Annotated in this window: 107 protein-coding genes, 1 tRNA gene and 1 pseudogene (2 of these 109 cut by a window edge); 42 read left to right on the top strand and 67 right to left on the bottom strand. The window is 64.8% G+C overall.

Annotated features, from left to right (window positions below; translation table 11 throughout):
- On the bottom strand, positions 1-108 hold the 5' end (the start) of the coding sequence (locus tag ACF07D_RS05700) for an MFS transporter (RefSeq protein WP_391504357.1). Its footprint begins 1,101 nt before the window's first position; only the first 108 of its 1,209 coding nucleotides appear in the window; the start codon lies at positions 106-108; the stop codon falls past the left edge of the window.
- A gap of 156 nt (positions 109-264) precedes the next feature.
- On the opposite strand from ACF07D_RS05700, the gene ACF07D_RS05705 reads away from it, so the two are divergent.
- Positions 265-1,314, top strand: a complete 1,050-nt coding sequence (locus tag ACF07D_RS05705; RefSeq protein ID WP_391504230.1) for a lipoate--protein ligase family protein — start codon at positions 265-267, stop codon at positions 1,312-1,314.
- Positions 1,315-1,343: 29 nt separating this feature from the next.
- Positions 1,344-1,700: a VOC family protein gene (locus ACF07D_RS05710; RefSeq protein ID WP_119282707.1), complete on the top strand. Its 357-nt coding sequence runs from the start codon at positions 1,344-1,346 to the stop codon at positions 1,698-1,700.
- Positions 1,701-1,929: 229 nt separating this feature from the next.
- Here ACF07D_RS05710 and ACF07D_RS05715 read toward each other — a convergent pair whose 3' ends face one another.
- Entirely contained in the window at positions 1,930-3,132 is a 1,203-nt protein-coding gene (locus tag ACF07D_RS05715; protein WP_391504231.1) for a cobalamin-independent methionine synthase II family protein, read from the bottom strand.
- Positions 3,133-3,210: 78 nt separating this feature from the next.
- Positions 3,211-4,185 carry a quinone oxidoreductase family protein gene (locus ACF07D_RS05720; protein ID WP_391504232.1) on the bottom strand — a complete coding sequence of 325 codons (975 nt, stop codon included), beginning with the start codon at positions 4,183-4,185 and terminating at the stop codon, positions 3,211-3,213.
- Between the two features lie 90 nt (positions 4,186-4,275).
- Here ACF07D_RS05720 and ACF07D_RS05725 point away from each other — a divergent pair, with 90 nt between their 5' ends.
- Entirely contained in the window at positions 4,276-5,562 is a 1,287-nt protein-coding gene (locus ACF07D_RS05725; protein WP_391504233.1) for an MFS transporter, read from the top strand.
- Here ACF07D_RS05725 and ACF07D_RS05730 read toward each other — a convergent pair.
- Positions 5,552-5,881, bottom strand: coding sequence for a hypothetical protein (locus tag ACF07D_RS05730; protein WP_391504234.1), 330 nt, complete (start codon positions 5,879-5,881; stop codon positions 5,552-5,554). The genes ACF07D_RS05725 and ACF07D_RS05730 overlap by 11 nt on opposite strands.
- 60 nt (positions 5,882-5,941) lie before the next feature.
- On the opposite strand from ACF07D_RS05730, the gene ACF07D_RS05735 reads away from it, so the two are divergent.
- Entirely contained in the window at positions 5,942-7,153 is a 1,212-nt protein-coding gene (locus ACF07D_RS05735; RefSeq protein WP_391504235.1) for an MFS transporter, read from the top strand.
- A 71-nt stretch (positions 7,154-7,224) separates the two neighbouring features.
- On the opposite strand, the gene ACF07D_RS05740 is transcribed toward ACF07D_RS05735, so the two are convergent.
- Entirely contained in the window at positions 7,225-8,394 is a 1,170-nt protein-coding gene (locus ACF07D_RS05740; RefSeq protein WP_119282701.1) for an acetyl-CoA C-acyltransferase, read from the bottom strand.
- A gap of 241 nt (positions 8,395-8,635) precedes the next feature.
- Here ACF07D_RS05740 and ACF07D_RS05745 point away from each other — a divergent pair, with 241 nt between their 5' ends.
- Complete coding sequence (locus ACF07D_RS05745; RefSeq protein WP_391504236.1) at positions 8,636-9,856, top strand: D-alanyl-D-alanine carboxypeptidase family protein; 1,221 nt, start codon at positions 8,636-8,638, stop codon at positions 9,854-9,856.
- Here the strand turns inward: ACF07D_RS05745 and ACF07D_RS05750 are convergent.
- From ACF07D_RS05750 to ACF07D_RS05775, 6 genes are all read right to left on the bottom strand, one after another.
- Positions 9,849-10,910: an FUSC family protein gene (locus tag ACF07D_RS05750; RefSeq protein WP_391504237.1), complete on the bottom strand. Its 1,062-nt coding sequence runs from the start codon at positions 10,908-10,910 to the stop codon at positions 9,849-9,851. The two genes, ACF07D_RS05745 and ACF07D_RS05750, sit on opposite strands and share 8 nt — an antisense overlap.
- Positions 10,911-11,082: 172 nt before the next feature.
- On the bottom strand, positions 11,083-12,333 hold the full coding sequence (locus ACF07D_RS05755) for a M20 family metallo-hydrolase (protein ID WP_391504238.1): 1,251 nt from the start codon (positions 12,331-12,333) through the stop codon (positions 11,083-11,085).
- Between the two features lie 20 nt (positions 12,334-12,353).
- Entirely contained in the window at positions 12,354-14,048 is a 1,695-nt protein-coding gene (locus ACF07D_RS05760; RefSeq protein ID WP_391504239.1) for a thiamine pyrophosphate-dependent enzyme, read from the bottom strand.
- 76 nt (positions 14,049-14,124) lie between these two features.
- Entirely contained in the window at positions 14,125-14,769 is a 645-nt protein-coding gene (locus tag ACF07D_RS05765; RefSeq protein WP_391504240.1) for an RraA family protein, read from the bottom strand.
- A gap of 3 nt (positions 14,770-14,772) precedes the next feature.
- The gene (locus ACF07D_RS05770) at positions 14,773-15,153 is read right to left on the bottom strand and encodes a RidA family protein (RefSeq protein ID WP_119282695.1); all 381 of its coding nucleotides are present in this window, start codon (positions 15,151-15,153) and stop codon (positions 14,773-14,775) included.
- A complete protein-coding gene (locus ACF07D_RS05775) occupies positions 15,150-16,502 on the bottom strand; it encodes an MFS transporter (protein ID WP_255808487.1) in 1,353 nt (450 codons plus the stop codon). The genes ACF07D_RS05770 and ACF07D_RS05775 overlap by 4 nt, the downstream gene beginning before the upstream one ends.
- Positions 16,503-16,682: 180 nt before the next feature.
- Here ACF07D_RS05775 and ACF07D_RS05780 point away from each other — a divergent pair, with 180 nt between their 5' ends.
- Both ACF07D_RS05780 and ACF07D_RS05785 read left to right on the top strand, forming a co-directional pair.
- Positions 16,683-17,879 carry a helix-turn-helix domain-containing protein gene (locus tag ACF07D_RS05780; protein ID WP_391504241.1) on the top strand — a complete coding sequence of 399 codons (1,197 nt, stop codon included), beginning with the start codon at positions 16,683-16,685 and terminating at the stop codon, positions 17,877-17,879.
- A gap of 62 nt (positions 17,880-17,941) precedes the next feature.
- Positions 17,942-18,397, top strand: coding sequence for a zf-TFIIB domain-containing protein (locus tag ACF07D_RS05785; RefSeq protein WP_391504242.1), 456 nt, complete (start codon positions 17,942-17,944; stop codon positions 18,395-18,397).
- A 217-nt stretch (positions 18,398-18,614) separates the two neighbouring features.
- Here ACF07D_RS05785 and ACF07D_RS05790 read toward each other — a convergent pair whose 3' ends face one another.
- On the bottom strand, positions 18,615-19,496 hold the full coding sequence (locus tag ACF07D_RS05790) for an SDR family oxidoreductase (RefSeq protein WP_391504243.1): 882 nt from the start codon (positions 19,494-19,496) through the stop codon (positions 18,615-18,617).
- Between the two features lie 212 nt (positions 19,497-19,708).
- On the opposite strand from ACF07D_RS05790, the gene ACF07D_RS05795 reads away from it, so the two are divergent.
- On the top strand, positions 19,709-19,978 hold the full coding sequence (locus ACF07D_RS05795; RefSeq protein ID WP_391504244.1) for a GlsB/YeaQ/YmgE family stress response membrane protein: 270 nt from the start codon (positions 19,709-19,711) through the stop codon (positions 19,976-19,978).
- 2 nt (positions 19,979-19,980) lie between these two features.
- On the top strand, positions 19,981-20,238 hold the full coding sequence (locus ACF07D_RS05800) for a hypothetical protein (protein WP_391504245.1): 258 nt from the start codon (positions 19,981-19,983) through the stop codon (positions 20,236-20,238).
- 120 nt (positions 20,239-20,358) lie between these two features.
- Here ACF07D_RS05800 and ACF07D_RS05805 read toward each other — a convergent pair whose 3' ends face one another.
- Positions 20,359-22,080 carry an AMP-binding protein gene (locus tag ACF07D_RS05805; RefSeq protein WP_391504246.1) on the bottom strand — a complete coding sequence of 574 codons (1,722 nt, stop codon included), beginning with the start codon at positions 22,078-22,080 and terminating at the stop codon, positions 20,359-20,361.
- Between the two features lie 75 nt (positions 22,081-22,155).
- On the opposite strand from ACF07D_RS05805, the gene ACF07D_RS05810 reads away from it, so the two are divergent.
- The gene (locus ACF07D_RS05810; RefSeq protein WP_391504247.1) at positions 22,156-24,723 is read left to right on the top strand and encodes an InlB B-repeat-containing protein; all 2,568 of its coding nucleotides are present in this window, start codon (positions 22,156-22,158) and stop codon (positions 24,721-24,723) included.
- A gap of 72 nt (positions 24,724-24,795) precedes the next feature.
- Here ACF07D_RS05810 and ACF07D_RS05815 read toward each other — a convergent pair whose 3' ends face one another.
- Positions 24,796-25,197, bottom strand: a complete 402-nt coding sequence (locus tag ACF07D_RS05815; RefSeq protein WP_391504358.1) for an IclR family transcriptional regulator C-terminal domain-containing protein — start codon at positions 25,195-25,197, stop codon at positions 24,796-24,798.
- Positions 25,198-25,401: 204 nt separating this feature from the next.
- Positions 25,402-25,566: pseudogene (locus tag ACF07D_RS05820) on the bottom strand (helix-turn-helix domain-containing protein); the annotation flags it as partial.
- Between the two features lie 112 nt (positions 25,567-25,678).
- Here ACF07D_RS05820 and ACF07D_RS05825 point away from each other — a divergent pair.
- A complete protein-coding gene (locus tag ACF07D_RS05825) occupies positions 25,679-26,356 on the top strand; it encodes an SDR family NAD(P)-dependent oxidoreductase (RefSeq protein ID WP_391504248.1) in 678 nt (225 codons plus the stop codon).
- Positions 26,357-26,411: 55 nt separating this feature from the next.
- Here the strand turns inward: ACF07D_RS05825 and ACF07D_RS05830 are convergent, their stop codons facing one another.
- The 11 genes from ACF07D_RS05830 to ACF07D_RS05880 all read right to left on the bottom strand — a co-directional run bounded on the left by ACF07D_RS05830 (position 26,412) and on the right by ACF07D_RS05880 (position 36,879).
- Positions 26,412-27,632: a mandelate racemase/muconate lactonizing enzyme family protein gene (locus ACF07D_RS05830; RefSeq protein ID WP_391504249.1), complete on the bottom strand. Its 1,221-nt coding sequence runs from the start codon at positions 27,630-27,632 to the stop codon at positions 26,412-26,414.
- A 119-nt stretch (positions 27,633-27,751) separates the two neighbouring features.
- Complete coding sequence (locus tag ACF07D_RS05835; RefSeq protein WP_391504250.1) at positions 27,752-28,537, bottom strand: hypothetical protein; 786 nt, start codon at positions 28,535-28,537, stop codon at positions 27,752-27,754.
- A gap of 65 nt (positions 28,538-28,602) precedes the next feature.
- Complete coding sequence (locus ACF07D_RS05840) at positions 28,603-29,454, bottom strand: SMP-30/gluconolactonase/LRE family protein (RefSeq protein ID WP_391504251.1); 852 nt, start codon at positions 29,452-29,454, stop codon at positions 28,603-28,605.
- Positions 29,451-30,233, bottom strand: coding sequence for an SDR family NAD(P)-dependent oxidoreductase (locus ACF07D_RS05845; protein WP_391504252.1), 783 nt, complete (start codon positions 30,231-30,233; stop codon positions 29,451-29,453). The genes ACF07D_RS05840 and ACF07D_RS05845 overlap by 4 nt, the downstream gene beginning before the upstream one ends.
- Complete coding sequence (locus tag ACF07D_RS05850; RefSeq protein WP_391504253.1) at positions 30,226-30,927, bottom strand: GntR family transcriptional regulator; 702 nt, start codon at positions 30,925-30,927, stop codon at positions 30,226-30,228. The genes ACF07D_RS05845 and ACF07D_RS05850 overlap by 8 nt, the downstream gene beginning before the upstream one ends.
- Positions 30,927-31,643: a PIG-L deacetylase family protein gene (locus ACF07D_RS05855; protein WP_119282866.1), complete on the bottom strand. Its 717-nt coding sequence runs from the start codon at positions 31,641-31,643 to the stop codon at positions 30,927-30,929. The genes ACF07D_RS05850 and ACF07D_RS05855 overlap by 1 nt, the downstream gene beginning before the upstream one ends.
- A gap of 25 nt (positions 31,644-31,668) precedes the next feature.
- Positions 31,669-32,463, bottom strand: coding sequence for an ABC transporter ATP-binding protein (locus tag ACF07D_RS05860; RefSeq protein WP_119282681.1), 795 nt, complete (start codon positions 32,461-32,463; stop codon positions 31,669-31,671).
- Positions 32,456-33,412, bottom strand: a complete 957-nt coding sequence (locus ACF07D_RS05865; protein WP_119282680.1) for an ABC transporter ATP-binding protein — start codon at positions 33,410-33,412, stop codon at positions 32,456-32,458. Before ACF07D_RS05865 ends, ACF07D_RS05860 begins: the two co-directional genes overlap by 8 nt.
- Entirely contained in the window at positions 33,409-34,359 is a 951-nt protein-coding gene (locus ACF07D_RS05870) for an ABC transporter permease (RefSeq protein ID WP_119282679.1), read from the bottom strand. Before ACF07D_RS05870 ends, ACF07D_RS05865 begins: the two co-directional genes overlap by 4 nt.
- Positions 34,356-35,282 carry an ABC transporter permease gene (locus tag ACF07D_RS05875; RefSeq protein WP_391504254.1) on the bottom strand — a complete coding sequence of 309 codons (927 nt, stop codon included), beginning with the start codon at positions 35,280-35,282 and terminating at the stop codon, positions 34,356-34,358. The genes ACF07D_RS05870 and ACF07D_RS05875 overlap by 4 nt, the downstream gene beginning before the upstream one ends.
- A gap of 55 nt (positions 35,283-35,337) precedes the next feature.
- Positions 35,338-36,879 carry an ABC transporter substrate-binding protein gene (locus tag ACF07D_RS05880; RefSeq protein ID WP_391504255.1) on the bottom strand — a complete coding sequence of 514 codons (1,542 nt, stop codon included), beginning with the start codon at positions 36,877-36,879 and terminating at the stop codon, positions 35,338-35,340.
- A 185-nt stretch (positions 36,880-37,064) separates the two neighbouring features.
- Between ACF07D_RS05880 and ACF07D_RS05885 the strand changes: the two genes are divergently transcribed.
- Positions 37,065-38,201 (top strand): mandelate racemase/muconate lactonizing enzyme family protein, encoded by a 1,137-nt coding sequence (locus tag ACF07D_RS05885; protein WP_391504256.1) that lies wholly within the window; start codon positions 37,065-37,067, stop codon positions 38,199-38,201.
- 45 nt (positions 38,202-38,246) lie between these two features.
- On the opposite strand, the gene ACF07D_RS05890 is transcribed toward ACF07D_RS05885, so the two are convergent.
- Both ACF07D_RS05890 and ACF07D_RS05895 read right to left on the bottom strand, forming a co-directional pair.
- Positions 38,247-39,206 (bottom strand): alpha/beta hydrolase, encoded by a 960-nt coding sequence (locus ACF07D_RS05890; protein WP_391504257.1) that lies wholly within the window; start codon positions 39,204-39,206, stop codon positions 38,247-38,249.
- A gap of 44 nt (positions 39,207-39,250) precedes the next feature.
- Positions 39,251-42,097 carry an FAD-binding and (Fe-S)-binding domain-containing protein gene (locus ACF07D_RS05895; RefSeq protein WP_391504258.1) on the bottom strand — a complete coding sequence of 949 codons (2,847 nt, stop codon included), beginning with the start codon at positions 42,095-42,097 and terminating at the stop codon, positions 39,251-39,253.
- Positions 42,098-42,232: 135 nt separating this feature from the next.
- Here ACF07D_RS05895 and ACF07D_RS05900 point away from each other — a divergent pair, with 135 nt between their 5' ends.
- The gene (locus tag ACF07D_RS05900; RefSeq protein ID WP_391504259.1) at positions 42,233-42,916 is read left to right on the top strand and encodes a GntR family transcriptional regulator; all 684 of its coding nucleotides are present in this window, start codon (positions 42,233-42,235) and stop codon (positions 42,914-42,916) included.
- Positions 42,917-42,989: 73 nt separating this feature from the next.
- Here the strand turns inward: ACF07D_RS05900 and ACF07D_RS05905 are convergent, their stop codons facing one another.
- From ACF07D_RS05905 to rpmB, 18 genes are all read right to left on the bottom strand, one after another.
- Positions 42,990-43,766: an isocitrate lyase/phosphoenolpyruvate mutase family protein gene (locus tag ACF07D_RS05905; RefSeq protein ID WP_255808497.1), complete on the bottom strand. Its 777-nt coding sequence runs from the start codon at positions 43,764-43,766 to the stop codon at positions 42,990-42,992.
- A gap of 127 nt (positions 43,767-43,893) precedes the next feature.
- Positions 43,894-44,862 (bottom strand): class 1b ribonucleoside-diphosphate reductase subunit beta, encoded by a 969-nt coding sequence (gene nrdF / locus ACF07D_RS05910; RefSeq protein ID WP_119282672.1) that lies wholly within the window; start codon positions 44,860-44,862, stop codon positions 43,894-43,896.
- Positions 44,863-45,079: 217 nt separating this feature from the next.
- Complete coding sequence (locus ACF07D_RS05915) at positions 45,080-46,621, bottom strand: tail fiber protein (RefSeq protein WP_391504260.1); 1,542 nt, start codon at positions 46,619-46,621, stop codon at positions 45,080-45,082.
- Positions 46,622-46,878: 257 nt separating this feature from the next.
- Positions 46,879-49,020, bottom strand: a complete 2,142-nt coding sequence (nrdE, locus tag ACF07D_RS05920) for a class 1b ribonucleoside-diphosphate reductase subunit alpha (protein ID WP_391504359.1) — start codon at positions 49,018-49,020, stop codon at positions 46,879-46,881.
- Positions 49,020-49,421, bottom strand: coding sequence for a class Ib ribonucleoside-diphosphate reductase assembly flavoprotein NrdI (gene nrdI / locus ACF07D_RS05925; protein WP_119282669.1), 402 nt, complete (start codon positions 49,419-49,421; stop codon positions 49,020-49,022). The genes nrdE and nrdI overlap by 1 nt, the downstream gene beginning before the upstream one ends.
- 20 nt (positions 49,422-49,441) lie before the next feature.
- On the bottom strand, positions 49,442-49,675 hold the full coding sequence (nrdH, locus tag ACF07D_RS05930; protein ID WP_119282668.1) for a glutaredoxin-like protein NrdH: 234 nt from the start codon (positions 49,673-49,675) through the stop codon (positions 49,442-49,444).
- Positions 49,676-50,059: 384 nt separating this feature from the next.
- The gene (locus ACF07D_RS05935) at positions 50,060-50,473 is read right to left on the bottom strand and encodes a hypothetical protein (protein ID WP_391504261.1); all 414 of its coding nucleotides are present in this window, start codon (positions 50,471-50,473) and stop codon (positions 50,060-50,062) included.
- Between the two features lie 55 nt (positions 50,474-50,528).
- On the bottom strand, positions 50,529-50,987 hold the full coding sequence (rlmH, locus tag ACF07D_RS05940) for a 23S rRNA (pseudouridine(1915)-N(3))-methyltransferase RlmH (RefSeq protein WP_391504262.1): 459 nt from the start codon (positions 50,985-50,987) through the stop codon (positions 50,529-50,531).
- Positions 50,984-52,213 carry a pyridoxal phosphate-dependent aminotransferase gene (locus tag ACF07D_RS05945; RefSeq protein ID WP_391504263.1) on the bottom strand — a complete coding sequence of 410 codons (1,230 nt, stop codon included), beginning with the start codon at positions 52,211-52,213 and terminating at the stop codon, positions 50,984-50,986. The genes rlmH and ACF07D_RS05945 overlap by 4 nt, the downstream gene beginning before the upstream one ends.
- Positions 52,214-52,242: 29 nt before the next feature.
- Positions 52,243-53,103 carry a hypothetical protein gene (locus ACF07D_RS05950; protein WP_391504264.1) on the bottom strand — a complete coding sequence of 287 codons (861 nt, stop codon included), beginning with the start codon at positions 53,101-53,103 and terminating at the stop codon, positions 52,243-52,245.
- Positions 53,100-53,798 (bottom strand): response regulator, encoded by a 699-nt coding sequence (locus ACF07D_RS05955; RefSeq protein ID WP_391504265.1) that lies wholly within the window; start codon positions 53,796-53,798, stop codon positions 53,100-53,102. Before ACF07D_RS05955 ends, ACF07D_RS05950 begins: the two co-directional genes overlap by 4 nt.
- Positions 53,786-55,120, bottom strand: coding sequence for a sensor histidine kinase (locus ACF07D_RS05960; RefSeq protein WP_391504266.1), 1,335 nt, complete (start codon positions 55,118-55,120; stop codon positions 53,786-53,788). The genes ACF07D_RS05955 and ACF07D_RS05960 overlap by 13 nt, the downstream gene beginning before the upstream one ends.
- A gap of 141 nt (positions 55,121-55,261) precedes the next feature.
- On the bottom strand, positions 55,262-57,130 hold the full coding sequence (locus tag ACF07D_RS05965; protein ID WP_391504360.1) for an ABC transporter ATP-binding protein: 1,869 nt from the start codon (positions 57,128-57,130) through the stop codon (positions 55,262-55,264).
- Between the two features lie 115 nt (positions 57,131-57,245).
- Positions 57,246-58,742: a DHA2 family efflux MFS transporter permease subunit gene (locus ACF07D_RS05970; protein WP_391504267.1), complete on the bottom strand. Its 1,497-nt coding sequence runs from the start codon at positions 58,740-58,742 to the stop codon at positions 57,246-57,248.
- A gap of 77 nt (positions 58,743-58,819) precedes the next feature.
- Entirely contained in the window at positions 58,820-59,098 is a 279-nt protein-coding gene (locus tag ACF07D_RS05975; protein ID WP_042544305.1) for an HU family DNA-binding protein, read from the bottom strand.
- A 272-nt stretch (positions 59,099-59,370) separates the two neighbouring features.
- Entirely contained in the window at positions 59,371-59,676 is a 306-nt protein-coding gene (gene rpsN, locus ACF07D_RS05980; RefSeq protein ID WP_042544304.1) for a 30S ribosomal protein S14, read from the bottom strand.
- Between the two features lie 2 nt (positions 59,677-59,678).
- The gene (rpmG, locus tag ACF07D_RS05985; RefSeq protein ID WP_119282662.1) at positions 59,679-59,846 is read right to left on the bottom strand and encodes a 50S ribosomal protein L33; all 168 of its coding nucleotides are present in this window, start codon (positions 59,844-59,846) and stop codon (positions 59,679-59,681) included.
- Positions 59,846-60,082 carry a 50S ribosomal protein L28 gene (gene rpmB / locus ACF07D_RS05990; protein ID WP_119282661.1) on the bottom strand — a complete coding sequence of 79 codons (237 nt, stop codon included), beginning with the start codon at positions 60,080-60,082 and terminating at the stop codon, positions 59,846-59,848. The genes rpmG and rpmB overlap by 1 nt, the downstream gene beginning before the upstream one ends.
- A 205-nt stretch (positions 60,083-60,287) precedes the next feature.
- Between rpmB and ACF07D_RS05995 the strand changes: the two genes are divergently transcribed.
- Entirely contained in the window at positions 60,288-61,229 is a 942-nt protein-coding gene (locus tag ACF07D_RS05995; RefSeq protein ID WP_391504268.1) for a rhodanese-related sulfurtransferase, read from the top strand.
- Between the two features lie 84 nt (positions 61,230-61,313).
- Here the strand turns inward: ACF07D_RS05995 and ACF07D_RS06000 are convergent, their stop codons facing one another.
- Positions 61,314-62,444 carry an ABC transporter permease gene (locus tag ACF07D_RS06000; protein WP_391504269.1) on the bottom strand — a complete coding sequence of 377 codons (1,131 nt, stop codon included), beginning with the start codon at positions 62,442-62,444 and terminating at the stop codon, positions 61,314-61,316.
- The gene (locus ACF07D_RS06005; protein WP_391504270.1) at positions 62,441-63,340 is read right to left on the bottom strand and encodes an ABC transporter ATP-binding protein; all 900 of its coding nucleotides are present in this window, start codon (positions 63,338-63,340) and stop codon (positions 62,441-62,443) included. The genes ACF07D_RS06000 and ACF07D_RS06005 overlap by 4 nt, the downstream gene beginning before the upstream one ends.
- Before the next feature lie 143 nt (positions 63,341-63,483).
- Between ACF07D_RS06005 and ACF07D_RS06010 the strand changes: the two genes are divergently transcribed.
- Both ACF07D_RS06010 and ACF07D_RS06015 read left to right on the top strand, forming a co-directional pair.
- Positions 63,484-64,794, top strand: coding sequence for a sensor histidine kinase (locus tag ACF07D_RS06010; protein ID WP_391504271.1), 1,311 nt, complete (start codon positions 63,484-63,486; stop codon positions 64,792-64,794).
- The gene (locus tag ACF07D_RS06015; RefSeq protein ID WP_391504272.1) at positions 64,791-65,501 is read left to right on the top strand and encodes a response regulator; all 711 of its coding nucleotides are present in this window, start codon (positions 64,791-64,793) and stop codon (positions 65,499-65,501) included. The genes ACF07D_RS06010 and ACF07D_RS06015 overlap by 4 nt, the downstream gene beginning before the upstream one ends.
- A 73-nt stretch (positions 65,502-65,574) precedes the next feature.
- Here the strand turns inward: ACF07D_RS06015 and ACF07D_RS06020 are convergent, their stop codons facing one another.
- A complete protein-coding gene (locus ACF07D_RS06020) occupies positions 65,575-66,630 on the bottom strand; it encodes a biliverdin-producing heme oxygenase (RefSeq protein WP_391504361.1) in 1,056 nt (351 codons plus the stop codon).
- A 175-nt stretch (positions 66,631-66,805) separates the two neighbouring features.
- Here ACF07D_RS06020 and ACF07D_RS06025 point away from each other — a divergent pair, with 175 nt between their 5' ends.
- The 3 genes from ACF07D_RS06025 (at position 66,806) to ACF07D_RS06035 (ending at position 68,940) form a co-directional block, all read left to right on the top strand.
- A complete protein-coding gene (locus ACF07D_RS06025; RefSeq protein WP_391504273.1) occupies positions 66,806-68,029 on the top strand; it encodes a serine hydrolase domain-containing protein in 1,224 nt (407 codons plus the stop codon).
- A gap of 93 nt (positions 68,030-68,122) precedes the next feature.
- Positions 68,123-68,196: transfer RNA gene (locus ACF07D_RS06030), tRNA-Gly, on the top strand.
- A 228-nt stretch (positions 68,197-68,424) separates the two neighbouring features.
- A complete protein-coding gene (locus ACF07D_RS06035) occupies positions 68,425-68,940 on the top strand; it encodes a methylated-DNA--[protein]-cysteine S-methyltransferase (protein WP_255808522.1) in 516 nt (171 codons plus the stop codon).
- On the opposite strand, the gene ACF07D_RS06040 is transcribed toward ACF07D_RS06035, so the two are convergent.
- Positions 68,937-69,605, bottom strand: coding sequence for a TrmH family RNA methyltransferase (locus ACF07D_RS06040; protein ID WP_255808523.1), 669 nt, complete (start codon positions 69,603-69,605; stop codon positions 68,937-68,939). The two genes, ACF07D_RS06035 and ACF07D_RS06040, sit on opposite strands and share 4 nt — an antisense overlap.
- A 60-nt stretch (positions 69,606-69,665) precedes the next feature.
- The gene (locus ACF07D_RS06045; RefSeq protein ID WP_255808526.1) at positions 69,666-70,835 is read right to left on the bottom strand and encodes a MalY/PatB family protein; all 1,170 of its coding nucleotides are present in this window, start codon (positions 70,833-70,835) and stop codon (positions 69,666-69,668) included.
- A gap of 429 nt (positions 70,836-71,264) precedes the next feature.
- Between ACF07D_RS06045 and ACF07D_RS06050 the strand changes: the two genes are divergently transcribed.
- The gene (locus ACF07D_RS06050; protein WP_119282655.1) at positions 71,265-71,933 is read left to right on the top strand and encodes a winged helix-turn-helix domain-containing protein; all 669 of its coding nucleotides are present in this window, start codon (positions 71,265-71,267) and stop codon (positions 71,931-71,933) included.
- Positions 71,934-72,037: 104 nt separating this feature from the next.
- Positions 72,038-72,736 (top strand): DUF4870 domain-containing protein, encoded by a 699-nt coding sequence (locus ACF07D_RS06055; RefSeq protein WP_391504274.1) that lies wholly within the window; start codon positions 72,038-72,040, stop codon positions 72,734-72,736.
- A gap of 59 nt (positions 72,737-72,795) precedes the next feature.
- Here the strand turns inward: ACF07D_RS06055 and ACF07D_RS06060 are convergent, their stop codons facing one another.
- From ACF07D_RS06060 to ACF07D_RS06070, 3 genes are all read right to left on the bottom strand, one after another.
- A complete protein-coding gene (locus tag ACF07D_RS06060; protein ID WP_391504275.1) occupies positions 72,796-73,164 on the bottom strand; it encodes a TIGR02611 family protein in 369 nt (122 codons plus the stop codon).
- Between the two features lie 106 nt (positions 73,165-73,270).
- Entirely contained in the window at positions 73,271-73,981 is a 711-nt protein-coding gene (locus ACF07D_RS06065; protein ID WP_119282653.1) for a hypothetical protein, read from the bottom strand.
- Positions 73,971-74,801: a FadR/GntR family transcriptional regulator gene (locus ACF07D_RS06070; RefSeq protein WP_391504276.1), complete on the bottom strand. Its 831-nt coding sequence runs from the start codon at positions 74,799-74,801 to the stop codon at positions 73,971-73,973. Before ACF07D_RS06070 ends, ACF07D_RS06065 begins: the two co-directional genes overlap by 11 nt.
- 155 nt (positions 74,802-74,956) lie before the next feature.
- Here ACF07D_RS06070 and ACF07D_RS06075 point away from each other — a divergent pair, with 155 nt between their 5' ends.
- From ACF07D_RS06075 to ACF07D_RS06100, 6 genes are all read left to right on the top strand, one after another.
- The gene (locus tag ACF07D_RS06075) at positions 74,957-76,042 is read left to right on the top strand and encodes an ABC transporter ATP-binding protein (protein ID WP_391504277.1); all 1,086 of its coding nucleotides are present in this window, start codon (positions 74,957-74,959) and stop codon (positions 76,040-76,042) included.
- A gap of 83 nt (positions 76,043-76,125) precedes the next feature.
- Positions 76,126-77,307 (top strand): ABC transporter substrate-binding protein, encoded by a 1,182-nt coding sequence (locus ACF07D_RS06080; protein WP_391504278.1) that lies wholly within the window; start codon positions 76,126-76,128, stop codon positions 77,305-77,307.
- A gap of 73 nt (positions 77,308-77,380) precedes the next feature.
- Entirely contained in the window at positions 77,381-78,265 is an 885-nt protein-coding gene (locus ACF07D_RS06085) for an ABC transporter permease (protein ID WP_119282649.1), read from the top strand.
- A gap of 17 nt (positions 78,266-78,282) precedes the next feature.
- Positions 78,283-79,086, top strand: a complete 804-nt coding sequence (locus ACF07D_RS06090; RefSeq protein WP_391504279.1) for an ABC transporter permease — start codon at positions 78,283-78,285, stop codon at positions 79,084-79,086.
- 146 nt (positions 79,087-79,232) lie between these two features.
- The gene (locus ACF07D_RS06095; protein WP_391504280.1) at positions 79,233-80,954 is read left to right on the top strand and encodes a DHA2 family efflux MFS transporter permease subunit; all 1,722 of its coding nucleotides are present in this window, start codon (positions 79,233-79,235) and stop codon (positions 80,952-80,954) included.
- A gap of 8 nt (positions 80,955-80,962) precedes the next feature.
- Positions 80,963-81,475 (top strand): MarR family winged helix-turn-helix transcriptional regulator, encoded by a 513-nt coding sequence (locus ACF07D_RS06100; protein WP_119282646.1) that lies wholly within the window; start codon positions 80,963-80,965, stop codon positions 81,473-81,475.
- A gap of 250 nt (positions 81,476-81,725) precedes the next feature.
- On the opposite strand, the gene phnE is transcribed toward ACF07D_RS06100, so the two are convergent.
- The 4 genes from phnE to ACF07D_RS06120 are packed head-to-tail and all read right to left on the bottom strand — an operon-like array spanning position 81,726 to position 85,416.
- A complete protein-coding gene (gene phnE, locus ACF07D_RS06105; RefSeq protein ID WP_391504281.1) occupies positions 81,726-82,544 on the bottom strand; it encodes a phosphonate ABC transporter, permease protein PhnE in 819 nt (272 codons plus the stop codon).
- A gap of 8 nt (positions 82,545-82,552) precedes the next feature.
- On the bottom strand, positions 82,553-83,341 hold the full coding sequence (locus ACF07D_RS06110) for a phosphonate ABC transporter ATP-binding protein (protein WP_391504282.1): 789 nt from the start codon (positions 83,339-83,341) through the stop codon (positions 82,553-82,555).
- A 5-nt stretch (positions 83,342-83,346) separates the two neighbouring features.
- Positions 83,347-84,267: a phosphate/phosphite/phosphonate ABC transporter substrate-binding protein gene (locus ACF07D_RS06115; protein WP_119282643.1), complete on the bottom strand. Its 921-nt coding sequence runs from the start codon at positions 84,265-84,267 to the stop codon at positions 83,347-83,349.
- A gap of 39 nt (positions 84,268-84,306) precedes the next feature.
- The gene (locus ACF07D_RS06120; RefSeq protein ID WP_391504283.1) at positions 84,307-85,416 is read right to left on the bottom strand and encodes a TIGR03364 family FAD-dependent oxidoreductase; all 1,110 of its coding nucleotides are present in this window, start codon (positions 85,414-85,416) and stop codon (positions 84,307-84,309) included.
- A gap of 164 nt (positions 85,417-85,580) precedes the next feature.
- On the opposite strand from ACF07D_RS06120, the gene ACF07D_RS06125 reads away from it, so the two are divergent.
- Together ACF07D_RS06125 and ACF07D_RS06130 are read left to right on the top strand one after the other, a co-directional pair.
- Entirely contained in the window at positions 85,581-86,357 is a 777-nt protein-coding gene (locus tag ACF07D_RS06125) for a GntR family transcriptional regulator (RefSeq protein ID WP_119282641.1), read from the top strand.
- Complete coding sequence (locus ACF07D_RS06130; protein ID WP_391504284.1) at positions 86,354-87,070, top strand: phosphonatase-like hydrolase; 717 nt, start codon at positions 86,354-86,356, stop codon at positions 87,068-87,070. The genes ACF07D_RS06125 and ACF07D_RS06130 overlap by 4 nt, the downstream gene beginning before the upstream one ends.
- A 125-nt stretch (positions 87,071-87,195) precedes the next feature.
- On the opposite strand, the gene ACF07D_RS06135 is transcribed toward ACF07D_RS06130, so the two are convergent.
- Both ACF07D_RS06135 and ACF07D_RS06140 read right to left on the bottom strand, forming a co-directional pair.
- On the bottom strand, positions 87,196-87,888 hold the full coding sequence (locus ACF07D_RS06135; RefSeq protein WP_119282853.1) for an endonuclease/exonuclease/phosphatase family protein: 693 nt from the start codon (positions 87,886-87,888) through the stop codon (positions 87,196-87,198).
- Positions 87,889-87,912: 24 nt separating this feature from the next.
- Positions 87,913-88,848 carry a LysR family transcriptional regulator gene (locus tag ACF07D_RS06140; RefSeq protein WP_119282632.1) on the bottom strand — a complete coding sequence of 312 codons (936 nt, stop codon included), beginning with the start codon at positions 88,846-88,848 and terminating at the stop codon, positions 87,913-87,915.
- A gap of 138 nt (positions 88,849-88,986) precedes the next feature.
- Here ACF07D_RS06140 and ACF07D_RS06145 point away from each other — a divergent pair, with 138 nt between their 5' ends.
- From ACF07D_RS06145 to ACF07D_RS06160, 4 genes are all read left to right on the top strand, one after another.
- The gene (locus ACF07D_RS06145) at positions 88,987-92,559 is read left to right on the top strand and encodes a bifunctional proline dehydrogenase/L-glutamate gamma-semialdehyde dehydrogenase (protein WP_119282852.1); all 3,573 of its coding nucleotides are present in this window, start codon (positions 88,987-88,989) and stop codon (positions 92,557-92,559) included.
- 157 nt (positions 92,560-92,716) lie between these two features.
- Positions 92,717-94,222 (top strand): sodium/proline symporter PutP, encoded by a 1,506-nt coding sequence (putP, locus tag ACF07D_RS06150; protein ID WP_119282631.1) that lies wholly within the window; start codon positions 92,717-92,719, stop codon positions 94,220-94,222.
- A gap of 60 nt (positions 94,223-94,282) precedes the next feature.
- A complete protein-coding gene (locus tag ACF07D_RS06155) occupies positions 94,283-95,320 on the top strand; it encodes a proline racemase family protein (protein WP_119282630.1) in 1,038 nt (345 codons plus the stop codon).
- 126 nt (positions 95,321-95,446) lie between these two features.
- Positions 95,447-96,148, top strand: a complete 702-nt coding sequence (locus ACF07D_RS06160; protein WP_391504362.1) for a GntR family transcriptional regulator — start codon at positions 95,447-95,449, stop codon at positions 96,146-96,148.
- Here ACF07D_RS06160 and ACF07D_RS06165 read toward each other — a convergent pair.
- The 7 genes from ACF07D_RS06165 to ACF07D_RS06195 form a co-directional block, all read right to left on the bottom strand.
- The gene (locus tag ACF07D_RS06165) at positions 96,145-97,329 is read right to left on the bottom strand and encodes an amidohydrolase family protein (RefSeq protein WP_119282629.1); all 1,185 of its coding nucleotides are present in this window, start codon (positions 97,327-97,329) and stop codon (positions 96,145-96,147) included. The genes ACF07D_RS06160 and ACF07D_RS06165 overlap by 4 nt on opposite strands.
- Positions 97,330-97,426: 97 nt before the next feature.
- Positions 97,427-99,133, bottom strand: a complete 1,707-nt coding sequence (locus ACF07D_RS06170) for a hydantoinase B/oxoprolinase family protein (protein ID WP_391504285.1) — start codon at positions 99,131-99,133, stop codon at positions 97,427-97,429.
- A gap of 1 nt (position 99,134) precedes the next feature.
- Complete coding sequence (locus ACF07D_RS06175) at positions 99,135-101,174, bottom strand: hydantoinase/oxoprolinase family protein (protein WP_391504286.1); 2,040 nt, start codon at positions 101,172-101,174, stop codon at positions 99,135-99,137.
- A gap of 34 nt (positions 101,175-101,208) precedes the next feature.
- Entirely contained in the window at positions 101,209-102,192 is a 984-nt protein-coding gene (locus tag ACF07D_RS06180; RefSeq protein ID WP_119282626.1) for an ABC transporter permease, read from the bottom strand.
- The gene (locus ACF07D_RS06185; RefSeq protein WP_391504287.1) at positions 102,189-103,718 is read right to left on the bottom strand and encodes a sugar ABC transporter ATP-binding protein; all 1,530 of its coding nucleotides are present in this window, start codon (positions 103,716-103,718) and stop codon (positions 102,189-102,191) included. The genes ACF07D_RS06180 and ACF07D_RS06185 overlap by 4 nt, the downstream gene beginning before the upstream one ends.
- A 6-nt stretch (positions 103,719-103,724) precedes the next feature.
- On the bottom strand, positions 103,725-104,753 hold the full coding sequence (locus tag ACF07D_RS06190; RefSeq protein ID WP_391504288.1) for a sugar ABC transporter substrate-binding protein: 1,029 nt from the start codon (positions 104,751-104,753) through the stop codon (positions 103,725-103,727).
- A 46-nt stretch (positions 104,754-104,799) separates the two neighbouring features.
- Positions 104,800-105,123, bottom strand: a complete 324-nt coding sequence (locus ACF07D_RS06195) for a hypothetical protein (protein WP_162921124.1) — start codon at positions 105,121-105,123, stop codon at positions 104,800-104,802.
- A 124-nt stretch (positions 105,124-105,247) separates the two neighbouring features.
- Here ACF07D_RS06195 and ACF07D_RS06200 point away from each other — a divergent pair, with 124 nt between their 5' ends.
- From ACF07D_RS06200 to ACF07D_RS06240, 9 genes are all read left to right on the top strand, one after another.
- Positions 105,248-106,522 carry a hypothetical protein gene (locus tag ACF07D_RS06200; protein WP_391504289.1) on the top strand — a complete coding sequence of 425 codons (1,275 nt, stop codon included), beginning with the start codon at positions 105,248-105,250 and terminating at the stop codon, positions 106,520-106,522.
- Complete coding sequence (locus ACF07D_RS06205; RefSeq protein WP_119282622.1) at positions 106,519-107,604, top strand: DUF917 domain-containing protein; 1,086 nt, start codon at positions 106,519-106,521, stop codon at positions 107,602-107,604. The genes ACF07D_RS06200 and ACF07D_RS06205 overlap by 4 nt, the downstream gene beginning before the upstream one ends.
- The gene (locus tag ACF07D_RS06210) at positions 107,601-109,091 is read left to right on the top strand and encodes a PucR family transcriptional regulator (protein ID WP_391504290.1); all 1,491 of its coding nucleotides are present in this window, start codon (positions 107,601-107,603) and stop codon (positions 109,089-109,091) included. The genes ACF07D_RS06205 and ACF07D_RS06210 overlap by 4 nt, the downstream gene beginning before the upstream one ends.
- Before the next feature lie 147 nt (positions 109,092-109,238).
- Positions 109,239-110,144, top strand: a complete 906-nt coding sequence (locus ACF07D_RS06215) for a dihydrodipicolinate synthase family protein (RefSeq protein WP_119282620.1) — start codon at positions 109,239-109,241, stop codon at positions 110,142-110,144.
- 143 nt (positions 110,145-110,287) lie between these two features.
- Complete coding sequence (locus ACF07D_RS06220) at positions 110,288-111,295, top strand: proline racemase family protein (RefSeq protein WP_391504291.1); 1,008 nt, start codon at positions 110,288-110,290, stop codon at positions 111,293-111,295.
- A 5-nt stretch (positions 111,296-111,300) separates the two neighbouring features.
- Entirely contained in the window at positions 111,301-112,272 is a 972-nt protein-coding gene (locus tag ACF07D_RS06225; RefSeq protein ID WP_391504363.1) for an ornithine cyclodeaminase family protein, read from the top strand.
- 18 nt (positions 112,273-112,290) lie between these two features.
- The gene (locus ACF07D_RS06230) at positions 112,291-113,001 is read left to right on the top strand and encodes a GntR family transcriptional regulator (protein WP_391504292.1); all 711 of its coding nucleotides are present in this window, start codon (positions 112,291-112,293) and stop codon (positions 112,999-113,001) included.
- The gene (locus ACF07D_RS06235) at positions 112,998-114,179 is read left to right on the top strand and encodes an NAD(P)/FAD-dependent oxidoreductase (RefSeq protein ID WP_391504293.1); all 1,182 of its coding nucleotides are present in this window, start codon (positions 112,998-113,000) and stop codon (positions 114,177-114,179) included. The genes ACF07D_RS06230 and ACF07D_RS06235 overlap by 4 nt, the downstream gene beginning before the upstream one ends.
- Positions 114,176-114,205, top strand: the start of a protein-coding gene (locus ACF07D_RS06240) for a (2Fe-2S)-binding protein (RefSeq protein ID WP_119282615.1). It continues 306 nt past the right edge of the window; only the first 30 of its 336 coding nucleotides appear in the window; its start codon is at positions 114,176-114,178; the stop codon falls past the right edge of the window. Before ACF07D_RS06235 ends, ACF07D_RS06240 begins: the two co-directional genes overlap by 4 nt.

Genomic DNA, 114,205 nt, shown 5'->3' on the forward strand with positions numbered 1-114,205 from the left:
GAGACCGGAGGTCGCAAGGTCAGCCCCGGCGCGGGTCGCCATCGTGGGAATGAGCGGGATCAGCGCGCCTTGCCCGAGCGCGAACAGCAGTGTCGGCCCGTAGATCATTGGGGCGAGCCGCAGCAGAAACTTCGCGATCGGTTCAGCCACGACGGTTCCTGTTCATTCTCTTCACCTTACTCCTGCGTAACCCGCACGCCGCGCCAGCATAGCCCTCGCGAGCGCCGAGGAGTACCCTTGGTTGTACGGCACAAGGAGGGTGACATGCACGGAGAGTACAAGGTTCCCGGGGGCAAGCTCGTTGTCGTCGACTTCGAAGTCGACGAGGGCAAGATCGTTGATTTCAGGCTCTCCGGGGACTTCTTCCTCGAGCCCGACGAGGCCCTCCTTGACATCAACGCCGCGGTCGAGGGGATGAACCCGAACTCAACGATCGAGGATTTCGCGAACGCGATCAGGCAGGCGCTCCCGAGCGAGGTTCACCTGCTCGGGTTCACCCCAGACTCGGTCGGAGTCGCCATCCGCCGCGGCGTCACCGGCGCCGCTCACTGGCGCGACTACGACTGGCAGATCGTGCGCGAACCGGCGGTCACTCCCATGCTCAATGCAGCCCTCGATGAGGTACTCACAGCTGCCGTCGGCGAAGGCCTTCGCGGCCCGACGCTACGCATCTGGGAGTGGAACGAACCCGCAGTCATCATCGGCTCCTTCCAGTCGGTGAAAAACGAGGTCGACGAGGAGGCCGCTGCCGAGCACAACGCGACGCTCGTGCGACGTATCTCGGGCGGTGGGGCCATGTACATGGAGCCCGAGGCGAGCATCACGTATGCGCTCTACATTCCCGGCGAGCTTGTGCGCGGGATGTCGTTCGCCGACTCCTACGCGTACCTCGACGACTGGGTGCTCGAGGCACTGAAATCGCTCGGCATCGACGCCGTTTACAAGCCACTCAATGACATCACGAGCCCGCTTGGCAAGATCGGTGGGGCCGCACAGAAGCGGCTTGGCTCGGGGGCGATCCTGCACCACGTGACGATGGCGTATGACATGGATCCAACGGCGATGACGTCTGTTCTTAGGATCGGACGCGAGAAGCTCTCTGACAAGGGCACCGCGAGCGCGCAGAAGCGAGTCGACCCACTGAAGAGCCAGACCGGCAAGACCCGCGAGGAGATCGTCGAGCGCATGATTGAGGTCTTCCAGCGTCGCCACGGCGGCGTGATGGGCGAGGTCACTGAGGGCGAGTGGGACGCAGCTGAGCGGCTCGTCGAGCAGAAGTTCTCAACCGAGGAGTGGCTGCGGCGCGTGCCGTAGCCTCCACCACACCACAAGGAGCAGCGCACATGATCCGACTCGGCATGGTCACCGTTGATACCGAAGACCCCCGACCACTCGCGGCATGGTGGGCTGAGCGTCTCGGTGGCGAGATCGTGCACGATGCAGACGGCTGGTTTTGCATGGTGCGCGCCCCAGAGGCTGCAGTCGCGCTCGGCTTCCAGAAGGTCGAGGATCCGACCCCGGGCAAGAACCGCATGCACCTTGACTTCGACCGCACCCCTGACGTCGACCGCGATGTGATGGTCGCCGAGTGGGTCGCCGCAGGTGCGACCCATCTCGGGCGCCGCGGCGAGTCAGACTTCTCGTGGGACACGTTCGCCGACCCCGACGGCAACGAGTTCTGCATCGGCGACCCCCACTAGCGGGCTCCGAGCTCCGGGCTCCGGGCTCCGGGCTCCGGGCTCCGGGCTCCGGGCTAACGCAACCACACGCCTCGCGGCCGTGGCGCGCTCCGTCGCAGCGTATGGGATCTGCAGTTTCTATGCCGGACCCGCTGGGCGACCGGCATAGAAACTGCAGATCCCATGCGATGTGAGTCAGCACGGCCCAGCCGGCGTGAGCACAGCTCAGGCGGCCAGGCCGCGAGAGCACCTAAACGCGTGCTCGGCGCGCGCCCTCACCCAGCGACTCGAGCTTCGCCCAAGCGATCTGGGGGTGCACGCGGCCACCGAGTCCGCAGTCTGTCGCCGCGATCACGCGCTCCGGGCCGACAATCTTCGCGAAGCGCTCGATACGCTGCGCGACGAGGTCAGGGTGCTCGACGAGGTTCGTCGCGTGGCTCACCACGCCAGGCACGAGGATCAGGTCATCGGGGATGAGGTCTCGCTGCTCCTCCCAGACCGCCCACTCGTGCTCGTGACGCGCGTTCGCCGCCTCGAACGAGATCTGCCCGACGTTCGCGCCAAGCACTGTCTTCAGGATGTGCTTCAACTCGATGTCGGTCGTGTGCGGGCCGTGCCACGAACCCCAGCACAGGTGCAGTCTGATCTGCTCTTTCGGAAGCCCCTCGATGGCGCGGTTGATCGCGTCGACACGGATCTGCGTGAACGCGAGGTAGTCCTCGACGCTGGGCTCGGGGTTGATCTGATCCCAGTTCTCGGCGAGTGAGGGATCGTCGAGCTGCAGGATAAGGCCCGCGTCGGTCACTGCGCGGTACTCCTCACGCAGTGCAGAAGTCCATGCGTCAATGTGATCCTGCTCGGTCGCGTAGAACTCGTTCTCGATGCGCGCCGCCGAGCCAGGGGCGATCGCCGTGAGAAAGCCGCGTTCGCCTGGCTGCAACGCGGCGACGAGGTTGCGGGTGTCAGCTGCGATTGCGTCCTGACCGGTGTAGCTGATCGGGCCAGTCGTCGCGGGAAAGGCAGTCGCGTTCTTGCCAACGCTGATGCCGCCCTCGGGGTCCTGATATGCGGCGGCGAACGCCGTCCAGTCGCGGCGGTCGGGGAACGTTGTGAGACGCACGTTGCCAGGCTCGGACCGCACTGGCTCCTGACTGAAGATATCTTTGCCAGTGATCTCGAGGCCCGCGGTGCGCTGGAACGAGTACGTCCACCATGCGCCGTAGTCGACAGCGTTCGACATCGCCTTACCAAACTCGCCGTCGCCTGGCTGGGTGATGCCCGCTTCGCGCTGCCTGTCGACGACGTCGCGGGTCGCTTCAGCTACGAGCGCCTCAAATTGAGGGGTCGACTTGAGCGTAAACCCGTCGTCTTCGAACGTGCGCGCGGCGTTCGCGGCAATGAGCGCTTCGGTGCGGGGAAGGCTACCTGCGGTGGTTGTCTCGATCCGTGTCATACCTCGAAGCTAGCCGGGGTTCGGTTGGGAGCCCAGTTGCGTGACGCCAGATGACATTGCACCGGCGGCCGCGCCCGGCTACACCGTCAGAACGACCTTGCCAGTCGTTGTACGCCCCTCGAGCGCGCGGTGCGCATCCGCGGCCTCCGCGAGCGGGAACGAGGCTCCCACGCGCAGGTCGAGCGTGCCGGCTTTGAGCGCACCAAACAACTCGCCGTAGCGCCAAGAGCGCTCTTCCTGAGTGCGGAGGAAGTATGCGAGCGACGGCCGGGTCACGCTGAGCGCGCCACCGGCATTCAACCGTTGGAGGTCGAACGGCGGTACCGGGCCGCTCGCTCCGCCGAAGAGCACCATGTTGCCGCGGACCTTCAGCGCGCGCAGTGAGTCGTCGAACGTGTCTTTACCGACACCGTCGTACACGACCGAGACCCCGTTGCCTTCAGTGAGCTCGCGGGCCCGCTCTGCGAACCCCTCATACGGGATCGCCTCGAATGCCCCCGCGGCGCGGCTCAACTCGCGCTTGTCCTCGCTCGACGCCGTAGTGATGACGCGCACGTCGCGCGCGGCGAGCAGCTGGGTGAGCAGCAGACCGACACCACCCGCGCCGGCGTGCAGCAGCACAGTCTCGCCCGCTTCGGGCCGTGATGACGACGTGCCAAGGTAGTGGGCGGTGAGGCCCTGCAGCGGTAGCGCCGCAGCCCGATCGTCGGTAAGCACTTCGGACAGTGAGTCGGGCACCCGAACGGCGGCTTCGGCGGCGACGATGAACTGCTCAGCGTAGGTCGCGCGGGCTTCGGCCGTGACAATCCGGTCGCCAACCTCAAAGCCCTCGACGCCCTCGCCGACCGCCGAGACCCTGCCCGTCGCCTCCGCGCCAGGGGTGAAGGGGAACTGCACGGGGTAGAGCCCGGATCGCTGGTAGGTCTCGATGAAGTTCACGCCGATCGCGGCGGTGTCGACGAGCAGTTCGCCCTCCCCCGCTTGCGGCGCCGCCGCATCAGCAATCTCGAGCACTTCTGGTCCGCCTGGCTGGTTCGCAACGATCGCACGCATGCTCCCAGCCTACGCGTGGAGAGGACTAAACTGCATCAAGCAAACTTAGCCCGGCACAATGCTCGCGGCCACACTGCACAAAGGATAAAGATGTCCAAAACACAGAATGCGCGCCCCAAGGTCGGCCGCGCATGGTTCACGCTCTTCACGCTCGGGTGGATCGTACTCTGGACCGCTCAGCTCACACCACTGCAGCTCCTACTGCCACTCCAGCTGGACACCCCCGACAGCGAGGCCGGCTGGGTGCGCGGCGTGATTTCGTCGGGCATCGTGCTCGGTGTCGGCGGCCTCGCAGGCGTGCTCGCAGGCCCGATCGCAGGGGCACTATCTGACAGACAATCAGGATCGCGCCCCAAGCGCCGCCCCTGGGCGCTTGCCGGAGTGTGGATTGCGGCCGCGTGTCTCCTCCTCACCGGAGCGAGCACGAACGCGCTCGGAATTGGCGCAGCGTGGGTCGGAGTGTGTGTCGGCACAGCCGTCGCCTCGGCCGCGTTCGCCGCGATGATTGCCGACCAGCTCCCTCCCGAGCAGCGCGGCGCCGCATCCTCCGCAGCTTCCTCTGCGCAGGCGCTCGGCATTGTCCTTGGGGTCGGCGCCGTCGTGCTGCTCGGGCTCAGCATCGCCGCGGGCTACGTCATGCTCGCGGTCGGTGTCGCGCTCATCGGCACGCTCACCGCGATCCTGCTGCCCGACCCGTCTGGTTCAGCGGCTGCGCCGCACGACGTGGCGAATCCACAAGCGCAGGAGCCGGCCTCACTTGGCGGTCGCAGCCTCGACTTCTTGCGCAACCGCGACTTCCGCCTCGTGCTCATCGGCAGGCTTGTGGTGAACGTCGGCAACGCGCTTGGAACCTCACTCTTCCTGTTCTTCCTGCTGTATGGGCTTCGGCAGGGGCACGCAGATGCTGAGGACAACCTGCTCATCGTCGTTGTCGTGTACACAGTGTTTGTCGTCGTCGCGTCGATCGCCGCGGGCCTTATCTCGGACAGGCTCGGGCGGAGGCGGGGTCCCGCACTTGCCGCAACTGTCGTGCAAGCGTTCTCAGGAGTGATCCTTGTGCTCTCCCCCACGTTCAGCACGACGATCGTCGCGGCCGGCGTCATGGGCGTCGGCTACGGCGCGTTCTCAACGGTCGGCCTCGCATTCGCGACCGACGTGCTCCCGAGCGAGCGCGACCACGGCCGCGACCTCGGGCTTGTGAACACCGCGGCGGCACTCGGGCAGCTCCTCGGCCCAGTGATCGGGGCGCTGCTCGTCGCGCTCGTCGGAGGTTTCTGGCTTGTGTTCTCAGTCGCGGCGGTGCTTTCGGTCGCTGGTGGCTCGATCACCGTGCTCGCGCGCGAACGGCGCACGCCGATCCCTCACGCTACGGGATGAGCTCCCACCGCTCGCCGCTCAGCTCGCCCGTCGCGAGGTCGGTCATGGCGGCGAGCGCCTCCTCGCGCGTGAGTGCGTATTCCCAGGGGTAGTCGATGCCCTGGCCGCCGACGGTCAGGTCGACGGTCTCCTCGTCGTCGATGTCCTCGCGCAGTGTGCGCGCGTTCGCGATGCGCGACCCGCCGCCCGCCGAAGCCGTCACGACGAAGAGGTCTGGGCCGCCCCCAATCATCGCGTCCCACTCCCCCAGAGAGAACGTAAGCAGGGTGTGCTCCCGACCGTCGAGCGCGTCGATGTTCCAGCCGTGAGAGTGATTCATACTGACAGTATCGCCGATAAGGCGACGAAATACGCGCCCGGGAGCGGATAGCATCGGGGAGTGAGTAGCCCATCGAAACGCCTCGTGTGGCAGTTCGTCGCCGTCTTCCTCGTCGCACTCAATATGCGCATGACGATCGCCGGCGTCGGTCCGCTGCTGAACGATATCGCGGAGAGCCGCGGGGTGAGCGCAGGGTCCCTCGGTCTGCTCGCGTCGATCCCGCTGCTCACCTGGGCTGTGGTCTCGCCCCTCGCGCAGACAGTCGCGGCCAAGATCGGCATGGATCGCACAATCACCGTGTCGCTTGGCGCCCTCGCTCTCGGAACGCTGTGGCGCTCCCTCGATTTCTCGGGCGCGAACCTGTGGCTCGGCACCGTGCTCATCGGGGCGGCGCTTGCTGTTGCGAACGTGCTCATGCCCGCAATCGTGAAGCGTGATTTCGGGTCGCGCACGCCCGCTGTGATGGGGGTGTACTCCGCCGCGCTTGGCGGAGCTGCAGGGATCGGCACTGCAATCGCGATCCCTGTGTCGCGGGCCGAGATCGCGGGTGAGCCCCTCGGGTGGCAGGCCGGGCTCCTTGCCACTGGGTGTACGATCCCGATCGCGCTCATCGCCTGGATTCTCATCGTGGAGCGAGATTCCCGCCGCGCTACCCTCGCCGCGCCAGCATCGCCCGACCCCGCGCCGCGCGTTGGCCGCGCAGTGTGGCGGTCAAGAACCGCCTGGGTACTTGCGTGTTACATGGGGGCGCAGTCGACGTCGTTCTACATCTTCGCCACGTGGATCGCCCCGATCATGTTCTCCCGAGGCGCGACAGCGGCGGTCACTAGCACCGGGATCACACTCTTCCACCTCTGCGGAATGCTTGGGTCGCTTGCTGCGCCGCTCGTTTTGCGTTTCGACGGCAGGTCGCTGCTGCAAGTTGCCCTCCCGGTGATCCAGCTTGTCGGCGTGCTCGGATTGATCCTCGCCCCGTCCGCGACATTTGTGTGGATCGTTGCGCTCGGGCTGTGCTGCGGCGCCGCGCTGAGCGTGTCGCTCACGCTCATCGCGCAGCGTTCGCCCGATGCGCACACCGCCGCCGCAGTCTCTGGCATGTCTCAGGCAGTTGGATACAGCATCGCCGCGCTCGGTCCCGTACTCTTCGGGCTGGCACACGATCTCAGTGGTGGCTGGGCGCTGCCCTTCGTCGTCGCGATGGCGGGGCTTGCGCTGTTGTTCACCGCGGGCTGGATCCTCCGCGACGGGCGCACGGTGCAGCTACCGACGTAGCGCACCCACATAGCGAGCGGGGAGGGAGCCCGGTGTGGGCTCCCTCCCCGCTCGCGTGGTGCGCGGTCGCGTTACAGTGCTCGAAGCACGACAGCCGATCCCTGGCCTCCACCGCCGCAGATGCCGACGGCGCCTAGCGAGCCTGAACCCGCCTCGGCGAGCTGGCGCGCGAGCGTGCCGACGATGCGGGCGCCTGAGGCGCCGATCGGGTGGCCGAGCGCGATCGCGCCGCCGTGCTGATTCACGATCGCGGGATCGATGCCGAGCTCGCGGGTCGACTGGATGCCGACGGCAGCAAACGCCTCGTTGATCTCGACGGCGGCGAGCTCGCTGGCTTCGTGACCGGCCTTCGCGAGCGCCGCGGCGATCGCACGCGACGGCTGCGAGTGCAGCTGCGAGTCTGGGCCGGCGACGAACGCGGTAGCTTCGACGCTTGCGATTGGCGTGAGCCCAAGCCGCTCGGCCGCGGCCTCGCTGACGATGACGAGCGCAGCTGCGCCGTCGGTGATCTGCGACGCGTTGCCAGCAGTGATCGTGCCGTCTTTCGCGAACGCCGGGCGCAGACCTGCGAGACCTTCTGCGGTCGTGTCGGCGCGGACGCCGTCGTCCGCGGAGACGACTGTCTCTCCGCGACGAGTCTTGACAGTGTATGGAGCGATCTCTTCCGCGAGGAACTCTGCCGAGGCGGCGGCGCGCTGGTGTGATGCGGCCGAGAACGCGTCCTGCTCCTCACGGGTGAGCTGCAGCGGGGCGTTGCCGGTCTCAGTGAGCGCGCCCATCGCGACCTGGTCAAACGCGTCAGTCAGGCCGTCGTGCTCGACGGTGTCAATGAGCGTCGCAGGCCCATACTTCGTGCCGGCGCGCAGCGGCATGACGTGGGGGGCAAGCGTCATCGATTCCTGGCCGACGGCGAGCACGACGTCGGCCTCGCCCGAATTGATGAGCCTGACGGCCTGCGAAACAGCTTCGGTACCCGAGAGGCATACAGCGTTCAGGGTGATTGCAGGAACCCCCATCGGCACGCCTGCGGCGACGGCGGTCTGACGAGCCGGGTTCTGACCGGCACCGCCCTGCAATACCTGCCCGGCGACAACCGTGTCGACTTTGTCCGCGGCGACACCTGCGCGCTCGAGCGCAGCCTTCGCCGCGTGCGCTCCAAGCGCGACCGCCGTCTCCCCGGCGAACTGCCCGGTAAACTTCGTGAACGGCGTACGTGCGTAGCCCGCGATGAGTGCGGTCATGGAAATCCTCCTCGATTACGACGGTCGTCTCTTCTTTCATTGTGCCTGCTCTGCACTGAAGATGCACGCATTCCTTGCCCAGGAAAGGCGAGGAAGACTGGGCAAAAGTGAACAACTCGCGCCGCTTTGTTCGGGCCCACATCTGAGCCCGCTGAAGGCTAGGCTATTCGACATGCGAACGAACCGGCCGGAACTTCGGTCGCGGGCCGTGCGCCACACCACACCTCTCGGATAGCGAGTTATGCAAACGCCACACCCCACCCGCACGACCCGCATTCGCCGCGCCTCAATTGCCGTACTCGCCACCGTCGTCGCGCTCTGCGGTGGCTACGTCGCCGCCTGCGCACTCGTGCCCGTACCCGCGCCGACGGTGCAACTTGAGGCTCAGTCTCCCCGGGTCTTCACTGTCGACGAGTCGGCAGTGCAAGACGCAGTTGACGGGTACGGCCGGCCGAGCGCGGTCGGGTGGCTCGACGGCGAGGAGGTGTGGGCGAACGACGACGAGGCGCGGCCGCTCGCGAGCATCACGAAGCTCGTCACCGTGCTCGTCGGGCAGGAGGCCGAGCCGCTCGGACAAGGCGAAGACGGGCCAACGCACACCTGGAGCGCTGCCGACGTCGAGCTCCAAGACGAGCTGCAGGAAATCGACGGCATCGCCTTCCCCATCCCAGAGGGCACCGAGGTCACCCGCAAGCAGATGCTCATGCTCGCGCTCATCCCGTCGGCGAACGACTTCGCGACTGCCTATGCCCACTCGATTTTTGGTGACAACGCCGGGTTCGTTTCTGCGGTGGCCGACTGGGCGGAACGAAACGGCCTTGACTCGCTCGCGGTGCGGGAGCCAAGCGGCATGGACGATGGCAACGTCGCGAGCCCAGCAGACGTCGTGCGGATCGCGCGGCTCGCGCTGAAAGACCCTGTGCTCGCCGAGATCGTGTCGACCGAGCGAGCGACGATGCCGTGGGGTATCGGCGAGGTCGAGAACACGAACCCGTTGCTCGGCGCGATGACGGGCGCCGTCGGTGTCAAGACTGGACACACCGACGTCGCTGGCTACAACCTTGCCGCGGCTGCTTCGGGCTCCTACGCTGACAGGGAGCTGACCCGCATCGCCGTCGTGCTCGGCCGAGACACCCAGGACGAGCGCGCGCGTGACGCCCGCGCCCTGCTCAATAGGCTTGGGGACACCCCGGAACGACTAGCTGTCGCAAGCACCGGCGAGTACCTCGGCCAAATCACCTCAATCGACGGGCAGCTCATCGAGTTGAGCGCAGACGAGACAGTCGACGCCGTGCTCGTTCCCGGCGAGGAGCTCACCCGAACGATCGACGCAACTGGCGCGAACATCACAATCGCTGGGCCCACTGGCGACACGAGCGTCGCCGTGCGGCGGGATGGCTCGATCGAGGATCCCACGCTGCTGTGGCGTCTCACTCACCCGCGCGAGCTGTTCTTCAGGTAGCGCGCCGCTCTCGGAGCACCCCCGAGGCCATCGCGAGCGCTGACCCGAACGCAGTATCGACGAAGCGCTCGACGGCAGCCGATGCATGGTCGGCGCTACCTGTCGCGGCACCGACAATGAACAGCACGAGCGGCGTGATGAAGATGAGCGCGAGTCCGTAGTTACGCACGACGACGAGTTCGATCACGAACTGCAGCGCGGGCAGCACAAGCACGAACGCCCACGGCAGCTCGGCAAGCGGGGCAATGACGAGGTAGACGGCGGCCCCAACAAGCGTGCCAAGCGTGCGATGCAACCCGCGGGCGAACGAGTGGTTTGGCACGGTGCTCAGGCCGATGACGGCGACGCCCGCCGCAACCGTCCAGTACGCACGCGCAGGATAGAGCCACAGCACACTCACAACGGTGCCGATCGCAGCCACGAGAAAGACGCGCAGCACCAGAAACCACTCGCCACGACCGAGCCATGGGCCCGGCATGATCTCGCGTAGCGGGCGCGCGTGCACCAGACGCTTCCGCTCGCGTGCGAGCGGAACAAGCGCGACGAGGTACGAGAACGCGAGACCGCAGGCGAGCGCGGCAAGAAGCGCGACCGGCTCGACGCTTCGCGCGCCCTCGCGCACCGCAGTGATCTGGCCGGCGAGCCCGTACACGAGCACGAAGAACACCGGGCCGGGCGGGCCGACGCGGTACGCAAACGCGAACGCACTCGCGAGCACAGCGACGACTACGAGTCCTACCGCGCTCAGCCACGGCACCGGCGCCAGCACAGACCCGGCGGCGGCGCACGCGAGCAGCACCGCCCCGATCACCGGCAGCGCCCGCGCACGCTCGGTCGCCGGGTTGCCCGCAAAGAACAGCGCGAGGAACGCGCCAGCGCTCACCTGCAGGCCCAGATCGGGCCGACCGACGAGCGTGAGCAGCGCGAGGGGAACGCCCATCGACAGTGCAGCGCGCAGTGCGATCCAGTGTCGCTTCCCCGGCCCGGGCGCGAGCTCTACGAGGCTGCGCAGGGCAGCGACAAGCACTTGCACTGCGCCACGCGGCTCGCCCATTCGTCCCTCTCAGAAGCGCCAACCGCGGGCGCGATCGCTGCCGAAAAACGTTGAAACGCGGAAGGGGGACGGCGCCCAGCATGCAGACGCGGCCCGGATCCCGAGGTCTCTCTCCTCAGTGTATCCGGGCCGCGCAGCGCCGAGCCGGGAACGCCTAAGCTCGGCGCCCCGATCAGGCGACGAGTGCGCCCGACGCGAGCCTGCCGATCACGCCCGTGAGGTGGTCGACGCCAGCGACGAGGTCTTCGTCGCGCGTGTACTCGTTGAGGTTGTGCGAGACGCCGTCGACGCTCGGCACGAACAGCATCACTGTCGGCACGAGATCCTTCATGTTTGTCGAATCGTGGCCAGCCACGGTCATCACGCGGTCGTGCGTGAGCCCGAGCTCCTCCGCGACCTCACGGGCGAGTGAGACGCCGTCCTCCGGGTACGGGTTCTGGTCCCAGCTGTGCTCGGCGACGATCTCGATCTCGACTCGATCCTCACGCTGCACGCGCTCAATGACGGCCATGAGCCGCTCGTGCGCCGCGCGGATGACCTCGGCGCTCGGCGAGCGGAGGTCGAGCAGCAGCCGCACGTCACTCGCAACGACGACGGGCGAGTTCGGGTACACCGTGAGTTCACCGCACGCCGTGTGCAGCGCCTCGGGCTCGAACTCGTCGACGAGCTCGCGCGCGGCGACGACGAGCCGTGCCGCGCCGAGCAGCGCGTCGCGGCGGTCGGCCATGAGCGTCGAGCCCGAGTGCGCCTGCTCGCCCTTCACGCGGAAGTCGTATTTGTGCGCGGCCCAGGTGGCGTTGACGAGGCCAATGGTGACCCCGTCCTCTTCCATGCTGCGGCCCTGCTGCACGTGGATCTCAGCGTACGAAGCGACGTCGAGGCCCGCGAGGTCGCCGCGCTCCCCGATCACATCGAGCGCGTCGCGCACGGTGATCCCCTTCGGGTCCTCCGTCGCGAGCGCCTCCTCGAGGGCGAGCTTGTCGGTGAAGACGCTCGAGCCCATCATCGAGGGCTTAAAGCGCGATCCCTCCTCGTTGAACCAGTTCACGACCGCGAGGTTGAACTTGGCCTTCTCGGGGTTCGCGCGCAGCTCGTCTGCGACGCGGAAGCAGGCGTGAGCCGAAGCCATCACGCCGTACGCGCCGTCGAAACGGCCCGCGGTCGGCTGCGAGTCCATGTGCGAGCCCGTGAGCACGTAGGGCGCGCCTGGCACGAGCTCGAGGAGCCCGAACTGGTTGCCGATCGCGTCCCGCTTCACCGTGAAGCCGCGCGACTCGAGCAGCTCGGCGAACCACTTGCGCTGTTCTCCGTCGGCGGCACTCGCGGCCTGCCTCTCGACGCCGTTCGTGCCCGCTACCGCGCCGAAGCGCGAGTGGATCGCCCAGTCGGCGAGGAACGATTCGCTTGCAGTCTGATCAGTCACTGTCTGTCCTTTCGAATCGCTCAGTCGCGAGAGATGCCGGTTGCAGGGACGTCGCTCGAGGCTGGCGGCATCACGGTGTCGGGGATCAGCACGTGGATGAGCGCGGGAGCGTCAGCGGCGAGTGCGCGATCGAGAGCGGGGCCGAACTCCTCAGTGCGCTCGACGCGCTCACCGTGCCCGCCGAAGGAGCGCATCCAGTCGGCGAAATCGGGGTTCGCCATGCGGGTGCCCGAGCGGCGGCCGGGGTAGTGGTTCTCCTGGTGCTGCACAATCGTGCCGTAGATCTCGTTGTCGATGACGACGACGAGGGGCTTCGCGCCGTGCGCGACGGCTGTCGCGATCTCCTGGCCGTTCATGAGGAAGTCGCCGTCGCCGCAGACCGCGACGACGTTGCGCTCGGGGAAGATGAGTGAGCCTGCGACGGCAGCCGGAACTGCGAGTCCCATCGCGCCGTTGCGGGCCCCAACGAGGCTCGCCGGGGTGAGGTGCTTCACGAACCGGTGGGCCCAGATCGTCGCGTTGCCCGCGCCGAACGTGAGTACCGCCTGGCCCTGCAGGCGGTCGTCGAGCTCGCCAAAGGCGACGCCCAAGTCCATCTGCTGCGCGACGCCATCGATCGAGGCGTCGGCGCGGTGCGCCTCGGTCGCGAGCTGCGCCTGGGCGCGGCCTGCCATCCAAGCGTCGTCGCGGCCACCGCGGGCTGCGCTCGCGTCAACGCCCGAGAGCGCTTCAACGAACGTCGCGGGGGTTGCGAGCACGTGCTTGTCGGTGCGGCCGGAGTGCATCGTCGCGTCTGGGTCGGCGGTCACGAGCACAGTCTCGGCGTCGAAGCCCTGCGTGTAGCCGTCGCTCAGCACGTCGGCGCGGCCGCAGCCGACGAAAATGAGCATGTCGGCGTTGATGTAGCCCTCGGCGACAGCATCGGTGCGCCCGTAACCGAGCCAACCGGCCCAGGCCCCGCCAACGTGCGGCACCGCATCGTAGGCGCGCCAATCGCAAAACACGGGGACGCCTGCAGCTTCAGCGAACGCCATGAGCACGGCGCCCTGGCCCTCGTGCCAGCCATCGCCGCCAACGACGATCGCGGGACGCTCAGCCTTCGCGAGCCGCCCGACGAGCGCGTCAATCTCCGCGGGGTGCGGAGCCGGTGCGGGGGGAGCGACCGGAAGGGCTACGGCGGGGGCCGCGGGGAGCACGAGCACGTCTTCGGGGAGCCCGATCACGACGGGCCCGGGGCGGCCCGACGCAGCGATCCGCATCGCCTCAGCAACGAGCTCGCCTGCGCGGTCGGGGTTGTCGATCGTCATGACGCGCTTCGCTGTCGAGCCGAACCACCCGGTGAGCGAGAACTCCTGGAACGCGTCGCGCTCGCGGTCGTTCACAGGCACGAGCCCAACGAACAGCACGAGCGGAGTCGCGTCCTGGTACGCCGTGTGCACGGCAATCATTGCGTTCGCGGCGCCGGGCCCGCGCGTGACCATTGCGATGCCGGGGCGGCCCGTCAGGCGGCCCTCGGCGAGCGCCATGAAGCCGGCGCCACCCTCCTGGCGGCAGACCACGGTCTCGACGCCCGAGTCGTGCAGGCCATCGAGCACGTCGAGGTAGCTCTCGCCGGGCACCGCGTACACGCGCTCGATGCCGTGCGCCTCGAGCGTGCGGACGATGAGGTGCCCTGCCGAGTGCTGTGCTGCGTCAGGTGCGTGCTGCGTGGTCATGGTCTCTCCTTGTGAAGCGGTGCGACGCGTGGTCGCGGAATTCGAAGTATCGGTCGGCGGTGCCAGGCGGGCGCGGTCAGGCGTCGCCGGTGGCGAGGATCGCCGACAGGGGCTCGCCCGAGCTGATGCGCGCAACGAGCGCGGGCTCCGCCGCGTCAGACGCGAGGGCAGCGTCGAGCACGTCGTCGCCTGGGCCCTCAGGCGGCAGGATCAGGATCCCCTGGGCGTCGCCCAGCACGAGGTCCCCAGGGCGCACTGTCACGCCGGCAACCTCGATCGCTCGATCCAGCGCGCCGTCGACTTCGCCCGCGAGGGCGCCCGAGCGCTTGGTCGTGCGCGCAGTGAGGCCCGTCGCGAATACGGGGAGCCGATCCTGCAGCTCGCGCAGCGCCGCCTGGTCAGTGACCGGGCCGTCGACGACGATACCCGCCGCACCCTGCGCGATCGCGGCGTGGGCGGTGACCGCGCCGACCGGGGCGTGCCCGCGACCGGCAACGCGGATCACGAGCACATCGCCCGGTTCAAGCGCGAGCAGCGCGCGGTTCACCGCGAACGCGTCAGGCTCGGTGAGATCGAGCGTGCGGGCGCGCCCCACGAGCTGGGGGCCGCGGTTCATCGGGCGGAGATCTTGATCGCAGAATCCATCCTCGAGGAAGTGCCCGAGCGTCGGAATCTCGACGCTTGTGAGCGCCGCGATCAGTTCATCGGTGGATCGACTCATTGGTTAGGCCTCCTCACGTACGACGGCGACGCACTCAATCTCGAACGGAATGTCCCAGATGTCTACGCACACCGTCGTGCGCGCAGGCTTCGCGTCGCCGAAGTACTCGGCGTAGATCCGGTTGAACGGGTCCCGCTGCTCGGGCGCCGTGAGGTAGGCGTTCACCTTCACCACGAGATCGAGGCCCGAGCCAGCGGTCTCGAGGACGGAGCGGAGGTTTTCGATGCAGACACGCACCTGATCCTCGAACTCCGCGGGCGCGGTGCCGTCTGCGTGAAACGGCACCTGCCCCGTCGTGAACACCAACCCGTTCGCGACGACAGCCTGCGAGTAGGGTCCGATCGCCGGGGCGAGCCCCGGCGCCGAGTCGATCCGCCGAATCAATGGTCGACCGAGATTGCAGTCGTAGCGCCCACGCGGTCGATGTCGCGCTTGTGGTTATCGCTCAGCAGGAACAGCGCAACGAACGACAGTACTGCCGCGGCGGCGATGTACCAGGCGATCGAGTCGCTCTGGCCGGTGAGGTCGAGCAGCCACACGGTGATCGCGGGGGTGATTGCCGAGCCGAGCAGGCCCGAGAGCATGTAAGAGATCGAGAGCCCCGAGTAGCGCACCTTCGAGCCAAAGAGCTCGGCGAGGAACGTTGCGATCGGGCCGTAGTTCGCTGAGAACGCGACCATCATCAGGCCGTAGGCGAGGAACACTGCACCGGTGTTACCGGTGTTGATGAGCCAGAAGAACGGGAATGCGAGGAGCGCCTCGGCTGCGATACCCGCCGCGATGATCGGCTTGCGACCGTACTTGTCCGAGAGCTTGCCGAAGAACGGGATGAGGAACAGGCCGAGGAGGCAGGAGACGAGCACAACCCAGAGCATGAGGTTCGCCGAGAAGCCCTTCTCGCTCGTGCCGTAGTTCATGCCTGAGGCGACCATAAGCGTGAACGTCGAACCAGTCGAGAGGGTCGCGATACCACCGAGCACAACCTGCTTCCAGTAGTGCTTCATGAGGTACGCAAACGGCAGCTTCGCCTTCGCGCCCTGCTCGCGGACCTGCTGGAAGCTCGGGGTCTCCTCGATGTTCAGGCGGATGTAGATGCCGACCGCAACGAGCAGGATCGAGGCGATGAACGGAACACGCCAGCCCCACGAGATGAGCGCCTCCTGCGACACCGAGGCGGTGACGATGAGGAACGCGACGTTCGCGAGCAGCGTGCCGAACGGAACGCCGACCTGCACGAGCGAGCCGTACCAGCCGCGCTTGTTCTCGGGCGCGTGCTCAACGGTCATGAGCACCGCGCCGCCCCACTCGCCGCCAAGGGCGAGGCCCTGGATGATGCGGAGTGTCAGCAGGATGAACGGCGCGGCAATGCCGATCGTGTTGTAGTCGGGAACGAGGCCGATGGCGAGGGTCGCCGCACCCATCGTGAGCAGCGAGACGAGCAGCATCGACTTGCGGCCGAGGCGGTCGCCGAAGTGGCCGAACAGGATCGCGCCGACGGTACGCGCGACGTAGGCCGCTGCGAACGTCAGGAACGACAGGATCGTGCCGACGGCCGGGGGCAGGTCGGGGAAGAAGACCTGGTTGAAGACGAGGGCCGAGGCGGTTCCGAACAGGAACAGGTCGTACCATTCAACAGTCGTTCCGATGACGCTCGCCGTGGCGATCTTTCGCATCTTGGACTGGTCAAGGCGTGCGTTTGGGACAGCCTCGTCCGTAGCTAGCTGTGCAGTCATTGTTTCCTCCATGGAATACGTGTTGGGCACGTCGCTGGCCCACCTATCAACGTTCGCCTGTTCTCGCGAAAGCGGCAATCGACATTCGCACACGGTTGACCCCGCAGATTATGCATCTGCACATCCTCGTTCAAGTTTGCGCCCCAAAGTGACGTTTGGAGTGTGTAAAGATTCAATATTATGGAAGCGACGGCCGGCGAGGGAGATGCGACAGTGACACGCACAGTGACGAGCGAGGCACCCCAGGATCAGTGGTGGATCGCGACCCTCGCCGACCTCCGCGACGACATGGACGCGCTCGTCGACGATTTCGTTGCACGCCTCCAGGCCGTCGGGAGCGGCTACGAGGATATCTCAGCCAGCGATATCCGCGCGACCGCGCGCGAGACGCTGACGCTACTCATCACCGAACTCCGCGGCGAACCGCTCCCCGAGCACCTGCGAGATCTCCCCCAGCGACTTGGCGTGCGGCGCGCTCGTCAGGGGGTCGATCGCGACAGGCTCCTCGAGGCCGTGCGCCTCGACTACCGCGTGCTGTGGGCGGGACTCACCCGAGTCGTCTCAGCCGAAGACGCCGCCCTCCTCGTCGCGCACGCAGAGGTCGTGCTCTCCACGGTTGAGGACTACATCAGCGAGGTCCAGGTCGCATTTCTCAACGAGCTCGACACACTCGCGCTCGACTCCCGGGCCGCCGAGACGCGGGCGATCGCGAGGCTCCTCGCTGCCGAACGCCCCGAGGATGTTGCCGCCGAGGTCGCGGAAGAGCTCGGCACTCCGCTCGACGCCGAGTACGAGGTGGTGCTCGTGCCATCTGCCGACGCAGCCAGCGCCCACAGGCTCGTCGCCGACCTACAGCACACGCGCGCCCGGTTCCTCGTCTGGGACTTCGACGACGGCGTGCTCTTTGTCAGGCCGCGTGCCGACGTGCTCGGGCGACACCCGCTCGCCACCACGCGGGGTGTCGTCGTCGACGAGATCGCGGGTCTCGCCGGGGTGGCGGAGGCGGCTCGCCTCGCCCATCTGCTGGCGCCCTACGCCTCCGATGGGCGGCTCAGCGACGAGCACGAACTCTGGCCACCTGTCGCCGCTGACGCCCTTGCGCCCATCCTTCCTGGCCTCAGCCCCGCGGCCGTCGCCGGACTCGCATCGGTCTCCCCTGGCGATCGCGGTCGACTCATTGACACATTCCTCGCGTACTGCGAAACAGGATCGGTGAAGCTCACCGCTGAGGCCGGGTTCGTGCACCGCAACACCGTCGTCAACAGGCTTCGCGCGTTCCATGACCTCACGGGCATGGACCCGACAGTGCCTCGCGACGCAGCCAGGGCGCTGATCGCGCTGTCGGGCGCGCGCGATCCTGATCTCGAGTCCCTTTGAATACACCCTGAGAGTGGCCCCGTCCCAGGTATTTCGCGGCCCGCTTTCTCTACGCTGAAGCCATGAACTGCCCTAGCGACGGAACAACCCTGCTCATGAGTGAGCGTCAGGGAATCGAGATCGACTACTGCCCCCAGTGCCGCGGCATCTGGCTCGACCGCGGCGAGCTCGACAAGATCCTTGAGCGCGCCCAGGCCGAGGCCGAGGCCTTCACCGCGCAGCAGACCCCGCAACATCAGGCCCCACAGCCGCCCGCAGCCCCGGCGGCTCCCGCCGCACCTAGTCCCGCGCCGCCGCTCGGCGACCACTACTCACAGCCGGTGCCGCCGCAGCCCGCAGGGTATGGCGATCGCGGTTACGGCGAGCGTGAGTACGATCGGCGCGACCGAGGCTACGACCGCGACCGCGACGACCGGAAGCCCCGTTACGACGACCGCAGCCGTGGCGGCTACGGTGACCCGCGCTACCGCAAGAAGAAGAGCCCGTTCGAGTTCCTCGGCGATATCTTCGACTCCTAGGCGCTCGCGCCACTGGGGCGGTGGCCCAGGGTTCGGGGTTCACCGGCTCTTGAGTGCCGAGCCCCCGAACACCGAGCCCGGGCTTGCGTGCCGTCGCCCCACGGGGAAGCCCCTTTCATGCAAGACACCCCCTTCCCCACAGTTGGTAAGGGGGTGTCTTGCATGAAAGGGGCTCTGCGGCGAGGCTACGCGGTCGCGAGCCGCCAGCCTGCTCCCACTAGGGGTGCCGCCCGCCCGTGACTGGCAGCACCGCCCCGGACACGTAAGACGCCTCTTCCGAGGCGAGATACACGTACGCACCTGCGAGCTCCGCGGGCTGTGCGGGTCGCCCCAGCGGCGTGTTGTCGCCGAAGTGCTCCTGCTTCTCGTCCCACCCCGTCGCGGGAATCAGCGGCGTCCAGACCGGGCCGGGCGCCACGGCGTTCACCCGCACGCCGCGGTCCCCCTGCTGCTCCGCGAGGGCGCGCGTGAACCCCACGAGCGCAGCCTTCGTCATGGCATAGTCGAGTAGGTCCGGGCTCGGCTCAAACGACTGGATCGATGCTGTCACAATGATGCTCGCGCCGGGTGTGAGGTGCGGCGCCGCCTCGCGAACGAGCAGCAGGGGTGCAAGAAGGTTGGTCTCAAACACAGTGAGCACCGCCTGCCGGTCGATCTGCGCGTCCGCATCGCGTCGGCGCTGCGTTCCCGCGTTCAGCACGAGAATGTCCAAGCCGCCAAGCTCGACGACGGTATCGCGCACAGTCTCCACGCAGGTCGACTCATCCCGCAGATCACCGGGGAGCAGCACACACCGGGAGCCCTCGGCCTCAACGAGCCGCCGCGTCTCGAGCGCATCGACCTCCTCCTCTGGGAGGTAGCCGATCGCGACTTCGGCGCCCTCGCGGGCGTACGCGAGCGCGACCGCCCGGCCGATGCCGGAGTCTCCGCCAGTGATGAGCGCTCGCGCCCCCGTCAGCCGGGCACTGCCCCGGTAGCTATGTTCGCCGTGGTCGGGCTGCGGAATCATCGGTCCCGTCATGCCGGGCTGCGAATCCTGCGGCTGCTTCGCCCACGGTGGCCTTGGGTACTTCGTACGTGGGTCCACGTGCGGTGTCATGATTGCCTCCCTCGCTCTCGAAAACGTGTGGTTCGAGCCTTCCTTTCCGAGCGCGACTCCCCAACCCCTTGAATTCCCAGCATTCAGCCGCGACCACGCCCGAAATACCACAGGCGCATCGCGAAAAACAACCCCCTCGTCGCGCTACGCAGCCGGGCGTACCGTATCTCCAACGCCGCAACGAAAGTCGTTTGGCGGGAAGGAGCAGCACCATGAGCTTCATCGCATTTCTTATCCTCGGCCTCATCGCGGGCGCCATCGCGAAGGCGCTACTGCCAGGAGAACACGGCGGCGGCTGGTTCATGACGCTACTGCTCGGCGTCGTCGGAGCGATGGTCGGCGGCTGGCTCGGCGGCATGCTGTTCGGCGCAAACCTCGGAGAGTTCTGGTCGATTGAATCCTGGCTGGTCGCAATCGGCGGCTCGGTCGTCGTGCTACTCGTCTTCGGGATGATCACAGGCGGCCGCAAGCGGGAGGCGTAATCATGGAGAACCCCGTTCCCGAGACGCACGCCGACTCCGCGCAGCGGGTGTCCGACGAGCACACCACCGCCACCGTTGAGACAGGCAAGGGGCAAGATCGCGCACTGAACGACGTCGCGAGCGACCCCGCTCACGACACCCGACTCGGTTCAGACTGGACCGCCGAAGGCGGCGCAGCGCCCTCTGGCCCTGCAACCGCGGCGCCGGAGCCTGAGCCCGAACGCGAGGCCAACGGCGGCGAAGAGACCAGCGGAGGCTAGTCCCGCCCGTCACCCCAGCGGGTCCCCCAGGTGTCCAGCACTCCGCTGGCCCGTGCGCCCCGCCCGATACGGGCGGGGCGCGCTTTTGCGCGCTGGACCGGTTGCGGATCAGAGCCCGGGTTACGCCTCCGGGTCGACCTTAGCGCGCACCGCGCCCCGGTCGGCAACCAACGTGTCGCGCACCGTGCGGCGGAGCACCTTGCCGATCAGCGACTTCGGAAGCTCCTCCCACACGATGTATGTGCTCGGGCGTTTGAACTCCGCGAGGTGCTCGCGGGCTGCCTCGCGGGCGGCATCCTCATTGAAGGTTGCGCCCTCTTCGAGTACCACCACCGCGGTGACGATCTCGGCCCCGCTGCCGCGCGCGACGCCAACGACGGCGCTCTCCGCGACGCCGGGCACCGTGTTCACGACGCGCTCGACCTCGCTCGGAGAGACGTTGAAACCTCCAGTAATGATGAGCTCTTTCTTGCGGTCGACGACGGTGACGAAGCCGTCCTCATCCTGCACCACAAGATCCCCCGTACGGAGCCAGCCACCCTCAAGTAGGGTTGCTGCCGTCTCCTCTGGCCGGTTCCAGTACCCCTGGAAGACCTGCGGCCCGGCAATGAGCAGCTCTCCGACCTCGCCGAGTTCGACCTGCTCGGTCGGCTCGTCGGGATTCACGACACGAATATCGGTCGAAGGGAATGGGATGCCGATGGCTCCGATCCTGCGCGCGTCACTGAAGGGGTTCGCAAGCGCGACCGGACTTGTCTCAGTGAGCCCGTAGCCCTCGTTCAGCATGCTGCCAGCGAGCGCCTCCCACCGGTTCACTACCGCGGGAGTAAGCGTCATCGCGCCAGAGATCGCGTAAACAACGCCTGAGAGGTCGAGCTTGCCGTCGCGCGCAACGCGGGCGAGGCGGTCAAACATTGGCGGCACCGCTGGCACGAAGGTCGGCGGGAAGCGCTTCGCTGCCTGTGAGACAAGCTCGGGGTCAAAGGTCGGAAACAGCACCGCGCGCGAGCCAGTCTCGATCGAATAGATGATCGACAGCAGCACGCCAAAAGAGTGGAACATCGGGAGGAGGCCGTAGATCGACCCCTCGCCGCGGGTGAAGTCAGGCATCCACGCCGCCCCCTGGCGGGCATTCGCCCACAGGTTGCCGTGCGAGATCATCGCGCCCTTCGGTGTGCCCGTCGTGCCCGAAGTGTACTGCAGGCAGGCAATGTCATCGCGGCTTGGCCGGGGGTGGCTTGCCGGGAGAAGCTGGGCGCGCTCGAGATCCACGAACGCCACGGTTCCCGTCGTCTCCGCCCAGAGCTTCGCCCGCCCCTCGCGCGCCTTGGCGATCGGCAGGCGTAGCGCTGCCCGGGTCGCAAACGGCATCGCCCGGGTAACGTCGACCGCGACGACGGTCTCGATGCCAAGATCCTTGGGCAGCGACTGCACGGTCCCGACGACGTTCGTCCAGGCGATGACAACGCTCGCGCGGTGGTCGCGGAACTGCGTTTCGAGCTCGTCGCGGGTGTACAGCGGGTTGTGCTCGACGACGATCGCGCCGAGCCTGAGCACAGCGTAGAACGCGATGACGTGCTGAGGGGCGTTCGGCATGATGAGCGCAACACGATCGCCCGCGCCAACGCCGAGGTCCGCGAGGCCTTGCGCCACTCGGGAGACCCGCTCTCCGAGCTCGCGGTAGGTAACAGTCCGGCCAAAGAAGCTGATCGCGTCGCGGTCCGCCCACTGCGCGCAGCGCTCGTCGAGCAAGTCGGCGAGGGATCCGGTGACTGGCTCGATGTCAATCGGCGTGCCCGTGGCATAGAACCGATTCCACTCGCGCGTTTCATTCAGATGCATGAATACTAGGGTACCCGTGGCCGACACCAACGTTGTACGATGACCGGAAGCTATGCATTTACTAGGAATTGGGGCATGGGGATGCGGCAGCTGAAATTCGTGCAGGCCATGGCAGGGGCGGCCTTATCGGCTGTGCTTGCTGTAACTCCGGCAGCGGGGGCGGCTTCACTGACCCCTGCGGAGGGGCCACTTCTCGGCGGCCAAACAGTGAGCATCGACGTCCCATCTCCCCCTGCGCCACCCAAGATTGTGCGCATCAGCGGGGGCAACCACTCGTCACTTGCGATCGGTGAGGACGGGCGCGTGTACGGCTGGGGTGGCAACGGAGCCGACGAGATTGGCGCCGAAGAATCAGGGTCCAAGACCGTTCCGGTACGGTCCCAGACCCCCGCAGGCGTCACCTTTGACGACGTCGCTGTCGGAACCTTCACGTCCTATGCAGTCGGGAGCGACGGCAAATCGTACGCCTGGGGCAGAGGCGAGTACGGCGCCCTTGGTGACGGGTCCACACAAGGGCGACGATCGCTTCCAGCAGAGCTTGCTCCTCCAGGCGGTGTTCAATTTGCCAAAATCATCGCCGGAAACGACCACGCGTTCGGCATCGACTCTGCCGGGAACGCATACGGGTGGGGTTTGAACCTCAACCACCAGCTCGGCGACGGCACCTACAACTATCTGCAGCCCACCCCGGTCCCGGTAATGATGCCAACGGGCGTCACGTTCACCGACCTGAGCGCCCTCGCAGACCACACACTGGCGGTCGGCAGCGATGGCAACACCTACGCTTGGGGCACGAACTCCTACGGACTTCTCGGAACATCCGCGTTCCCGCGCCCGCTCAACAAGCCGACCAAGGTCACCACTCCCAGAGGCGTGAACTATACGCAGGTGGCAGCCGGGTGGGACTTCTCAGTCGCACTCGGCGACGACAAACAGCTCTACTCGTGGGGCTCCAACTACAACGGTGTGCTGGGAACTGGAGCCAACACCGCGGATAGTCGCGTGCCTGTCAAAGTGGCGACACCTGCTGGCGTGCTCTTCGAACGCGTCGTCTCAGGCGGCGATCATACACTTGCGCTCACAGTCGACGGCGACATCTATGCCTGGGGTTCGAACGCCTCGGGCGAACTCGGCAACGGCGCAACGTCGTCTGCAGGCAATTCGACCCCAACGCTCGTACGCGCTCCAGCCGGCGTCAGCTTCATCGGCATCTCCGCGGGCGCAGGCACGTCGTTCGCGCGCGGCAGTGACGGACTCTCGTACAGCTGGGGAAGTAATTCGTTCGGTCAACTCGGAGACGGTACCCGAGACGACCTCCCCACTCCGTCGCCTGTGCTCCCACCCGAGATGAAGGCGAAAGTCACGGGCGTCATGTTCGGGGCGCATCCCGGGACCCACATCACGCACGATGCCGCCGGAAGCGCCACTGTGCAAACGCCAGCTGGCGACGAGTATGGCGCGGTGGATGTGGAGGTCGAATGGGCTGTCAACGGCGAGCCGCAAGACTCGATCACGCTCGCGCGGGGGTACCTATACGGTGACCTTCCAACGGTGACGGCGCCCGCTTCCCAGGACTCCCGTCTTGGCGCCGAGGCCACGTTCTCGACCCAGGCGACTGGAAGCCCCGCGCCGCAACTCACTTGGGAGTACATGGTGGACGACGGGGCAGGCTGGCGGTCAGTCGAGGCCGACCCAGCAGTCAGCGTTTCAAACGACTCGCAGTCGATTACCGTCCTTGTCGGCCCCGAACACGTGAACGTCGACTACCGCGTCGTCGCAACAAACGCGCTTGGCACCGAGATCACGCAGGCGGCCGGGCTGCGAGTTCCCACACGAACAGTCACGTTCGACGCAGCGGGCGGATCAGACGTTCAATCACAGGCTGTCCTCGCAGGTGGAGCAGTGACCGAGCCCGACACGACGCCCGTGCGTGACGGATTCACTTTCACAGGGTGGACCCTCGACGGCGCAATCTACGACTTCGGCGCCCCCGTCGACAGGGACATCACGCTCATTGCCGGATGGCAAGAAAACATTATTGAAATGCACAGCGTGACGTTTGACCCGGGTAACGGTGAAGCTCCGACCACCAAGGAGATCGTCTCAGGTGAGCCAGTCCTGCAGCCGGAGCCCCCAGTTCGTGATGGCTACATCTTCGCAGGCTGGCTGCTTGACGGCACAGAGTACGACTTCGACCTGCCAGTGACGACCGATCTCAACCTGTCGGCGCAGTGGGAAAAAGCACCTGCTACGCACTTCACAGTCACCTTTGACCCTGCAAACGGCAGCGATGCGTTCACTCAGCACGTGCAAAGCGGCGACCCCGTGGTGAAACCAGACGCTCCTGCCCGAGCTGGCTTCACGTTCACGGCGTGGCTCGCTGACGGCGACGTCTACGACTTCGCGTCGCCTGTGACAGGCGACCTGCAGCTCACGGCCGGGTGGGAGCCTGCTGTCGTGCCGCCGATAACCAAGCCGCCGGTGACCCCGGCGCCAGCGCCTCAACCGCCAGTGACCTCACCCAAACCCGGCATCGCTGAGTCCGGCGGCGAGGCCGCAGGCATGCTCACGAGTGCTGCCCTATTGTTCGGGCTCGGTCTTGCCTGCTTGGCCGTCGCCAACCGCAGACGGCAGGCGCGGTAGCGCCTCGCAGCGGGGGTCACGGAAAGCCACGGTTGAGCTGCCACTCCCCGTGGACCCGGCTGGGGCTGTCCGCTACGTACGCGAGAAGTCGACCGCGAGGCTCCCCAATTCGTCACGGATCTCGTCAATCCGGCGAATAAGCGAACTGACCGATGTGCGCACCGCGATAGCACTCACGCTCACTGCGCCGTCGATTCGGCCCGGGACGTGAAGCGCAATGGGAACAGCGATGCACTCAACACCGACCTCGCTCTCTTGCTCGTCGAGCGCGTATCCACGAGCTCTGCACAGCTCGAGCTCGCGCCAGAGCGCATCCGCGTTTGTGACGGTGGCCTGCGTACGGGCGGTCAACGACCTGGCCCCTACCCAGTCGTCGAAGCCCCCGCGGTCACGGTATCGCTCGGCGAGGAGCACTTTACCCACCCCCGTGGCGTGAGCGGGGTTACGCCCTCCGATCACTGACGTTAGTCTCATACTTCCGCCCGGAGGGTCGGCTTTTGCGCGGTAGACAACCTCGCCGCCGTCGAGAACCGCGAAGTGAGTTGTCTCTCCAAACCTCTCAGCAAGACGCGTGAGAACCGGGTTGACCCTCGCACCTTCGGGGCGCTGCTCGTGAACTGAAAAAGCAAGGCGCAGGAGCTCGTCGCCAAGCTCATAGCCCCCAGAGGGATTCTGAAGCGCAAACCCGCGTTTTCTCAGCGTCGATAGCGCACGGTGCACGCTTGACTTTGGCTCGCCCAAGACAGACGCGAGCTCTTCGAGCGACGCCCCACGAGGATGTCGGCCCAGCTCACTCAGAACCACCAAGACTCGGTCTGCACCAACCGCTCGTTCTTCAGGCATGTGTCCTCCAGGATGATCAGCCTACTAGCTCACAGAGTTCAAATAATTGGTATCCGATTCTATCTATTGGAATATAATCACATCACAGTGCCCACAACAGGAAAGGACAACGATGTCTCTGACAGCAGTAGTGACCGGAGGATTGAGCGGCCTCGGAGCGGCGACAGCCGCCAGGCTCGGCGCCGATGGCGTGGACGTCATCACCATGGACATATCGCCGCTCGCCGACGTCCAAGTCGACGTGAGCGACCCGAACGCGGTCGCTCAAGCCGCCAGGCAGGTTGGGCCAATTAGCATCCTCATCAACAGCGCGGGAATCGTGGGTGACAGCGCGCCGACATGGGAGATCACCGACGAAAACTGGACGCGAACCCTCGCGGTCAATCTCACAGGCACATTCAACATGTGCCGGGCATTTGCACCGGGCATGATCGAGGCAGGCTGGGGCCGCATCGTCAACATCGCAAGCATGGCTGGCAAAGATGGCAACCCAAACATGGCCCCGTATTCTGCGTCGAAGGCCGCAGTGATCGGGCTCACCAAAACCCTTGGCAAAGAGCTGGCTCCCCACGGCGTCCTCGCGAACGTGGTCGCCCCCGCCGTGGTCGCGACCTCCATGAATGACCGCACCGCGCCAGAAGTGCTCGCACACATCACAAGCCTCATCCCGATGGGACGCATCGGGAAGGCCGAGGAAGTCGCCGAACTCATCGCATGGCTGAGCTCTGACAAATGCAGCTTCTCGACGGGCGCTGTTTACGACATCAGCGGCGGTCGGGCAACCTACTAGCTGGCGAGCGCACCGGGTCCGTCGCCGCGGGCGCGCGACCCGGCGCACTCCAAGTTCACACCGCCATTGCGGTCAATAGCTCCCCACCAACCCGGATCTCGACGTCGCGCAGGTACTGTCCCACCCCCGCAAGATCAACCGAGACCCCAAGACCCGGCCCCCCGGGCGCGCTGACCCGCCGCTCAGCGTCGGGTTCGAGCGCGACAGTCGTAACTGCACGAGCGAGCGGACTCAACGCCAGCGGGAACTCGCACAGCGCGCTGCTCGCCTGGCCGGCAAAGGCGTGGAGCGATGCGGCGAGCGCGAGGTGCGACGTGAACGAGTGGTTCACGTACGTCACCCCCTCAGCTGCAGCAAAGTCCGCAACCTCCTTCGAAGCCCCGATTCCCCCAACGCGGCCCGTGTCGATCTGCACGAACCGGACGCCACCGAAGCGGATGAGGTTCTTCGCCATCTCCGGGTTATGCGACGCTTCCCCACCCGCAAGCGAAACGTTCGGCGATCGCCGTGCGAGCTCGGCGTGCGCGCGATAATCGTATGGACTGAATGGCTCCTCGAGCCAGAGCACCCCCGACTCTTCGAGCAGCGGGATCCGCAAGGACGCTGCGTCAACATCGTCATCCCAGATCTGGCCGGCGTCGACCATTAATTGGGCCCCGCCGATGCCATCACGCGCGGCATGCAGTTGATCCCGGTCTGCCTCAAGGGCCCCGCCACCGAAGCCACCCCAGCCGAACTTCACCGCGGTGTAGCCAGCGGCGACCGCGTCGTTACCTCGCTTATACGTTTCTTCAGGGGTCGCGCCAAAAAGCAGCGAGGCATACGGCTGCTTCGAACGGTTCTGCTCGTAGCCAAGCAGCTGCCACACAGGGAGTCCGTGGTGTTTGCCAAGCAAGTCCCAGAGCGCCATCTCCACGCCAGACCAAGTGTGCGCGGCCTGCAGGAGATCCATGCTGTTGCGTCGAAGGTTGGCGCTGAGCCGCGCAATATCCGCGGGCTGCTCGATGGTTTCCCCGAGTACGGATGAGGCAACCGGCTGGCACACGCCGTGCGAACGGGGGGTCACGAAGGCGGCGATAGAAACGAGCGGCGAGGCTTCGCACTCCCCCCACCCCTCAAGGCCGGAGTCTGAGCGCACCCGCACGAGAAGCGCGTCCTGGCTCCCATCAGCGTCGAGCGTTACCTCCGGCATTGCCGCATAAAAAAAGTCGACCGCGTTGATCTGCACGCCGTCCTCCGTTCCCTCACCTTTGAGCATCGAATCAACAACAACCACATATTGTTAACAGTTAACTATATGCCGAAATGGGGCGCACATCCCACGACACTTCGAGGTACCACTTCACCGTTTCTCCCTGCCGCACAACGCGCAGGGCGTCCGCCGCACGAGCGTCATCACGTGTCCGCCCCGGAGTCGACATCATCTCTATCCCGAAGACGTCGCCTCGCCATGGCGATGCGGGCGGGCGAAAGTGTCGCCAAAAAAAGCAAGTTCGGCGTCGCCTCCATGTCCGAGCGCACGCTCACCTTGCCGCCCAACCGTGGAACCGAGATCTCGACACACGGGTCTGCAAGCCTGACGCACAAGTGATCGTGAGAAGCGTCTGGCTCCACAGGAACGAGATCGGCTCGCGCTACACCGCCACCGACGACCTCCGCGTGCGGCCACACGAATTCCTGTCCGGCTGCGAAACGATTCGCGCCAGGCTCGGAGACCTCGTTCGTCGTGTGGGCGCCGTCAGCCTCCACCGACACCGTGCCTCCGCCGAACACCTCCCTGGAAAAACAGGGATGCTCACCGAAGCTCACCTCGCGATCCCCCGCGCGGACATTTGTGACCTCGGTGTCAACACGCACTGTGTTCTCAGTGAGGCGCAGCATTCGCACCGCCTCAAAGCCGTCGGTTTCCAGGGTGCACGACAGGGTGGCGTCGCCCTGGTGCACGACCTTCCAGGCTTCGCGGGGGAAGCTTCCATGCATCTGTTCACCCGAATCTAAGACGCCAGGGATGCCTGCATTCGGAAACATCCCGAACCAGCCTCCAGCGAACACCTGCTCATCAAACGGGTCTGCCTCACTCGTCGCGGTGGCCGGGCGATCGAAGTCCAGGAGGGGCCCGTCCTGGCGCTGCCACAGGAGGTTTGCCCCGTGACTTTGGGGAACTATTTCAGTGATGAGCATCCCGTGCCCCGGCAGACACACAACGCGTAAGTCTGCGTTCTGAAGCACAATGCGGCGGCCCACTGTCACGTCTCCGCGATGGCGGCGCGGATAACGAACATGCAGCCCGCAAGAGGCTCGCGTTCCCAGTCGTCGTCGCCGAAGCCCTCAGCGGCCGTGGTCACGTACAGGTTGCTGCCAACAAATTCGCACGCGGTGATCTGAGACACAGGGAGGGAAAACTCACCCAACTTGTCGCCAGAAAGCGAGAACCTGTCCACTCTGCCGGCCCCGTAGCACGCGACCCAGAGGTTGCCGTCTGGGCCAATTGCAAGTCCATCTGGCAGTTCCGAGGCGTATTCGATGAGCACCTCCCGTTCGCTCCATCGTTCGCCCGCAGCGCTCGTCGGCACACGGTAGACGCGCTGCTCGATGCTCTCAGCGAAAAAGAGCCACGCCCCGTCTGGGCTCCATGCAAGCCCGTTCGGAATCGTCAGGCCGGTTGCGACGACTCGCTGCTCACCCCCGCCTTCAATCGCGACGAGCGAGCCGGCCCCCACAGATTCGTCAGCCGCCATCCTTCCGACGTACAGCCGCCCCCACGGATCGCGTCGCGCGTCGTTCGAGATGAGCCCCCGCTCGCCGCCGCTAAACAAAGCCTCGGGTGCGCCCAAGCTCTGCGCATCAGTCCGCCACAGGTACACCCCCTCGCCACCGATGAGCGAAAACTCGCCGCCGAGTCGCGGGAGCGCGGCGCCGAGTGGCGCAACGCCAGTCTCGTAGGTCTTCACGCCTCCGAGCACCGGATCAAGCAGGAACAGGCGCCCTGATTGAATATCGACCCACGAAAGCGTGCCAGTGTCCGGTGACCATATCGGCGCTTCGAGTAGCGTGCCGCGAGGCGCGCCAAGTACACGTTCAGCTCGTGTCGCAGTCATACCGCGGTCAATCCGCCGTCAACAGTGAAGACCCCGCCGGTGCAGTAGCCAGCCTGATCACTCAACAAGAAGAGACTCATCGCGGCGATTTCAGCTGGTCGCCCGACTCGGCGCTGCGGAATCGCCTGAACTTCTTGCTCGAGCTTTGCCTCGTCGCGCATCACGAAATCGTTAATCGGAGTATCAATGAGCCCAGGCCAGACAACATTCACACGAATACCGTGAGCCGCGTACTCGTTCGCCATGACTCGGCCAAGCCCTGTTACGGCTGCCTTGCTCGCGCTGTACGCGTGGTGTCCGAGTTCCATTCCGAAATGGCCTGTCGGCGAGCCAATAAGTACGACGCTTGCCGATCCCGGCGTCGCACGGAGCATCGCGCCGACGGCGGCGCGGGAGACACGCATCGTGCCGCCTGCGTTCACGTCGACGACCCTGTGCCACACGGCATCAGCGAGACTGTCTACGGCGGCGTCAGTCTCGGGCTCGATTCCCGCAGAGACAACGAGCCCGTTCGGCGCACCGAACTCTTCGCAGGCGGCCAACACCCAGGCGTCAACGCTCGCGGTGTCTGTCACATCCACACGTGAGGTGCTCAGACGGTCACTATTTACCTCGTCGCGGAGCGCCTCAACAGCGTCGAGTGCCACATCGGCAACCGAGACTCGGCACCCCTGAGCGAGCAGCGCGCTCACGGTGGCGAGACCAATGCCGCTGCCGCCACCGCTCACGAGCACGTGCGTATCGTGGAGGCTGCGGTAGATGACTGTCGGCTCAGTCACTGCGACCCTCACTGCCTTGTTTTCGCCCAAGCAGCCGAATCGGCGATGCCAGAACATGCTCATCAAGCATCTCGAGCGCGGCCGTCAGGTCTCCGCCGCGGATCACCGCAAGCAGTTGAACATGCTCGTCCACAATGATTCCCGGGTGCTCGTGAAGCGACCCAAGCTGGTAAAACCCCGCACGAATGCGCGGCTCGATCGTCGACCACAACTGCTCAGCGTGGTAATCGTCAGACATTTTGATGATGTACGAGTGGAACTCGACGTCCAGATCGACGAGCTTCTGCAATTGCTCTGGGCCGCCAGTCTCCACGGTTTCTGTCATCTGATCGATGATGTGCTGCAGCGCATCGATGTCGCGTTGCTGCAGCACCCTGAGCGCGCCCTCGAGCGCGAACTTCTCAAGTACGTACCGCACTGGAAGTAGGATCCCCCGCAAGTCGGCGTCTGAGATCTCGACGACGATCGCCCCCTTGAACGCCTCAACGACGATCAACCCGTCCTTCTCGAGTTGCCGTAACGCCTCGCGCACGGGGCCGCGGCTGATCCCAAATTCCTTGGCAATCGACTCCTCCGCGATGCGTGCCCCCGGGCTAATCTCGCCTCGGATCACCCTGCCTCGCAGAATGTCAGTCAGCTCCTGCGAGATCGTCAGGCGGTCACGCAGCACGCGCGCTTCCTGCTCTTTGGCCATCAGTTCACTCCGATCACATTCGGCAACATTTCCCATCCTCCAACCCTTGGATGGTCACCCAGAAGTTGGAAACCCTCTGCAAACTGCACGCCGGCCTCGCGCCCGCGCTGCTGCGCCATACGGGTCGAGTCATCGTCCATGTCAGTTTCGAAGATCCGTTCCATCCACGCTACCTGGCTCACGTGCTGCGCGAGCATCTCCTTGCGCCGTTCAATCACTGAAGTGATGTCGACGTAGCCTTCGGGCACAAAGTTTTGACCCTGGTAGGTATCCATGATGAATGTCGTGGGAACTTCTGCAGGCGGGAACGCGGTTTCGATCAGCGGCACGCTCGCCGGGATCCTCGCGTCGCGAGCAATCGTGCCCGCGATCCGGTGATCGGGGTGATAGTCCTGCTCGCTCAGAATGAACATCAGGTCCGGCTGCGCCTCGCGGATCGCGTCGATGAAGCTCAGTCGGGTTTCCCTGTTGCTGAACAAGAATTCGTCGTCGTAGCCCATCCAGATGAGCTTCGCCCCGATGAGCTCGCATGCCGCGAGCGCCTCAGCGTGCCGCATCTCGGCGATCTCCTCCTTCGTGCCGGTCGGGTGTCCGATCTCCCCTTTCGTGGCGATCGCGACAAACACCTCGTGCCCGGCGTCAGCGAGCAGGATCAGGGTGCCCGCACAGAAGTTCTCGATGTCATCGGGGTGGGCCCCAATTGCTAGTACCTTCATCGTCTTCACTCTTTCTTTCTCAGTGTTAGAGAACGTCTACTGATCCACGAGCTGGATCGAAATGTGGAACCGCCGCGATGAGGTCCCGCGTGTATTGCGCTGTAGGGGCCGCGAAGATCTTGTCAACGTTTCCTTCTTCGACGATCTGTCCCTGCTTCATCACAATGATCCGGTCAGAGAGATACTTCACCACGCGAAGGTCGTGCGACACGAAGATGTAGGCGACGTCGAGCCTGTCGCGAAGCTCGAGCAGCAGGTTCAGGATCTGCGCCTGTACCGACACGTCGAGCCCGGAGGTGATCTCGTCACAAATAATCAGGCGCGGCTGCATAATCAACGCACGAGCGAGGCTAATGCGCTGGCGCTGGCCACCGCTGAACACAGCCGGATAGCTCTGTGCGTCTGCAGCACGAAGCCCCACCTCTTCGAGAACCTGAGCAACTCGAGCGTCGCGATCCTTCGGGCTTCCCTCTCCCCTCAGGTCGAGCGAATCTCCAACAGTCTGGCGCACTGTCAGGTGCGGCGCGAGCGATCCGTACGGATCCTGAAACACGTACTGGACGTCGTCTCTCAGCGTTCGGAAATCACCGCGAGTGCGCACTTGGGTCCCGTTGAAGTAGAGCTCGCCTGAGGTCACGTGCTCGATGCCAACGAGCATGCGTGAGACTGTGCTCTTACCCGACCCGCTCTCTCCGACGAGCCCGACAATCTCGCCAGACGCCACAGTCAACGTCACGTCGTCGACTGCCACAAGCGGAGCCCGCTGGCCGGGGATCCGGTACTCTCGCCGCAGGTGCTCGCCTCGCAAAATCTCAACCATCTGAGGCCCCTCTCGTCTCTGTCGGCACTCTGACCACGTGCTCGACGCTTCCGTCAACCGACTTCATGGTGCTCGCCTGGCGGGTTGCAGACATCCGTGGCCGCACTGCCGTGTATGGCTTGAGCGGTTCAGCCTTGGTGCTGTTGAGCGTCGGTGCGGCGTCGATGAGACCTCGTGTGTACGGATGCTGTGGATTATTCAGAATGCTCTCAACCGGGCCCGACTCGACGATTTGGCCCGCATACATGACCATCACCCTGTCTGCGACGGCGCCAATGACGCCAAGGTCGTGGCTCACGAAGAGACAGCCAAAGCCATCGCTTTCGATCCGTGAACGAATCAGGTTGAGAATCCCCTCCTGCACGCTCACATCAAGGTTCGTTGTCGGCTCATCTGCAACGACAAAGCGGGGCTTGCATGCGAGCGCCATAGCGATGCACACACGCTGCTTGAGCCCGCCTGAAAGTTGGAACGGGAACGAGTTGAATCGTTCGCGAGGGTTTGGAAACCCGACGTCGTTGAGCGCCTCGATCGCACGCTCCTCCGCCGTCTTCTTCGTCATCGTCCCGTGCGCCCGCAAGACGTCGACGAGCTGCTTCTTGACTGTGCGAGTCGGGTTCAGCGCTGCTGACGGATCTTGAAAAATCATCGACAGCTCCGCACCGCGAAGCCTGCGCAGTTCAGCGTCGGTGAGCGCGGTCAGGTCATCTCCCATGAACCGAACCTCACCCGAGCGAACATGGAGCCCCTCGGGGAGCAGGCCCATTGTCGTGAGCCCAGTGAGGGACTTGCCTGATCCTGACTCGCCAACGAGCCCGACACATTCGCCGGGTCGCACTTGCAGGTCGAGTTCGTGCACGAGCGCGGGCGCATCGGGCGACACAGACCCGAGCGAAACCGAGAGGCCCTGCACGTCAATAATGGGGACGGCGCCCTGGATATTGGTCACAGCGAGGACATCCCTTCAATCACGCGATTTGCCGAGGTCAGCGGGCCGTCGGGCGCCGCGTTCTGCTCCGCATTCAGTGGGTCTTCAGCTCCGCTATCGACCGCGCGGAGCTTCTGGCGTTTGCGAACGATCGCCTCGAGTGAAGTGCCGAGCCCAATCATTGCCGCGCAGGTAATCGCGATCATGATGCCTGGGAGCGTAGTTAGCCACCAGGCGTCGGCCATGTACGACTTGCCTTCGAGGAGCACGCCACCCCACGAAGCGGTTGGCGGCTGGATACCAAGTCCGAGGAACGACAGTGTCGACTCCATCACAATCATCGCGGAGGCCTGGAGTGGTGCGATCGTCAGTACGACGGGAAGCACAGTCGGTCCGATGTAGCGAAACAGCACTCTCCCGCCGCCGGCGCCGACCATCTCGGCCGCCCGCACGTAGTCTTTCGCTCGCTCACCAACTGCGACCGAACGCACAACGCGTGCGGCAGAGGCCCAGCCTGCGAGCATCATGAGGACAATGAGCACGCCGAGCGAGGTCCCGACCGCGCTCACAATGACGATCGCGAGGATCACGTAGGGCAGCGCCATCTGCACGTCAATGAGTCGCTCAACCGTCCAGCGCACTCCTGGCTGCGACGAGCTTGCAAGCAGGCCAGCCAAGACGCCTATGACGATCGACCCTGTCATGCCGATGAGCGCAACAGGCAGCGAAATTCGGCCGCCATTGACGATCCGGCTCAGCAGGTCACGCCCGAGGCTATCGGTTCCGAGCAGATGCCCGTCGCTGAGCGGCGGGAGTAGCCGCGACGCAAGTTCTTGCGCGTTCGGGTCAGGCAAGAAAAACGGCCAAACGAACGACATGAGGATGATGGCGACAAGCACGCTTGAGCTGACCCAAAACAGCGGGGTTGTCAGGGCAACCGCTGATGCCCGGTTCTTCGTCTTCATCATGCAGCCTTTCCAAGCCGGACACGGGGGTTCACCACGGTGTACAGCAGATCAACAATGAGGTTGATGAGCACGAACGTAATTGCCGCGATGATCGTCACTCCCTGGATCAGGGGATAGTCACGGGCGTTCATCGCGTTGAGCGCCACGCTTCCGAGGCCTGGATAGTTAAAGACCATCTCAGCGACGATGACACCACCGAGAACGGTTCCCATGTCGACACCGATTACAGTCATGAGCGGCAGGACTGCGTTTCGGTAGACATACACGAACCCAATCTTTGTCTCAGAGAGACCGAAGGCCTGGGCGGATCGCACGTAGTCCTCACCCAGCTCCTTGCGCACCCCGCTGATGAGCACGCGCATCTGGGAGGGGAGGATGCTCAGCGTGAGCGCTATGACTGGGAGCACGAGACTCTTCCAGCTGTCGAGCCCGCCGGGAGGAAGCCAGGCAAAATTCATCGCGAACACCGAGATCAAAAGCAGCGATACCCAGAAGAGAGGCGCGCTCTGACCGATAATCGCAAGCAGCGAGCTGAAGCGCGCGACGAGGCTGCCTGGGTTTCGAGCCGACAGCGTACCCAGGACTGTCGCGAGAACGAACGAAATTGCGAGCGCGATACCGCCGAGCAGCAGCGTGTTGCTCAGGGCTGGGAGCAGGATCTCAAGCACTGGAACTTCGTAGCGAAAGCTTGTGCCAAAGTCACCCCGGAACATGCCACCGATCGTCGTGAAGAGCTGCGTGATGATGGGTTTGTCAGTGCCGAACTGTTCGCGATAGGCCTGCAGCACTGACTCCTGCGTGAAGACTTGCCCGCGGATGCGGGCCGGGTCACCGGCAGTCAGCCGGAGCGCGAAGAAGGCTCCCACCGAGATCACGCAGACAACGATTGCGGCCTGTCCGATACGTGAAAGTACATATCTCAAAGTGGGTGCCTCCTTCGGCTCCTGGCAAAACCCCCGGCACCTTCCGGGGAGGGTACTACTTGGCTACTGACGCGTTACGGAGAAGCGGCTCCCCAATGAGGGGATTGCGCTCGTACCCGGTGACTCGATTGTTGACGAGCGTCGTCCACGTCTCGTCGCTCAGCCACAGCGTCAGCTGGTTGTCCCACATGTACGTCGCCGCAGCGTTGATTGCCGCGTTACGCGCGTCGCCCACCGTGGAGTTCTGCGCGCCCACAAGCTCGTCAACCTTCGGGTCGGCCATGTTGAACACTGCCTCACCAGTCGCCCCGGTGAACGTTGCAAGGATGAAGCTTGGGTCGTTGTTGAACGATGCAAGCGTGTTCATGCTGAGGTCATACTGCGGGTAGCTCGTGCGGAACTCACCCACCTCAAGCTGCGTCACTTCAACCTCGATACCAACATCCTTGAGGTTCTGCGCGATCGCCTGGTCAATCTCAAGCTGGCCGGGGACGAGGGTGCTCGTCGCCATCGTCAGCTTTAGCCCCTCGGCCTTACTTGCCTCAGCAAGCAGGCTCTTCGCCTTTTCTGGGTTGAACTCGAACTTCTCATTCGCCGGCTCGTAGCTGTCGAGTGTCGTCGGGATCGCGTTGAAACCGACAGGGTTGACACCGTGCATGATGCTTGCAGCGATGCCTTCTCGATCCACGGCATAGGCAAGCGCCTGCCTGACCTTGACGTCCGCAAGCGGCCCATTGTGTTGGTAGATCATCACGATCTGCGACGGGGGCGACACTGATTCAACAGTGATGTCGCTGTTGTCCTTGACAGCGTTGACGTAGTTCGGGCCGGTTCGCGTGGTGATGTCTACCTGGCCTGCGAGCAGCGCGTTTTGTCGCGCGTCAGCATCGGCGATGTAGCGAAGTACGACACCGTCGTTCTTCGGAGCCCCACCCCAGTAGTCAGCATTCGCTTCGAGCGTGATGTCGTCGTTCGAGTACGAGACAAACTTGTACGGGCCACTCCCGTTTGCCGTGCTCTTGAAGTTCTCTGGCGATTCGATGTCGGCCTTCGCAAGGATCGACACGGCTGCAAGGGAGTTCTCGAGCGGGCCAAACGGCTGCTCCGTGCGCACAGTCACAACGTCGCCCTCTGCGCTCGCTTCACCCGCAGTGAGCAAGATTGACTTCGCGAGGGGCTCGCTCCCTGGGACCATGAGGCGGTTCAGGGAGGCGACGACATCGTCTACGGTAACCGGGGTACCGTCGTGGAACTTAGCGTCCGTACGCACAGTGAGCTTCATCTCAGTGTCACTGACCCACTCCCACTCGGTCGCCAGGTTTGGGCCGATCTTGCCCTGTGCGTCCATCGAAAGCAGCGTGTCATAGACGAGCGATGCAACCTGCTCGTCGACAAGCCCGAACGAGGCAGCCGGGTCCCAGTAGGCAGCCGTCGGAGGCTCAGCGTTGGCGACGATGATCTGACCGCCACGGCCTTCACCGGTGTTTCCTCCCTCGGTGGCGGGCGAGCTGCATGCGCTCAGCGTCAGGGCCGCCGATGCGAGCACCGCGATTCCCGCGAGCTTCCACCGCCCCCGCATTACTCGTTCTAGCCTCATTGCAAAACTCCTGTTCGTCATTGAACTTTTGGACGTTGGCAGGCGTGAAACGGCTGCCGAGTACCGATCATAGCGTAGACTGTCGACTGTTAACAATCACGTTTTAAAACTGTTATCCTGCATCAAGTACTGCGACTTCCCAGCTCTCGACGATGAGAGCGCGACGAGAGAAAGTGTTCCTATCAATGAAGATTCGTAACGTAGTAAGCGCGGGGCTTATCGGCGCAACCCCCAAAGGCGGGTGGGCAAACGAGCTCAATCCAAATGACTCACTGCACACGCTTATTGCAGTTCACACGGATGACGGCCTCACGGGGCTCGGAAGTGTATTCACTCACCAGGATCTCGTCGCAGGATCCCTCTCAGTGCTGCGAGATCTGCTCGTTGGCGAGGAGCTTGACTCTCCGTCGGCGATGACCGAAAGGCTCCACCAGGCAACGTTCTGGATGGGCCGCGGCGGCTCCATCACGCACACGATAAGCGGCATCAACATGGCGCTCTGGGACGTGTTCGGTCAACATGCCGGCCTCCCTGTCAGCCGCCTGCTCGGCGGCGATCACCGGAGCAAGGTTCGCCCGTACGCCTCGTTGCTCATGGATGAACCGAGCGTCATGGTGCCACGACTCGAGGGATACGCTTCAGAGGGGTTTCGCGCATTCAAGATCGGCTGGGGCAGCTTCGGCAGAGACAGCGCGGCGACAGACGAGCGCATCGTCGCCGCAGCACGCGAAGCAGTTGGCCCTGACGCCCTACTCGCCGTCGACGCGGGCGGCAGCGACGGATTCTGGCCCCACGGCTACAAGTGGGCACTCAACACTTCACACATGCTCCACGATTACGGCGTTGCCTGGTTCGAGGAGGCGCTCTCACCTGATGATCTCGCCGGTTTCACTGAGCTCACCAAACACTCAAGGGTGCCCATCAGCGGCGCGGAGACGCTGACGCGCCGCCAGAGCTTCACGCCGTTCATTGACGCCCGCGCTTTCGACATCATCCAACCAGACGTCACCAAAGTGGGCGGCCTCGACGAGTCCCTCGCGGTCGGCAGGCGAGCCGAGGAAGCGGGGATGCGCCTCATTCCACACGGTTGGAATACGGCGGTTGGCCTCGCTGCAGACCTGCACACTGCAGCCGCGCTGCCGCGCACAGACCTCGTGGAGTACTGCACAGGCTCCGCATACATCGACGACATCGTCGAAGACGGCTGGCGCCTCGACGAGAATGGGCTCCTCGACATTCCTTCCGATCCGGGACTCGGCATTTCGTGGGATCGCGACGAGATCAAGAAGTACACGGGTGGCGCTTCACTGTTTCTCGAGTAGCGAGATGTGAGCACGGGACACACTCGGCGCGCAAAGCGCCAAGGCTCAGGCCTCGGCACGCAGTGACGCAACAAGCGCGCCGAGTGCGTCTGAGATCTCGTCGATCGCGGTGTCGACCTCTGGCACGACACTCATCATGTCGTAGCTACCGTGTACGAGCCCGGCGAACTCCAGGTAGTCGACCTCGACCCCGGCTGCGGCAAGTCGCGCCGCATACGCACGGTTCTCGTCGCGAAGAGGGTCGTACTCTGCGGCGGCAATGATTGCAGGCGCCGCAGTTGCAAGCCGACTTGAAGCGATGGGGCTGATCAGCGGGTTATCCGGGGAAGTACCGTCTGGGAGATACTGCTCGATTGCCCAGACGATGTCAGCCCACTCAACAAAACACCCGACACCGTTCTCAACGCGAGAGGGATAGCGCCCCGGCGAGACGTCGAGGTCGACAACTGGGTACAGCAGCACCTGCCCCTCGGCACGCTCACGCTCCGTCACGGCGAGAATCGCGGCGAGGTTTCCTCCAGCACTGTCTCCGCCGACGATCACCGGGCCCTCGCCGCCGAGCTCAGCGCGGTGTTCGCACGCCCAGTGGAGGGCAGCTGTCGCGTCATTCAGGGCTGCGGGCCACGGATGTTCCGGGGCGAGGGCGTAGTCAACGACAAGCACCGCAACGCGTGCCCTCGCGCACAGCGCTCGGACGAGAGCGTCAGCGGTTGCAATGCTGCCTGTCACCCACCCGCCACCGTGGTACCAGACGAGCGTCGCCTGGCTCACGGCGTTCACTGGCCGGTACAGGCGAGCAGGGATCAGGCCGAACGGGCCAGGGATCTGAGCTGGGGTCGGAGCTGCAACAGCATCACGCGACACCATGGGCGCAAAGGCTTCAATGTCGGCCTCGTGAAACCGTCTCGCGTCTTCGATCGCAACCGGCGCAGCGCCCGGTCGCGCGTAGTCGACATCAGCCTCCTTCAGCTCAATCAGTCTGACAATGGCTGACACAATCGGCATCCAGCTTTCCCTTCTTCGTCTGCGGTCACCACGGCGGGCGGCCGCTAGCGCGTTGCCTCTTCGAGTAGCTCAATCACGTGCCTGTACCGTTTGCCGGTTGCCCGAGACATGCCGATCTCGCAGGTGCGGTTCGCAGACACGTAGGCATCAAACTCGCCGAGTTGCGTGTGCACCTCGCGGAGTTCTTCGGCTTCACGCATAGTGGCGCTCTCAGTGAGCTCTGGATGCAGCATGCCGCGGTCGCCGGCGAACGCACAGCACCCCCACTCATCGGGGACAAAGACCTCGTCAGCTGCAAACTCCGCAATCGCAGTGAGTGATGACGTTGCGCCAAGTGCTGTCGTCGAACACGTCGGATGCACCGCGATGCGAGCGAAGCTCAGTGTCCGGGTCAGCTTCGGGAGCGCCTCACGGGCGACGAACGTCGTTGCGTCTTCGACGCGCAGCCGCCGAAACTCCGGGTGATCCTCGAGCGCCGCACGCAACATGACTTCCACGCCCTCGGTGCACGAGGCCGCATCGCAGATGACGGGCAGCTCCCCCTCGCGACTCGCCTGCCAGAGGGCTGAGAGCGTGCGCTCCGACATCAGGCCATAGCCCTCCACCTGCCCTTTCGACTTCCACGGGGTGCCACAGCACAGGCCGCTGTCCGCCAAAGGCACCGCGTATGGGATCCCCGCCCGGTCGAGCACTGAACGAAGCGCGCTCCTGGACCCCGGATGGTCAGTGGCAGGCCCGAACATCTCACCGATACAGGCCGCGAAGAACACGACCTCGGCAGGAGCGTCGGTGCTCCCCAGCCCGGGATCCTTCTTGGCCGAGCTTCCGCCCCTCGGGAGGCCCGCATCGTAGAGCGGCACTCGGTCGCTGCCAAGCAGCGCACGCCCGATTTGCGTCACCCCGCGAACAATCGGCGCAGGCGTGGCTTTCGCCACAGTAAGCGCCGCGCCGCCAATCGAGGTGACTACGCCCCAGTGTTTTGCAGCAGCGCCCCACGCTGCGGATTCGACTCTGCCGGCTGATTCTGATCGCAGTCGCCGAACGAGATCTCCCGTATTGATGCCGACTGGGCAGGCGACACCGCACATGCCGTCAACCGCGCAGGTCTGCACGCCGTCGTACTCGTACGAGTCCTTCAGCTCTGCGGCGAGCGCCGCGTCACCGCGCTCCTCAGCGGCCGCGATATCGCGCCGCAGAACGATCCGCTGGCGCGGCGTCAGCGTGAGATCCTTACTCGGGCATGTTGGTTCGCAGTATCCGCATTCAACACAGCGATCGACCTCCGGTTCAACCTTGGGCGACAGCTTGAGGTGCTGCAGGTACGAGTCAGCTTCTTCTGAGAGCACGACACCCGGGTTCAGTAACCCGCTCGGGTCAATGAGTCGCTTGATCGCCCACATGAGATCTGTGAGCTCGTCGCCGTATTGCCTCCGAACGAAGGGCGCCATCACCCTGCCAGTCCCATGCTCTGCTTTGAGGGAGCCCCCCTGCGAGAGAATCAGCTCGACCATGTCTTCGACGAACCCTTTGTGGCGGGCAACCCCGCCCTCGGTATCGAAACGTTCGGTCAGCATGAAGTGGATGTTGCCGTCCTTCGCGTGTCCGAAAATGACGGCATCGTCGTAACCGTGCGTAGCAAACAACTCGGCGAGCCCTTCGCACGTCGCGAACAGGCGATCGACAGGCACGACAACATCCTCGAGGAGCGCCGTCGTCCCTGAGGGCCTGGCCCCCGCAACAGCCGTATAGAGCCCCTTCCGCACATGCCAGAGTGACGCACGCTCTCCTGGGTCTTCCGTGAGCGTGGCGGGCGTGAGCAACTCGAGGTCCTGAAGCGCACGAACCGCTCGCTCGCTGCGGCGGCGCAACTCGTCAGCGTCACCGGCGTGAATCTCCACGAGGTATGCCGCCTGCTGCTCGACACAAATGTCAGTGATGGTTGTCGGCACATCCGGCAGTCCCTGCGCCACACGAAGCGATGTCGAGTCAAGAAGCTCGATCGTCGCGAACCCAACTTCAACCAGGCGCGGCAGCGCGGCTGTAGCCACTGCGAGCGAGGGGAAGACGAGCAGTCCTGTTGCGACAGCGGGCAGGATCGGCACCGTCGCAAACCGCGCTTCCGCGACGAACGCGAGGGTCCCTTCGCTTCCGATCACGAGGTGCTCAAGGATACGCACCGGGTCATCGAAATCGAGCAGCGCGTTGATGCCATATCCCATCGTGTTCTTCATCGCAAAGAATGCCTGCACGCTGGCGGTGAGCTCGGGTTTCGCGCGCAACTCATCACGAAGCTCGGCGAGCCCTGCAAAGATCTCAGGCTCCTGCTCACGCAAGTGCTCTGACGCGTGCGGGTCGCCGGTGTCGAGAATCGTGCCACTCGGCAGCACAAGCAGGAGCGACTCGACGGTCTGATAGCTATTGGCTTCGATACCGCACGCCATTCCGCTGGAGTTGTTCGCGATGACCCCGCCAATCGTGCAGGCAATCTCGCTCGCCGGGTCTGGCCCGAGCTTGCGGCCATGCCGAAGGAGCCTGGTGTTCACCTGGCGAACGGTCGCGCCAGGTTCGGCGACCACTCGCACTCCGCCGTCAGCGACTCGGATGTCCCTGAAGTTACGCCGGGTATCGACGAGAATCTCGCCGCTCACGCCCTGCCCAGACAGGCTGGTGCCCCCGGAGCGGAACGTCACGCTCACCCCGGCTTCACTCGCCGCCTGAAATATCTCCGCAACCCCTTCGGCGTCCTGGGGAACGAGCACTTCGTGTGGGACCAGCAGATAGTGCGAGGCGTCGTGCGCGTACGAAAAACGATCGATTGACCGAGTCAACTTCTCGGTTGCCCCACTCGTCAAGCGGCGCAACGGGGAATCGATCCGTACCGTTGAAGTCATGCCGTGAACCCCTTCGTTCCAGACGCGTCGTCGCCGTGCGAGGCAAAGCGCATCCGTGGCTCGAATCCGAACCAACCCCTGCCTCAAGGATTGTCTGACAACTATACCTGGATGACGATGCGATACGCTACTGACATGACCGCCCCACCGCCACAGCTCCCCGGGTTCGGCAGCGCGCTTCAGATCCGCGGCGTGGTCGATGCAGTCGCGGCTCAGTTAAGAGAAGCGATCTTTGCGGGCACACTCCCGCCGGGTGCCGCTGTCACTGAGGCGCTCGTCGCTTCGGAATTTGGCATCGCAAGGCCAAGCGCGAAGGCCGCAATCGAGAAGGTCACTGCCGAGGGCCTCCTCCAACGGACTGCGAACAGAAGCGCCCGCGTGCTGACAATCGACACCGAAGACGTGCACGACATCTACCAGGCCAGGAGAAGGCTCGAATCGGCGGCGCTGCGGGACCTCGCCTCGACACTTCACGCGCCAGAGCGAGCGCGAATCGCGAACGAACACATCCGGGCGCTACGGGCCGAACACCCGAGTGAAATCATCGACCACGATCTCGAGTTCCATCTCGCGATCATCGACGCCCTCGATAGCGCTCGCATGAGCGCATCGTACCGACGCATCCTGTCAGAGGTTCGACTCTGCATGGCGCAGGTCCAGGGCAGGCAGCTGCTGCACCCCGACCTGATCGGGGATGAGCACTCCCGCATCCTCGCCGCGCTTCAGCTCGGCGACGCAGAATCTGCCTGCGAGCACCTCACAACACACCTAGGGCGCGCGGAGTCGCTTCTTGTGGAGTCCCTCACCCACGAAGAGTGACGAGTAGCCCGCCACCGCGGGCCTCTCATACGCACCCTCGAGCGATGCCTGGATCCAGGGCTCGAACGCCAGCTCAGTTGAGCGGACGCACCGAGGCCGGAATGGCTCCGTCAGCGTAGAGATCGATCGCGAGATCCTGATACGCGGTCAGCGCGACCCGCTGGGTCATCGGCCCGTAGGAGATGCGGGCGACCCCGAGCTCCTCGTACTCGCCCGCAGTGAGCGCGCCCGGCAGCCCAATGACGCTGATCTTCCGCTCTCCGATGCCATCAACGAGCTTGCGAGTTGTGTCGGCGTCGAGCACGCCGGGGACGAACACGACGTCTGCGCCGGCAGCGAGGTACGCGCGGCCGCGCTCGATTGCGTCGGCGATGGATTCCTCGAGCGGGCGTCCGCCCGCGCGCACGAACGCGTCGGTGCGCGCATTGAGAGCAAACGGCACGCCTTCGACTGCCCCAGCCGCGACGACCGCCTCGATCTCGGAGACGAACTCCGACAGCGGCCGCAGTCGATCCTCGATATTTGCGCCGACAGCACCAACGCCAATGGCGCGGCGTGCGACCTCACCCGCGTCGCCGTAGCCCGCATCAAGGTCTGCACTCACGGGCAGGTCACCGGCAGCCTCAACGATGCGCCCAACCATGTCAAGGGTGAGTTCGAGGGGAATCTCCCCGTCGGCGTAGCCAAACGTGGCCGCAATCGAGTGCCCGGCGGTCGCGATCGCACGCGTCTCGGGCAGAGCCGCGACGGCCTTCGCCGAGATCGCGTCCCAGACATTGACGACGCGAAGAATCTCGGGTGCTGCGTGCAGTTCAGAGAGGCGCTGAGCCTTAGATGCCTGGGTAGTCATGTGGCCACGCTACCAACCTGTGCTGCGCCGCGAAACCCCCTGCGCTGGAGGCTTGCTGGCAATGCAGTGAGCCCCGCTCACGATAGATCGCGAGCGGGGCTCAAATCCCAAAGCCGACGTACGGGTTTTAGAAGTCCCAGTCCTCGTCCTCGGTGGCCTCAGCCTTACCGATGACGTACGACGAACCCGAGCCAGAGAAGAAGTCGTGGTTTTCGTCAGCGTTCGGTGAGAGCGCCGAGAGGATCGCCGGGTTCACGTCGGTCATTTCCTTCGGGAACATCGGGTCGTAGCCGAGGTTCATCAACGCCTTGTTCGCGTTGTAGTGAAGGAACTTCTTGACGTCTTCGGTAAGGCCTACGGGATCGTACAGATCCTGCGTGTAGAGGATCTCGTTTTCGTAGAGGTCGTACAGGAGCGCGAGGGTGTACTCCTTGAGCTCTTCCTGACGCTCGGGGGTCTCCTTCGCGACCGCAAGCTGGTACTTGTAGCCGATGTAGTAGCCATGCACGGCCTCGTCGCGAATGATGAGGCGGATGAGGTCTGCGGTGTTCGTGAGCTTCGCCTTCGAGGACCAGTAGATCGGCAGGTAGAAGCCCGAGTAGAACAGGAACGACTCGAGCAGCGTCGATGCAACCTTGCGCTTCAGCGGGTCGTCACCCTCGTAGTAGTCGACGATGATCTGGGCCTTCTTCTGCAGCGCCGTGTTCTCCGTCGACCAGCGGAACGCGTCATCGATCTCCTGCGTCGACGCAAGCGTCGAGAAGATCGAAGAGTAGCTCTTCGCGTGCACCGACTCCATGAACGCGATGTTCGTGTAGACGGCCTCCTCATGCGGGGTGATCGCGTCGGGGATCAGCGAAACAGCGCCGACGGTGCCCTGGATCGTATCGAGCAGGGTCAGCCCGGTGAAGACCCGCATGGTGAGCAGCTGCTCATCAGGGGTGAGCGTCGCCCACGACTGCACATCGTTCGAGAGCGGCACCTTTTCGGGGAGCCAGAAGTTGTTCACCAGACGGTTCCAGACCTCAAGGTCCTTCTCGTCCTCGATGCGGTTCCAGTTAATTGCCTGAACTGCATGGCCCAGCTTGAAGTTCATCGATTCCCTCTGCTCTCTCACTTACTCGCACCGCACGCCCGGCCAGGGCGAAACGCGAAGTTTGGTGGCAAACTCGGGGCTCCGCGCTGTGCGCGCGAATGCCGCCGAGGCACCCTCAAATCCTACCCGTTTCGCCCAACCAATGTCTGCGCCGCTCCGAGAGATTCTCAACTACATGTTGTGGTGCGCAAGCACACGCACCGCAACATAATGTGGCCTAGTCGCGCATCGGGTAGATGCCGTTCACGCAGATGGAATACGTCATATTGTTTGGTGCCAGCCCGCGCATGTCTGGCAGGGCAAACGTAGCTCTACCGTCTCCGCCATAAGTGTTCCCGAACAGCGAGTACAGCGCCGAGAAACTCTGGATGGAGAGTACCTGCCCGTTGGCTGGCATCCCGTCCGCCACCACGCCAGCGGTCAGGAGCACCGAGCCGACCATGCACTCGGTGGCGCGGCCCGCGGCTGCCCGCTGCGTGTTCGTGCCGAAGAGCCTTTGCAGGTCGCTGTTTCCTGCCGCGCCCGTTGACCCCGGGAAGCCCTGCGGCCCTGTCGCACCGGTCGCGCCCTTCGCCGCGAGCAGCGCCCAGGCGCTTGTGTCAGTTGGAGCTACGCCAGAGAAGCTCTCGTCGCGAGTGGCAACATACGTCGACCCTTCGAATTCGACGACGCTTGCAGGAGCAATGCCCGAGTACTCTGCCGCGGCGTCGTACGAGCCAACAAATGCCCAGGGGGCGACGCCGGCGAGCCCCTGGATGCCTTGGATGCCCTGCGCGCCCTGGGCACCAGCGGTTCCCTGCGCGCCAGCCTCTCCGTCTACGCCGTCTCGCCCCGCAGCGCCTGCCGCACCTGTCTCACCTTTCTCACCACGCTCGCCTTTCAGCCCAGCTGCCGCGATCAGGATCCAGTCAGAGGGCGACGCCGCAGGCGCGGCCCCGACTGACGATCGTGCGGCCACGTACGTCGACCCTTCAAAGGTGACGAGCGAAGTCGGCGGGCCCGCGGTGTAGGTTGCCGTCGGGCTCCATTCAGAGACGGAGTCCCACGCGGCGACGCCATCCTTGCCCGCCGCACCGGTGGTACCGGCCGCGCCCCTCTCACCACGCTCACCCTGGATGCCTTGGATGCCCTGAATGCCCTGAATGCCCTGGGCGCCAACCGCGCCAGTTGCACCGTCAGCACCGTCGCGCCCAGCCGCACCGTCCTTGCCTGCCGCGCCATCGAGCCCTGCCGCGCCATCCTTGCCTGCGGCGCCGTCCTTACCTGCGGCGCCGTCCTTGCCGTCAGCCCCGTCCGCGCCCTGGGTTCCTGCCGGGCCCGCCGCCCCGGCGGGCCCGGCAGCGCCGTTTGCTCCCCGTGCTCCGGCAGCGCCGGCGTTGCCCTGCGCTCCTGCAGCCCCCCGCTCCCCTGACGCGCCGGGAGTTCCAGCCGCCCCATCGCGTCCGTGAGATCCAGGCTCCCCAGCGGCGCCGTTCTTCCCTGGAGCGCCGGCCTTGCCATCCGCGCCATCCACACCGTCCGCGCCATCTGTGCCGGGCTCGGCGCTCTGCCACGCCACTGGCACGAGGCCGCTGCCGCACGTGTCACCCGCGTCAGCGAGCGTCAGCGTCCCATCAGCCGCGCTGAGGCATCCCTGCATCGGGCTTCCTTCGCGCAGCGTGCCGCCACTCGAAATTGCGGTCGCGGCGACAGCGCCGAGGCCCCCCGAGAGCAAGCCCACCGCAACGCATGCGGCAAGCACTTTTCCTGGAACATTCATCTCGACTCCCCCATGTCAATCCGAGTACGCCGCGCCTCTACGCGCGGGCAACACTCCATTTCACTGGGTCTACCGGCCTTCACGCCAGATTTCGGGCAAATCTGCGCAATTTGCATACGGCCATGCGCAGCTTGCACGCGACCCCGGTGAGGAAGCCAGCGCCATCAGTCGCCCCCGGCCAGGATCAGGTCGCACCGAACAACGCGCAAACGGGGCGCCCTTCCGAAGAAGGACGCCCCGTTCTTGCTCGCGAGGAGTTACAGCATGCAGCTGACGCACTCGGTCATGTCAGTGCCCTCGAGCGCGAGCTGGCGAAGGCGGATGTAGTAGATCGTCTTGATGCCCTTGCGCCATGCGTAGATCTGCGCCTTGTTGATGTCGCGCGTCGTCGCCGTGTCCTTAAAGAACAGCGTCAGCGAGAGACCCTGATCGACGTGCTGCGTTGCCGCTGCGTAGGTGTCGATGATCTTCTCGGGGCCGATTTCGTACGCATCTTCGTAGTACTCGAGGTTGTCGTTCGTCATGAACGGCGCCGGGTAGTACACACGACCGAGCTTGCCTTCCTTACGGATCTCAACCTTCGAGGCGATCGGGTGGATCGAGCTCGTCGAGTTGTTGATGTAGGAGATCGAGCCGGTCGGCGGCACAGCCTGCAGGTTCTGGTTGTAGATGCCGTGCTCCATGACGCTTGCCTTCAGCTGGCGCCAGTCTTCCTGCGTCGGGATCGCAACGGCCGCGTCGGCGAAGAGCTCGCGAACGCGCTCGGTCGCGGGCTCCCACACCTCGTCGGTGTACTTATCGAAGAACTCGCCCGACGCGTACTTCGAATCCTCGAAGCCGCCGAACACCTGCTTGCGCTCAATCGCGATCTTGTTCGACGCCGTGAGCGCGTGGAACAGCACCGTGTAGAAGTAGATGTTCGTGAAGTCGATGCCTTCTTCTGAACCGTAGTGGATGTGCTCGCGAGCGAGGTAGCCGTGCAGGTTCATCTGGCCGAGGCCGATGGCGTGCGACTGGGCGTTGCCGTCTTCAATCGAGCGCACCGAGCTGATCGAGCTCATGTCACTCACTGCGGTCAGCGAGCGGATCGCAAGGTCGACGGTCTCGCCGAAGTTGCCGCCGTCCATCGCCATGGCGATGTTCATCGAGCCAAGGTTGCAGGAGATGTCCTTGCCGATGTCGCGGTAACTGAGGTCCTCGTTGTATGTGGTCGGGGTGTTGACCTGCAAGATCTCAGAGCAGAGGTTCGACATGTTGATGCGGCCCTTGATCGGGTTCGCCTTGTTCACCGTATCTTCGAACACAATGTACGGGTAGCCCGACTCGAACTGCAGCTCAGCGACCGTCTGGAAGAAGTGACGTGCACTGATCTTCGTCTTCGAGATGCGCGAGTCGTTGACCATTTCGTAGTAATGCTCGGTCACCGAGATGTCGCCGAATGGCACACCGTAGACCTTCTCAACGTCGTACGGCGAGAAGAGGTACATGTCCTCGTTCTTCTTCGCGAGTTCGAAGGTGATGTCGGGTACGACGACACCGAGCGAGAGCGTCTTGATACGGATCTTCTCGTCAGCGTTCTCGCGCTTGGTGTCGAGGAACTTCATGATGTCGGGGTGGTGGGCCGACAGGTAGACCGCGCCGGCGCCCTGACGCGCACCGAGCTGGTTCGCGTAGCTGAAGCTGTCTTCGAGGAGCTTCATCACGGGGATGATGCCCGACGACTGGTTCTCGATCTTCTTGATCGGGGCGCCCGCCTCGCGAATGTTCGAAAGCGAGAGCGCCACGCCACCGCCGCGCTTCGAGAGCTGCAGCGAGGAGTTGATGCCGCGCGAGATCGACTCCATGTTGTCTTCGACACGGAGCAGGAAGCAGGAGACGAGCTCGCCGCGCTGCGCCTTGCCCATGTTCAAGAACGTCGGGGTCGCCGGCTGGAACCGGCCGGAGATCATCTCGCGCATGAAGCCGCGCGCGAGCTCCTGGTCACCCTGAGCGAGCCCGAGCGAGACCATCACAACGCGATCTTCGAAACGCTCGAGGTAGCGCTTGCCGTCGAACGTCTTCAGCGCGTACGACGTGAAGAACTTGAACGCTCCGAGGAACGCGGGGAAGCGGAACTTCAGTGCGTATGCCTCGTCGGTGAGCTGCTCGATGAACTTCGTCGAGTACTGGTCGAGCAGTTCCTTCTCGTAGTAGTCGTTGTCGATGAGGTAGCGCAGGCGCTCCTCGAAGTTGTGGAAGAACACCATGTTCTGATTGACGTGCTGCAGGAAGTACTGCCGCGCGGCCTCGCGATCCTTGTCGAACTGGATCTTGCCGTCTGCGTCGTACAGATTGAGCATCGCGTTCAGCGAGTGGTAGTCCATCTCGCTGATCTTCGACGATTCAAGCCCCGGCTCCATCACTGCTGTTTCCAAAACTTTTCCAATCCTTCTTGGACGGCTGTCACATCGTCCGGTGTTCCAAAGAGTTCAAATCGATACAGGAAAGGGACCTGGCATTTGCGGGCGATAATGTCGCCCGCAATGCCGTAGGCCTCTCCAAAGTTAGTGTTGCCCGCCGCCATCACGCCCCGAATCAGTGACCTGTTCTGCTCGTCGTTGAGGAACTTGATCACCTGTTTCGGAACCGCACGGAGGGCGGGTCCACCACCATAGGTTGGCACGAGCAGCACATATGGTTCTGTGACCTGCAAGTGCTCTTCTCGCGCATACAGCGGAATGCGTTTCGCGGGGACACCGAGCTTCTCGATGAAGCGGTGCGTGTTCCCCGAGACGCTGGAGAAGTACACCAGATTGCTCACGGCGACCTCACACCCTCGCGTTAGAGAAGTCGACCAGCAAGCTCCGCGATCTTGTCGGGGCGGAAGCCCGACCAGTGCTCGTCGTCGGTCACGACAACCGGCGCCTGGAGGTAACCAAGCTCCTTGACTGCCTGCAGCGCCGCCTCGTCCTCAGAGAGGTCGTGAACTTCGTATTCGATGCCCTTGCTGTCGAGAGCGCGGTAGGTTGCCGTGCACTGAACGCACGACGGCTTGGTGTAGACCGTTACTGCCATTTTTATGCCCTTCCCTCAAAAGTCTCAGCTCGTGTGAGCCACAACATCTAGTGAACCACACCGAGGCCGACCACAAGATGATGTAGTTACACCGATGTAGTTTTCCACGGCCTTTCCACCGAATTTTTGGTCGATCTGGGGACAACTTTTGGCTCGTTTCCGCCCTCGCCCGATGGTTATCCACAGGCTGGGGAGGCAAAAAGAATTTTCATCCACCCCACCCTCTCGGCGTGTCGGAGACGAAGCTAGTCCTCTGTGTAGTGAAACACCAATGAGGCCCCTTTTATGCCCGTATCAAGGCGCGACGAGAGGCTCGATTTTGACCCCAGCGTCACGTGCGCTGACCCCGCTGCGGGCGGCGTCGCCGCCGATAAACGCCAGCGCCTAGTCGACCGCTATCGGCCACAACAGCTCCGTCCCATCGGGCTGGAACCAGCGCAGCACGAGCATCGCATCGTGCGCCGCGATCGCCTCGTCAGCACGAGCCCCGCGGACCGCAACCCGAATGCGAGAGCCGGGATGCACAGTCGTCGGTAATGACAGCCCGAGCATCCCTGCCCCAGATAGGGCGAAGCGCACCGAGTGAGCGACCTCTGCCCCGCAATGCTCGATCTCAATCACACCGAGCCGTCGCCGCACAACGTTCCATGGCACCGGCACAGCATGCGGGGTGCTGCCCGACTGATCGGAGCCCCCAGGGCCGGAGCCAGAACCGAGCTCGGGGCTCGCCCTCGCCCCACTCGCAGACGCGAGAACGCGCGCGGGCATCGTTCTGGTGCTGAGCCGGAAGGGTGACATGCGGTGAGGCTACAGGGGGCCTCAGACACTCGACGGGCCCGCCGGTCACAGCCGGCTACACGTGATGGTACGGACGGCCTGCGGCGATCTCCTGCGCCCTGTAGAGCTGCTCGGCAAGGATGAGCCGCACAAGCTGGTGCGGAAACACGAGCTTCGACAGGCTCCACACGAATTGAGCACGACTCCGCACGCTGTCGTCGACCCCATAGGCGCCGCCAATCACTATGACGACATGCTTGCCCTGTCCAAGCGCTCCCTGCAGCCGATCGGCGAGCGCCGGTGAGTCGACATTTGCGCCGCGCTCGTCGAGTAGCACGAGAAACGCATCACGGTCGACCCGCTGGAGAATCCGCTCAGACTCCTCTACCCGCGCAGCATCGCCATCTCGGGCGGAGTGCGGAAGCAACTGCCACGACACGTCGAACGGCTTACGCAGCCGCTTCTCATATCTGTCTATGCCGTCCTTCACCCAGGCCTCGTGCTTCTTGCCGACGGCGAGCACCTTGATGCTCACGGCACTCGCACCGTGCCAAGGTACTCGGCGATCCGCCCGATCGCTTCCTCGAGCACCGATACTTCGGGGAGCGTCACAAACCGCAAGTGATCCGGCGTCGGCAGGTTGAACCCCCGGCCGTTTGTTACGAGCACTCGGGTTGCGCGAAGCAGGTTGATCACAAACGCCTGGTCGTCCTCGATGGGGTAGCGCTCGGGGTCGAGGCGCGGGAACAGGTACATGGCGCCACCCGGCAGTTCGCATGTCACACCGGGAATCTCGGTGAGCAGTCGGTGAGCGACGTCTCGCTGCTCGAGGAGTCTCCCGCCGGGGGCGCACAGCGTATCGATTGACGACTCGATCTCGAGCGCGACAGGGATCGCGTACTGCGCTGGGGCGTTTGAACACATGCGCATGTTAGCGAGTAGCGTGAGCCCCTCAAGGAAGTCGGCGGCGCGCCCCCTGTCGCCCGACGCGACTACCCAGCCGGCACGATACCCGGCGACGCGCTGAGCTTTGGAGAGCCCGCTGAACGTCAGGCACAGCGTCTCGGCCACGTGCAGGGCCGCGTGTTCGTGAGTCGCGCCGTCGTACAGGATCCGGTCGTAGATCTCGTCGGCCATAAGAACGAGCCCGTGCCGTTCGGCAAGCGCCGCAAAGCCGCGAACGAGCTCCGGCGAGTACACAGCACCCGTCGGGTTGTTCGGATTAATGAGCACGATGCCCGTGGTCCGTGGGGTGATGAGCGCCTCGATCTCGGCGAGGTTCGGCATCCAGCCGTTTGACTCGTCACACGGGTAGTGCACCGCGCGGCCGCCCTGCAGCGTGACTTGCGCGGTCCACAGCGGGTAGTCAGGGGCGGGAACGAGGATCTCATCGCCGCGGCTCACAAGCGCCTGCAGCACGAGCGAGATGAGCTCGCTCACGCCGTTGCCGAGGTACACGTCCTCGGGGCTGACGTCGGCGACGCCAATCGCGGTGTAGTGGTTCGCGACTGCCTCGCGGGCGGGCAAGATCCCACGGGAGTCAGTGTAGCCCTGCGCGTGCGGGAGCGCGGCCCGCAGTGCCTCGACGATCTCCGGCGGCGCCTCAAATCCGAACGGGGCAGGGTTGCCGATGTTGAGTTTGAGGATCTGTTCGCCGCCGCGTTCGAGCCGCTCCGCCTCCTGGAGGATCGGCCCGCGCACGTCGTAGCGTACGCCGGCGAGCTTACTGGACTGAGTAATCTGTCGCGTCTTCGAGCTCACGGGCCGAGTTTACTCCCCTCAGTGGCGGGCTATCTTGTCGCGCGGAGCAAAATATCGCCGAGTTCCACTTGCGCAGAGATCTTGTGAGGCGCACCAGGGGTGGTCGTGAGGCGGTTCTCGATCGTCCCGATGCCGCCCCGCTGCACGACGTCGTACACGCCGTCTGGCACCTCAAGCGAGATGGACCCCGCGCTCACGTTCAGGCCAACGTCGACAGGCTGCGCGCCGGTGAGTCGCAGATCGAGATCGCCGAGCGACACGTCGGCGTCGACTGTCTGAACGTCCGAGAGTTCGCCCTGCACCGTACCGACGCCGACGGTCGCGTTCAGGCTTGTCGCAGAGCCAGAGACTGTCGCCTCGCCGGCGTCGACCTTCAGGTTGAGCTCGCCGAACCTCCCTGCCGCCTGCACCTCACCGACCCCGACCCGAATGTCAGCGTCGATGGTGCGGTCTGCGAGCTCGTTCGGCAGCGTAAGCGTCGCCTGAACGTGCTGGCCGCGGTTGCTCGGGCACACCCCAAGGAAGCAGAAGCCCGAGCGGTCGACCTTCGGCGCCCGCACGGTGATGCTGTCACCAGCACGGTCCAGCTCCCACTTGTCGGCAGAACCCCCGCGGGCTTCAAGCGTCGCTCCCTCAACCGCGCCAAACTGGAGGGTGAGTTCCGCGACGCCAACGTTGAGGTCGAGGTCCGTGACCCCGGTCGCGTCAATCATCGTTCCCGCCGCGGACTGCGACAGCTCCACCCGCTGCGATGACAGCGCCATGCCGACAGCCGCTGAGGCCCCGAGCCCGAGAAGGACAACGCCGCCGACAACGGCCGTGACAATCCCGACGACGCCGAGCCCGCGCTTGGGTGAAGCCGGACCTGTGGGTGCAGGGTGCATGGTCATGAGGTGAATCCTGTCTGTGAAATGTGCGTGGTGGTGGCACCGGGGCCACCAGTACTTTGCAGGTGAGCGATCGCCGCGAGCACCCGACGGTTGCCCGACTCGTCTTGGTCAAGCTCAAGTTTCTGGAAAATCGCCGTGATGTGCTTCTCAACGCTCGCCTCTGAAACGAACAGTTGAGCCGCAATCGCCTGGTTCGATCTGCCCTCGGCGAGCACCGCAAGCACGGTCCGCTCACGAGCTGTCAGGCGCTCCATCTTTGCGTCCTTGCTTCGCCTCGTGAGCAGCTGAGCAACGACCTCTGGGTCAAGTACGGTGGCGCCGCCAGCAATCCGATCGATAGCCTGGGCAAACTCCGCGACGTCTGCGACACGATCCTTCAGCAGGTATCCGAACGCCCCGCCATGTCCCGAAATGAGCTCGCTCGCGTACCGCTCCTCAACGTACTGCGAGAGCACAAGCACAGGCAGCTGCGGGTGTCGCGCACGCAGTTCGAGGGCGAGTCTGATGCCCTCGTCGGTGAACGTCGGGGGCATCCGAACGTCGAGAATGCAGAGGTCCGGGCGATCCTGATCGACTGCTTCAGCCACCCCGATCGTGTCTGCGAATGCGCCGACAACCTCGTGGCCCGAATGCTCGAGCAACCGCACGAGCCCCTCACGGAGCAGAACCGAGTCCTCGCAAATCAGGATGCGCACGGGACACTCACCTCCAGCGACGTCGGGCCGCCGAGCGGACTATCGAGCCTGAACGTGCCACCCGCAGCGAGCACGCGGTTGGTGATGCCGTCGAGGCCTCCACCGGGGATCACGCGGGCGCCACCAACGCCGTTGTCCTCAACCCTCGCCCACAACGTCCCCGTGTCACGGAGGCGGACGGTGACGCGCACTTCGCGGGCGCGCGAATGCTTCGCGGCGTTCGTCAGTGACTCTGCGATGACGAAGTAGACCGCGGTCTCGGCTTCGCGACTGCACCTACCCTCGAGCCGCACGTCAAGGGTCACCGGCACGTGAGACCGACCCGCGAGAGCCGACAGCGCCGCGTCGAGGCCGCGATCGTCGAGCACAGACGGGTTGATCCCGCGCGCGAGCTGACGCAGCTCAGTGATCGCTGCCTTCGTCGACGTGTGAGCCTCCGCGATGAGCGCCTTCGCGCTATCCGGGTCGGCATCGATCTGCTGCTGCGCAAGGCCGAGCGTCATGCCGACCGACACCAACCGCGGCTGCACTCCGTCATGCAGGTCTCGTTCGAGACGCGTCCGCTCGAGGTCCGCGGCACGCACAGCTCCAGCGCGCTGCTGCTCCGACAACTCCGCTGCCGCTTGCAGGTGCTCTGCCTCGGCGCCAGCACGGGCGATCCAGACCGTGAGCACCCTGTGCAGCAGCGCGAGCCCGACCATCGCCGCCGCGCACAGCACCGCGACGACCGCGAACGCAAACCACGGAAGATCAGCGATGAACGGAGCGAGAAGCAGCCCAGAGTTTGGGTGATACTCGACCGCACCGCCAGTCGCCGTCAGGATCGCGGCAGAAACGCCCCACACCAAGTTTTGCGCGCAGATGAGAAAGAACAGTCCGAGAAAAGTCGCGACCGCGAAGCTCGCGATCGCCTGCCACATGCGGCCCTCTACAAACTGTGCCCACATCATGCGCAGGAAGCCACCAAACCCAGGCGCATGCTGCTGTACGGCGCGGAGCGGCGGAATGCCGAGAGCGTAGAGCCCATCGACACGCTCAGTCTCACACCAGGCGGCCCCGAACAGCACGTAGACGAGGGCGATAAGAAACAGCAGGCCGATGCCGAACACCAGTGTCAGGCCAAGCCCGACGCCAAGCAGCGCAAACACTGTGACGAAGAGGGCCCACCCCAGCAGTCCGAGCGCTGCGAGGTGCAGCATGGTGAGCGCGATCCTCAACGGGGGCTTCTCCCCCTGGGGGCGCTTCGCTGCTAGCTGCGTGCCGGCCGCGGGCCTCGCTGCGGCGGGTGAGTGAGGGGCAGATGCCCAGGGCTCGCTTGTCATACTCCTACGTTAGAGCGCGCACGCGAGTACCCCTACCCCGCTGGCCCGAGAACCGTGGTCGGGTTTTCCCTACCCTGCCGCAACGCGCGGCGCCAGGCCGGGCGCTGCGGCATGGAGGATGCGCACCGCGCGCCAGCCGCGCTAGCTCTGCTGCGCGTAGAGCTCGGCGTACGCCCCACCCATCGCGAGCAGCTCCCCGTGCGTTCCCTGCTCGAGAATGCGGCCCGCGCCGAGCACGAAGATCCGATCCGCGCCTTCCACAGTCGAAAGCCTGTGCGCGATTGCCACGGTCGTGCGCCCCTCGCGCGCGTCGTCGAGTGCCCGCTGCACAATGCGCTCGTTGACGGTGTCGAGTGCGCTCGTCGCCTCGTCGAGCACGAGCACTCGCGGATTCTTCAGCAGTACGCGCGCGATTGCGATGCGCTGCTTCTCGCCGCCCGAGAGCCGGTACCCGCGCTCTCCGACAATCGTCTCGTACCCGTCCGCGAACGAGACGATCGTGTCGTGGATATTCGCAAGCTTCGCCGCTCTCGCCACCTCTTCGTCAGTCGCGTCGGGCTTCGCGTAGCGCAGGTTGTCTGCGATGGAGGCATGAAACAGGTAGGGCTCCTGCGTGACAACGCCGATGCGATCCATCAGCGCTTCCTGCTTGAGCTCGCGCACGTCGTCACCGCCGTAGGTCACCGACCCACCGGTCACGTCGTACAGTCGCGGGATCAGCGAGCCGATTGTCGTCTTACCTGATCCTGACGCGCCGACGAACGCGACGAATTCGCCGGGTTCAATGACGAACGAGACGTTGTCGATCGTTGGTCGGTCGTCTGGCCCAGCATCGGGGTAAGCGAATACAACGTCATCGAAGACGATACGGCCAGCCCGGCCCGGCTCCTCGGTCGGTTCGAGGGCGTCAGGCTTGTCGACGATCTGCGGCGTGAGGTCGAGATACTCGAAGATGCGCGCAAACAGGGCGCTCGAGGTCTGCAAATCGAGAGCGACACGCATGAGCGCCATCAGCGGGAACAGCAGCCGCGACTGGATCGTGGTGAATGCGACGATCGTGCCGGCGGTGATGCCTGCGTCGAGGCCCTGACCGGTCGCGCGTTCGATGAGCCAGCCCGACACGAGGTAGACGATCGCTGGGACCGCTGAGAGGAAGACGTTTACGAGCGCGAAGAAGACCTGGCCGCTCATCGCCTGCTTCACCTGAAGTGCAATCTGATTGCGGTTCTCGCTCGCGTAGCGCTCTGTTTCGGTGCTCTGGCGGGAGTACGTTTTCGCGAGCAGCACGCCCGAAACTGACAGCGCCTCCTGCGTGATTGCAGTCATCTCTGACAACGACTCCTGCGTTTTCCCGGCGATCCTGGCGCGCACCTGGCCGACCCGACGCTGCGCGATGACGAGCACTGGCATCAAGATGAGTGCGATGATCGTCAGCTTCCAACTGAGCAGAATCATCGCCACAGCCGCCGCGATCACTGTCACGGTATTGCCGATCACGTTCGAGACTGTGTTTGTCAGCACGTTTGCGACGCCGCCGACGTCGTTCTGCAGCCGCGATTGGATGATGCCTGTCTTGGTGCGGGTGAAGAACCCGAGTTCCATCGACTGCAGGTGCGAGAACAGCTTCACCCGCAGATCACCCATGACCCGGTTACCGACGCGGGCGGTGAAGTAGGTCTGTACGACGCCGATGAGTGCCGAGACCACGAAGACGACGATCATCGCCCCAACGAGCCAGGTGAGCACTGGCATGTTCGGTCCGCTGCCGTCGACGGGGAACAGCCCGTCGTCGAAGACCCGCTGGGTGATGAGCGGCGGCATGATGCCGAGCGCCGCCGAGATCAGTACGAGCACGACGATGATGCTCAATGGGCCGCGGTAGGGCTTAAAGAGGTCGGCGATCCTGCGCCCAAGGTTCGCGACCTTCGGAGCGGCCTCGTTCAGCTTCCGCTGTGCCTCGAAGTCACCGCCAGATACCCTGCCCCCGCGGCCACCGCCGCCTCCACCCATGCTCATGAGTTGAGCGTACCTGCAGGCGGCTCGAATCGTCGCTATGTCGTGCGATCAACTTTCGGGCGCACTGTTCAGCCCGGCCTGGCGGGCGCCCACGCGCTGCGTCCGGGTCTTAGCTCGCCTCGGTCGGGCCATCGACGACCCCGACAGGCCCGGTCCTTGGCGGGCGCGGAGCGAACAGCAGCGTGAGCGCCGCACCGATCGCGATCACCGCGACCGGAAGCAGGATCGACTGCCCCATCGCGGCCGCAAATCCGTCCTGTAGCTGCGGCGGCAGCTGCCCTCCGGCGCCGCCCACCGCAGCCCCGTCACCAAGTTCGGCGGAGAGTCGGGAGGCCATGAGCGCCGTGATCGAGGCCGAGCCGAGCACCGCGCCGACCTGTCGGCTCGTGTTGTACACACCTGAGCCGGCGCCGGCGAGCTCGAGCGGCAGATTGAATGTCGTGATCGCCGACAGCGGCCCCCACATTCCGGCGTTTGCGACGCCGAGGATTGCGCTCGGAATGAGCAGCAGCCAGATCGGGGTGCCGGGCTTCAGCATGACGAAGTACAGGAGCATCCCAGCCGCGAGCAGCAGCAGGCCCGCTGTGGCAATGCGGCGCGGGTCGCCGCGGTCGATCAAGATCCCGGCAGGCCGCGCGAGCGCCGCCGACAGCACCGCCATCGGCACGAGCATGAGCGCCGATTCGGTCGGGGTAAGGCCGCGAACGAGTTGGAAGAAGAACATCAGTGGCATGCTCATGCTCGTCACCGCGAAGCCCACCGTGATGATCGTCGACGTGCCGACGGAGAAGTTGCGGTCGCGGAAGATGCGAAGCGGCAACAGCGGCTCACCGCGCTGTACGCGTTGCCACCAAATGAACAGCCCGAGCACGACGATACCGACGCCGATGAGCAGCCAGACGGAGATCGGACCCCAGATCTGCCCCCAATCGAAGTTCTCGCCCTCTTGAATACCGAAGACGACGAGGAACATGCCGACCGCGCTGAGCACGACGCCGAGCCAGTCCATCCGATGCGCGTGCGTTTCGAGCCTCGGCACGTACTTCAACGCGAGCACGAACGCGACAACCGCGACAGGCACGTTGATGAAGAAGATCCACTCCCACCCGACTGAGTCGATGAGGAACCCGCCAAGGATAGGTCCGACAAGCGTCGCAACGCCGGCGGTGATTCCCCAGACAGCCATCGCCTGGCCACGCTCGCGGGGTGCGAAGATGCGGGTGATCACCGACATCGTCTGCGGTGTCATGAGCGCCGCGCCGAAACCTTGGAAGACGCGCGCTACAACAAGTGCCTCGATCATCGGCGCGAGGCCGCACGCGAGCGATGACACAGCGAAGACGGTGAGTCCGATGAGGTACACACGACGCGGGCCGAACCTGTCGCCGAGCCTGCCGGTGATGAGCAGCGGGACTGCATACGCGAGCAGGTAGGCGCTCGTCGCCCAGAGCGTCGCCGTCATGTCCGTATTGAGGCTCTTCATGATCGTCGGGTTCGCGACAGACACGATCGTCGTGTCGATGAGGATCATGAAGAATCCGAGGACGAGCGTCCAGAGCGCGGCCCACGGGCGAATCTCTGACGGGTCAGTAAAGTTCTTGCGCACCGCACTAGCTTACGCCTCGAAAAACGACGAACCCCCGCGCCGGCGGCAGCCGGGCGGGGGTTCGTGAAAAGCGAAAGCTACTTCACGGCAGCCTTGAGCTTCGAGCCAACCGACACCTTGACGCGCTTGCCAGCGGGGATGTCGATGGTCTCGCCGGTGCGCGGGTTGCGGCCGGTACGAGCAGCGGTGGTCGCGGTCTCGAACGAGAGCCAGCCGGGGATCGAAACCTTCTCGCCTGCAGCGACAGTCTCGGAAACAGCCGCGAACAGGCCGTCGAGCACGTTCGAAACTGCTGCCTGGCTCTGGCCAGTCTCAGCGGCGATCTTTGCGACGAGCTCAGTCTTGTTGAGTGCCATGTTGTGTCCTTTCAGGGCGGTGACCGTTGGCCTGCCGGCCCCTGATCTATTCGGGGTGTCACCTCCGCTAAGAGGTTCCGATCAGTTTGATCGGTATGAATCTACCCTACGTTTGCCAAAAAGCGGCGCGATTACGCGGATTTCTTTGGACTGCGTGTCGTATTCGCTATTGGAGAACACTTCGGGAAGACGTGCAGAGGGGCGAGACCGATCAGAAACTGATCAGTCCCGCCCCTCTGAAGATGCGGTGCTACCGGCTTACAACCGAGCGATTACCAGCTCGACTTGGTGATGCCGGGGAGCTCGCCACGGTGTGCCATGTCGCGGAAGCGAACACGCGAAACACCGTACTTCGTCAGCACGCCACGGGGGCGGCCGTCGATGACGTCGCGGCTCCGAACGCGCACGGGCGACGCGTTGCGGGGAAGCTTCTGCAGGCCCACACGAGCAGCCTCACGGCTCTCATCGGTGCCGTTGGGGTCAATGAGCGCCTTCTTGAGCTCGAGACGCTTCTCAGCGTAACGCGCAACAATCGCCTGGCGCTGCTTGTTCTTCGCAATCATGCTCTTCTTAGCCATGCTTAGCGCTCCTCTCGGAATTCGACGTGCTTACGGATAACCGGATCGTACTTCTTGAGCACGAGGCGATCGGGGGTGTTACGACGGTTCTTCTTGGTCACGTAGGTGTAACCAGTGCCTGCCGTCGAACGGAGCTTGATGATCGGACGTACGTCCTTATCCTTAGCCATTAGAACTTCACCCCACGCTTCTTCAGGTCAGCGACCACAGCCTCGATGCCACGGGCATCGATAACCTTGATGCCCTTAGCCGACAGGGTGAGGGTCACCTTGCGGCCGAGCGAGGGCACGAAGTAGGTCTTCTTCTGGATGTTCGGATCGAACCGACGCTTGGTGCGACGGTGCGAGTGCGAAATGTTGTGTCCGAAGCCGGGAACGGCGCCGGTCACCTGGCACACTGCTGCCATGATGTTTCCTCTCATACCGTGAGACCGGACGGCCTCACCCAAGATTTCTTGTCTGCGGGACCCGCCGAGGCAAGCCTCCGGTAACGGTTCCTGCGGTGCGTGCACTGGGACGGCGCACGACCAAGGGTCAAGCTTACGCGAATCTGACCGACAGCGCAACGCGCCCGGGAACCCGCACACATGTCAACGACGTACCATGGAGGGTGTGAGCCACCCAAAGATCCTGCTGTACTACGCGTTTGCCCCCGTCGCCGACCCCGAGGCTGCGATGCTGTGGCAGCGCGAACTCTGCGAGTCCCTCGGCCTGCGCGGCCGCATCATCATCTCCAAGCACGGCATCAACGGCACCGTCGGCGGCGAGATCGACGCGTGCAAGCAGTACCTCAAGCGCACCCGCGAGTACGGCCCCTTCTCGGGCCTCGATGTGAAGTGGAGTGAGGGGACTGGCTTCGTCGCGACCGAACCGACGCTCCTCAAGGGCGTCGATCGCAGCGTGCCGTGGCAGGCAATCTCCGACTTCCCGAAGCTCAGCGTGAAGGTGCGTGATGAGCTCGTCGCGTTCGGTATCCCCGAGGAGACCGTCGTTGACGAGAACGGCGTCGTTGGCGGCGGCGTGCACCTCTCGCCCGAGAAGGTGAACGAGCTCGTCGCCGAGCGCGGTGACGACGTCGTCTTCTTCGACGGCCGCAACGCGTGGGAGGCCGAGGTCGGCAAGTTCAAGGGCGCCATCGTGCCTGACGTGCGCACGACTCACGACTTCATCGCACAGATCGAATCGGGTGCGTTCGACGACATCAAGGGCAAACCTATAGTCACCTACTGCACCGGGGGCATTCGCTGCGAGATCCTCTCAGCTGCGATGGTCGCGCGCGGCTTTGAGGAGGTCTACCAGATCGACGGCGGCATCGTCCGCTATGGCGAGGCCTTCGGCAACGACGGCCTCTGGGAGGGCTCGCTCGCGGTCTTCGACGGCCGCGAGACGATGGACTTCGCGCCCGGAGCGGCGGTGATCGGCGTCTGCGCCGAATGCGGCGCCCCCACAGCCAACCTCGTCGACTGTGCCGAGAACTCCTGCCGCACGCGCTTCGTTGCCTGCGCGTCGCACGGTGCGCCCCGCTGCGAGGCGCATCTGCTCACGCCCGCGTAGGCGTAACGGAACAGCAACCGCGCAACGACGAAGCGCCCGAGGGATCACTCCCCCGGGCGCTTCGTCGTATGGCTACCGCCGCGGTTAGCCCTTAATCGCGTCAGCGAGCTTCACGCGGGCACCCGTGCGCATGATCGAGTTCTCGTAGATCCTGGAACCGGCCCAGAGCACGATCCCGATCGAGATCACGAGCACGCCGAGCGACACGATCGGCTCCCACCACGCGGCGTCTCCGAAGTAGAGGCGCATCGGCATCGCGGTCGGCGCCGAGAACGGCACGTAGCTCATCACGCTGAGCACCTGCGGGTTGTCGAAGAAGAAGATGATCAGGAAGAACGGGATCATCACGAGCATCATGACAGGGCTCGTCACCGAGCCGATGTCTTCCTGCCGCGACACGAGCGCGGCAGCCGCTGCGTACATCGCCGCAAGCAGCACGAAGCCGAAGGCGAAGAGGATCCCGAACCAGATGAGCGCGGTCCCAAGCTCCCCGAGCAGGATGTCTTGCCCTGTCGCGAGCATGCCGACGGAGGCGAGGGCAAGCGTCGCGACGACGGTGCCGAGCGCGAGAATGCTGTTGCCGAGGATCTTGCCTGCGAGCATTGTGCGCGCGGAGATCGTGGCGAGCAGGATCTCGACGATGCGGGTCTGCTTCTCCTCGACGACGCTCTGCGCGATCGTCGTGCCGAAGGTGAGGGCGGTCATGTAGAAGACCATGCCGAAGCCCATCGCGATGAGGTAGCCGAGCATGAAGCTCGTCTCACTCGGGTCGAGCAGTTCGATTGTTGGGGACGCCGAGAGCGCCTGGACGAGGTCGCCAGGTGGGCTGTCGTTCGCGATGACAGTCAGGCCAACAGGCGTGTCTCCGCCCGAGACGATTGCGGCCTCGACGTCGCCGTCACGAACGAGCTTTTCGGCAGCCGCGCGATCCGCGACCTCGGTCACTTCGAACCCCTCGGCGAGGCCGCTCGCAGTCTCACCAGAGACCGTCCCCTCGGCGACGGCGATCTTCGTCGGCCCGCCGAAACCGCCGTTCTGCGAGACGAGGCCGCCAATCACGACGCCGGCGAGCACGACAAGCAGCAGGATCGCCGTCGAGATTAGAAACGCCTTACTGCGCAGCCGAGTCATGATTTCGCGCTCGGCGACGATCCAGGCGCCCTGCGGGGCGCTCAGCTGGCGGTGGCTAGCTGTCTGCTTCAATGTGTCGGTCATCGGACTACCTCCTTGAAGATCTGGGCGAGTGACGGGGTGACAGGGGCGAAGCTCTTCACCACTGTCGCGTCGCGCTGCACTGCGAGGGCGAGCACTGCCTGTGCTGCTTCGTCGCTGTCGGCGTCGAACCTTGCGAAGCCGCCGTCGAGGTGCGTCACCGAGACGCCCGGCTGCTCGCGCACCCAACCGGCGTCGGCGGCTGGCCCGGCGAGCTCGAGCTCGAACACACGCCCAGCGTGCTCGGCGCGGAGGCCTTCGCGGGATCCCTGCGCGCGGATCTGGCCGCCGCCAATGACAACGACGTCATCGCACAGGCGCTCCACGATGTCGAGCTGGTGCGACGAGAAGAGCACTGGGGCGCCCTTCGCCGCGTAGTCCTGCAGCACCCCGAGCACGACCTCTACAGCCATCGGGTCGAGGCCCGAGAACGGCTCGTCGAGCACGAGCGCGATGGGCTCGTGGACGAGCGCTGCGGCGATCTGCGCGCGCTGCTGGTTGCCGAGCGACAGGCCCTCGAGGTTGTCGCCCGCCCGCTCCGCGAGTCCGAGCCTGTCGAGCAGTGCGGTCGCCGACTCGCGTGCCGCCGCCGTCGACATGCCGTGGAGACGGCCGAGGTAGACGAGTTGTTCGAGCACCGCCATCTTCGGATACAGCCCGCGCTCCTCGGGCATGTATCCGATGCGCGCGCGATCGCCAGCCGTGATGGGCTGACCGTTCAGGCTCACAGTGCCGCTGTCTGCTGAGAGCACACCGAGCAGGATCCGCATTGTCGTCGTCTTGCCGGCGCCGTTCGCGCCGACGAAGCCTGTCATCCTGCCGCTCTCGACGCGGAAGCTCACGTCGTCGAGCACCTTGCGGTCGCCGAAGCTGCGGGAAATTCCTACGATGTCAATCATCTCGCTCCTTTCGTTGCCACCAGGCTACGGGGAGCGAAGGGCCCGCCACCTCCCCCACACGGCTGAATCTGTCGCGCCCGGAACGGCGCCACTCAGCCACCAGGTGGAGGTAACGCCTCCGCCGAGCGCCTACGCTTGAAATCATGAGAGCGCCTTCACCCCCAGCCGCGCACGCGCAATGGGCGCGGCCACGTCCGGGCCGCGCAGATCTCCGCGGCGACGCACTGCTGGCCCTTGCACTCGCAATTGGGGCGACGACAACGTCGCTGCTCTACGCTCGGACAGGCATCTACGAAGAGCAGCCCGCCCTGTGGCTCTGGGTCCTCGGGCTCGCGCTCTGCACGCTCCCGCTCGCGGCCCGCCGCGTCGCCCCGATCCCAGTCGCGCTCGTCGTCGCCGCCGGGTTCTTCGTCTGCGGTCAGTTCGGCGTGCCAGAGGTGCTCGTCATCAACATCTGCCTGTTCATCGCGATCTACACGGTGACCGCGTGGGAGCCGCGCCGCACCCTCGCAGCGTGGAGCCTCATCGCGATCACCGCGGCGATGATGATCTGGCTCGTCGTCTCGCTCATCATCGCTTCCTCGTCGACAGAGGACTTCCTGGGCGCACCTCGCTACGGGATCTTCTCCGCATACGCTACGTTCGCCGTGATCCAGATCATCACGAACCTGCTCTACTTTGGTGGCGCGATCTGGTTCGGTCTGCGCGCCTGGCGGGCTGCACGCACCGCGACGAAGCTCACCGCGCAGGGCAAGGAGCTCGACCTCGAACGCCAGACCAGTGCAGCGCAGGCAGTCGCGCTTGACCGCATCGCGGTCGCCCGCGAGCTTCACGACGTCGTCGCGCACCACGTCTCAGTGATGGGGATCCAGGCAGCTGCTGCACGGCGAAGCCTCGAGCGGGACCCAGAGCAGGCTGCCGCGGCTCTCGCGGTCGTCGAGGAGAGCGCGCATGCGACAGTCGAGGAGCTCCGCCGACTCGTGCACACCCTTCGAACGCCTGAGAACGAGGATAGTTCGAGCACCGTCGGCATCGCCCAGCTCTCGGTACTCGTTGAGGAGTCGCAGGGAGCGGGCGTGCCAACAACGCTCATTGTCGCGGGCACGCCGCGGCCGCTCCCGATGCTCGTCGATGTCACGCTCTACCGCGTAGTGCAGGAGGCGCTCACGAACGTGCGCAAGCACGCTGGGCGGGGCGCAGAGGCCGCGGTGCGCCTGCGCTTCATGGATGACGCAGTAGAGGTCGAGGTAACCGACGACGGCATTGCACGCCGCCTCACGAGCCGCGGCGTGCGGGCGTCTGACGCCCCCGCTGGCACAGGGCTTGGGTTGCGCGGCATGCGCGAGCGCGTCGGTGCGGTTGGCGGCGCGATTTCGGCAGAGCGGCGAGAACGCGAGGGCTTCATGGTGCGCGCCCGAGTCCCGCTCTCCAACCGGCAGGTGGTGGCCGCATGACGGGACTCGCACCTTCGAGCCCACCGGTTCGGGTGCTGCTCGTCGACGACCAGGCGCTCGTCCGTTCGGGGTTTCGCATCATCCTCGAGTCTGAGCCTGACATCGAAGTTGTCGGCGAGGCGGAGACCGGCGTGCAGGCGATCGCGCTCGCTGCCTCGCTCACCCCCGACGTGATCTGCATGGACGTCGAGATGCCTGAGATGAACGGGATCGACGCGTCTCGCGCCATCCTCCAGGCGGAGGGCACGCTCCCGGCAGTACTTGTGCTGACCACGTTCGGGCACGACGAGTACCTGTTCGACGCCCTCGCCGCGGGCGTGAGCGGGTTCCTACTGAAGACGTCGCGGGCAGAGCAGCTCATTGAGGCCGTTCGAGTCGTGGCAGCTGGCGGCTCGCTCCTCGGCCCAGAGGTCACGGGTGCCGTGCTCGCTCGCGTGCGCAACGCGGAGGCGCCCGAGGCTACCGAAGTGCCAGCCGCGAGCGCGAGCCCCGACGACACGCTTGAGTCGGCGATGGCCACGGCGGGCCTCACGCCGCGCGAGCGAGCTGTGCTTCTGTTGCTCGCAGAGGGCCGCACGAACGCTGAGATCGCTGGCGAGCTCTTCCTCGGCGAGGCGACAGTGAAGACTCACGTCTCAAACGTTTTGCAGAAGCTCGAGGTACGCGACAGACTCCAGGCGGTCGTCTGGGCGCACACGCGCACCTAGCTGCACACCGAAAGGCGGGTCAGGATCGGTGATCCTGACCCGCCTTTTCGCTCGCGTGGGAGAGCCGAACGACCTACGCCGCGGCCTTCTGCTTTGCGAGGTCGACAAAGACGGCGGTGTTGAAGCCGTATGCAACGCGCACCTCTTCGATCATGCGCTGCTGCTCGTCTGCGCTGAGCGACTCCCCGAGGCTGTCGAGGCCATCGCGGTAGGTCTCCTTGAACGCTTTGAGGTCGCCGAGCGACTCGAAGTTGTAGAACTCAATGCCAGCGCCATCGAAACCGTGCTGGCGCGCGACTCGCTTAGCGATGATCTGGCCGCCCGACAGGTCTCCGAGGTAGCGGGTGTAGTGGTGCGCCACGATCCCGGGGAGCCAGCCCTCTGCCGCGACCTCGCGGATGCGCGCGGCGTACTCGGCGCTCGCGGGCACGGGGGTGATCTCGTCGCGCCAGTTCGCGCCGAGAAGGTGCTCGAGGTCAACCTCGAGCGTTCCGAGGCGCACGAGCGCTGCGGGATGCAGGGCAGCGTACGCAGGATCGGCGGCGAGCTGCTGCGAAGCCTCTTCGAGTGCCTCGTACATAAAGAAGTGCTGGATGACGAGGTCGATGTAATCCTGCTTCGTCGCGACACCACGCATGATGTCCTCCATGAAGTTCGCGCCCTCGCTACTCGAGTGATCGGACCACGAGCTCTCACGGATGACACGAGAGAACGGCTTGGGGCCGTCAGCCTCGGGTTCGGCCGCGTGCGGGTTCGCGCCATGCGCGTGCGGGTTCGCGCCGTGCGGGTTCGCGCCGCCGTGGCTGCCGTGCTCGTGGCCACCAGCTGGCTGGTGCTCCTCGCGCGCAGGCACACCAAGCTTCGCGCAGGCGGCCTTGTACAGCTCGACGACCTGGCGACGCACCTGAGGGCGATCAGTGATTGGGGCGGTCGGCCACTCAACGCGCAGGTCGTGTTCCCCCTGCGCGTCAGTCACTCGCCACATCCCGGCGCGCTCGTCGAGGCCCACCATCGTGCTCGCAGTCGCCTCGGGGTAGCCGAATGCCTTCGCGATGAGCAAACTGTCATCGACGTGGTCATCATTCATGTGGCCCGTAACAGCAGAAATCACTGCGGCATCAAAATTCATCACATCTTTCATTCTACGCTCTTGTCGCGTGCAATGAGACTGAGAGTTCCACAGCGCCCCGCGGCGCTCAGCGACACCGAGACTTGCACGGAGTATCATCGAATTTCGTGCTCCCGCGCGCCCGCGGGTCGAGATTGGCGGTTTCGTGTTTTCAAGAGTCAAACGAGTTGGCCCAGTGGCGGCGCTCAGCATGCTTGCTGTGGTTGGCCTCACCCTGACCGCCTGCACCGGCAGCGAAGCCGGTACCGGAAACTCCGACCAGAACACTGTGAGCCCCGAGCTCGCAGCCGCCGTCGATGACGCAGTCGCGAACGCGCTTGCGCTCAGCGGCTCGACGGAAGCCGTCGTAGGCGTGTGGCAGGGCGACGACAAGGCCTACGTTCGCGGCTACGGTGAGGGCGTCACCGCTGCGACGACATTCCGCGGCGCACAGGCCTCACAGCCAGTCATGTGCGCGCTGTTGCTCGACCTCGTTGGCAAAGACCAGCTCGCCCTCGGACGCCAGGTATCGAAGGACCTGCCCCGCCAGGCAGGCATCGCCGACATTACCTACGCGCAGCTCTGCGACCAGACATCGGCGCTCGCCGACTTCAAGGGTGGCTTCACGGAGCGATTCACGAACAACCCCACCCGCTCGTGGCCCGAGCAGGAGCTCATCGCAAACGGCCTCGCCCGCTCGCCGCTCGCTTGGCCCGGCAAGAATGTCTACATGTCAGACACAAACGCAGTGCTGCTCGATCGCGCGATCCGCCTGAACGAGAACCGCGACACCTACGACCTGCTGCAGGAGCACGTGTTCGGCCCCGCCGGCATGACGTCGACGTCGTACCCTGACAACTTCGCCGAGACCGAGATTCCGGCGGGCAGCATGACGCCGCTCACCTACCCGAGCGCCGACAACAAGCCTGTGTGCGATGCTGGCGCTACGGAGATCACCGCACTCTCACCGACGATGATCCGGGGCGCGGGCGCGACGCTCACGACAGTCACTGACCTCAAGGATTTCTACACGAAGTACCTCTCGGGCGGCTTCGGCGACGAGAAGGCGTCGAAGCACGTGACCGAGTTCCAGCCTGCCAAGAACCCAGATCGCGACGAAGAGGGCAACCCGAAAGAGGAGCCCGACACCGCCGGAACTCAGATCGGCTTCGGCATCGAAAAGGTCGGCCCCCTGCAGGGCCGTGCGGGCGCGATGACCGGATCACTCACCGCGGCGTACGCTGACCCAGAGACTGGGCTGTCTGTCGTTGTTGCGCTGAACAACTCATCCGCTGGCGCCGCGTTCTCGCAGGCTCTCGCCTTCCAGCTCGCCGCGATCTCGGGGGCCGAGCTCCCGTGGTCGGCCGAGGACCAGGGCGGCCGGCTCTCTGAGCTCGCCGTCTGCCAGCCAGAGGGATAGTTTCGACCCGGAGTGTCGTCTCGGTGGCGAATCGGCACTCCGGATTCTGCTACGCTCATATCGGTCGGGCTTTTGCCCCGACTTGCCCCACCCGGGGCCGTCGTCTAATGGTAAGACATCAGCTTCCCAAGCTGAGAACGCGGGTTCGATTCCCGTCGGCCCCTCCAGTATTGCCATCGCTCGGCTTCGACTTCAGCTGCGATTTGAGCCGAAGAGTCGCGAAAGGGACTCCGAGGCTCGCTCCGCTCCACAGCGCACGCTTTCGCCGTTTCCAGGCCCTGGGATCGCCCGAAGGTATGCCGGTTTCCTACAGCTGCGTCATATCTTGTGCCGATCCCATGCGGAGCGACTGATGACCCGGGTTTGGCTCGGCCCACCGCATTACAATTGGCGCCATGAGTTCGAGGCACGGCACCTTCACAACGTCCCTTGGAGATCTGCTGTTCGTCGCCGAGGGCGATGCGCTGACAGGCGTCTACTTCCCTGAGCACCGTTACCCGCCAGAGCCCGAAGCAATCGGCGAAGATCTCGGCACCGAACCGAACGATCCAGTGCTCACGGAGGCAGCACGCCAGCTCCGGCAGTACCTCGCCGGAGACCGCGTCGAGTTCAACATCGCTCTCGCGCCGCAAGGCGACAACTTCTCGCAGCAGGTGTGGGCGATGCTGCAGCAGATTCCCTACGGCACCACAACAACCTACGGCGAGCTCGCCGCCTCCCTCGGCAACCGAGCGCTTGCGCAGCGGGTCGGCCAGGCGGTCGGCCACAACCCTGTCAGTGTCGTGATTCCGTGCCACCGAGTGCTCGGTGCTGACGGCTCGCTCACCGGATTTGCCGGCGGGCTCGAACGCAAACGGACCCTGCTGGCGCTCGAGGAGCCAGCGGCCGCAGACGCAGGGCGGCTGTTCTAGCCCAATCGCGGCACCTGGGCAGAGCGGGCAGTCACCCATGAGTACATCGCAACTGCCGCGGCGGCCGAAGCGTTGATCGAGCGCGTCGATCCATACTGCGTGATCTCGACGACGGCCTCAGCCGCAGCGATCGCCTCATCAGAGAGCCCGGGGCCCTCCTGGCCGAAGAGCATGACGCAGCGCTCCGGCCAATCGAACGTCTCCATCGGTACGCAGCCAGGCACATTGTCGATCGCGATAATCGGGATGCCCTCACCCCGGGCCCACTCCACAAGCGCTGCGATGTCCTCCCGGTGTTCGACGTGCTGGTAGCGGTCGGTCACCATCGCGCCGCGCTTGTTCCACCGCCGGCGACCGACGATCTGCACGCTATCGGCGGCAAACGCGTTCGCGCTTCGCACGATCGAACCGATGTTCATGTCGTGCTGCCAATTCTCAATGGCCACGTGAAACGGGTGGCGTTGCTCGTCAAGGTCGGCGACGATCGCCTCCATCCGCCAGTAGCGGTAGCGGTCGACGACGTTGCGGGTGTCGCCGTTCTCGAGCAGCTCTGGGTCGTAATGGTCATCGGTCGGCCAGGCCTCCCGTCCACCCGGCCACGGGCCAACGCCCGCGGTAGTTCGTTCGGGGTGGGTCTCTGGGACAGGCAGTGGGGTCTCGCTCACGCGTCCATTCTCCCAGGCCAGCGAGGGGGCAGGCACCGCGCGATCAAGGCCCTCGCGCAGCTAGCGGGACCCGAACGCCTCACCCATACGCTGAATTGCCTCGCGCATGAGCGGGCGCGGCATCGCGAAGATGAAGCGCACGCTCCCCACGCCTGCGGCACCACACGCACTGCCGTCAGTGAGCCCAACCCCGGCGTGCTCCCTGAAAAAGTCAGCAGGGTTCTCGAGTCCTGTCTCACTGAAGTCGAGCCAGCCTACGTATGTCGCCTCGGGATGTGTAAGTTTCACTCCTGGGAGGTGCGCCGCGACAAGATCGACGAGCTCGTCACGGTTTCCTTGCAGATAGCTCAACACTTCGCTGAGCCACTGATCGCCGTGCTCGAACGCAGCTGCGCTGCCGACAAGCCCGAGGGTGGCAGTCCCCCGGCCCGCCCAGTACCCAATCTCATCCATTGTCGCCTGGTCCGCGGGATTCGAGACTATGAGCTGGGCGCATTTGAGGCCCGGGAGGTTCCACGCCTTCGAGGCCGCGGTCGCGGTGATGGTGTGCCCTGCAGCTACATCGCCGATCGTCGCATATGACACAAGCTCGTTGCCCTCGAAGACGAGCGGAGCCCAGATCTCATCCGAGAATACCCGGCCCCCGTTGCGATCAACGAGATCGCAGATCTCCTGAAGCTCCACGCGCGTGAACACGCGCCCGATCGGGTTGAAGGGGTTACACAGCACGAGGATGCCGCCGCCGGCGTCGAACGCGTCTTGCAACGCCACGATGTCGAAGCGCCAAACGCCGCCCTCATTCCGCAGCGGAACCTCGATCACCTCGCGCCCGAGTGACTCGGGGACTGAGAGGAAGGGCATGTACGACGGTGTGGGGACGATGATTTTCGAGCCTGGCGCTGAGAACTTCGCAATTGCGATCTCGTACGCGGTAATGACGTCGGGCACTGGGAACACCTGCTCGGCTGTCGCTGACCAACCGTGTAGCCTGCGAAGGCGCGCGGCCGTCGCCTCCTGCAACTGCGCCCGATACTTCGGTGGTGTGTAGCCAAACGCCCCCTCGTCGACCGCCGCGTGCAGGGCCCGCTGAATAACTGGCGCAACCCCAAAGTCCATCTCGGCGATAAACGCTCCCATGATGGCCGGATCGGCCCACTTCGTTCCGCCAATCTGTCGCAGGTCCGCCGCGGTCGTGGCGTCTACACGCGCAGCAAACGACTCAATACTCATCGCAGTGTGTCCCTTCACAGGCCCGACGGCCTGCTCCCCATTCTGGCGGATGCGGTGCAGAACCGACCTGACTGTCGTGCCGCGTTGAGCCAGGATCCTCACCCCCGGTTCGCTTGAGATCACATCAATTCGTACTTTTCTTCTTGACACCGGGCGAAACGCCCGCTTAACTTAGCGTCATGCATACTTTCGTTCGCACCCAGTCCGCCTCCGAGGTGAACTTTGGGATGACCGGCATGATGATGTCCGGTCGCGACGGTATGTGCTGCCGAATGTGCAAGTAGCCGACACACACGACTCCACCACTTCTGGCGCCCAGCATTCACGGGCCGCGCGATAGTTCTCATCGCGACGTCTGCCCCGCTCGGGAAGCCGCACCCCATTCGCAGCAATGCTCCACTTCGGAGCACACCAAAGGACTTCATCATCATGGCTCTCACCGCCACCCTTCCCACCCAGCAGACCGTCACCTCGCCCGCCGCTCAGCCGCGAGCGACTGAGAACGAGGTTCGCGGCTTCGCGCTGTACGTCGGCCTCTCCGAGGACAAGCTCAACTCTTCCGATCCGTCAATCGGCGCAGTAGTGAGCGAGATCAAGCGCCTCGTCGCTCAGCTCGCTCCGAACGCCGAGACGTACGCGGCCGTTGCGCTCGCCCCTGAAGGCACCGGCGGTCGCGACGTCGATGTCGTTCGCCTCGCGCTTGGCGACCCCGCCGCCGCTCATGCGCACCGCAAACCGCAGCCAAGCGCTGACCGCGCGGCGAGCGGCGTGGTGCTCGACCTTTCGCGCAAGCGCGTGCTGCTCGACAACGTCACTGCGAACCTGACATTCCGTGAGTTCGAACTGCTGCAGTTCTTGGTGCTCCGCGAAGGTCGCACTGTGGGCCGCGACGAGATCATCGACACACTGTGGGCAGACGCCGAGGGCGAGGAAATCCCGAGCGCCCGCACGATCGATGTGCACGTGCGCCGCCTGCGTGTCAAGCTCGCCCACTACCAAGACATCGTGCGCACGGTGCGCGGCACGGGTTACCGATTCGACCGCCACGCAGACGTCTCGATCCTGCCCGCTTCGTCACCAAGCCCAGATTTCATCTAGGCCAGCCCCGGCGTTCGCTGTAGTCTCGAAGTACCGCATTGTGGGTCGTCAGTTGACGGCGCGCAGAATCGTGCGCACGCAGCAACACGAAGGAGAAGGCTCCGATGACTACGCTTCCCCCTGAAGATAACGAGCAGGTGCCAGGCACCGTGGGCGATCCGTCCGCCACACCGCCTGTCGACCCGTCGGCTCCCGCTGCCGCGCCTGACGCCCAGCAGCCGACTCCGCCAGTGAGTTTTCCCGAGCCGCAGCAGCCCGCAGCACCGCAGCAGCCTGGAGCTCCGACGCCCCCTCCGGGCTACGGCGCCCCGCAGCAGCCCGGATACGGCGCGCCAGGGCAGCCGGCGTACGGCGCCCCGCAGCCCGGATACGGCGCTCCACAGCAACCCGGATACGGCGCTCCACAGCAACCCGGGTACGGTGCCCCACAGCAGCCCGGATACGGGTACTACCAGCCGCAACAGGGACAGCAAGACCCGCTGCCGAACCTCACGGCGAGCTACTGGCTCTCGGTATTCTTCCTGTTCATTCCGGCGCTCATCTTCTACCTCATCGAGAGCCCCCGCGCGACGCCACAGGTCCGCGCGCTGCACGCGGCGAACCTGAACTTCTCGCTGCTGCGCTCGGCCCTGTTCGTGCTTGGCTGGATTCTGACAATCGTTCCGATCCTCGGCCCGATGCTCCTCGGCCTCGCGCACCTCGCCGGCTTCATCTTCCACATCATGGCAGCGGCGAAGCTCAACGAGACCTACCGCAGCGGTGGCGGGGATCCGTTCCTCTTCAACATTCCGATGGTGAAGTAGCGACAGGCACACTCAACGCCGAAGGGCGGCAGAGCTCAGACTCTGCCGCCCTTCGGCGTTTATGCGTCTGTGAGGCCTGGGCCCGCTGACCGTGCGCGCTTTGCAGCGCGGGACGCACGCCAGGCATTCCAGCGTTCCCAGAACCGTGCGAGCGCGCGTCTGAGCCACCCCAGCATCCGTCGGGCCCAGTGATACTCGGAGCCGAGCACAGTCAGTCCAAGGAAGACGATCAGCCACCCTGGGCCCGGTAACGGCACAAGGATCAGCCCGACGATGACGATAAGCCCACCGAGCACCGTAATGACGACCCGGTAGAGCGCATCGAGCCACGGATACTTCCGGATCGCGGCGCGCCAGCGCGCCATAAACCGGGCGATGGGCTTCCCCAATCGCTGCGCCTTGTCGGCGTCGTCTTCCGGTCTCGTCACGGTTTCGAGCGTATGCGTTTCGGCTTGAAAACTTGCCTGTGGCTCAGGGTTCGGCAAGGGTCGTCTCAGGGGTGCTTCAGGGGTGCAAGAGCGCCCCGCGTTCGGGCTACTTCGGGGCAACGAGCGCGAACGGGTAACGCGCTGATCGCACTACGTTCAGAGACTCGTCTCCAGGCTCGGAATCGTCGGAGCCGACACCCCGCATGCGGTCGCCAGTCTCGCGATCCGGGTCGGTTGACACGACGACCCTGCCGTGCGCGTTCACGAGTGCGGCGCCAGCAATCCCACGGATGCTTGGGAGCAGCGACTCTTCGATTCCGGCGACGAGCACGTCGGCGCAGGCAACTCCCCAAAACTCGCCATCAACAACGACTGGGATCGCCGAAGTAAGGGTGATCTCGTTTGAGCACAGGTAGTCGACGAACGGGCCCGCGATATGCGGCTCACCCGTCTGTTTGGGCACCCGGAACCACTCGAGCCTTGCGAGATCGATAACGGCCTGGCCTGGTCCAAACGTCGACGAGGCCAGCAGGTGCCGATCGGCTCCCTGCCACCAGGCGAGCGGGTTGCCCTCGGCGACGACAGCCGCGCTGCCGCAGAAGCCAGCGCCGTAGAGCGGGCGCTCCTCCGCGTCGAGCACCCCGAATGCGCCGTCGCGTGTGAGCTCGGCGAGCGCCGGACCTGTCAGCGGGAGCTGAGCGGCCCGCAGGTCGCGCTCGAGCTCAGGCATCCAAGCCTGCAGCGGCGCGAACACGCCGTCGAAGAAGGCGTCGACCACGGCAATGCCATCGGCCAGTTGATTCGCGTCACTGCTCATCTCGATTCTCCCGTTCGCGTCGTCTGCGTCGCGCCTCAAGTGTGCCACGAAGATCGGAATTTCGGGAACCCGCGTGCAGATCGGCGCGGAAGGCAATGAGCCAGCGTACCGAACCTCGAACACTTTCACGTACCGCCGAGCGCGCCGCCTGCACGTCGCCCGCCCGCGTCGCCTCGACCTGCGCCACAATCGCGGCGTGCGTGTGTTGTCGCGCCTCGTCGTCGAGGTTCTGCAACGCGAGCAACGGGGTGAACTCGGTCTGCAGCCTAACATGCTCGTTGGTGAGCCGCACTGACTGACTGAGGGCAGCGAGCTCGAGCTGCACCTCGGTGATTCTGCGCCGCCATTCGGCTGTTGGCGCGTCGCCCGACTCCGCGAGCACGTCTGCGACGATCTCAAGCTCCTCTGCGGTGGCGCGGAGACACGCATACTCGGCGCAGGCGGCGGAGACGACCTCGTAGTGCACGCCGAGGTCGGCGATCGCGACTCGTGATTCTGCGAGCAGCGTGCGCGCATTGACCTCCTCAACGGCGGCGGGGCTTGGTCGCACGAAGCTGCCGCCGTTTCTGCCACGTCTGGTCTCAATGAGGTCGCGGTGCCGCAGTTCGCTGAGTGCCTCGCGGACGGTGACGACTGCGACACCGAGGAGCGTCGAGAGTTCGTTTTCGCTCGGCAGCCGCTCACCCTCGGTGAACGCACCAACTGAGATCGCTTGCACGAGGCGCGAGACCACCATGTCTGTGCGCCCCTCCTCGCCGATGGGGGCAAATGCCGCCGTTCGCAGTCGACTCGGGGTCGCACCGTGCACTTGTGTGGTCAAGGGCGCGCCTCCATTCAGGGGCCGGGATTGAGCCCACGTACTTAAGCGTAATCAAAACGTGACGCCGAAGATGAGTTTGTGCTTAAAACATCTAATCCCCTATGTTATTGTTCTAACCAACCTGATCGACAACGACGTTGAGGAGCAGCGGCATCATGCCCCACACACCAAGCACCGAGCCCACAAGCGCAGTTTCACTGCGCGGCGTGCACAAGCATTTCGGCGATGTCACCGCGGTGAAAGACCTCAACATCGAGATCCGGGCCGGCGAGTTCTTCTCGATGCTCGGCCCCTCGGGCTCTGGCAAGACCACCGTGCTCCGCATGATCGCCGGCTTCGAGGAGCCGACCTCAGGCGAGATCCTCCTCCACGGAACAGACGTCACCCGCGCGGCGCCGTTCGACCGCGAAGTCAACACCGTGTTCCAGGACTACGCACTCTTCCCTCACCTCACCATTGCCGAGAACGTCGCCTACGGCCTGAAGGTCCGCGGTGTCTCGAAGACGGAGCGGGCCCGGCTCGTCTCAGAAGCTCTCGAGCAAGTCCGTCTCGGTCACGTCGCGACTCGGCTCCCCTCGCAACTCTCGGGCGGTCAGCGCCAGCGCATCGCGCTCGCCCGCGCGCTCATCCTCCGACCAAAGGTCTTGCTCCTCGACGAGCCCCTCGGCGCGCTCGATAAACAACTGCGCGAACACATGCAGGTCGAACTCAAGCAGATCCAACGCGAAGTCGGCATCACCTTCATCTTCGTCACCCACGATCAGGAGGAAGCGCTCACGCTCTCCGATCGCGTCGCCGTGTTCAACAACGGCAAGATCGAACAGGTCGGCTCGCCCCGCGAGGTGTACGAGTTCCCAGAGACCGAGTTCGTTGCAGGCTTCCTCGGCGTCACGAACCTGCTCCCCGCAGAGCTCTCACTCGCACTCCTCGGCGAATCAGCAACGCACAGCCTCCGCCCCGAGCGCGTGCAACTTGCTGACCCGACCGCGCCTGTCGAGCCGGGCACCGTGGCGATTCCTGCAACCGTCGCCGAGACCGTGTACGCGGGCGCACACACCCGCTACCTCCTCGACACCGCCGATGGCACTCGCATCATTTCCGAGAAGCAGAACTCGCACACGCCACGCACCGAGGCGAGCATCCGCCGCGGCGACACCGTGAGCGTCCGCTTCGATCGGGGTCACGCGACCCCGATCCCCACCGCGCAGGCCCCTGCGGCGAGCGCGCCGCAGCCTGCCTGACCCGCGCCTAGCAGGATCCTCGCCTCTCAACGAGCCCTCAGTCCCCTCACGAAACCACACTCATCCCCTACAAAGGAGTACCGATGAACAAGAAACTACTCGCCGCACCGATCGCCATGGCGGCGGTGCTCGGCCTCGCCCTCACGGGTTGCTCGACAGACGGCGCCCAGCCCGACGGTGACGGCGGTCTCCAGATCGACGTCCCCGAGGTTCCGATGATGGAAAAGCTCGGTGACACCGAGAAGGAGCTGAACATCGTCGCCTGGTCTGGCTTCGTTGAGCCAGCCTGGGCCGACAAGTTCACCGCCGACACCGGTTGCGTCGTCAACCGCAAGGTGGCGGCAACCTCCGACGAGATGGTTCAGCTCATGCGCACCGGCGAGTACGACCTCGTCTCAGCCTCTGGAGACGCGAGCCTCCGCCTCATCGTCGACGGCAACGTGCAGCCACTGAACACCAAACTCATCCCGAACTTCGGCGACGACATCGTCGAGGGAATGAAGGGCCAGCTGTACGACACGCTGAATGGCAACGTCTACGGTATCCCGATCGGCCGTGGCGCGAACATCCTCGAGTACAACAGCGAGGTCGTGACTGAGACGCCCGACAGCTGGAGCGTAGTTTGGGAAGAGGACAGCCCCTACGCCGGGAAGATTGCCGCTTACGATAGCCCCATCTACATCGCTGACGCGGCGATCTACCTCATGGAGCACCAGCCCGACCTCGGCATCACCAACCCGTACGCCCTCGATCAGGATCAGCTGAAGGCCGCGACCGACCTACTCAAGCAGCAAAACAAGATGGTCTCGGAGTACTGGTCGCCAGCAACCAACGTGACGTCGTTCACAGGCGGCAACTCGGTCGTCGGAACCTCCTGGGAGGTGCTGCGCAAGGCGACGCAGGACGACAAGTTCAAGAGCGTCCTCCCCAAGGAGGGCGCGACAGGCTGGTCTGACGCGTGGATGCTCGCGACAGACGCGAAGAGCCCGAACTGTGCGTACGCGTGGATGGACTACACATCGGCTCCTGACGTTAACGGCGCGATCGCAATGAACTTTGGCATGGGCCCAGCAAACGGCGCATTCTGCGACATCAGCGACGAGGCGAAGGCGCACTGCGACTACTTCAACGCGACCGATGAGGAGTACTACAAGCAGGTGTGGTTCTGGACGACCCCGATCGACCAGTGCCTCGATGGCCGCACCGACGTGAAGTGCACGAACTACCAGGACTGGACGAACGCCTGGGCGACAGTCAAGGGCTAGCAAGCCCAGCGGGGCGCCCACGGGCGCCCCGCACCCCCTCTTCTTTCCACCCCACCCCGTCAGCGAGGACACCGTGAGCATCCAGTCAGCTCTTCAACGCAAGCCGCGGCCCATCTCGACCGCGCTCTACCGCCACCCGAAGGGCAGACTCGCGTCGCTCCTCACACTCCCGATGACCTGGCTCGTTGGCGTCTACATCCTGTCGCTCGCAATCATGCTCGTGACAGCGTTCTGGACGACTGACCCGTTTACATCACGCGTGAAGCCCGGATTCACGCTCGACAACTTCGCGCAGCTCGCGACGGTCCCTGCCTACGGCATGACGGCGCTTCGCACCCTCGGCATCGCTCTCGCGGTCACGCTCATCTGCGCCGCCTTCTCCGTGCCGCTCGCGGTCTTCATGTCGCAGGTCGCAGGGCCGAAGCTCCGCGCCGTGCTCGCCGTGCTCGTCACCCTCCCCCTCTGGGCCGGCTACCTCGTGAAGGTCATCGGCATGCGCCTCGTCTGGACCGAGAACGGCTTCTTCAACTGGGCGCTTGAGCCCCTTGGCATCTCGGGTCCCGGGCTCGGGGTACTGACGGTCACGCTCACCCTCGTCTACCTGTGGTTCCCGTACATGGCGATCCCCGTTTACACCGCCGTCGCGCAAATCCCGCCGAACCTCTTCGACGCCTCCTCAGACCTCGGCGCCCGCGGCTTCCGCACGATCCGCACCGTCGTCGCGCCGCTGCTCATGCCGTCGCTCATCGCCGGGTCCATCTTCACCTTCTCGCTGAGTCTCGGTGACTACATCTCGGCGATGTACGTCGGCGGGTCGACACAGATGATCGGGAGCATCATCGCGCAGAACATCAACCTCAATCCGCCGCTCGCCGCCGCGTTCTCGTTCGTGCCGATCGTGCTCGTCATCGTCTACCTCGGGGCCGTCCGCCGCACTGGCGCCCTCAACAACCTCTAAGCCGAAGGGAGCAGGCAATGCTTCGACTGAACCGCGGAACCAAGGTCGCGCTTGGCGCCATCACCGTCGTCGTCCTCGGATTTCTCTACATCCCTATGTTCGTGATCATCATGAACTCGTTCAACTCGGGCAGGGTCTCCGGCTGGCCAATTCCCGGTTTCTCGTTCGAGTGGTGGGGCAAGGCGCTTACGAACCCGGCCATGCACGCCGCGTTTGTGAACTCAGTGATAGTCGCATCCGTCGCGACAGCGTTCGCGCTCGTCCTCGGCACGCTCGCCGCGTTCGCCCTCCAACGCTTCAAGTTCTTCGGCCAGAACACGGTGAACCTGCTCATCGTGTTGCCGATCACGCTGCCAGGCATCGTCACCGGTGTCGCGCTCTCGAACACGTTCCACCAGGTGCTGAAGCCGATGGGGATCCATGTCGGGTACTGGGGCATGATCATCGCGCACGCAACCTTCTGCGTGGTCATGGTCTTCAACAACGTCATCGCACGCCTGCGTCGCATGAACCCGAACCTCGAGGAGGCGTCGGCAGACCTCGGGGCAGGCATCGGCCAGACGTTCCGCCTCATCACGTTCCCGCAGTTTCGGCCAGCGTTTATCGCGGGCGGCCTGCTCGCGTTCGCGCTGTCGTTTGATGAGATCGTCGTCACCATCTTCACCGCGCCTCCCGGCACGGAAACCCTGCCGCTGTGGATCATGAACCAGATGGGCAGACCGAACGAGGTCAACCAGGTGAACGTCGTTGCGACGCTCATGATCCTGCTGTCGCTCATTCCCGTGTATTTCTCGCAGCGAGCGCAGCGCCAGGACAAGTAACTGCCCGCGGGCACACCAGGATCCGATCGCGGCCGCTGCGAGCTTCTCAGGGAGCTCGCAGCGGCCGCTTTGGCGTTAGTTGACTTGCATCAACCATCGCTATATAGTTGACCGTCATCAACTTTTGAGAGGACCCCCTCACCCGAATGAGCCGCACCACCCCCGCTGCCACAGCACAAGAAGAGCAACCCGAGATCCTGACGGGCCGCGCGAAGAACCTCGCCCTCGCGGGCCTGTTCCTCGCGAACTTCGTCTCGATGCTCGCCATGAACGTCGTTGGCACCTCGATGCCGATCATCATCGCCGACATCGGCGGCACCCAGGCCGCCTTCACCTGGGTCGTCACCGCGACGATGCTCGCGAGCGCCATCGCCACCCCGATCTGGGGCAAGCTCGCCGACCTCACGAGCAAGAAAATGCTCCTGCAGGTCGCACTCATCATCTTTATCCTCGCGTCGGCACTCGCCGGGTTCGCACAGGATCCCACCTGGCTCATCACCTTCCGCGTCTTCCAGGGCATCGGCGTCGGCGGCCTCGGCGCGCTCGCGCAGATCGTTCTCGCCGAGATCGTGAGCCCCCGCGAACGTGGCAAGTACATGGGCATCCTCGGCGCGATCATGGCTGTCGCGACAGTCGGCGGACCGCTCCTTGGCGGCCTGCTCACCGACACCATCGGCTGGCGCTGGAACTTCTACGTCGCTGCGCCAATCGCGATCGTCGCGATCATCATGCTGCAGCGCACGCTGCACCTCCCAACCGCGAAGCGCAAGATCAAGATCGACTACTGGGGCGCCGCCCTCATCTCGCTCGGCTTCTCGAGCCTGCTCATCTGGGTCACGCTCGCCGGCTCGAACTTCGAGTGGCTCTCATGGCAGTCAGCCCTGATGGTCGGTGGCGGTATCGCCGCGCTCGTCATCGCCGTGTTTGTCGAGCTTAAGGTCGACGAGCCTTTGATCCCGATGACGCTGTTCAAGAACCGCACGTTCACGATGGCCTCGATCGCCTCAATCGCTGTCGGCCTCGCCATGATGGGTACCGCCGTCTTCCTGGGCCAGTACATGCAGCTCGCCCGCGGCCGATCCGTCATCGAGTCGAGCCTGCTCACCCTTCCGATGATGGCGGGCGTGCTCATCTCGTCGACGATCGTCGGACAGATCATCACCCGTACCGGCAAGTGGAAGCGCTACATGGTCGCGGGAGCCATCGCGCTTCTCGCCGGCATGCTCCTGATGGGGCAGCTGCGCTACGACACGAACTACTGGTACGTCGGCATCTCGATGGCAATCATGGGCGCCGGCGTCGGCATGACAATGCAGAACCTCGTGCTTGTCACCCAGAACACTGTCTCGCCACTTGAAATGGGCGTCGCGAGTTCGTCGGTGACCTTCTTCCGCACCGTCGGCGGCACCGCAGGTATCTCGGTCATGGGCGCGGTGCTCGCGCACCAGGTGACCGACTACGTCACCGAGGGACTTGCGAAGCTCGCGCCGAAGGATCTCGCCGGAGCCGAAGCGCTCGCAGGCGGCAAACTGCCAAAGATCGCTGAGCTCACCGCTCCGATCCGCGAGGTCGTCGAGTCGGCCTACGGACACGCGATCGGCAACATCTTCCTCGCGGCGTCGCCAGTCGCGATCGTCGCCCTGATTGCGATCATCATGCTGCCGAACATTCCGCTCAACAACAAGAGCAACGCTGAGCGGATCGCTGAACTGCAAGAAGCAGAGGCGGCGCTCGAAGCAGAGGGATCGTCGGACGCCACCGGTGGGTCCGCGGGCGCGAGGACCGTCGATAGAGTTCTTATCGACACCACCGGACCGATCATGGTTCCGCACCACCGCCCAGGCACGGACCGCACGGCCGAACGATAGGACACACAATGTCTTCCATATCCCCCGAAGAGGAGACTGTCGCAGGAATCATCACCGAGTTCACCGAGGCGTTCGCGTTCTCGCGAACCCGGTGGACTCGGTACGCCAACGAGGTGAGCGCAGAGCTCAGCGGCGTGAGCATGCTCGTGCTACAGATCGTGTTTCGGCGCGGGCCGATCACGGCGACGGGGGTGAGCCACTGGCTCGACATGGATAAGTCGCTCGTGAGCAGGCACGTTGCGAAGCTGCGCGATCTCGACCTCGTCATCGCGACGGAGTCGCCCGAGGACCGCCGCGTGCAGCTGCTCACCGTCAGCGATCACGCGACCGAACTCCTCAGCGGGGTGCGGGAGCGGTGGACAAACGCATACCGCGAGCGCCTCGTCGACTGGAGCCAGGAAGAACTCGAGGCGCTTCGCGCTGGCCTTCACAGGTTCAACGCGTCTGCCGACAAGCTGCCAGCGGACGGGCCCGACGCGCGCTGCTCCAAGCACTCAGGGGAGGGAGACTCGGCGGCCTAGGCCAGCCAGCCGGACTGGCCACCCTCTCCGGGCTCCTCGGCCAGCCCGCCCAGCCCGGCCGGCCCGCACCGGCCCGCACCGGCCTACCCCGCCCCACCCCGGACGGCCTACCCCGCCCTCTCCGAGAGTTGGCAGTTGTGGTCGCTTCGCGACGGGGTGAGGCGACAACAACTGCCAACTCGGGAGCGGGAGCGGGAGCGGGCCCGTGCTCAGGCTGGGCCGGGGCTCGTGCCCGCGCCTACGCCCGCGACTACTGGAGGCGCTTGCGGATCCAGGCAGACGCGAGATCGACCGCAATGATCACGATGAGAATGATGATGAGGTAAGTCAGCATCTCATCGAACTGGAACGTCTTAATCGCCTTGTTGATGAGCAGCCCGATGCCGCCAGCCCCAACGAGGCCAAGCACGAGCGACGAGCGCACATTCACGTCGAAGCGATAGAGCAGCAGACCGGTGAGCTGCGGGAGCACGTTCGGGATGGTCGCGTTCGCGACGACCTGCCAGCGCGAGGCACCCGCGGTGCGCAGCGCCTGCTCGGGGCCCTGATCCACGTCCTCCATCGCCTCCGCCCAGAGCTTGCCCATCACGCCCGTGTTGTGGCAGATGAGGGCGAGCACGCCAGCGAACGGCCCGAGCCCGACCGCTGTCACAAAGATCAGCGCGAACACGATGTCGGGCACCGCGCGGAAGAACGAGAGGATGCTGCGCGCGACCTGGTACACGGCCTGATTCGGCGTTGTCGTGCGCGCCGCGAACACGGCGAGGAGAAGCGCGAACGGTACAGACACCGTCGTGCCAAGCAGGCCGATCCAGAGCGTCGTGAGCGCGCCGCCGATACCCTTTTGCAACACCTCAGGGCTCAGGTCTGGTGGGAACGCCTCCGAGATGAAGTTCGCCATGCCCTTCGCGCCGGTGACGAGCGCTTCAGGTCGAAACTCGGTGGCCTGGAACGCAAACACGTGCAGGACAATGAGCACGACAAGGATCACTGACCACGAGCCCGCGCGGTAGACAGTCTTCGGATCGCGCGGCACCTCGAGGCGGGTGGGGGCTGTGCTGTGAGTCACTTGGGGTCCTAGAGGTAGAGGGCTGCGAGCTCGGCGTCGTCGAGATCTGAGACCGGGCAGTCGAATACGAGGTGGCCGTCACGGAGCCCGATAACGCGGTCGGCGTAGGCGCGGGCGAGGTGGGGCTGGTGCAGCACGGCGGCGACGCCGAGCCCCTCCTCGACGGCGAGCTGCCTGAGCAGCCGCATGACGTCGTCTGCCGCGCGCGGGTCGAGCGCCGACACGGGCTCGTCGGCGAGGATCATTCGGGGGCGCTGGCAGAGTGCGCGCGCGATCGCGACGCGCTGCTGCTGCCCGCCAGAGAGGCTGTCGGCCCGGTCGTGAGCGCGATCGGCGAGGCCGACGCGCTCGAGGCATGCCATCGCCTCCTCCTTCAGCTCCGCACCATAAAGGGGCGGAATCGAGCGCCAGGCCGGGAGCCTTGAGAAGCCACCAGTGCACACGTTCTGGAGCGCCGTGCGGCGGGGGACGAGATGGATCTTCTGGAAGACTGTCGCAGCCGAGCGGCGGGCCTCGGCCCGCCTGGCTGCGCTCGCCTCGTTGAGGCGGACGCCAGCGATCTCGATGTCGCCGGAGTCCGCCTCAATGATGCCGTTCACCGCGCGCAGCGTCGTCGACTTCCCGGAGCCATTCGCACCGAGAAACGCGACGACCTCGCCTGCGTGGACGCGCATGCTCATGTCGCTGAGCACGACGCGGCCGCCGAAGCTCTTCGAGATCGCCTGGACGTCGAGCAGCACCTCCGGCTCGGAGGCGTGGGCAGCGGGAGTGCCCGGGCTGTGCACGGTGATTGTCATAGGGGTTACACGTCCTTTTCGGTGAGGCCCATGGTCTCGGCGAGGTCGAACAGCGGCTTGTAGGTCTCGTTCGTGACCGGAATCAGCGGCCCAGCGGGATCGACACCGAGGAAGCCGGAGACCTTCTCGACGTCAGCCGCGTCGAGGCTCAGAAGCGCCTCCGAGACAGCGTCCTTGAACTCCTGCGGCATGTTGCCGCGCACGGTGATCGGGTCGTTCGGGATCTCCTCGGACTTCCACACCTGGCGGAACTTCGACTCATCGAACGTTCCCTCAGCGGTCGCTGTCGCGAGCGTCTGGGAGTTGATCTGCGCCGCGTCGACGGTGCCGTTGACGAGCGCAAGCAGCGCCTCGGGGTGGCCGCCTGCGTAGTCAGCGGTCACGTCCTCGTCGATGCCAGCGTCCTTCAGCGCCGACATCGGCAGGGCGTCGCCCGATGTCGATCCGGGGCTACCGAGGGCGAGGGTCTTCCCCTTCAGGTCCTCGATCGTCTGGATCGGCGAGTCCTTCGGCACCCAGATGCCGCCCGTGTAGGTTGTTGGCTTGCCATCAGCGTCGCCGAACGAGACCATCGCAGTCGCGTCTGCGCGCTGATTCGCGAACACGAAGCCGAGCGGGCCGAACTGGGCGATCTCGAGCTGGTCGTTTTCCATCGCGAGCACCTCTGCCGCGTAGTCCTCGGTGATCGAGACCTCAACCTCGCAGTCGAGCTTCTCGGAGAGCGCAGCCGCGAGCGTCTGGTAGGCGGGCTCAAGGCGCTCGGGATCCTCGTAGGGAAGGATGCCGAAGCGGATCTTGCCATCGGGGCAGGTCACGCTCGCCGTGTCGGCGTTGGCGCCGCTGTCGTCGGCGGATGCCGAGCAGCCCGTGAGGCCGAGCCCGATGAGCGCGACCGCCGAGGCGGCGAGGATTGTGTTCTTCTTCACGATTCTCCTTGGTTGTGTGTTTGTGAAGCAGGTGTTGGGTCAGAATGAGGCGATCGTGCGTGCTCCGAGGGCGGGGCCGACTGTCATCCCGATCCCGGTCGTGACGCTTACGACCGAGACGCCAGGGATCGGCTCCTCGCGCAGCAGCTCGCGTTCCGAGCTGGAGGCGTAGATTCCCTGCCAGCGCTCGAGCACCTCGAGCCGGGGAGCTCCGAGCAGCTCCGCCGCATCTGCGAGCAGCAAGTCGGACCAGCGCTCATTCAGAAACGGGGGCGCGGCATCGAAGTAGTCGTGCGAGTCGCCAACGAGGAGTGTGCCGTCGGCCTGCTGCGTGAACATCACGTTCGCGCCAATCTCAAGCAGCTCGGGGCGGAGCCGCTCGGTCTCGGCCCGCAGCGCGTCCTGCGCGGGTCCAGCGAATGCGCCGTATCGCAGCATCGATGTCCCACTGAGCACGGCCGGGCCGAGGCCCATGTCGTGCGGCGCGCGCACGCGGGCCATTTGTAGCACGCACTCACTGACATCGCCTGCGAGATCCGGGAACAACCTGCCGACGAGGTGGCCCGCTGCGACGATGACGCGATCCGCAGCAATGTCCCCGCGGCTCGTCTCGAGCGTGAGGTGTTGGCCCTCGCGGACCCCGTGCAACGTCGTGCCGAACCGGACCTCGCCCCGCTCGTGATCGGCGATCCAGCGCGCGAGATCGGCGACGACCGTGCGCGGGTTCGCAGTGAGATCGCCCGCCAGCAACAGCCCGGAGCGGATCTCGCCCGGGGCCGCGAGGCGAAGCTGCTCCGCGGCCTGCCCAGCGGTGAGCAGCCCGCGCTCATCGGCGTCTTTCCGGCCGGCGAGCTCAACGAGCACGGCTTCCTCAGCTTCCGAGCGGGCAATGACGAGCGTGCCCGACACCCGCGCCTCGATGCCCACCCGCTCGGCGAGCGCGCGCCATATCGGGTTCGCCTCGCGGGCGAGCTCGCCAACCTCGCCAGCCTGCACCGACGTGCAGACGTGCCCGAAGTTGCGGATGCTTGCGAGCACCGCCGCCGAGTCCTGCTCGATAACGGTGACGCGGTAGCCGGCGTCGAGGGCGGCAACCGCGTGGGAGAGGCCCACGATCCCGGCGCCGACGATTGCGATGTGCGAAGTCATGGTTCGAGAATGCGGGTTCAAAAGTAGTCATGACAACTTTTTTCGAGCCTGTTCGCGGAACGTTCACCGACGCGTTTTCTGGCCAGAAAACGCTCACCGATCGTTCACCTTGACGGCACCAATCGACCCCGAAAACGGTATCGACAAGTTGTACGCTGACCAGCATGACCGAGAATCAGCCGCTGCATATCCAGCTCTATGAAGAGATGGCAAGGCGTATTCGCTCCGGCCAGTGGCAGACCGGGCAACGCGTGCCAAGTGAGAAATCACTCGTCGCCGAGTTCGGCACTTCTCGCGGTCCCGTGCGTCAGGCACTGGCGGCGCTGCGTGCCGAGGGCGCGATCACCGGGGGTCGAGGAGCACCGCCGAGGGTCCAGCGCGGAGTGCCGTCGCAGTCATTCGGCACGTTCTTGTCATTCACTGAGTGGGCGAGGCTCTCGGGCTTTACACCAGGCCAGCACGTCGTCGAGGCCGTCAAGCGGCCCGCGACCGAGACCGTCGCACGCGAGCTCGGCGTGAAGCCAGAGGACACGGTGATTGAGATCGTGCGGCTGCGCACACTCGACGGCGAGCCGGCACTCTTCGAGCGCACGTCGTTCGCGTACGAGATCGGCTGCCACATGCTCACCGCAGACTTCGACGGCGGGAGCATCTACCAGGAGCTCGCCCGCATCGGCGTAGTCCCTGCCCGAGCGCGCCACGTCATCGACGCCGTTGCAGCGCACCCGCTCGACGCCGAGTGGCTCCGCGTTTCCCCAGGCTACCCACTGCTGCGCGCACGCCGCACGTCAACGACTGTGGACGGCACCGTCATCGAGTACGCAGACGACAGACACCTCCCCTCCATGACAACGTTCGCCATCGAAAACACGGCGGCGCACCGAACCCAGCTCGTTCGCGAACCCGCGAACAGCTCAACCCTTATAAAGGACCACGCATGATCTCCCTCGCAGCATTCGACATGGCAGGCACCACAATCAACGACGGCGGCGCCGTCTACCGTGCGCTCGAAGACTCAGTCACCGAGGCTGGTGTCGCTGTCTCCCCCGAAAATCTGCAAACCTGGATGGGGGCGGAGAAGCGGGAGGCAATCACCGCGCTCATTGAGCTCGGTGGCGGGGTCGCCGACGAGGATCTTGTGGGAGCGACATTCGCCCGCTTCCGCGCGCTGCTCGACGAGTACTACACGGCGGAGCCGCCAACCCCAGTCGACGGCGTCCCCGAAGCGATCGCCGCGCTCCAATCAGCGGGAATCAAGGTTGCTCTCACCACTGGATTCTCGCGTGAGGTCGCAGAGGGCATCCTCGCCGGGCTCGGGTGGACTGTCGGCCCAGCGGACGCCACCGAAACTGGGGCAAGTGCTCCCGCGGGCTCCGTTCGCGTCGACGCACTGTCATGCGGCGACGACGTGGCTGCCGGGCGGCCCGCGCCGTTCATGATTCACCGAGTCATGGAGGCAACAGGGGTGACCGACGTCGCGAACGTGCTCGTCGCTGGAGACACCGCGGTCGACGTACGCTCGGGCCTGAACTCGGGAGCGGCGATCTCAATCGGCGTGCTCAGCGGCAAGCTCGACCGGGCAAGCCTCGAGGCCGAACGCCCGACAGCGGTGCTCGACTCGGTGGCGGCGATCCCCGAATACCTCGGCGTGTAGCCGGAGCCTGCCCGCCACCATCGAGACCGCATCGAACTCCCGAGACCACGTGCAACCTCGCGAAGCACGGTGCGGTGTCGGAGGTTCGGTGCGGTGTCGGCAGTATGAACGCGGGGCGAGCGGCGCTAGGCCGCGAGCGGCACGAGCGCCTCGTGGCGCTGCGCCGTCACCATGATCGGCAGATGGTCAGAGGAGCCCCGGCCCAGAGTCTGCACGCGGGCGATCTCGAACCCCGTCGAGGTGACGAAGTCGTAGTGACCCCGGAAGAGCAGGTACCGGTTGTACGTGCGCTTATCTGAGAAGTTTGTGTCGTAGCCCGATGCACGTACGTGCTCCATGAGGCGGTTATGGAAGACGGGGTAGTTGTAGTCGCCGACCATGATGGAGGGCAGGCCCGGGCCGATGGCCGCGAGCTCATCAATCGCTGCACTAATCTGCACGCGACGCAGCGAATTGCGCGCGGTGAGGGGTGCCGCGTGGAACGAGGCTGCCATGAAATCGGAGCCTGTCTCGCGGTCGTGGATGCGGGCGCCGAGCAGTCGCTCGTGCGCGGGCGACAGCACACGGTCGTGCAGCGACTTCTTGAGCTGGAATGCCTGAGCAGACCGCACGTCGAAGCGTTCTGCGTCGACGTACATTGCGAGCCCGAGCCGGTTCTTCTCAGTCGCGCGCACCAGGGAGAGCGATCCGATACGCGAGGGGAGGTTCACGGTGTCGGCCTCTTGGAGGCAGAGGAGTTCTGCTCCGTGATTGTCGACGAGGGTAGCGAGTTCACCGATGGCGCGGTTCTTGCGCAGGTTGTAACTAATCGTCTTCACTCGGCCAAGCATACGTCGCGAATCCTATGGTTCAACCGTGTATGTGTTTTCTGCGGATTTTGCCAGCGAAGCGGCCTCAATTGCGAGAGTTTCTCGTACCGCGAGCACAGCTGGCGACTCGGCGTTCGAGATGCGCGCCGCTGTGAAGATGGATCGATGGGGGTCTCCTGGCAGGTCGACCATCCGCAGCCTGGTCTCGGCGCGCACGAGGCCAGGCAGCAGTGCGACCGCGTTACCCGATTCAATGAGCCGCACGTGGGCTTGGAGATCGGCGGTTTCGTAGCGCACATCGGGCTCAAATCCGGCCGTCCGGCAGGCCTGCTCAGCCCAGTGCCTTGACGCGGCACCCCGCGGCTCCATGACCCACGGTAAGGACGCCGCGTCTTCGAGCCGCTCGACGGTGTCGAACTCGGCGTCGCCGGCACCGAGACGCGGGAGCGCGAGCTGGATCGCGTCGAATGTGAGCGGCGCGTGATCGAGCCCCGCGAACTGGGCTGGCGCGTGGCCCGGATATTGTTCGGCGACGACGAGGTCGAAGCCGCGCACGCTCGTCTCGTGGAGGGCGGTCTCGGGCTCGTGCTGCACCATCTCGACGCGCAGGCTCGGATAGTCGGTACGCAGCCGCCTGAGGGCTTGCGGCATGATCGCAAGCACGGCGGTCTGGAACACCGCGACGCGGACCGACCCGGCGACCTCCCCACGCACTCGGTGGGCGGCGGTCTCGGCTCGCTCAAGGCCTGCGAGCAGCTCGGCGGTCTCGGCGACGAGGGCCTCGGCCGCAGCGGTGAGCTCGAGCGTTCTGCCGACCCGGCGAAGGAGCGGCGTTCCGACCTCTTTTTCGAGCAGCGCGAGCTGCTGCGAGACGGCCGACGGGCTGTAGTTCAGCGCCTCTGCGACCTGGACAACGGTGCCGCGGGCGGAGAGTTCCCAGAGCAAACGCAGACGTTTCATCTCGAGCATTGAACGCTCCCCTCAATCATTAAGTCCCACTTCATATTATTGCTCAGAAAGGATCGCTTTACTTCAAGCTTCGGAGGATTCACACTTAGCTCATCGGGAATGGGCCCGGCGCATCCGCGCGCCCGGCCGCACCCACGTATGAAAGGACCGCCGTTGTCTCAGGCAACCCCACGCCCCCAGGATCTCGCGAACGAGGCAGTCGCTCTCGCACAAAAGTGGATCACTGAAGCAGCCACTATTCCGGCTGACGCGTCAGCCGCCCGCCTCGCAGGTGTGCTCAAGGATCCCAACGGCCTCGACTTCACCGTCGGGTTTGTCGACGGTGTGGTGCGCCCGGAAGACCTTGACGTAGCGGCGAAGAAGCTCAAGGAGCTCGTTCCGCTGACCCCAGGCTTCCTCCCCGGCATCATGAAGGGCGCAATCGGCCTCGGTGGCGCGTTCGCGAAGCCGATGCCCGGCGTCGTCGTGCCGATCGCCCGCAAGGTGCTGCGCCAGATGGTCAGCCACCTCATTATTGACGCGAGCGACTCGAAGCTCGGCCCCGCGATCGCGAAGATCAAGCGTGACGGTGTTCGCCTGAACGTGAACCTCCTCGGCGAGGCTATCCTCGGCCAAGGCGAGGCGGAGCGTCGCCTCGCTGGCACCCACAAGCTGCTCGCACGCCCCGACGTCGACTACGTCTCGATCAAGGTGTCGTCGACTGTGGCTCCGCATAACCACTGGGCGTTTGACGAGGCGATCGAGCACATCGAGAGCCAGCTCGTGCCGCTCTTCGAGCGCGCGGCAGCAGCATCGCCGAAGAAGTTCATCAACCTCGACATGGAAGAGTACAAGGATCTCGACCTCACCCTCGAGGTCTTCACCCGCATCCTCGACCGCCCCGAGTTCCTCGACCTCGAGGCAGGCATCGTGCTGCAGGCGTACCTGCCCGACGCCCTCGGCGCGATGATTCGCCTGCAGGAGTGGTCGGCGAAGCGCGTCGCCCGCGGCGGTGCCGCGATCAAGGTGCGTCTCGTAAAGGGCGCGAACCTTCCGATGGAGCTCGTCGACGCCGCCGTCCACGGCTGGCCGGCAGCGACCTGGGGCACCAAGCAGGATTCAGACACCAGCTACAAGGCTGTGCTCGACTACGCGCTGACCCCCGAGCACGTGAAGAACGTGCGCGTCGGCGTCGCGGGCCACAACCTCTTCGACCTCGCCCTCGCGTGGTTGCTCGCCAAGGGCCGCGGCGCAACCGACGGCCTCGAGGTTGAGATGCTGCTTGGCATGGCGACCGGCCAGGCCGAGGCCGTGCGCCGCGAGGTTGGCTCGCTGCTGCTCTACGTTCCCGTCGTGCACCCCGCAGAGTTCGACGTCGCGATCGCCTACCTGATCCGCCGCCTCGAAGAGGGCGCGAGCCAGGACAACTTCATGTCGGCAGTGTTCGAGCTGAACGACAACGCGCAGCTCTTCGAGCGTGAGAAGACGCGCTTCCTCGCGTCGCTCGGCGAGCTCGAGCACATCACCGCAGACGGCGACCCCGCAAACTACGCTGTACCCCCGTCGAACCGCGTGCAGGATCGCCGCGCCTACGACCAGGCCGGTGCTGAAGCGCGCGTCGAGGCCCTCGTCGAGAAGGGTCGCAAGGGCGAGTTCGACAACACCCCCGACAGCGATCCGGATCTCCCCGGAAACCACGTCTGGGGCCGTGAGATCGCCGACCGCATGGTCGCGTCGAAGCTCGGCGACAACCTGGTTTCGGAGGCGCTCGTCGAGTCCGCTGAGGACCTCGATGAGATCGTCGCACGCGGCGTCGCTGCGGCCGATGGCTGGCAGGCGCTCGGCGCAGACGAGCGAGCACGCATCCTGTACCGTGCAGGCGAGAAGCTCGAAGCGCGCCGTGCACAGCTGCTCGAGGTCATGGGCTCCGAGTGCGGCAAGACCCTCGACCAGGGCGACCCCGAGGTCTCGGAGGCGATCGACTTCGCGAACTACTACGCGATGCTCGGCCAGGTCATCGGCCAGGTCGACGGCGCAAAGTACAAGTCGCAGAAGCTCACCGCCGTGATCCCGCCGTGGAACTTCCCCGTCGCGATCCCCGCAGGCGGCGCGCTGTCGGCGCTCGCGGCAGGCTCGTCGGTCATCATCAAGCCCGCATCGAACTCGGCGCGCTCCGGCGCGGTCATGATCGAGGCGCTGTGGGAAGCGGGAGTCCCCCGCGACGTGCTGCAGTTTGTGCAGTTCGCTGACCGTGCTCTCGGTTCGAAGCTCGTCGCTGACCCCCGCGTTGACCGCCTGATCCTCACCGGCGCGTACGAGACAGCGGTGAACTTCCGTGAGCTCCGTGCCGACCTGCCGATCCTCGCTGAGACGAGCGGCAAGAACGCGATCATCGTCACCCCGAACGCCGATTTGGATCTCGCTGCGAAGGACGTCGTGCAGTCGGCGTTCGGCCACGCCGGGCAGAAGTGCTCGGCGGCATCGCTCGTGATCCTCGTCGGTTCGGTCGCGACCTCGAAGCGCTTCCGTGGCCAGCTCATCGACGCAGCTCGCTCGCTGAAGGTCGGAACCCCGGAGAACCTCGAGACGCAGATGGGCACGATCATCACCGCCCCCGACGGCAAGCTTAAGCGCGGCCTCACGACCCTCAGCGCCGGCGAGAAGTGGCTCATCGAGCCGAAGCCACTCGAGAGCGACAGCCCCCTCGCCCTCGACAAGAAGGGCGGCAACAAGCTCTGGAGCCCAGGCGTCCGCGAAGGCGTGAAGCGCGGCTCCGAGTACCACCTCACCGAGTACTTCGGCCCGATCCTCGGCATCATGACCGCTGCGACGCTCGACGAGGCGATCGACATCGTCAACGAGATCGACTACGGCCTCACGAGCGGCCTGCACTCGCTCGACCGTGACGAGATGGCGCTCTGGCTCGACCGCATTGAGGCCGGAAACCTCTACGTCAACCGCGGCATCACCGGCGCGATCGTTCGCCGCCAGTCGTTCGGCGGCTGGAAGAAGTCCGCGATCGGTGCTGGTACCAAGGCTGGCGGCCCGAGCTACCTGTACGGCCTCGGCGAGTGGGAGGACGCACCGGTGTCGGCAGCGCTGACCGCGCCGCGCCCGGCGGCTGCCCCAATCCTCACCGCCGCCCAGCAGGCAGGCGTCGCTGGGGCGGAGCTTGAGTGGCTCCGCGCCGCGCTCGGCACCGACGCTGCTGCGTGGGAGTCTGAGTTCGGGATCGCCCGCGACGCCTCGGGCGTCGGCGTTGAGCGCAACCTGCTCCGCTACCGTGCAGTGCCGGTGACTGTGCGCGCGGCAGCAGATGCGCCAATCCACAAGGTGATCCGCACTGTCGCCGCGGGCGTCGCCGCGGGCTCACGACCCACGCTCAGCACCCCGACCGCGCTGCCCGAGCCGATCGCGAAGGCGTTCAAGGCGGCAGGAGTCGAGGTCGTATTCGAGGACGACGCCGCCTGGGCCGCACGCCTCGGCCGCGTCGCGTCGCAGGATGGCCCGAACGCGAGCGCTCGCATCCGCCTCATCGCGGGCGCAAGCCGCGCCGAAGGCCTCGCCGCGATCACTGCTGCGACGGGCGGCAAGCCCGACATCGCAGTGTATGGTGGCGACGTCGTGTCGGCGGGCCGCGTTGAGATGCTGCCGTTCATGCACGAGCAGGCTGTCTCAATCACCGCGCACCGGTTCGGCACGCCGAACAAACTCTCCGAGGGTCTGATCTAAGGTTTTCGGTCGCAGAGGGGTCGGGGCCCGCAAGGATCCCGACCCCTCTGCGTATCCTGGGCTGGATTGGAATCGCTCACCAGCCCAGGGCCCCTACCATCAAAGAACCCACACCCAGCAGCTCCGCCCCAACGCAACCAACGGAAAGGCGACACCGATGTCTGACCAGTTCTTCCTCTACCTCGCGCTCGGAATCTACTTCGCAGCCATGCTCTTCATCGGCTGGCTCGCGTTCAGGCGAACCAGCGACCACGAGGGCTACATGCTTGCTGGCCGCGGGCTTCCGCCGTGGGTCGCCGCCCTCTCCGCCGGCGCCTCCGACATGTCTGGCTGGCTCATCATGGGTCTCCCGGGCGCGATCTTCGCGACCGGTCTCATCGAGGGCTGGATCGCCGTGGGCCTCCTCATCGGCTCCTACCTCAACTGGCGGCTCGTCGCACCACGCCTACGCGCCTACTCCGAGGTCTCGCGCAACTCGATCACCGTGCCGAGCTTCTTCGAAAACCGCACGCGCGACCGCTCGCACCTGTTGCGCAGCATCTCGAGCGTCATCATCCTCGTCTTCTTCACCCTCTACGCCTCGTCTGGCATGGTCGCCGGCGGCAAGTTCTTCGAGAGCGCGTTCGGCGGCGACTACTTCGTCGGCATGCTCCTCGTCACCGCGGTGACGCTCGGCTACACCCTCTTCGGCGGCTTCCTCGGTGCCTCGCTCACCGACGTCGTGCAGGGCCTGATGATGGTCGTCGCGCTCGTCGTGGTGCCAGTCATCGCGATCATCACGATCGGCGGTTGGGGCGAGACAGTCAGCATCGTCGAGACGGTCGGCGCGGCGAACCTGTCGCTCTTCGGCGGCGGCAGCATGACGACGAGCGCCGTGGTGCTCGTCGTCGCCTCGGGCCTCGCCTGGGGGCTCGGCTACTTCGGGCAGCCGCACATCATCGTGCGGTTCATGGCGCTGCGGACCCCAGGCGAGGCGAAGTCAGCTCGTCGCATCGCGACGTCATGGCAGTTCCTCTCGCTCGCCGGCGCTGTTGCGGCAGGCCTCGTCGGCATCGCCTACTTCGACAAGTTCGGGGGCGCACCCAGCGATCCTGAGACCATCGTGCTACTGCTTGCGCAGGTGCTCCTGCACCCCCTCGTCTCAGGGCTCGTACTGGCTGCGGTTCTCGCCGCGATCATGAGCACGCTGTCGAGCCAGCTCATCGTCTGCTCGTCTGCCCTCGTCGAGGATCTCTACAAGATCATGCGCAAGACGCCCCCGAGCGAAAAGACGCTCGTCATCCTCGGTCGCCTCGGCGTCCTCGCCGTCGCCGTCGTCGCCGCGCTCCTGGCGATCAGCCCGAACGACTCGATTCTTGGCCTTGTCAGCTTCGCGTGGGCCGGCTTCGGCGCAGCCTTCGGCCCCGTCGTGCTGCTCAGCCTGTACTGGCGGAAACTCACGAACTGGGGCGCTATCTCAGGCATGCTTGTTGGCGCCGTCTCTGTCTTCGTCTGGAAGGCCTTCGACACCGGGCTCTACGAGCTGCTGCCCGCGTTCATCCTCGCCCTCGCGACAGCCATGATCGTGAGCCTTTTCACGTTTAAGCACGACGCAGAGATCGACACCGAATTTACGACGACCATGAGTCTCGTGATCCCTGGCGCCACAAGCGCCGAAAAGTAACCCCGGTTAGGCGGGGCTTCCCCGCCTAACCCACCACTACGTTCCGAAAGACAAGCCGCAATGACGCAGTCACCCTCCAGCCTGACCTGGATCCACACCACCGACTACCACACGGCCGGTGAGCCGTTCCGCATCGTCCATGAGGGGCTCCCCGAGCTTCCCGGGGAAACGGTCGGGGAGCGTCGCATCGCGGCGATCGACAATGCGAACGGGGTCGACGATCTTCGGGCGCTGCTCTGCAACGAACCGCGCGGCCACGCAGACATGTACGGCGGCTTCATCACCCCGCCCGACGACGAGGGCGCGGCGTTCGGCGTGCTCTTCTGGCATAAGGACGGCTTCTCGACGGCCTGCGGGCACGGCACCATCGCGCTCGGCGTGTGGGCAACCGATACCGGCCTCGTCGAGAGCGACCCCGACGGTATCACCGAGGTCGTCATCGACGTACCCTCGGGCCGCGTAGCCGCGCTCATTGAGCGCTCGGGGGGCAAGCTCGTGGGCGCGACCTTCAGAAACGTCGCCTCGCACGTCATCGCGCGCGGCGTTTCAGTGCAGACCTCGCGCGGCGAAGTGACAGCTGACTTCAGCTATTCAGGCGCGATCTACGCGTCAGTGCGCGCGCAAGATCTCGGCCTGTCGGTCGAGCCCGAACAGTACACCGAGCTCATCGCGCTCGGCCGTGAGATCAAGTGGGCACTCAACGAGTCGCCCGAAGCGCAGTTCGCCGACGACCCCCGCCTGTCTGGCGTCTACGGCACGATCCTCTGGGACGACCTCGGCCGCGGCGACGACGGACCCAAGCAACGCAACATCACAGTCTTCGCTGACGGTGAGGTCGACCGCTCCCCCTGCGGGTCGGGCACGGGCGCGCGCGTCGCTCTCCTCGCCGACAGCGGGATCCTTGGCGCCACCGAAACACTCGAGCACCGTTCCATCGTCGACACAGTGTTTTCGGCACGATGGGAGGCTGGCGAGGCGCGCGCCGATGGCACCGCGACGGTGATTCCGCTCGTCACGGGCACCGCGTACCAGACCGGCGAACACCGGTTCATGCTCGACCCTGCCGACGACCTCGGCACCGGATTCACCCTGCGCTAAACACTCATCCAAGGCAAGTGGCCGGAGGGGTTTCTTCCGGCCACTTGCTGCCTCCTCAGCGCTGTCACGGGCTGCGCGGTATAGAGTTTCTGCCACGAGAGTGGAGAGGCAACGCCTGTGATCGAGATGCTACGGTTCCCGCCAAAGACGTTGCGGGAACAGGCGCTCGTCGAGCTGCGATCGCTCCTCGTGTCAGGCGCGCTGAAGCCGGGAGAGGTCTACTCGGCGACAGCGATCGCCGCAGAGCTTGGAGTCTCACACGGACCCGTGCGCGAGGCGATGCTGTCGCTCGTGAACGACGGCATGATGGAGGTCGTACGCAACCGCGGGTTCCGGGTCGTCACGATCAGCCGGCGCGATCGTGAGAACATCGCCGAGATTCGAACGCTTCTCGAAGTGCCGTCGATGATGAAGCTTGCGGGCTCACCCCTGGTGCGTGAGCGCGCCGACGAATTCTCCGCGATCGTCGACAAGTTCTTCGCTGCCGCCGAAGACGAAGACATCCTGGCCTTCTTCGACGCAGACCGAGAGTTTCACCTTGGTCTTCTCGCGCTGCTCGACAACGCACGTCTCACCGAATTCATTGGCACCCTGCGCGACCAAACCAGACAGTACGGAATCTACGAGCTCGCGGTGCGGGGAGAGCTCGCGGCCTCGGCGCAGGATCACCGAAACATCCTCGACGCGCTCTTAGACGGCGACGTGGAGGCCGTCGAGCGGCTCATGCTCGGCCACCTCCAATACCTGCGGTGGAGCCGGTGGACGTTTCCAGACCTTGAGGCCTCTGTGGAGCCCGATGTGGAGGGCACGGAAGCGGGCCCCCGTTAATCGATCGCGCGGCCGCCCTGAACGATCGCGAGCCGAGCTGCGGGCTCCGAGAGCGCTGCCGCGACCTCGAGCGGGTTCTCAGAGAGCAGCAGGGCGTCGCCGTAGCTGCCTGGCACGAGCGAGCCGGCCCGCACGTCACCGATGAGCGCCGCGTTCACCTCGGTGAGCGAGCGAATCGTCTCAGCCGGGCCCGCTGCCTCCGTCTGGAGTTTCACGCCGCGAAGCTGGTCGTCTTCAAGGTCACCCATGAGGTCGCTGCCGAAGCCGACCTGCACACCTGCGGCGAGCGCGAGCTGTACTGCCTCTTGCCCCTTCGAGAGGACCTCGGAGTTCTTCGCGAGCGAGATCTCATTCAGCCCGATCTCGGCGCCGCGTCGATCCATTGCATCGTAGGCGGCGAGGGTTGGCACAAGGAAGGCGCCCTTCGCGGCCATGGCCTCGGCAGTTACGGAGTCGATGAGGTTGCCGTGTTCGATCGAACGCACCCCGTTCTCGATCGAGTGCATCACGGCCTCAGAGGAGTATGCGTGTGCTGCGACATAGCTGCCGCGGCGGGCGGCCTCTTCGGTGACGGCCCGCACCTCCTCCGGTGAATACTGCGGGATGCGGAGCGGGTCGGCGAGCGAGAAGACGCCGCCCGAGGTCATGATCTTGATCGCGTGCGCGCCCGTGCGCAGGCGGTTCCGCACTGCAAGCCGGAGCGCGTCGACACCATCGACGACCTCACACATATGGCCGTGCGAAAAGCAGATGTCGACGTGCTCTGCGCGAGGGTCGCCGTGGCCACCCGTCTGGCTCAGCGCCGGCCCGGTGAAGAGGTAGCGGGGCGAGTTGAACAGGGAAGCGTCAATGGCGCGCGCGAGACCGATGTCTCCGCCAGCTACGTCGCGCACCGTCGTGAAACCACGCTTCAGCGCTTTCTCAAGCCTGCGGGTGCCGTTGATTGCGGCGTAGCTGAGCGGACCGCGCTCGTTCTCGAGACCGTCCATGCTTGTCGCGTAAGCGTGGAAGTGCGCGTCGATGAGCCCCGGTAGCAGCCAGCCACCTCTCGCATCGAGCTGTTCGGCGCCTTCAACCGGCGTATCGACCACAAGCCCGTCGGCAATATGCACATCGCGCGGGGCGAAGCCGTTGCCGTCCCACACCTGCGCGCCAAGAATCGAAAGCGATTGCGTCTTCAACGTGTCTCCTCCATGTGACGGCAGACAAATCCTGCCCTTGGTGAATTCTGTCAGATAGGTGTCGCGGGTAGGCCCGCGACACCTATCACCGAGTGCGCTAGCGAGCGCGCACCGCCGCGGTGGCGGCCTCGTCGACTACAAAATCTTCCCCAATCACGACCCCGTAGTCTCGGGTGGCGGACTCTGGCGAAACAAACCCGTTGCGCACGTCGCGGGCGACCGCAGCTGGGTCCCGCTCAAGCGGATTACCGTAGCCACCACCGCCACCCGTTGCGTTGACGAGCACATCACCGGCGTCGAGATGGTTGTAGCTTCCACCCTGAATCACTTCGCGTGGGGTGCCCGGGTTGAGCACAATTTGATTGGGCTGGCCCTCGGCGCCTCCCGCGATCGACCACGGCGCGGTCTTCGTTTTGTAGACCAGGCAGATGCCTGTCGCAGGCGCGGTAAAGCGGTACGTGCGGGTGACTCCGACGCCGCCGCGAAACTTTCCCGCCCCACCCGTGTCTGGCCGGTATCCGTAGTGGTCGATAATCATCGAGGATTTTGTTTCGAGCACCTCGACGGGGTTGTTGCGGCACCCTGGCTCCGACAGGTGCATAATGCCGTCTTCACCGTCATGGTGGGCGGTGCCACCGTAGCCGACGGCCTCGTTCGTAGCTTCTTGCCAAGGCTCACCGGTGCGGGGATTCACGCCGAGGCCCATCATCGAGCACACATCTCCGCCAGAGCAGGCTGGGACGAGATCGGGCATCCCCTGCGAAAGTGCCTTCAGGATCACTTCGCCCGCGAGCAGCCCAGTCCACAGCGTAAACGTCGGCATCGGCGGAACCGCGTGCATCACTGAACCGGGAACGGTGACGACGCGCAGCGGCGCGAAGTTCCCCGCGACAACAGGGGAATCGGGTGTAGTGAGCGACTTAAAGATGAGACTTGATAGCGCCTCAGTCTGTCCGACGGGGAGGTTGATAGGCCCCTCGACGTTGTCAGCTGAACCGGTCCAGTCGACGACCATTTCTTCATCGGTCACGGTCACCGTGCACTGGAGTTTCACCAGCTGATCCTTCGATATGCCGTCGTCGTCAACGTAGTCGACCGCTGTCCAGGTACCCTTGGGCAGCTTCTTGAGAGCAAGCTTCGCCAGACGCTCACCGTGCTCATTGATGGTGTTCATCGCCTCCTCGAGGACGGCAACACCGTACTTCGCCGCAAGTTCCTGTGTCCGCTTGACACCGGTCACGCACGCTGAGACTTGCGCTTGGATATCGCCAATCGTGTGCTTCGGCATGCGGCTGTTGAACCTGACGATGTTAAACACATCGTCGTTCTTCACGCCTCGACGGTAGAGCTTTGATGCGGGCATCACCAGCCCCTCTTGCGAGCGGTCCGTGGAATCGAGCACGTACCCTGGATCCTTTTGATGCAGGTCGGTGATGTGGACGCGGCATGAGGCGAAACCGATGAGCTTGTCCTCTGCATGAATCGGCGCGAACACGAGGGGGTCAAGCGTGTGTGCGCTCGACCAGTAGGGGTAGTTGATGATGAACACGTCTCCGGGTTCCATCGCATCAACCCCGAGAAAATCCATCGAATGCTTGATTCCCGCGTCGTTACCACGCGTGAACACCGCGATGCCGGGAGCATCCGCGACAACGTCTCCGTTCGCATCATGAATGCCAATACCGTAGTCGTGGATCTCGTAGACCACAGTGTTATAAGCCGTCCGGCAGAGGTTTCTGGCGATCTCTTCGGCCGCTGCGAGGAGGCCGTGCCTGATGATCTCGGTGGTGATTGCGTCAGCCATCTCAGGCTCCCTTCTGAATTGAAATGACGAGTTCGCCGTAGCTGCCGACCTCGAGTCGGTCACCCGCATGCAGCACGGTAGTCGCCGTGTGTTCCGTAACGACGGCAGGCCCTTCGATGACATCACCGGCGAGCAGCTCTTCCCGAGCTACGAGCGAGTACTCGGCCTCACTCTCGTCGGGGAGCGTCACAACACGAGTCGTGGTGGGATAACTCTCCCCTGCCGGTCGGGCGGCAACCTGCGGCAGGTCTGGCTTGTCGACGATGCCAACCGCGTGCAGCCGGAGCGTCGTGATCTCGATGGGGTCGTCCATAGTGTGCCCGTACTGCCGGAGGTGAAGCCTGTCGAACTCTCCACGGATGGCTGTACGCGGGTCAGCACCGTCGGCCGGGTAGTCGACCGTCACCGAGTGCTCCTGACCCGAGTACCGTACGGCGACAACTCTGTTAAACGCGCGACGCTCGGCACCGAACCCCTCGAGCTCGAGCGCTTCGGCGGCCTCCGCCTCCATGTCGGCGTAGAGTGCGTCGGCGGCGGCAGCGTCGAGCTCATCGAGCGCCTGGATCGTCGTCCGCGAATAGTCGTGCTGAACGTCGGCCATGAGCATGCCGAGCGCGGAGAACGCCCCCTGCCCCGGCGGCACGATGACTTCGGGGACCCCCAGCTCCCGCGCCACGTCGACGGCAACGAGCCCGCCGCCGCCGCCGAATGAAAGCAGAGCGAAGTCTTTGGGATCGTGGCCAAGCTCAATGGTGATTGCCCGCACCGCACCGACAATCTTGGTGTTCGAGATCTGCACCATGCCGCGCGCAAGCTGCGTGACGGACAGGCCAAGAGTCTCGGCGATCGGCTCAAGCGCCGAGATGGACTTGTCGCGCGCCAGCGTCAACTCCCCGCCGAGCGGTGTGTCGACGCCGAGGTAGCCGATAGCGAGCGCCGCATCTGTGAACGTCGGTTGTGTGCCTCCGCGCCCGTATGCAGCGGGACCGGGGACTGCGCCGGCACTCTTCGGCCCGACCTGTAGCGCACCTGCTTCATCGAGGTAGCCGAGCGAACCGCCGCCAGCGCCAATCGTGTGAATATAGAGCGACGGCGTGTTGATGGGGAGGCCCTCGAACTCGGCGCCGTGATAGAGCACAGGCGCACTGTCCAGCACGAGGGATGCGTCGAGACTGGTACCGCCCATATCAATTGTGATGAGGTTCGGCCGATCGATCAGTCGCGAGAATCCGCCGGCGCCAACGACGCCCCCTGCTGGACCGGAGAGGATCAAGTTCACCGGCTGTTCGCGGGCCGCCGATGCGGTCATAGCGCCGCCGCCAGAGCGTGACATCAGGAACCGGCCCTCGAAACCGCGTTCAGCGAGTTCATCCTCGAGGGCGCGGAGGTAGCTTCGCATGATGGGTTTGATGTAGGCGTCGAGCACCGCAGTGCTTGTGCGCTCGTATTCGCGATACTCGCGTGAGAGCTCGTTCGAGAGCGTCACCTCGACCCCTGGCGCCTCCTCCTCGAGGATCGTCCGCATCTGGAGCTCGTGCTCAGGGTTCGCGTACGCATGCAGGAACGCGACGGCGACCGCGTCGTAGCCGCGCTTCGCGATCTCCCGCGCGACTGCGCGAGCATCATCCTCATCGAGCGGGGCCACCACACTGCCGTCAAACATGCTGCGCTCAGTGACCTCGAAGGTGTCGTAGCGCTCCAGCAGTGGCTCCGGCTTCTGGTACGCGAAGTCGTACATAACGGTGCGGTCCGTACGCCCGAGGAGATAGACGTCTCGAAACCCGCGAGTACCGATGATGGCGATACGGGCGCCGGAACGGGTGAGCAGCGAGTTGAGGCCGAGGGTGGAACCGTGGTTGAACGTCTCGACCGTGCTGGGATCGGCCTCGGCTTTGTCAAACGCCGCGAGCACGCCCGCCGTCGGTTCCGACGGCGTCGTCGGAACCTTTTCGAACCGCAGTTCGCCTGTTTCTGGCACAAGTTTCACTACGTCGGTAAAGGTGCCTCCGACATCGATCGCTACGCGAACCTGATGTGACATGAGATGTGTACTCCTGTGAATTGTTGGGGGTGGACTATCGCTTGGTACGGCCGGCGGCTGCGAGGCCGACCGCTGCGAGAATGATGAAACCGGTGACCATGTCCTTGAGCTGTGGGTTCAGATCGAGCAGGTCGAATCCGTTTCCGATCAGTGCGATCAGGAAGACGCCTGCAATCGAACGCCACACGGCCCCCACACCGCCGTAGATGCTCGTGCCGCCGAGGATCACCGCGGCGATCGCCGAGAGTTCGAGCCCGGCGCCGGCGAGGGGTTGCCCGGAGGCGATTCTGGAGACCCCGATGGCTGCTGCGGTACCAGCCGCGAGCCCCGAGAGCATGAAGACAAAGATTCGGGTGCGGGTGACGCTAATTCCAGAAAGCTCGGCGGCCTCCGCGTTGCCGCCAACGGCATAGACGTGACGGCCAAATACCGTGCGGGACAACAGCAGCCAGAACGCGCCGGCGATGACGATCATGACGAACACCGCGACAAACACTCCGCCCACGCGGTCGCGCCCCAGCGCGGTGAATCCCGGAGTGGTGACCGTGATCAGGCTGCCACCGGTGATGAGTACCGCGATCGTCGTGAAGATCATCGACGAGGCCAGCGTTGCGAGAAATGAATGGACCCGGAGTTTGGTGATCACGGCGCCGTTAAACGTGCCGAGAATGAGGCCGACCACCGGTGCTGCGGCGAGCGCGACCACGACGTTTCCAGTCGACACTGCGAGCCAGGCGGATACGACGCCAGCCACTCCATAGATCGCGCCCGTTGACAGGTCGAAGTTCCCCGACACGATCACGAAGGTACCCGCCGATGCAATGATCACCAGTGGAGCGTTCTGGTTCAGGATGTTGACGATGTTGCCGAACGTAAAGAACGACGGCGACAGGATGGCTAGGGCAATGATGACCGCACCGAGCAGGATGAGAACGGCGTATTCGATTGCGATCTCGCCAAGCGAGAATCGCTTGCGTTCTCGCGTCTGCGTGGCGGTGGTGTTGGCAGCCTGGCTCATGCTGCTGACTCCTCTTCAGAAGGAACGTGGAAGAGCTGGAACAGCACATCATCCACTGTGGTGTCGGTGGGAATAATCTCTCCCATGGTCTTGCCGTCGGAGACGAGGTAGGCCCGGTGCGCGAGCTCCATGATTTCCTCGTGTTCCGACGAGATGAGCAGGATCCCGATGCCCTGCTCGGCGAGCCGTGCAATGAGCTCATAGATCGTGCGTTTGGCGCCAACATCGACGCCGCGGGTAGGCTCGTCGAGCACAATGACCCTCGGGTTCGTTGCGAGCGCCTTCGCAAGCAGCGCCTTCTGCTGGTTTCCGCCCGAGAACCACGAGACTGGAAGCTCGATGTTCGGCGGGCGCATCTCGAGCGCCCTCGCGAGCGATTCCGCATCCGCACGCTCCTTACGAAGTCGCACGACGCCAGAGGCTGAGACTGAGCGAAGGCTCGACAGCGATATGTTCTCTCGAACGGAACGCTGCAGCACGAGGCCGTCGCGATGACGGTCCTCCGAAACGAGCACGAATCCTCGCTCGATCGATGCACGTGGCGAGTGCTTGAGTACTTGATTGCCCGCAATCTCCACTGTCCCCGCGCGCAGTCTGTCGACGCCAAAGATTGCGCGAGCGCACTCCGAGCGCCCACTACCAACGAGGCCGAGAAGCCCGACGACTTCGCCTGGTCGCACGACGAACGACATGTCGGCCACGCCGGTGTCGGTCGCGATTCCGTTTGCGACGAGCACGGGTGGGACCGCCGTATCGATCGGGGCCGGACGTTCGGGGTAAGCCTGACCGAGCGAACGGCCAAGCATCGCGGTCACCACGTCTTGTTTTGTCACCGCCGCGGCGTCGACGGTGTCGATCCGTCGGCCATCGCGCATGATGGTGATTCGGTCCGAGACGTTGAGCACTGAGTCGAGAAAGTGTGACACGTAGATGACGCAGCATCCTCGGTCACGAAGTGTGCGCATCAGCGCTTCGAGTTGCTCCATCTCTTTGGCGGTGAGAGACGATGTCGGCTCGTCCATCACGATGACTCGCGCGTCACGGGCGAGGGCCCGCATGATCTCGACCTTCTGCTGGTCGGCTATCCGCAAGTCGCGAACGCGCGCGTGCGGGTCGAGTCCAAAGCGGATCTCGGTTTCCAGGGCGGCGAAGCGCTCCGCCAGGTTGCGGCGTTCCCACCCCAACCGGTGCTGCTCTGTTCCCAGGAACACGTTTTGGGCGACGGAGAGGTCAGGCACGAGCGCGAGCTCTTGAGCGATCATGGCGATGCCGCGGCGCTGCGCGATCCCTGGATTCCACCGTTCGACCGGGGCTCCCTCCACAAGGAGCTCGCCCCAGTCTGCGGCGTAGATTCCGGCAATCACTTTGCCGAGCGTGGACTTGCCCGCACCATTTTCCCCGACGAACGCGTGAATCTCGCCCGACGACACGCTCAGCGACACCTCATTGAGCGCCTGGGTTCCACCAAAGCGCTTGCTGATCTCACGCAGCTCAACGAGCGGCGTGCGCTCCGGAGAAGTGTTCATCGTGAATCAGCCGTTCCATTCGCCGGTGAACTCCGGTGCGGCTTCAAGCACTGCCCGGTCCGCGATCGGTCCAACTGCCACGAGGCTGTCTGCGTCGACCACGACCTCGACCTCGTTCCCGAGAATCGAATTCATGATCTGCTCGAGTGCCGCTTCACCCATGGAAACGGGGTAGTTCAGGAAGTCGTTCGTCCATTTCCCATCACGAACAGCCTGCACGCCCTCTGTCGTTCCGCCGCCACCGGTGAGGAAGACGGTCGAGGGATCGATACCGGCGTTCTCAAGTGCGATCTGCGCGCCCATGGTCTGCTGATCCGCGTTACTGAGGATGCCGTTGAGGTCAGGATTGGCCTGGAGCAAGTTTGAGACCGCGGTGAGCGACTTGTCGCGGTCATAGGCGCCTTCGAGCGTCCCAACCACCGTGATGTTCTTGTGCTCTTCAATGACGGCGTCCCATGCGGCAACGCGCTCCACGTCGAGCGGAGAATTCAGCAGGCCGGCAAGGTAGCCGATCTTGCACGGATCAATGTCTTTGCAGTATTCGACGACTGTCTCAGCCTGCAGTTTCGCGCCGTTCGCCGGGGGTGAAGCCACTGTCGTAACCACCCCTTCAACTTGCGGTTGCATTTCGCTGATCTCCGGCCCGATGGGGTTGAGCACTGCGGCGACGGGCTTGGGGTTTGCGAGGGGGAACGCTGCGGCGAGGGCCGGACCGTCATGAGGGACAACGATGATGCCGTCAGTCCCGCCACTCGTGCCCGCGTTCTGCAGCTGTGAGAGCTGGGTGTTGGCGTCGAACTGGCCATCCTGAATCTTGGTCTTTATCGTGATTCCGAGATCTTCAGACAGTTCCTTGGCCTTCCGCTCGACGCCCTCGTAGACGGCCTGGTTGTAGCCGTTCTGCGAGGAGGAGGCGAGCACGACGACCTCATAGGTGTCGCCTCCGGCTCCGCCAGAATCGGCCGAGCATCCGACCAGTGACGCTCCAATAGCGAGGGCCGATAGGCCGGCGAACAGGGTTTTGGTGTGCTTCATTGCATCTCCACTCTGTGGGTGTATGTGAGGGTGTGGGTACGGTGAGTCAGTATGTGTTCGGCTTTGCGACGCTGTGGTCGATCTCGAAGGTGCGGCCGATGCCGATGCGGGCGCCGTCCAGCAGACGCTCGAGGTCTGGACCGGTGCGACCTCGGTTGGGGTGATCGATCCATTCCTGGTAGGCGGCCTCATCGGGCCACACCGCCGTGACGAGAATCTCCCCGCTGCCATCCGTCGCGACCGAAATCTCAGACGCCACCGCCCGCGTGAGATCGAGCGACTCCTGGAGGATCTGCTCCGAGCGATACAACTGCACGACTGCCGGCGCGCGCCCTTCGAGCGGGGTGAGGGTGAGGAGGGTGCGAATCATGTGTCAAACTCCGTTGTGACAGGACCTGGGATCTCGTGAGACGCTACTCCGCCGCGACACAACACCAGCATGCATTTTGCCTGGACTGTGACATTGCACCAGTGCATTTTGCTATCGTCGCTCCATGAGGTTCGGTCTTCACTGCGCCGGCGACCACGTTGTCGCCGCCACATTCGCTCGCGGAGTTCTCCGCGATCACCGCACCGTGCCCGTCATCTCAGGTGACCCGCTCAACGCTGCCGTGAGCCTACTCACTGAACTTCCCCAGACCGATCCCCGGCGCATGGGTTCGCCTGAGGTCGCCAGCTTCACGTTCGAAGTCTCCGAAATCCTGCGACCCGATGTGACGACCCCCGTCCATCTCGTACGAGTCAGCCCTCGCTCGGCTCAGGGGTCGCTTGATCCGTTCACCCTGCCGTGGCTTGCCACGACCGGGGCCGCTGGGCCCCGGATCCTGCATCTCCCCGGAGGGCACAACGCGAGGGGGCAGGAGATCGTTTCGCTCGACGCAGCGGCCCTCGCGCATCTCTCCCCTGCGACGCGTAGCGCTCCGCGCTTCGTGGTGACGGCGGTGGGCTCGCTTCTCAACCCGGCACACGAATTGCGAGTTGGCTCCGAGCTCCAAAGCCGGTTTCCGGGCGCGAATATCGAATACTCTCACCAGTTCCACCACACCTCATTCGCCGTTCGGGAACGAACTGCGTTTCTGAATCTTGCACTGCGGGAACGTGCCGAGAGCATCGTCACGGCACTGTCCGTCGCCGCACGCGGCGCGTATCCTGGCGCACGCCTGTTTGTCGCCACGAACTGCGGCGGCAGCATCCCCCTGACCAGGCTTGCCGCGACACCCGTCGACGCGCTCGCGTCCCTTCACGCAACGCAGGCGATGGGCGCCGCTGCCGTCTCAGGCGCGACTTCCGGAACCCTCACGTTCGAGGTCGGTGGGGAACGACGATGGTGCGAACTCTCTTATGGGATCCCCTCGGTCGTACCAGCCCTGCACAGTGCGACGTTTGGCAAACTCGCCACGCCGGCGAGCAATGTGAGACTCGGCGCCAGAATCGTTGCGAGCGCAGCAACAGCTGCCGGCCATCACGACTCGACAGTGGCTGAGGGCGAATCGTTCGCCGCGGCTGGGGCCGCCCGGATGCCGAGAGTCGACTGGCTTATGACGCTACTGCAGAGTCGCAACGAAGCAGAGATGCTCCGGTCAAAGGAGGCTGCCGAAGCCAGGCTGCACGCGCGACTCGTGTCCACAGGCGTTCCGCCGGAACACGTCCGAACTGTTGAGTCGCTTGTCACGGCAACGAGCTACGGCAACCCCGAAGTTATCGCGTTGCGCATTCGAGCGATCGCTGATGAAGACCGGCCCCTTGCGCGGGAGGGCGTTCAAGCATGACTCAACTCACGAACGATGACCTACAGCACCTCGCAACCGGATCACAGTTCCTCGCCTGTTCGGTCGACGCCGACTGGCTCGCAGAGGCGTTCCAGCGAGTACAAATGCATGTGGCGAACGGGCTCAGCCTGCCGCCACTCGTCGCGGCTAGTCAGCTTCCTGACGACGCCCAAACGGTCTCGGTTGGGTTCGTCAACAATGGGTTGCCGCCGTCGGACCTGCACCCAGTCGGAGACGAGTTTGTGAGGAGCGTTCGCGAACTCGAAGCCGAACTTGGGGTGACCTTTGCCGGACTCATCCCGCTCGCGGGGGCGAACATCAACGTGATTGTCGCCGTCGAGACCGCGATGCTCCTTGGGGTTCCGGTCATTGATGCCGACCAGATGGGTCGAGTGTTCTCGCTGCTGTATCAATCGGTGTTTACGCTCGCCGGGCTTCCTGCCGGGCCGCTGGCCGCCACCGGCGCCGCAGGAGAATCCGCTGTCGTGCGCGTCTCCGATCCGCTTCGGGCCGAACGGCTCGTTCGCGCGCTGGCTGGCGAATTCGGCGGCTGGTCAGCGACCGCGCTCTATCCGATGACCGCCGCGACGCTCCGGCAACACGGCCTGCACGGCACGCTTCGCAGGAACATTCGTATCGGGAGCATTATCCACAGTGATGCTCCGCTGGACACGCGGTATCGACGACTCATGACCGAGGAAGGCATCCGCCGGATGATCCACGCGCGCGTGACAGACGTCACTGGGCTCTCACGCCCAGCGCCCCCAGGCCAGCCCGACCGTCCATCAACCGTCATGTTCGAGGAGATTGGCACCGGAAAGATCGTCCAACTCGAGATCCAAAACGAATTGCTCATGCTCATGGTCGACGGCGCGGTCGAGGCGGTCATGCCCGACATCATCACCATGATGGATCCTGAGAGCGAGCGGGTAGCGAGCTTCGAAGATCTCTGGGTTGGGCACCGACTAGATCTGATGGTGCTCCCTGCCGCTCCCGAGTGGTACACCGAGGCGGGTCTCGCGCTCGCCGGCCCAGATGCGCATCACATTTTGCTTCGAACCAGGCAACGGAGGCAGCGATGATTCAACGCGCCCAGCAGTCCGTCACGCTGCGAACGCTCCTCGCGCAGCCTATGCGGATCGAGCTCACCCAGCTCTGCGCCGCCGCGGACTCCCGCCCCGTTCGAACCGTTGTGGTGATCTCTGACATCGACGAGATCACCTCGATCGAGCCAGACACCGTCGTTCTGCTCAGCGCGGACGTCGCGCGCGGCAGCTGGATGGTATCGGCTGCCCTCCGCTACGCCTGGGAACGGAACGCATGTGCGCTCATCGTGCCCGAGCGGCTACTGAATCCCAGCGTCGTCCAACTCGCAGAGCGATTCCAAGTTTCGTTGTTCACAACGCCCGCCTCGATCACAGCGGCCGCGATCGAGGTTGCGTCCGGTCTGGGGTTTGCCAGAGCACAACTCGTATCGACGCTGCACAGGCTCACGGCTCTCGTTGAGGCAAGTGAAGAAATCAATGAGATTCTCACCCTTGCGTCCGAGTGGCTGGAAGGTGCGCGCGTGGAGCTTGAGTCGGCTGGTGCGGTCGTGCGCACGGCGACGAGTCGCACCGCGCGGAGCTCAGCGCTCGGCCTGAATGTCCCCGGTCGGGTATCGGTGCCTGTCGGAGCCGGCCCCACGAGCGCAGATCAATTGGTGACCGAAGTTCAACTGGCGTCGCGGGATCGGGCCGCCGCCGTACTGGAGATCTGCGCCACCAAGCTTCGCGCGCTCCTCGCGGAAGCTGAGCTTGCGGCGCTGCACCGATCGCTTCCGACGCTCGGCGTCGCAGTGCTTACCGGAAGCGAACCGCGACTGCCGAGGCAACCACGCGCCTTCGCCTGGCCGGATCACCCTGAGACGGCGAACGAGTACGTGGTGGTGTGCATTCTCTCTGAGCACATTGAGCGGCATGGCGCTGCGTTGCACCAGGTGTGGTTGGCCGAGTTCCGTGGAAGCAGTCTCATACGAGCCTCTGACGGGTGGCTTGCCGTTCTGCCGGTTCATGAGTCGAACAGCGACCGCCTTCTCGAACGGGTCCGGCACCGTCTCAGTGATTTGCACCTGCTCGACCTGCGTATCGGCGAGTCGCTGCGCCACGTTGGGGCGAGCGCCCTACAAGGTGCGATACGCGAAGCTTGGCTCGCTGCTCGCGTCGCCGAGGCGAACGACCAACACACCGTCGTACGCTATGGAGAGATCCCGGAGGCACTCGTTCCGCACCTGTTGCCGCCTGCCTTCGCACGGGACACACTTGAGGTCCGTTACCCGGGCCTGTTCGAAGACGCCCATCGAGACGAACTCATCAGGCTGTATATCGAATACGCTGCCCACCTCGGTTCAACCACGGAGACAGCCTCCGCGCTTGGCATCCATCGGAACACTGTGAAGCAGCGGCTCGCGCGGCTTCAAGAACTCGGGGTGCCAGTACATCAACCAGAAACAGCATTGGGGCTCCACCTCCTGTTCGCAGGATTTCGCGACTCCGAGGCCAGCCCCGACCGAGTACAGCTGGCGCCCTGACCAGCCGAGGGCTACGGTCGCCGCGAGAAACCGGCCCGCTGCAACAACCTTCTTGCGTTCCCCGCCGAACCTGGGTAACCTGTGCAATGTCACACACTACGTGCGGCCCAAGAACTCCCCACACCCACCTCCGAAAGGAACATCTCAATGGCTGAGAAGAAGCCCTGGCACGGCGTCATCGTCGCGTCCGCACTCCCGTTCAAGGAAGACCTCTCCGTCGACTACGACAAGTTCGCAGCGCACGTCCAGTTCCTCGCCGATAACGGCTGCGACGGCATCGCACCCAATGGCTCGCTTGGCGAGTACCAGAACCTCACCCCGGAAGAGCGCGGGAAGGTCATCGAGGTCGCCGTTGACGCTGCGCCCGAGGGCTTCTCGGTGATGGCCGGCGTCGGCGCGTACGGCGCGATGGAATCACTCCGCTGGGCAGAGCAGGCTGCAAACGTTGGCGCCGACTGCGTCATGCTGCTCCCCCCGAACACGTACCGCGCGAACCGCGAGCAGGTCAAGCACCACTACGCGACAGTCGCGCAGGCTGGCCTCCCGATCGTCGGCTACAACAACCCGATCGACACGAAGGTCGACCTCGTGCCCGACCTCATCGCCGAGATCCACGAAGCTGGCCACATGGTGGGCGTCAAGGAGTTCACCGGTGACCCCCGCCGCATCTACGAGATCCAGGAGCTCGCTCCAAACATCGACATCCTCATCGGCACCGACGACTCGGTTCTCGAGGTCGGCATTGCCGGCGCCGTCGGATGGGTTGCCGGATACCCGAACGCCATCCCGCAGGCGACGGTCGAGCTCTTCAAGCTCTCGACGTCGGGCAACGTCGCCGACCTCGAGCGTGCAAAGGTGATCTACCGCGATCTCCACTCGCTGCTCCGTTGGGATACCAAGACCGAGTTCGTCGAGTCGATCAAGCTGTCCATGGACGAGCTTGGCCTGTACGGTGGCCCGTGCCGCCCGCCGCGCCTGCCGCTCGCCAAGGAGGTCGCCGACAAGATCATCGCCGACACCCGCGCAGCTGCAGACAAGGGCTACGGCAAGTAGCAAATCGAAGTACCCTCGGGATGGATCGTGCAGCGTTCGTGTGGCACGATCCATTCCGGTCTTCGGGATCCCTCCCGAACACAGAGATTCAACGAAGCATCCACGCAGGCTCCTCGTAGCCGCACTCCTCAGAAAGGCCGCCGATGCGCACCTCCCGCGTTTACCACGCAGTCGATTCGCACACCGAGGGCATGCCCACTCGCGTCATCACCGGGGGCGCACCTGTCTTCCCTGGCGAGTCGATGGCAGAGCGCCGCACCTGGTTCATGGAGAACAACGACGAGCTCCGCGAACTACTCATGTTTGAGCCACGCGGCCACGCCTCCATGAGCGGCGCAATCTTGCAGCCGCCGACACGTCCTGACTGCGACTGGGGCGTGCTCTACATTGAGGTTTCGGGCTGCCTCCCGATGTGCGGCCACGGCACGATTGGCGTTGCGACGGTGCTCGTCGAGACAGGCATGGTCGAGGTCACGGAGCCCGTCACCACGATCCGGCTCGACACCCCTGCGGGGCTCGTCATCGCCGAGGTTGCAGTGACCGATGGTCACGCTGACAGCGTCACGATCACGAATGTCCCATCGTACTCCGAGCGCCTCGACGCGACGGTTGAGGTTCCGGGTCTCGGTACCGTGACCTACGACCTCGCGTTCGGCGGCAACTTCTACGCGATCGTCGAGCTGGAGAAGCTGGGCATCGAATTCCGTGAGGATCGGTCGAACAAGGACGAGCTCTCGAAGGCCGGCCTCGCGATCATGGACGCGATCAACGAGGCAGATGCGCCCGTGCATCCAGAGCGCCCAGATATCCGCGACTGCCACCACGTGTACCTCCAGGCCCCGGGTTCGACCGCTGAGCGCTCGCGCCACGCGATGGCAATTTACCCGGGCTGGTTTGACCGTTCGCCATGCGGCACCGGCACCAGCGCGCGCATGGCCCAGCTCCACGCCCGAGGCGAGCTTGCTCTCGACACCGACTTTCTCAACGAGTCATACATTGGTTCGCGTTTCGTCGGCCGCCTCATCGAAGAGACGACTGTCGCCGGCCGCCCCGCTGTCGTCCCAAAGATCACCGGCCGTGCCTGGGTAACTGGCACGGCGCAATACATGCTTGACCCGTCCGACCCATTCCAGAAGGGATTCCTGCTGTGACAGCAATGCCGAGTATCGATTTCTTCTCAGCCGACGAGGTGCGGGAGCTCCTCACGTTCGAGACCGCGATCGGCGCGCTCGAGTCAGCGCTAGCGACGGGGCTCAGTCCCGAGGACGATGGGCCGCGCCTTTTCGCCGACGCCCCAGATGGCGAGTTCCTGCTGATGCCTGCGCAGAGCGCGACGTTCAGCGGCGTCAAGGCGCTCACCATCGCTCCCTCGAATCCGGATCGCGGGCTCGAGAAAATCCAGGGACTGTACCTGCTGTACTCGTCTGACACGCTCGCTCCCATCGCTGTCATGGAGGGGTCTTGCCTCACGGCGATCCGCACCCCCTCGGTCACGCTCACCGCAATCCGCCACCTCGCCAGGCTTGCCCCGGAGGGGGCCAGGCTCGGCACCGACCCACGGATTCTCCTGTTCGGCGCGGGAACCCAGGCAATCGAGCACATCCGCGCCGCGCTCGTCGACTTCCCAGACGCAACCTTTGAGGTCGTCGGCAGACGGCCCGAGCGCATCGCAGCGATGATCGACGAACTCGCCGTGGATCCGGCGACCACGCAAGTCCGGGTCACCGCCGCAAGCGACACCGACGCGGCGGTAGCTGCCGCCGACATCATCATCCTCACAACGACTGCGACCGCCCCCGTCTTTGACGGTAGCCTCGTCAGCGACAACGCGATCGTGGCCGCGACTGGCACGCACGGCCTCGACGCCCGCGAGGTAGACGATGCACTCGTCTCGCGAGCGGATGTTGCGGTCGAGGGGCGCGGGTCTGCGAGGCGCGAGAACGGCAACCTCGCGACCGCGTTCGATGAGGCCCGCTGGACGTCAGCCCCACCCGCGAACCTCCAGGATCTCGTGCTCGGCAACTTCACACGCACACTTGGCCGCCCCGCGTTCTATACCGGCGTTGGGATGTCGTGGGAGGATCTTGTGTGCGCGAGCGCTGTTTACACAGCGCGCCAGCGCCCCTAGCCACCACAGGAGCCCTCTATGTCGACCCAGCCTTCGCCCTCACGCCGCCTCACCCCGCTGAAGCGGCCACTCAACCTGCGCGAGACAGTGCTCGAGCAGCTGCGAACCGCCATCATTACCGGCGAGATCGCAGAGGGCTCGCTCGTCTCTGCGCCAACCCTCGGGCAGGCGCTCGGAGTCTCGGCGACCCCGGTTCGCGAGGCCATGATGGACCTCGCGCGCGAGGGCCTTGTTGAGACGATTAAGAACAAGGGTTTCAGGATCACCGCGATGACTGACAAGGAACTCGATGACCTGGCGGCGATCCGTCTGCTCCTCGAGCCCCCGTCGATGCCTGCCGCAATCGGCAGGCTCTCGGATGAAGACTTCGAGGAGCTCGAGCGACTCGCTGATGCCTGCCTCACCGCCGCCGAGACCGAAGACCTGCAGGGGTATCTCGGATTCGACCGCGAGTTTCACCACTTCATCCTCAGCCACATTGACAACCCTCAGCTCACCGAGCTCGCCACTTCGCTGCGCACGCGCACCCGCCTCTACGGGCTCAAGGAGCTCGCGAGCAAGGGCCGCCTCGGCGACAGCGCCCGCGAGCACCACACGCTCATCGCGCTCCTGCGAGCCGGAGATGGCGCCGGCGCCGAACAACTCATGCGAGACCACATCGGTCACGCACGACGCGTCTGGGCGACCGGATCGGAGGAGCACGACACCCAGGACGGAGTTGGTTCGTGAGCGAACGCGCTGACGTACTCATTATCGGCGCCGGCATTATCGGCGCCGCGACCGCATACTTTGCGACGTTGCAGGGTCTGGCGGTCACGGTTGTCGAGCGTGGCTTGCCCGCGAGTGGCACCACGTCTCGCTGCGAGGGCAACATTCTCGTCTCAGACAAAGAGCTTGGCCCCGAACTCGAACTCATGCGGTACTCCCTTGGGGTCTGGAAGGGCGAGCTTTCAGAGTTCGGGCACCTCTGGGAGTTCGAGGCGAAGGGCGGCATCATCGTTGCTTCACGTGAAACAAGTCTCGCCTCACTCGATCGAGTCACCACGGCACAGCGCTCGCACGGCATCGTCGCCGAGCCCCTCGACATTCAGGCGCTACGCACACTCGAGCCGCACGTCACGGATCGCGCCCTCGGAGCTGCGTTCTATCCTGAGGACAGTCAGGTCCAACCCATTCTCGCCGCCTCCCACTTGCTGCGCCTCGCACGGGAACGCGGCGCGCAGCTCGTCGTGAACGCACCGGTGACCGAGCTCCTCCGCGATGGGGACAGTGTGACGGGCGTACGCACCCCCAAGGGTGAATTCTCTGCGGCGAATATAGTCAACGCCGCGGGCACATGGGCGCCAGAGATCGCGGCTCTCGCCGGAGTAAATGTCCCGGTCAATCCCAGGCGTGGCTTTGTTCTCGTGACCGAGCCACTCCCCCCGATGGTTCACCACAAGGTCTATGCCGCAGAGTACATAGACAACGTCGGCAGCGGCGACGCATCGCTGCAGTCGTCGCCAGTCGTGGAGGGCACTCCAGCCGGAACGATCCTCATCGGGTCGAGTCGCGAGCGCATCGGCTTCGACAACACTGTCAGCCCCGACGCGCTGCGCCAGATCGCGGCAAACGCAATCGAACTCTTCCCGTTCCTCGAACGCACGCGGATCCTCCGCCACTACCACGGCTTCCGTCCCTTCTGCCCCGACCACCTCCCGGTGATCGGCCACGACCCGCGAGCGCCTGGGCTGTGGCACGCAGCCGGCCACGAGGGCGCAGGCATCGGTCTCTCGGTCGGCACAGGCAAGCTCCTTGGCCAAGCACTCGCCGGGATCACTCCAGATATGCCCCTAACGGAATTTCGACCCGAACGCTTCGATGAGCCAGGGTTCGCGAACCACGACGCAACGGAGGCGCACGCATGAGCTCGCAGCCCAGAGACCCAGCGCAG

It is taken from the genome of Leucobacter sp. NPDC015123, from assembly GCF_043080205.1.
In the GTDB taxonomy this organism is placed as follows: Bacteria; Actinomycetota; Actinomycetes; order Actinomycetales; family Microbacteriaceae; genus Leucobacter; species Leucobacter aridicollis_A.

Coding starts and splice junctions, on each gene's coding strand:
- nrdE (WP_391504359.1), bottom strand. CDS start 49,020: ATGGAGCCGGGGCTTGAATCGTCGAAGATCAGCGAGATGGACTACCAC.
- ACF07D_RS06190 (WP_391504288.1), bottom strand. CDS start 104,753: ATGAAGCACACCAAAACCCTGTTCGCCGGCCTATCGGCCCTCGCTATT.
- ACF07D_RS05890 (WP_391504257.1), bottom strand. CDS start 39,206: ATGCCGATTGTGTCAGCCATTGTCAGACTGATTGAGCTGAAGGAGGCT.
- ACF07D_RS06175 (WP_391504286.1), bottom strand. CDS start 101,174: ATGTCACATCAGGTTCGCGTAGCGATCGATGTCGGAGGCACCTTTACC.
- ACF07D_RS05895 (WP_391504258.1), bottom strand. CDS start 42,097: ATGACTTCAACGGTACGGATCGATTCCCCGTTGCGCCGCTTGACGAGT.
- ACF07D_RS06155 (WP_119282630.1), top strand. CDS start 94,283: ATGACGCAGTCACCCTCCAGCCTGACCTGGATCCACACCACCGACTAC.
- ACF07D_RS05780 (WP_391504241.1), top strand. CDS start 16,683: ATGGAAGCGACGGCCGGCGAGGGAGATGCGACAGTGACACGCACAGTG.
- ACF07D_RS06195 (WP_162921124.1), bottom strand. CDS start 105,123: ATGATTCGCACCCTCCTCACCCTCACCCCGCTCGAAGGGCGCGCGCCG.
- ACF07D_RS06220 (WP_391504291.1), top strand. CDS start 110,288: ATGCGCACCTCCCGCGTTTACCACGCAGTCGATTCGCACACCGAGGGC.
- ACF07D_RS06020 (WP_391504361.1), bottom strand. CDS start 66,630: ATGAATTTTGATGCCGCAGTGATTTCTGCTGTTACGGGCCACATGAAT.
- ACF07D_RS05710 (WP_119282707.1), top strand. CDS start 1,344: ATGATCCGACTCGGCATGGTCACCGTTGATACCGAAGACCCCCGACCA.
- ACF07D_RS05880 (WP_391504255.1), bottom strand. CDS start 36,879: ATGAGGCTAGAACGAGTAATGCGGGGGCGGTGGAAGCTCGCGGGAATC.
- ACF07D_RS06120 (WP_391504283.1), bottom strand. CDS start 85,416: ATGACTTCGCACATCGCAATCGTCGGCGCCGGGATCGTGGGCCTCTCC.
- ACF07D_RS06200 (WP_391504289.1), top strand. CDS start 105,248: ATGAGGTTCGGTCTTCACTGCGCCGGCGACCACGTTGTCGCCGCCACA.
- ACF07D_RS06140 (WP_119282632.1), bottom strand. CDS start 88,848: ATGCTCGAGATGAAACGTCTGCGTTTGCTCTGGGAACTCTCCGCCCGC.
- rpsN (WP_042544304.1), bottom strand. CDS start 59,676: ATGGCTAAGAAGAGCATGATTGCGAAGAACAAGCAGCGCCAGGCGATT.
- ACF07D_RS05885 (WP_391504256.1), top strand. CDS start 37,065: ATGAAGATTCGTAACGTAGTAAGCGCGGGGCTTATCGGCGCAACCCCC.
- ACF07D_RS05805 (WP_391504246.1), bottom strand. CDS start 22,080: ATGCATCTGAATGAAACGCGCGAGTGGAATCGGTTCTATGCCACGGGC.
- ACF07D_RS05775 (WP_255808487.1), bottom strand. CDS start 16,502: ATGACTGCACAGCTAGCTACGGACGAGGCTGTCCCAAACGCACGCCTT.
- ACF07D_RS05975 (WP_042544305.1), bottom strand. CDS start 59,098: ATGGCACTCAACAAGACTGAGCTCGTCGCAAAGATCGCCGCTGAGACT.
- ACF07D_RS05810 (WP_391504247.1), top strand. CDS start 22,156: ATGGGGATGCGGCAGCTGAAATTCGTGCAGGCCATGGCAGGGGCGGCC.
- ACF07D_RS05765 (WP_391504240.1), bottom strand. CDS start 14,769: ATGAGTCGATCCACCGATGAACTGATCGCGGCGCTCACAAGCGTCGAG.
- ACF07D_RS06225 (WP_391504363.1), top strand. CDS start 111,301: ATGCCGAGTATCGATTTCTTCTCAGCCGACGAGGTGCGGGAGCTCCTC.
- ACF07D_RS05715 (WP_391504231.1), bottom strand. CDS start 3,132: ATGACACGGATCGAGACAACCACCGCAGGTAGCCTTCCCCGCACCGAA.
- ACF07D_RS05725 (WP_391504233.1), top strand. CDS start 4,276: ATGTCCAAAACACAGAATGCGCGCCCCAAGGTCGGCCGCGCATGGTTC.
- ACF07D_RS06065 (WP_119282653.1), bottom strand. CDS start 73,981: ATGAGCAGTGACGCGAATCAACTGGCCGATGGCATTGCCGTGGTCGAC.
- ACF07D_RS06110 (WP_391504282.1), bottom strand. CDS start 83,341: ATGACAATCACCGTGCACAGCCCGGGCACTCCCGCTGCCCACGCCTCC.
- ACF07D_RS06145 (WP_119282852.1), top strand. CDS start 88,987: ATGAAAGGACCGCCGTTGTCTCAGGCAACCCCACGCCCCCAGGATCTC.
- putP (WP_119282631.1), top strand. CDS start 92,717: ATGTCTGACCAGTTCTTCCTCTACCTCGCGCTCGGAATCTACTTCGCA.
- ACF07D_RS06045 (WP_255808526.1), bottom strand. CDS start 70,835: ATGAGTATTGAGTCGTTTGCTGCGCGTGTAGACGCCACGACCGCGGCG.
- nrdH (WP_119282668.1), bottom strand. CDS start 49,675: ATGGCAGTAACGGTCTACACCAAGCCGTCGTGCGTTCAGTGCACGGCA.
- ACF07D_RS05740 (WP_119282701.1), bottom strand. CDS start 8,394: ATGACCGCACTCATCGCGGGCTACGCACGTACGCCGTTCACGAAGTTT.
- rpmG (WP_119282662.1), bottom strand. CDS start 59,846: ATGGCTAAGGATAAGGACGTACGTCCGATCATCAAGCTCCGTTCGACG.
- ACF07D_RS05790 (WP_391504243.1), bottom strand. CDS start 19,496: ATGACACCGCACGTGGACCCACGTACGAAGTACCCAAGGCCACCGTGG.
- ACF07D_RS05815 (WP_391504358.1), bottom strand. CDS start 25,197: ATGAGACTAACGTCAGTGATCGGAGGGCGTAACCCCGCTCACGCCACG.
- rpmB (WP_119282661.1), bottom strand. CDS start 60,082: ATGGCAGCAGTGTGCCAGGTGACCGGCGCCGTTCCCGGCTTCGGACAC.
- ACF07D_RS05915 (WP_391504260.1), bottom strand. CDS start 46,621: ATGAATGTTCCAGGAAAAGTGCTTGCCGCATGCGTTGCGGTGGGCTTG.
- ACF07D_RS06180 (WP_119282626.1), bottom strand. CDS start 102,192: ATGAGCCAGGCTGCCAACACCACCGCCACGCAGACGCGAGAACGCAAG.
- ACF07D_RS05720 (WP_391504232.1), bottom strand. CDS start 4,185: ATGCGTGCGATCGTTGCGAACCAGCCAGGCGGACCAGAAGTGCTCGAG.
- ACF07D_RS06160 (WP_391504362.1), top strand. CDS start 95,447: ATGCTACGGTTCCCGCCAAAGACGTTGCGGGAACAGGCGCTCGTCGAG.
- ACF07D_RS06100 (WP_119282646.1), top strand. CDS start 80,963: ATGTCTTCCATATCCCCCGAAGAGGAGACTGTCGCAGGAATCATCACC.
- ACF07D_RS05840 (WP_391504251.1), bottom strand. CDS start 29,454: ATGACTGCGACACGAGCTGAACGTGTACTTGGCGCGCCTCGCGGCACG.
- ACF07D_RS05935 (WP_391504261.1), bottom strand. CDS start 50,473: ATGTCACCCTTCCGGCTCAGCACCAGAACGATGCCCGCGCGCGTTCTC.
- ACF07D_RS05850 (WP_391504253.1), bottom strand. CDS start 30,927: ATGGCCAAAGAGCAGGAAGCGCGCGTGCTGCGTGACCGCCTGACGATC.
- ACF07D_RS06205 (WP_119282622.1), top strand. CDS start 106,519: ATGACTCAACTCACGAACGATGACCTACAGCACCTCGCAACCGGATCA.
- ACF07D_RS06090 (WP_391504279.1), top strand. CDS start 78,283: ATGCTTCGACTGAACCGCGGAACCAAGGTCGCGCTTGGCGCCATCACC.
- ACF07D_RS06080 (WP_391504278.1), top strand. CDS start 76,126: ATGAACAAGAAACTACTCGCCGCACCGATCGCCATGGCGGCGGTGCTC.
- ACF07D_RS05760 (WP_391504239.1), bottom strand. CDS start 14,048: ATGACCACGCAGCACGCACCTGACGCAGCACAGCACTCGGCAGGGCAC.
- ACF07D_RS05825 (WP_391504248.1), top strand. CDS start 25,679: ATGTCTCTGACAGCAGTAGTGACCGGAGGATTGAGCGGCCTCGGAGCG.
- ACF07D_RS06185 (WP_391504287.1), bottom strand. CDS start 103,718: ATGAACACTTCTCCGGAGCGCACGCCGCTCGTTGAGCTGCGTGAGATC.
- ACF07D_RS05745 (WP_391504236.1), top strand. CDS start 8,636: ATGCAAACGCCACACCCCACCCGCACGACCCGCATTCGCCGCGCCTCA.
- ACF07D_RS05785 (WP_391504242.1), top strand. CDS start 17,942: ATGAACTGCCCTAGCGACGGAACAACCCTGCTCATGAGTGAGCGTCAG.
- ACF07D_RS06095 (WP_391504280.1), top strand. CDS start 79,233: ATGAGCCGCACCACCCCCGCTGCCACAGCACAAGAAGAGCAACCCGAG.
- ACF07D_RS05750 (WP_391504237.1), bottom strand. CDS start 10,910: ATGGGCGAGCCGCGTGGCGCAGTGCAAGTGCTTGTCGCTGCCCTGCGC.
- ACF07D_RS06035 (WP_255808522.1), top strand. CDS start 68,425: ATGAGTTCGAGGCACGGCACCTTCACAACGTCCCTTGGAGATCTGCTG.
- ACF07D_RS05950 (WP_391504264.1), bottom strand. CDS start 53,103: ATGACCATGCACCCTGCACCCACAGGTCCGGCTTCACCCAAGCGCGGG.
- ACF07D_RS05905 (WP_255808497.1), bottom strand. CDS start 43,766: ATGACTACCCAGGCATCTAAGGCTCAGCGCCTCTCTGAACTGCACGCA.
- ACF07D_RS06055 (WP_391504274.1), top strand. CDS start 72,038: ATGACTACGCTTCCCCCTGAAGATAACGAGCAGGTGCCAGGCACCGTG.
- ACF07D_RS06215 (WP_119282620.1), top strand. CDS start 109,239: ATGGCTGAGAAGAAGCCCTGGCACGGCGTCATCGTCGCGTCCGCACTC.
- ACF07D_RS06015 (WP_391504272.1), top strand. CDS start 64,791: ATGACGGGACTCGCACCTTCGAGCCCACCGGTTCGGGTGCTGCTCGTC.
- ACF07D_RS06210 (WP_391504290.1), top strand. CDS start 107,601: ATGATTCAACGCGCCCAGCAGTCCGTCACGCTGCGAACGCTCCTCGCG.
- ACF07D_RS06130 (WP_391504284.1), top strand. CDS start 86,354: ATGATCTCCCTCGCAGCATTCGACATGGCAGGCACCACAATCAACGAC.
- ACF07D_RS05800 (WP_391504245.1), top strand. CDS start 19,981: ATGGAGAACCCCGTTCCCGAGACGCACGCCGACTCCGCGCAGCGGGTG.
- ACF07D_RS06050 (WP_119282655.1), top strand. CDS start 71,265: ATGGCTCTCACCGCCACCCTTCCCACCCAGCAGACCGTCACCTCGCCC.
- ACF07D_RS05855 (WP_119282866.1), bottom strand. CDS start 31,643: ATGAAGGTACTAGCAATTGGGGCCCACCCCGATGACATCGAGAACTTC.
- ACF07D_RS05705 (WP_391504230.1), top strand. CDS start 265: ATGCACGGAGAGTACAAGGTTCCCGGGGGCAAGCTCGTTGTCGTCGAC.
- ACF07D_RS05960 (WP_391504266.1), bottom strand. CDS start 55,120: ATGACAAGCGAGCCCTGGGCATCTGCCCCTCACTCACCCGCCGCAGCG.
- ACF07D_RS06075 (WP_391504277.1), top strand. CDS start 74,957: ATGCCCCACACACCAAGCACCGAGCCCACAAGCGCAGTTTCACTGCGC.
- ACF07D_RS05965 (WP_391504360.1), bottom strand. CDS start 57,130: ATGGGTGGAGGCGGCGGTGGCCGCGGGGGCAGGGTATCTGGCGGTGAC.
- ACF07D_RS05795 (WP_391504244.1), top strand. CDS start 19,709: ATGAGCTTCATCGCATTTCTTATCCTCGGCCTCATCGCGGGCGCCATC.
- nrdF (WP_119282672.1), bottom strand. CDS start 44,862: ATGAACTTCAAGCTGGGCCATGCAGTTCAGGCAATTAACTGGAACCGC.
- ACF07D_RS05730 (WP_391504234.1), bottom strand. CDS start 5,881: ATGAATCACTCTCACGGCTGGAACATCGACGCGCTCGACGGTCGGGAG.
- ACF07D_RS05860 (WP_119282681.1), bottom strand. CDS start 32,463: ATGGTTGAGATTTTGCGAGGCGAGCACCTGCGGCGAGAGTACCGGATC.
- ACF07D_RS06010 (WP_391504271.1), top strand. CDS start 63,484: ATGAGAGCGCCTTCACCCCCAGCCGCGCACGCGCAATGGGCGCGGCCA.
- ACF07D_RS05900 (WP_391504259.1), top strand. CDS start 42,233: ATGACCGCCCCACCGCCACAGCTCCCCGGGTTCGGCAGCGCGCTTCAG.
- ACF07D_RS06005 (WP_391504270.1), bottom strand. CDS start 63,340: ATGATTGACATCGTAGGAATTTCCCGCAGCTTCGGCGACCGCAAGGTG.
- ACF07D_RS06125 (WP_119282641.1), top strand. CDS start 85,581: ATGACCGAGAATCAGCCGCTGCATATCCAGCTCTATGAAGAGATGGCA.
- ACF07D_RS06000 (WP_391504269.1), bottom strand. CDS start 62,444: ATGACCGACACATTGAAGCAGACAGCTAGCCACCGCCAGCTGAGCGCC.
- ACF07D_RS05870 (WP_119282679.1), bottom strand. CDS start 34,359: ATGATGAAGACGAAGAACCGGGCATCAGCGGTTGCCCTGACAACCCCG.
- ACF07D_RS06230 (WP_391504292.1), top strand. CDS start 112,291: ATGTCGACCCAGCCTTCGCCCTCACGCCGCCTCACCCCGCTGAAGCGG.
- ACF07D_RS06170 (WP_391504285.1), bottom strand. CDS start 99,133: ATGGCTGACGCAATCACCACCGAGATCATCAGGCACGGCCTCCTCGCA.
- ACF07D_RS05835 (WP_391504250.1), bottom strand. CDS start 28,537: ATGCTCATCACTGAAATAGTTCCCCAAAGTCACGGGGCAAACCTCCTG.